Source organism: Mycobacterium sp. SMC-16 (genome assembly GCF_046250085.1).
GTDB classification, from domain to species: domain Bacteria; phylum Actinomycetota; class Actinomycetes; order Mycobacteriales; family Mycobacteriaceae; genus Mycobacterium; species Mycobacterium phocaicum.
Window position 1 is genome coordinate 1,023,114 of sequence record NZ_CP176427.1, and the last position, 110,342, is coordinate 1,133,455.

A 110,342-nucleotide genomic window follows, 5' to 3' on the forward strand; every position below is an offset into this window, starting at 1 on the left:
CGTCAACGGCCGATCTGGCGGACGCGCAGATCATCGACGCGATCTGGCGGCTACGTAAGTCATCGGCATTGTTTAAGGTACTGGGCGCGCGCAAGACATGGATTGTACTGCGCACCAACGGAATTGATGTTTCTCGGTGCGTGGTGGAGCGAGTGATGCGGGAAATGGGGTGGCGCGGGGCGTGCAAGCGGCGCCGGGTGCTAACCACCGTTGCTGACCCGGCTGCGATGCGGGCTCCGGATCGGGTGCAGCGGTGTTTCGTCGCCGCGGCGCCGGACCGGTTGTGGGTGGCCGATTTCACCTATTGCCGTACCCGTGCCGGCTGGGCCTACACGGCGTTCGTCACTGACGTCTACGCCCGCAAGATCGTGGGCTGGAAGGTGGCCACCGAGATGACTCAGAAGCTGGTCACCGACGCGATAAATCACGCTATTGATACCCGGAAGCGTTCTGGTGCAACAACTTTGGCAGATCTCGTCCATCATAGCGATGCGGGCTCACAATATACGGCGGTCGCGTTCACTGAACACCTTGCTGCCGAAGGGATCTTGCCGTCGATCGGGACCGTCGGTGACAGCTTCGATAATGCCCTGGCCGAATCAGTGAACAGCAGTTACAAGACCGAGCTCATCGACAACCAGCCGCTGTATCCGGGAGCTACCGAGCTGTCCCTGGCAACGGCCGAATGGGTCGCGTTCTACAACCGTCAGCGGCCCAACGGCTACTGCCAGGACCTGACACCGGACCGGGCCGAAGCGCTCTACTACCATCGCCTCCAGCACCCTCAAACCGAGGAGGCACTCACATAACAGAGCCTCCGAACACGCCGGGGCGGATCAGCGGCCCCGATGTTGTCCCACTCGACCCGCCATAGTTCGGTGCCGGCATGCGAGGTGGGCTTGACCCTGTTTGGTGGACACAGGGTCAGGCGGCTTGTGCCGTCTGATTGATCCGGTTTTCAAACTCGACGGGGCTGATCATGCCCAGTGCGCTGTGACGCCGGCGGCGGTTGTAGACCCGCTCGATCCAGTCACCGACGGCGAGCCTAGCGGCAGCTTTCGTCGGCCACAACCGCCGGTCGTAAAACTCGACTTTCAGTGTCGCCCATAATGATTCAGTCGCAGCGTTATCCCAGCACACCCCGGTACGGCCCACCGACCGCAGCAGGTTGTTCTCCCGGGCGAACCGAGCCAGCTGCGCCGAGGTGTACTGACAGCCCCGATCGGCATGGAAAATCACCTTCTCCGGCAACGGGCCACGCAACGCGATCGCCATCGTCAACGCCGACTCGACAACATCGGTATGCAGGGTATCGGCGATCGCCCAACCGATCACCCGCCGCGAATGCCCGTCCCGTACCGCCGCCAGATACAACCAGCCTTCCCCAGTCCGCAGATAGGTGATGTCGCTGGTCCACACCGCGTTGAGCACACCGGTATCGAAACGACGTTTGACCAGGTCCGGGATCGCTTCGGCATCCGGGTCCGCCACGGTGGTCGGCGGACCGAAAGTGCGCGGACTGATCCCGAACAAACCTTGGCGGCGCAGTGATGCCGCCACCGTCTTGCACGAGACCACCCAGCCATCCTCCCGTAGATCGGCCAGGATGCGCGGTGCGCCGTTCACCCCGTCGGAGTCGGCATGAAACCCCGCAACTGCGGTGTCGAGGCGCTTACGGCGCTGCTGGGCCGGCGTAGGACCGGCAGCGCCGGCCACACGCCACTTGTAGAACCCCGACCGCGATACCACCAGCAGTCGGCACATCCGCACAATGCTGAAGTTCGCCTTCTCCGCCTCGATGATCCGGTAAGCATCTACCGGTTCTGTTCGGAGGCGAAGAAGGCTGCCGCTTTTTTTAAAAACTCACGGTCCAAACGCAATTCAGCGTTCTCCTTGCGCAGCCGCTCCAACTCGGCGCGCTCATCAACATCAAGCACCCCGCCAGTATCCCCGGCCGACTCGCGGGCCTGGCGCACCCACCGACCCAACAACTGCTCACCCAGATTCATCTCCGCGGCCACATGCGCGATCGGACGTCCCGTCTCGATCACCAGGCGGGCAGCCTGCTCCCGAAACTCCGGGGTGTACTTCTTACGCTTGCCCGCCATACGGACATCCTTCCCGCAGGACCAGCAGTCCCACCAGTTAGGTGTCCACCATCAGGGGTCAAGCCCAGTCGTTCAACAACGACCACGCCCCGGTCAGTACGGATACTCCACCTGCCCCCAAAATGAGTTGCCACAGCTCCCATCGTCCCGCGTACTGAGTGGTTTCCGCTAACGAACGGCTTCGACCCGCGACCCGAGAGGGAGTGGCGGGCCGAAAGGCCAATTGTGTGGACTCGCCCTTAGTTAGATGCTGCTGCCGTTCAATCGGCTCCACCGTTTCTCGCCAGCCCATCATCTCGGCCTCGAACGTGTCTCGAGTGGCAGGGCTCGCTGACGCGACGGTGTCACAACTCGGGCGCGGCATCGGCGAACGCGGAGAAGCATCAGCCCACGAATAATATTGCGAGACAACAGCAAGAGCAATTCAGGAAACACCCGTGAACATGTGTTGGCGGAGTTGAAATTCGCCCAGAGTCGGTTCGAGTCCGACTGGGGGCACTCGACTGTGGCCCGTGTCAGCGGTACCCGCCCGCCGGCTCTAGCAAATCCCCACCACCGCGCGTTTACTGATTCCACGGGCATTTCGGTGGCATCAGCAAGAACCGGAGGGTTGCCATGGGCCTTCTCGACGGCAGGGTTGCGTTCGTGACCGGAACTGCGCGCGGCATGGGACGTAATCACGCGATACGGCTCGCTCGTGAAGGGGCGTCGGTGAGCTGGTCGAGGCCGCGGGTGGCAAGTGCCTGATGGCGGTCGCCGACGTCCGCAACTCCGCGGCCATGGACGAGATACTCAAAGACGGCGTCGACAGGTTCGGTGGACGTCTCGACATCGTCGTCGCCAACGCCGGTATCAGCACCTGGGCGCGGTTCTGGGAGATGCCGGACGACGAGTGGCAGGCAATGATCGACGTCAACCTCACCGGGGTCTGGCGCTCGATGAAAGCGGCCGTCCCACACATGATTTCCGCGGGCAACGGTGGCTCGATCATCAACATCAGTTCGGTCGCCGGCATCAAGTCGCTGCCGGGCCAAGCGCACTACAGCGCCGCCAAGCACGGCGTGGTCGGACTGACGAAGTCGGCAGCCATCGAACTCGCCGAGTACAAGATCCGGGTCAACTCAATCCACCCGTGGGGCGTCGACACTGTGCTCGCCGCAGACCCCACCGTTGGCACGTTGCTGACCGACCACCCGAGCTACCTGATGTCATCCGGCTGCATGCTCAGCGACCCGTTTCCCGCGAGCGTCGACGACATCTCCGACGCCGTGATCTACCTGGCGTCGGATCTATCGCGCGCGGTCACGGCAACACAGTTGACGGTCGATATGGGTGCCACGAAGGTCTGATCACCCTTCGCTGGAGCGTGCCCTCTGATACTCGACTGAATATCGCTATTCGGGCCATCACACTGCCTGGTCAGGCGGACGATCGTAGAAGGCATCAACCCACCCCATTCTCAGTCGGCCAAGGCCGAGGCAGTGCCGCCCTGACGGCGCGGAGAGAAGGCACCATCATGATGTACGCAGAGTACGAAATGGCGGCGGTGTTGGTGCTACTCGTTGGTGCCGGGTGTGAGGTGATGGCGACTCGTCTGCGCCGCGCCCACCCCACTCGGCTGCCGGATCGAAAAGCGGCGCCGCCGTTATCGAAAACTCCTGGAACCCGTTCGGCACCAATGGATTATCGGACCGGCAGCGCGGCCCCGCCCAAGGGACTGCGCCTGGCCCGCGAACGCTCGCATGCCCGACGGATGGACCGTCGCCGCGTAAAGAAGGAATTCCAGGCCTGGCTGGAGATCACCTCGCAACCGCTGTAGTGACGGACCAAACCCGTTGCGAACCTGTGCCACCGACCTACGATCGGTCGGTATGACCCGCAACCTCGCGTTGATCTTCGCCTTCGCTGCCGTGGCCCCCGTCGTCTCGGCCGTCGCACCCGTCGCAACCGCCGCACCGTGCCCCGATGTCCAGGTCGTGTTCGCCCGCGGCACCACCGAGGCGCCAGGCCTGGGCAGTGTCGGTCGCCCCTTCGTCGAGGATCTGCGTGCGCGGGTGGCGCCGCGCACCGTCGAGGCGACGCCGGTCGACTACCCGGCGAGCAACGACTTCGCCGTCAGCACCCCGGCGGGCATCGACGCCGCACGGGCGGTCATCGAGTCCACCGCGGCCAGCTGCCCGAAGACCAAGATGGTGCTCGGTGGCTACTCGCAGGGGGCGGCGGTCATCGAAGGCGCCACCAACGCGGCACCGCAGCTCGCCAGTCGCGTCGCCGCCACCGCACTCTTTGGTGCGCCGCGCACCGGTTTCTCTGCGATGCTCGCCGGCGGACCGCTGCCAGAGCTGGCGCCGCAGTACGTCGCCAATGCCATCGATCAATGCGCCGAGGGCGACCCGATCTGCTGGGTGGGCGGTGGCTTCGACGTCGGTGCCCACGGTTCCTATGTGCAGTCCGGAAAGGTCACGCAGGCTGCCGATTTCGCGGCCAGCAAGATTTAGGGGAGCGCCAAAATGAGTGAATTACCCGAGAAAGCCCTCGAACTGCGCTCCCTGGTCACCCCGGACGGCATGCTCGAACTCTCGCTGCAGGACGTCGACATCCCCGCCCCGGCGGCGGACGAAGTCGTCGTCCGCGTCGAGGCGTCGCCGGTCAACCCGTCGGATCTGGGCCTGCTGATCCCCGGCGCCGACATGTCGGCCGCGACGGTCACGGGCACCCCGGAGCGACCGGTTGTCACCGCGCCGCTGCCGCCCGGGGCGTTGGCTCATCTGTCCGTCCGCGTCGGTCAATCGCTTCCGGTCGGCAACGAAGGTGCCGGCACCGTCGTGGCGGCGGGCGAGTCGGACGCGGCGCAGGCGCTCCTGGGCAAGGTGGTGGGCATCGCGGGCGGCGCCATGTATGCGCAGTACCGCGTCGTCAAGGCCGCGGCCTGTCTGGTGCTGCCCGACGGTGCGACGGCGAAGGACGGGGCGTCGTCGTTCGTCAACCCGCTGACAGCGCTGGGCATGGTGGAAACCATGCGCCGCGAAGGACATTCGGCCCTGGTGCACACAGCGGCGGCGTCGAATCTGGGGCAGATGCTGGTCAAGATCTGCATCGCGGACGGCGTGCCGCTGGTCAACATCGTCCGCAAGGCCGAGCAGGAAGAAATCCTGCGGGACTTGGGTGCCGAGTACGTATGCAACTCAGCCGCAACGACTTTCGAGCAGGATCTGTTCGAAGCGCTCAAAGCCACCTCTGCGACCCTGGCCTTCGACGCCACCGGTGGGGGCACGCTGGCCAGTCAGATCCTCAACGCCATGGAGCAGGCGGCCAATGCGACCGCGACGCAGTACTCCCGCTACGGCTCGGCCGTGCACAAGCAGGTGTACATCTACGGCAGCCTCGACACCGGCCCGACGATCCTCAACCGAAGCTTCGGTATGTCGTGGGGCATCGGCGGCTGGCTGCTCACACCGTTCCTGGCCAGTGCGGGGGCCGAGGTCATCGGTCGGCTGCGGGCGCGCGTCGCCGCAGAACTCACCACGACCTTTGCGAGCACCTACACCCAGGAAGTCTCGCTGGCCGGCCTGCTCAAGCCCGAGGCGTTCAACAGCTACCTCAAGAAGGCCACCGGCGAGAAATTCCTGGTGACTCCGCAGGCGGTGCCGTAGGTCAAAGTACGTGGTCGCCGATCAATTTTCCGATCGTCCGGATATCGACCTGACCCTTGAAATCGAGGTGCACCTTACCGAGGCCGGAGAACCACAACTCGAGCTCGGCATCGAGGTCGAATTTCCCTGCGGTTTCGATGCTCCAGGCCTGAATCTTGTTGTAGGGCAGCGATGAATAGTCGCGCTTCTTTCCCGTCAAGCCCTGTACGTTGATCGCGATCATGCGTTTGTTGGTGAAGACGACGGAATCGCGCATACCTTTGAAGGCGAGGTAGACCTGCTCGCCGTCGACAAGCATGGGGGCCAGTTCGGCTGAGGCCTGCGCGGGATCGCTGGGGCCCAACTTGATGAAGCTGCCATTTTGGAAGTCGATCATGCTCATCCCGCCCGTCGTGTTCGCCAGTGCTGTGATGCCAGGTGCGCTACTCGATGCGTGGCCCCGGCGTTTGAGGATCGTACGGGACGCTGTTCAGCAAGTTCACAGCATTTGTTCCCGTCGCTCGGGCCTGCCAGACCCGCAATTTGCTGACAGTCGTCATCACATTGGTGGCACCTACTTTGTGATGGCGAGACGATGGTCATCGGCTGGCCCTCGCGTCAATTTACGCTTTGCTAGAGGTTTGTCATTTGCGTGCCGCCAGGGTGGCGACGGTCGTACCCTGCATTTCAGTCTCGATCAAGGCCGGACAACGGCGCCCGGCCACACCTCGATTCGACGCTGGAGTGCCATGACGAAACCGCGGCCGCCACTGCAGCCGTTACCGCCCGTCGCCGCGGGCCAGGTCCATGCGCCGCTCAACAGGGATCGCACCCCGCCGTACAAGATCGCCGGCCTGATCGTGGCTCTCGTTGCCGCCGCGGGGATGACGCTCACCTGGCTCCAGTTCCGTGGCGCCTTCGACAGCAAGGCTCAGGTGTATGTGCTGGCCAGTCGGGCCGGGCTGTCGATGGACAACGGCTCGAAGGTCACCTACAACGGTGTGCCGATCGGGCGGCTCAAGGGGAGCGAGGTGGTGGCCGCCCCCGGCGAGAAGGCCCAAGCCAAATTGATTCTCGACGTCGATCCGCGCTACCTCGACGTGCTCCCGCGCAACGTGGACGTCAAGCTGCTCGCCACAACGGTTTTCGGCAACAAGTACATCTCCATGACCTCCCCGCCGAATCAGACGCCGCAGCGGCTCAAAGGCGGCGACACCGTGAACGCCGTCAGCGTCACCACGGAATTCAACACGCTGTTCGAGACCATCACGGCGATCTCCGAACAGGTCGACCCGGTGAAGCTGAACGCCACCCTGGCCGCCGCGGCGCAGGCCCTCGACGGGTTGGGCGAGAAGTTCGGTCAGTCGCTGGTGAACGGCAACGTCATCCTGGCTGACCTCAACCAGCGGATGCCGACCATCCGGCATGACAACCGTGCACTCGCCGATCTCGCCGAGGTCTACGCCAACGCGTCGCCGGATTTGTGGGACGGCCTGAAGAATGCGGTGACCACCGAGCGCACCTTGAATGATCAGCGCGACAACATCGATCAGGCGTTGATGGCGTCGGTCGGGTTCGGCAACACCGGCGGCGACATCTTCGAGCGGGGTGGCCCGTACCTGGTGCGTGGCGCGCAAGATCTGCTACCGACGTCCCAGGTGCTGGACAAGTACAGTCCCGAGATCGATTGCGGCATAAGGGCTCTGCCGCGCGCCGTGGAGGCCACGTCCTTCGCCGTCGGCGGCAACGGCTACTCGCTGATCTCACATACCGCGCTCGTCGGCTCGGCGAACCAGTACGTCTACCCCGACAACCTGCCCCGGATCAATGCCCGGGGCGGACCCATGGGGAGGCCCGGTTGCTGGACCGTCACCCGCGACATCTGGCCCATGCCGTACATGGTGATGGACACCGGTGCGTCGATCGCTCCGTACAACCACTTCGGTCTCGGATCGCCGTTCGCATCCGAGTACGTCTGGGGTCGTCAGGACGGCGAGAACACCATCAATCCGTGAGCACCCGCGGGGCCCGCCGCGGCGTACGCTTGTGCAAGAGGTGTGCGGCGTGACAGGAACGTCTTTCGGTTCCAGCAGTGGGCGCGGCCAGCGGCTTGTTGATGCCGCCGGTGGTTCAGTCGCATGTCTCGGCACCCGTGAAGCGACATTGCAGCGAATGGTCGATCACGCCGTCCGCGAGATACCCGCCGCGAAGTACGCAGGTGTGACGACCGCCGGCTTTCCCGCCCAGCTGGATACGGTTGTCATGACGCATTCGTATGCCGCCGTGATGGATGCCATTCAGCAGTACCAACATCAAGGACCGTTCCTGAGCGCGGCATGGAAGCGCGACGTCCTACGGGTGAACGATCTGGAGGCCGACGATCGCTGGCCGGCCTATCGACGAGATGTGCTCAGGTCGACGCCCATCCGCGCGGTGCTGTCCTTCCGCCTCTTCACCACGGCCCGTTCGGTCGGCGCGCTGATGGTCTACGCGGACGAACCCAACGCATTCGACCGGCACGCCGAGGAGATCGGCTATGTGGTCGCGACGCATACCGCGTTGGCGGTCGGCGGTGCGCAGCCGCGCGATCTGGTTCGGCACGTGCTGGACAACTGGGACGTCGTGGGGCGGGCGAAAGCGCTTCTGATGGAACGGTTTCAGGTCGGTGATCCAGAGGCCTTCCAGATGTTGAAACGCCTGTCGCTGAGCAGCGGCACCGACCTGCTCAGGCTGTCGCGACGGGTGATCGACAAGGCCAGGCAGCTCTGATCGGCCTCGAGCCCTGACGGAGCTATAAGACGTTCTCATGGCCCATGACGGCCCACACGATCTTGCCCCTCGGCGTCGGGAGGTTTCCCCACACGCGAGCCAGCGCAGTCACCATTGCCAGGCCTGATAGGTGGCTGGTGCCGTAGTGAGCCTCTTCCCTGCGCTGCGCCAATGTGGCGCTGCCGTCCTCGACTGCTATCGCGACCACGCGGCCGTCGTACTCCGCCCGAAGCGTGGGCGCCGAATCCGTGTGCCGCAGTACATTTTCGACGAAGGCCGCGGCGACCGTCGCCGCGCCTGGGATGAAGGGGGCGCACGACCACCCGGACAGCCAGCCACCGATCAGCCGTTGTGCGTCGATGATGCTGCTGACGTGCGCAGGAAGTTCGGCTCGTGCCCGGCGCCGCGGTCGGGGCCACTCGTCGTCCATCGACTGCAGCGCATCCCGCATTGTGGCGAATGCCGGCACGTAGCGCGTGATACCGCCTTGGCGGATGAGCTGGCGGGCGGCATCGTTGGCGCACACCAGCAAGATCGGCACGTCGGGCCAGGTCCGCACGAGCCAACGGGCACTTGAAAACACCGACCAGGCTGACGCGTCAGGCACGTGCAACTCGTTGACATCGACGATCACCACGCGCGGTTCGTCCAGTGCGGCCTCGACCACGCTGTCGCGCAACGCCCGATATGACACCCCATCGAGTTCGCCGGTGCATCGCAACGTGTATTCGCCGCTCCGGCCGACGACAGGTGCACTGACTCGCAGCATCTCATTCATCGGATCCCCCAAGGACGCTGGGCATGTACAGGACGTCGAACGGCAGATCCCGCCATCGGACTGAGGGCTTCCGCGGTGTCGTGCGGAGGCGCGTGCAGTTGATCGTTCCATCGGGTTCCAACCGTTCTGAGCCAGGGCTTTTCAACCTCGTCAGTTGGCTACCCGATGGCGGGCAAGTGAAACAGTCGTTGACGGTGCCGTCACCTTGGCTGGATGCGTGGTAGAAACGGCTTTGCTGTGTGTCGCCTGTGGCGGCATGAACACTCGACGAGCGGGAGTTGTGCATGAAGTTCTGGGTTGCGGGATTGGCCGTCGTGCTGATGGGCGCGATGACCGGCTGCGGAAAGGGGACGGAATCACCCGGCGCCAGCTCGTCGACTCCTACCGCCGCCGGCCAGGACGACGTCCGCGCGATCGCGAAAGACGCCTACATCTACGGCTTTCCGATGGTGGACTCCTACCGCATCCAGTACGCCTACTTCGTCGACAAGGCCAACCCGCAGTACAAGGGCGAGTGGAACAGGCCCCACAGCATCGCCCGGGTGTTCACGCCCGAGGACACCGCGATTCAGACGCCCAACTCGGACACCCCGTACACGATGCTCGGGGCCGACCTGCGCGCCGAACCGCTGGTCCTGACGGTGCCGCCGATCGAGGCCAACCGCTACTTCTCGCTGCAGTTCATCGACGGCTACACCTACAACTTCGCCTATGTCGGCAGCCGGGCCACCGGTAACGGTGGCGGGAAATACCTTCTGGCAGGTCCGGATTGGCAGGGCGAGAAGCCCGCCGGCATCAACGAGGTGATCCGCTCGGACACCCAGTTCGCACAGGTCATCTACCGCACCCAGCTGTTCGACCCGGCAGACCTGGACAACGTCAAGAAGATTCAGGCCGGCTACACCGTCGAGCCGCTGTCGGCCTTCGAGCACCAGCCCGCAAAGGCCGCGCCGCCAGTCGATTTTGCCGTGCCACTCTCGGCCGAGGACGAGAAGACCTCGCCCAAGTTCTTCGAGACCCTCAACTTCGTGCTGAAGTACGCGCCGGTGCTGCCGGGCGAGCAGGACGTGCGTGCGCGTTTCGCCAAGATCGGCATCGGCCCCGACGGTGACTTCAATGCCGACAAGTTGAGCAAGGAGAAGCTGGAGGCGGTCAAGGCCGGTATCGCCGACGCATGGGCCGAAACCGATGCCTTCAAGAAGGACAAGCTCGCCACCGGACAGGTGACGTCGGCTCAGCTGTTCGGCACGCGTGAATTCCTCAACGGCAATTACCTGTACCGGATGGCCGCCGCGGTGCTCGGCATCTACGGCAACACGGCCGCCGAGGCCATCTACCCGGTGGTGTCGGTCGATTCGACCGGCGCCCCACTGACCGGTGCCGACAAGTACACGCTGCGCTTCGCGCCAGGGCAGCTGCCGCCGGTGAACTCGTTCTGGTCGCTGACGATGTACAAGATGCCGCAGAGCCTGCTGGTGGCCAACCCGATCAACCGCTACCTGATCAACTCGCCGATGCTGCCCAACCTGATCAAGGATGCCGACGGCGGCATCACGATCTACGTACAGAACCAGTCGCCAGGAGCGGACAAGGAAGCCAACTGGCTGCCGGCCCCCGAGGGTCCGTTCCAGATGATCATGCGGCTGTACTGGCCCAAGGAGGAAGCTCTCACCGGCACCTGGCAGGCGCCGAAGGCCGTCAAGAGCTAGTTCGATCGCGACGAGAGTGGGCGATATGGCCGAAAAATCGGTCAAAGCCTGGTCGTAGGCCCCACTCTCGGCGCGGTCAGCGCTTGCGGCTGCAGTTCGGCTGGGCCGGCTTGGCCGGCCATGCGCACACGTTGAGGTACGTCTCGGTGCCCATCCCGCCGCCGTCGAAGACGCCGTAGCTGTCGCCGTGCGTGCCGGTGTAGGTGGCACCGCCGCCGCCTCCCGGCCCGCCGTCGGACGACACGATGGTGGTGACGGCCCAGCCCTTGCCTTCGAGCGCGGTCTTGTACGCCGTGACGACCTCAGTGGGGGCGCCCGTCACCTTGAAGCTGAGATGAATCCCGTTGTCCGCGATCGAGTCTGGGCCCCAGGTCTGGGCGGTACCGCCGGGTGTCGGGACCAGCGCCTGCAGTTCGGCGGGACTGGCCGGCGCTGCGGCCGAGGTGCTGGTCGCCGTTGAGCTCGATGAGCCGTTGGCGCCGGAGTCGGCCTTGCCGCCACAGCCCGCCACGAGGCCGAGCACTGCTGCCGTGGCCGCCACGGCGCGGATTGTGTTGCCCATGGTCGCTCCCATCCTCGAGCGCACCGTATCAACGTATTCGACGCTATGGTCAAAAATGGCGTGGTTGGGTGGACGCGGGAGACGCACCTACGATGCCAAGGTGGCAGGGGAAGGCTGGGTAGCGCACGTCCCGACGGCCACCTACGGCCCGCCCCGGCTCGGCGGCGGCGTCATCGCGCGGCCGGCGATCACCGGATTGCTGTCCGATTCGGGCGCCGAACTGGTGGTGGTCACCGCGCCCGCGGGATACGGCAAGACGACGGCGGTGGCGCTCTGGGACCAGTCCGACGGCCGGCCCTTCGCCTGGGTGCGGCTCGATCATCTCGACAACGACCCCGCCCATCTGTTGCTGCACCTGATGACGGCGGTGGACCAGGTGGCCGCGGTCGATGCCGCGACGTTTCAGTACCTCCGCGGCGCCGGCCGGGCCGTGGAAACCCAACTGATTCCCGCGGCGATCGCGGCGCTGGAGTCCGCCGGACCGATTGTGTTGGTGCTGGACGATATTCACGAGCTGACGCACGAAGCGGCGGTGTCGGCGCTGCGGGCCCTGGTCCAGCTGGCTCCGGAGTCGACGACGCTGACGCTGATCGGCCGCACCGCGCCGCCGCTCGATCTGGCGCGGCGCAGGCTGCAGGGCAACGTCCTCGAGGTCGGCACGGCGGAGCTGAAACTCTCTGTCGCAGAGGCGGAATCGGCCCTCGGCGCGGTCGGTGGACCGGTCGGCCCGACGGCCGCGCTGGTGGTCGACCGCTGCGAGGGCTGGGCGGCCGGCGTGGTGATGGCGGCCATGGCGTTGCGGGACGGTTCGTCCGCCGACGTGATCACCGGACGTCACCGCCTGGTCGCCGACTATCTGGTCGAAGAAGTGCTGAGCCGGCTGGACCCGGCCGTCGAGGCGTTTCTTGTGGAATCGGCGGTGCTCGACCACTTCGCCGCCGACGATCTGAACAGTGTTCTGCAGCGCGATGATTCAGCCGACATGCTGAGCGCCATCCACGCCTCGGGCAACCTTTTCCTGGTCTCAGTCGATGAGCAGGGTGCCGAGTACCGCTACCACCGGTTGTTCGCCGACCTGCTCCGGGCGCGGCTTCGCAATCGCGATCCGGAGCGGTTCCGGGCCCTGGCGTCCCGGGCGGCAGAGCATCTCGAGCGCGCCGGCGACATCGACGGTGCCCTCCTGCAGGCGCTCGCGGCCGACGACCCGGCACACGCCGCGGCACTGGTGGAACGCGATGCCGTGCGTCTCGGCTTCGATGGCCGCGCAGGCATCTTGGAGCGGCGGCTGAGTTTGCTCGATGAGCACGTCTTCGCCGATCACCCCGATGCCGCGATCGCCCGGGCCTGGTTCGGGCTGACGCTGGGGGACGCCGATCTGATCCAGCGGTCCCTGCTGCTGGCCGCTGCCGCGGACCGTGGTGCGGCCCTGGCAGACGGCGCACCGTCGGTGAAAGTGGCTGCGGCCCTGGTCGGTTCGCTCGTCGGCATCGGCGGGGTACTCGAGGTGGTCCGGCACGCCGACACGGTCTGTGCTGCCGGCGATCACCTCGTCAATCCGTGGTGGGGCGCGGCCGCTTCGGTGAAGGGCGGCGCGCTGTCGATGGCCGGTGACGCCGAAAGTGCCAGGGCGACACTGGAATCTTCGCTCCCGGTCCTCGATGATCTGCCCGGATTCCGGGCCGTGGCGCTGGCGCATCTGGCGCTGCTGGATCTCGACGACGGCGCCCTGCAGTCCGCGGCGCAGCGCAGCGCGCAGGCCCGCGGCATCGTGGACTCCCGCGACCTGTGCGATCTGGTGCCCGTGGTGTTGGTGTACGCGGTGGACGGGTTGGTGCGTAGTCATCGCGGTGACGCGGCCGGGGCGCGAGATGCGGTGCGTGGTGCCGAGCGGCTGCTGGACCGGCTGGGGGACCTGGCGGCGCGCACGGCGGCACTGGGCCATGCGCTGACGGCGGCCACTGCCCTCGAGATCGACGACCCCGAACTGTGCCGTCGGCATCTGGACGCGGGGCTGCTGGCCGCCCGGCGGGAGCCCGACGCCGCCGCGGTGCACCTGCGGCTGGCTCGTGCGGGAATTGCTTGCGGCACATGCGCAGCACGGGCCGCGGCCATCGCTGACCGCGGCCGAGCTGCGTCTGCTCCCGCACCTGGCGACGCACCTGTCGCTGCAGAAGATCGCCGGTGAGCTGCACCTCGGGCGGGAGACCGTCAAGAGCCAGGCCAAGGCGATCTACCGCAAGCTGTCGGTGTCGTCGCGCGCCGAAGCCGTGGCCGAGGCGGCGCGCCTCGGCCTGCTCGACCAGTCCTGACGTCAGGCCTTGCGGGCCACGAACCGGGCGAACGGGATCAGCATCGTGAACTCGGCGATCAGCACGACCGTGATCATCACCGTGACCCGCGGATCATCGAAGTTCTGCCCGGCGACCACGAAAGCGGCCGCGGCATTGCGTTGCGCGGTACCCAACGCGAGCACGGGCCGCGCCGTGGCACTGAAAAACACCAGTGCCCAACCGATTCCGGCGCAGACGGCGGTGTAGACGACGGCAGCCAGGATGCCCCGCGTGCCGTACACCGACAGCACCTCCCGGAAGTTGGCGACGATGGTCAGGACGACCACCAGCACCATGCTGACGGTGCTGAGCAGACCGATGGCGGGCCTGACCTTGGACGCGAGCTCCGGGGCCCGGCTCCGGCAGAACAGGCCGATCGCCAGCGGGATCAGCATGAGGATCACCAGCGACGACGCGATGGCCAGCGGATCGACTGCCGAACCCTTGAGGAACACCGGCAGCACGATCGGCACGTATGCCACCGTGGTGATCATCAGCAGCGTCATCACGCCCACCGTCAGACCCGTGTCGGCCTTGGCGAACTCGGCGAGTTTGATCAGGAACGGTGCACCCGCGGCCAGCCCACACAACAGCAGCCCCACACCGAGAGGCTCATCGAGCCCGAGCAACCGCCAGAGTCCGAACGCAATCAGCGGCGCCGCAACGAAATTGGCCACCAGGGTCAGGCTCACCACCCGAACGTCCTTGAGCGGAGCCAGGATCTGGGCCGGAGTCAGACTCAGTCCGACGCCCAGAGTGCTGGCCACCACGAAGATGACGACCGCGATGTTGGAACCGCGAACCGCCAGCTCGGTTACCGTCACATCGTCACCAGGTTGCGCCAGAACGACTTCAAGCTCTCGCTGGCGCCGAACAGCGTCGTGAAATGTGTCGAGTCGACCAGCACGATGTCGCCGGCACGGTCCCCGGTCGGCGGCATGTGGATCAGCGCGTTGAACTCGGTGTTGCCTGCCAGGGTGAAGGGGTGCGGCCGGGTCTGGTCGATCAGCTGCCGGCCCAGCACCCGCAACTCCGGGCTCTCGGGGGCGGTCAACTGGTAGTGCGGCAGGTGCGGGTGCAGGGCCAGCGTCGTGACGTCACGCAGCAGGCCGGCAGAGTCCAGGTCGCGGAAAGCGGTAAGGGGCACAATCTGTTTGGTGCCCTCAACCGTCGCGGGTCGCAGACCCCACGTGTTGTGCACCGGGATGTTCAGCCCCGTAAGCAGCGACCGCGCGAATCCGCTGAAGTTCTGTACGCGCGGCGTCAGCGGGTCGCCGTGGTGCAGGTACTCCATCTGCTGCTGCTCTTTGTCGTCGGTGAAGCCGACGTCGTGGTGCGGGGCCAGCATCAGGCAGGTGCCCTCGCGCTTCAGCCACTGCTGGATAGCGGCGACCTCCTCCGGCGTGGCTTCCTCGTCGCCGAGCAGGTGGTCCAACCCGAAGATCATCAGGGTGTCGGTGTCGTTCAGGATGCGTTCGTCGATCGGCAGCCGGTAGCCGGCCTGATCGACGCGCTGGAACACCGCCACCGGATGCCCTGTCGCTTCACCGGCGACGTCCTGGAAGGACAACGAGGAGCGGTGGAACAGCTCGAGCGTGCCGTCGACGCCCTGCAGGAACTCCCGCGCGCTGTATTCGACACCTTCGTAGGCCGGCCACGTCGCCGCGCGTACCTCGGTCATGGTGGAGAACCGGTTGTACAGCAGCGCCGGGTCGCGCTGGGCCTCCCACGGGTAGCTCCACGACCAGTAGATGCTGACACGCCGGTTGCCGTTGTGGGGACGGGTGATGTGGGCCTGGTTGTAGGTGCGGGCGTACGAACTCATGATGCTCCTTGGTGTCCGAGTGTGGAGAGGTAGCGCAGTGCGGTCAGGCCGGGTAGGAAGAAGTATGCCCCGCCGCGCAGCGTGGTGAATGCCGGTAACCCCTTGTGCACCTGGCGGATCGGCCGTTTGGGGATCGTGAAGTCCAGCGTGCCGTCCTGGGTGCCGCAGATGGGGTCGTGTTCGTTGCCGAGCTCCTGGAACGCGGTGTCGTTGATCCAGACGTTCTGGGCGAACTCGAACTGCCGCACCAGGCTGGCGCAGATCAGGAACATCCCGACGCCCCGTTCGACACCGTCGTCGCGGGCGCCCTCGGGAAGCGCCGGCCCGTAGGTGCCGCTGCGCCGGATCATCCTGCGCCGATTGGGATTCGGCTCGGTATCGCGCGGGTTGAGCCGACGTGCGTGCGAGCCGACCGGACACTTGTAGCCGTGCGGATCCATCGTGGCGTAGTCGAAGTCGTTGTTGCGCATCGGATCCGCGCCGAGCTCGGGATCGTCGTGTTCGGGCGCCAGCACCAAGGGTGCGCCGCTGCGCCAGCGGCCCATGAACTTGGCGGCCAGCAACTCCTGGCCTTCGGTGTCCTCGGCGTGCTGCGTCAGGTAGTCGCGGAAGGTGCCGACATGCTCCTCCAGCCGGCGGTACGCCATGAAGCTGCCGTTGCGTGAAAGCACCTCGAGGGCAGGCTGATTCGACACCAGGCCTTCCTCGTCCGGATAGCCGAGCAGGAACTCGCCCGCGGCCAGCGCGCCACAGGCGCCGGGGATCAGCGTCTCGCCGGACCCGGCCATCTGGGGCTGCGACACCGGATCGCGGTATCCGAAGTGGTCGTGGTCATACTCGAACGGCGCAGTGGCCGCCAGATCGAGATGCGACAGCGACCGCACGCCGGGACACCGAGCCAACAGTGCGTCGTGCTCGCCGACGCAGCGCACCCGTTCGTCCTCGTCCCTTGCGAACAGGATGAGGATGGCATGCAGGTCGTCACCCGCGAGCCCGCCCACCCAGTGCTCCGGTGCGGCGGCGCCGGTATCGCCCAGGATATCGGCGCGGGCCGCCATGCCCTCGCGGAACTCGGCGGGAAAGGTGGCCAGCGTCTGCTCGTCAAGCCCCAACGCGCGCAAGCCGTTCCACGTGAACGCCAGGTTCACCCACCGCTTGAAGATGTTGACCGTCTTGCGCACGTCGGTCGCCGACTGCACGAGCGGAACCATCTCGGCCAGCCAGGCCTGCCCGGCTTCGGGGGTGTCGAACGACAGGAACTCGTACCGGCCGGTGAGGTGAGGCGTCCCGGTCAGCATGATGTGTTGGATATCGTCGAACTCGAGTGCTGTCACTGCATCTCGTCCAACATGTCGGAGAACGCGGCCTTGAGCCGCAGGGCCTTCTTGATCTCCACCGCCGTCACGTAGGGGTACTCGCCGTACTCCAGGAAGCTCGGCACCTGGTGCTCGCGGACGAACATGATGAACGCCTCGGGGTTGGTCTTCCAGTCGGCGGGGAAGCCCTCCAGATGGGTGAACGCCGTGGTGATCCCCGTCGAGCTGAACAGCTTGACGGCGTCCTCGGTGTACTTGTCGAAGTCGGTGTCGAAGATGCCCTGGTACTGGAAGTGCAGCCCGGAGCCGACGTCGAACAGATTCCACCGCAGATAGTGCAGCTTCAGCGGGGCCAGGACGTCGGGCTGTGCGGCGACGGCAGCCTCGAGTTGCTTGCCGTAGTCCCGGATCGCCTGCTCATGACCGTCGAGCACCTTGGCGATGATGTTGAAGCCGTAGCACGCCGGGGTGCGCGGGAAGACCGGCCCGTAGCGACCGCGGGTGAGTTCGAAGTAGCCCTCTTTCGGGATCGCCAGAGCTGCGGGTTGGGTCCAATCGTCATTTCCGTTGTGCGCCATGGCAACGAGATTATGAACGCCGCGGACTCCCGTCGTCCCCCGATTCGGGGGAAATTGACGCGCCGGCGTATCGGCCGCGTCAGCCGCGACTGACGGTGTTGGACCGGCCCGGATCAGGTATCTCCGGGTCCCCGGAGTGGTAGGTCACGTGGTTGTCCATGCCGGACGTGACGATCTTGTCGGCGGAGTCGACCGTCACGGTGTTCTCGATCCCGGAGACCTCGACGGTCGCGCAGTGCCCGGTGATGGTGACGCTGTTGGACACGCCGCTGATGCTGATCGGCCTGTCGTTGCACGCGACCGTGCGGTGGCCGCGCACGCCCGCGACCTGGATGGGCCGGGTGGGATCGTCGGACTGCGGCGGTAATTCGACGAGGCCGGGGCCGGACTGCACCGTGGTGCCGTTGACGACCACCGACGATTCGTCGCCCGGTTGCGGCGGGGTCGGGACGGCCACCGAGACGCTGGGCGGGTGGCTGGCGGAGGGCGGGAGAAACGTCAGGTGTTTCTTGCCGGTCAAGTTGGTGACGAAGACGATCGCGGCGACCACGGGGCCGACGATGACGGCGAGGACGACGACGCCCAGGATCATTCGGCGGGCCGCGGTGGTGGGCACCCCGGGCGGCCAGGGTTGCGACGGCGAGGTCTGCGGGGGCCGGGTGTACTGGGTGGGGTACGGCGTGCCGGCCGCGGGCGTGCGCGAGGACCACGCTTGGCCTGGCTCCGTCAGCTCCGAGGCCCGTGCCTGATCGGTCATCGCGCGTTCGAGCTCGCGGATGCGGGCTTCCGGATCGTCGTCGCGACTCATGATCCGATGCTGTCACACCCGGCGAAGTCAACGCCACAGGTAGCGGGTCTTGGGCCGGCCGGTCCCGCCGTATTCGCTTCGGCGCGTGACGGTTCCGTCGTCGGCCAGCCGCTCCAGATAGCGCCAGGCGGTCACCCGCGCCACCCCGACCGCCTTGGCGGCCTCGTCGGCCGTGAGCCCCTCGAGACTGTCCCGCACCGCGCGGGCGATGTCGTCGTTCGTCAGCGCCGACGCGCCTTTCGGGGCCGCGGATTTATCTGCGCTGGTGCGCAATTCGGCGAGCGCCCGGTCCACCTCGGCCTGGCTGGCGGCGTCCACCCCGGCGGGGAGGGCCGTCCGGTACCGCTGATAGCGGTCCAGCCGGTCCCGGAAGGCCGCGAAGGTGAACGGCTTCAACAGATACGCCAGTGCGCCGTGCGCGACGGCGGCGCGCACCATCTCCAGATCGCGCTCGGAGGTGATGGCGATGATGTCCGGCGCCGGCCGCAGCCCGGACAGTGCCGACGCCAGGCTGATGCCGCTGGCGTCGGGCAGTCCGAGGTCCAGCAGGACCAGGTCGATGGGCTCGTCGGTGGTGGTCGCCCGGGTCGCGGCCTGGATGGCCTCGCGTGCCGTGTGGGCCACCGCGGCGACGGAAAACCCTTCCAGCCGTTCGACATACGTGCGGTGCGCCTCGGCGATCAGGGGATCGTCGTCGACGATCAGCACGGTGGTCATGAGGCTGCCGCCGGAATCGTCACCGACACCACCGAACCGTAACTGACATCGGACGACAGCGTGCCGCCGTGTCGGTTGACCACCTGTGCCACCAGGGCGAGGCCCAGCCCGTGTCCCGGCGCCGATTTCGTCGAATAACCACGGCGCATGGCGTTTTCGAACGTCGCCGGGTCCATGCCGGTGCCGCTGTCGGCCACCCGCATGTGCAGTTCGGCGCCCGGCTCGCACCGCACCGTCACCTCGATCCACGGGTCGTCGCGATCGCACGCGTCCATGGCGTTGTCGATCAGGTTGCCCAGCACCGTCACCATTTCCGGCCCGCTCAGCGGTAGATGCGATGTGTCCGAAGGCAATTGCGAGTCCACGGTGACGGTGAAGTCGATGCCACGTTCGTGGGCCTGGGCGCTCTTGCCCAGCAGCAATGCCACCAGGGCGGGTTCGCGGACCTCGCTGGACAGCCGGTCGACGAGCCGCTGGGACAGCTCCAGTTCGTCGGTGGCGAACGCGACGGCGTCCGTCGGGCGGCCCATCTCGACCATGGTGATCACCGTGTGCAACTTGTTCGCCACTTCGTGCGCCTGCGCCCGCAACGAGTCGGTGAGGACCTTCAGCGAGCTGAGTTCGCCCAGGGTGCTTTGCAATTCGGTGCGGTCGCGGATCGTCACGACCTCCGAACCCGAGGCGCCGGCCACCGGTGACCGGCTGACCACCAGCACCCGGTCGTCGGTGACGTGCACCTCGTCGCGCACACCGGGACCGGCCGCGCGCAGGAACTCCGGCAGATCGGACAGGGCCACCGCACCGGGCGGCAGCGCCAGCAGGCGCCGCGCCTCGTCGTTGGCCAGCGCCACGCGCCCCTTCTCGAGCACCAGCAGGCCCTCGGACACCGAATGCAGGACGGCATCGTGGTGCTCGTACATCACGCGCAACTGGTCCGGCCGCAGCCCGTGGGTCTGGCGGAGCAGGCGGCGCCGGATCAGCCAGGTGCCGGCCAGTGAAAGGGCAAGGGCGGCAAGGCTGATCGCCGCGATCACCGGGATCTGGTGGCGCCACTGCGCCGTCAGCGTCGTCTCGGTGATGCCCGCGGCGACCAGGCCCACCACCCGTCCGGCACCGTCCCGCACCGGGGCGATGGTGCGCACCGAGCGGCCCAGCGTCCCGGTGTAGAACTCGGTGTGCGTCTGGCCTTTCAGGGCCTGCTCCGTGGTGCCCAGGTAGTGGCCGCCGATCTGGCGCGGGTCGGTATGGGTGAACCGGGTGCCGTCGGGCGCCATGACGGTGATGAAAGCGATGCCGGTCTGGGCCCGAACGGTTTCGGTCACCGGCTGCAGTACTTCCGTGGCGCTGCCCGTCTGGATGGCGGCAGCCGTCGACGGCGCGTCTGCCAGTGCCGTGACGACGCCGGTGAGCAGCTGTTTGGCCGCGACGTCGTTGGTTCGGCGGGACTGCACCACCGCCAGCGCGCTGCCGGCTGCCACCACGATGATGATGATCGCGATCTGCAGGGCGACGATCTGGCCGGCCAGGGACCAGCGCGGCGCGGCCGGCCAACTGCGCATCACTGCGTCCTTCTGTAATCCGCCTGCTCGTGGCGTGCGCGGTGAACTTCCGTGAACGAAATGAACATATGCGTGACGTGCCTCACGTTCTGGACCAACATCCTTGCAGAAGTTTTCGACATCGAGGCCGGAGGACTGCCCGACATGACTGATCAAGCGCCCCGTCGCGACCGCACCCATTGGCTGTACATCGCGGTGCTCGTCGCCGTCGTCGGCGGTGTGGCCGTCGGCCTCATCGCGCCCGGGGTGGGCAAGGACATCGCGGTCCTCGGCACCCTGTTCGTCAACCTGATCAAGATGATGATCACGCCGGTCATCTTCTGCACGATCGTGCTGGGCATCGGCTCGGTGCGCAAAGCCGCGACCGTCGGCAAGATCGGTGGCCTGTCGCTCGCCTACTTCCTGGTGATGTCGACGGTGGCGCTGGCGATCGGATTGGTCGTCGGCAACCTGCTGAGCCCCGGATCGGGCCTGCACCTGTCGGCGCAGGCGACCGGCCAGGGCGCGAAACTGGCCCAGAAGGCGCATGAGGCCGGCGGCCTCATGGACTTCGTCTCGCACATCATCCCCGAGACGCTGTTGTCCGCGCTGACCAGCGGAAACGTGCTGCAGGCGCTGTTCATCGCCCTGCTCGTCGGCTTCGCCGTGCAGGCGATGGGCACTGCCGGTGAACCCGTCCTGCGCGGCGTCGAGCACCTGCAGAAACTGGTGTTCCGGGTGCTGATCATGATCCTGTGGCTGGCGCCGATCGGCGCGTTCGGCGCCATGGCCGGCGTCGTCGGCCAGACCGGCTGGCGCGCGGTCACCCAGCTGCTGACCCTGATGCTCGGGTTCTACGTGACCTGCGTCGTGTTCGTCTTCGGTGTGCTCGGCGTGGTGCTGTGGTCGGTCACGCGGATGTCGATCTTCCGGCTGGTCCGCTACCTGGCGCGCGAGTACCTGCTGATCTTCTCGACGTCGTCGTCGGAGTCGGCGCTACCTCGGCTGATCGCCAAGATGGAGCACCTGGGTGTGGACCGCAGCACCGTCGGCGTCGTGGTGCCGACCGGCTACTCGTTCAACCTGGACGGGACCGCGATCTACCTGACCATGGCGGCGCTCTTCATCGCCGACGCCATGGGGCGGCCCATGGCGATCGGGGAGCAGTTGGCGCTGCTGGCCTTCATGATCGTCGCCTCCAAGGGCGCTGCCGGGGTCACGGGCGCGGGCCTTGCGACGCTGGCCGGCGGCCTGCAGAGTCACCGGCCCGACCTGCTCGACGGCGTCGGCCTGATCGTCGGCATCGACCGGTTCATGTCGGAGGCGCGGGCCGTCACCAACTTCTCGGGCAATGCCGTCGCCACAGTGCTGATCGGCTCGTGGACCGGGACGCTCGACCGGGCAAAGGCCGAAGCCGTGTTGCACGGCGCCGAGCCGTTCGACGAACTGACGATGCTCGATTCGGGTGTCGAGCAGCCGTCGGCAACGCCGGTGTGACGGCCCTCACATCGTGAACAAAATGTGAATTCATCGATAACAGCGAATCTCGAGGCCCGCTCAGGCGGGCCTCGAGGCTGTCACGATCTTGATGAACTGAAGTGCAACCTGGGTTCTATCGTGCAGGTGAGACTGATGGGATTGCATGCGTTCGTGTCGCGGTGTGATGTTTCGCTCACTTTGCCAGGGAATGCCGGGAAACGGTGCTTGGAAACCGTCAGAAATGAGGCCCGCCTATGTTTGCTCAATTTGAATTCATGCGTTGTTTACACAGGTCAAAGCACTGATCGCCATTGATAACAAGTCCATAACAATTCACAACATAAGTAACTCCTAAGAGCTTCTGATCAATTCGTGACGAGGCGTCGCTGAAGCCGTCCGGAATGTCGGTGGGGATCACTACACTTCTTGAAAGCAGCGCTCATCCGGGCGCACCCGGACGGGCAATCGACTACCGGCGCGTTGCGGCGCTGGCGGAGGTACCGAAGATCGTGGCAAATAATAACGCTCGTGCAAAAGCGAAGCGGGCAAGCGCCGAGGCGCTGCGCGGAACCATGGACATCGCGCGGGTTGGCCGCGGCGCCATCGCAGACATCGCCGAGAGCGCGGGTCAGTTGGTCGCGACCAGCTACGCCGACAACATGGTGTCGCTGATCGAGCCGCGCAGCCGCAGCATCCGCGATATCGCCGTCGACGGTGAGCCGTTCGCGGTCGTCGCCACCGCTGACCGCGCGTACGTCGCCGTGTCCGGTGCCGAGTTCGACGGTGTCGCCGTCATCGACGTCGCCACGGGTGCCGAGCTGGCCGCCTACCCGCTGGCCTCCGGCGTGAGCGCACTGGCTGTCAGCCCCGACGGCAAGCGCGTGTTCGCGGGCCGTGCCGGTGACACCTACATCGACGTCGCCGTCATCGACATCACCGCTGAGCGCGTCGGCACCATCGAGATCGCCACCGGTGCTGCCATCAGCATCGACGCCCTCGCGGTCGACCACACCGGTCGCCGGCTCTACGTCGCCACCACCGACGAGATGGGCAGCCAGCTGGTCGTCGTCGACACCGAGACCGCGCGTATCCGCAACACCATCGTCATCGGTGCCCCGATCCGCAGCCTGGCGCTCGGCCCGGACAACACCGCCTATGTACTGACCTCGGACCTGACCGCCCGCGGTGAGGTGCACGTCGTCGACCTGGCCGCCGGCCGCGTCACCGGCCGCTTCGCCGTCGGTGACGCCCCGACCCAGCTGGTGCTCGGCGCCGACGGCACCCGCGCCTACGTCGTCGACTACAACCGCGTCTCGGTGTTCTGCACCCAGACCAACGCGGTCGTCGACACCATCGCGGCCGACGTCCAGCCGTCGTGCGTCACCGTCAGCCGTGACGGTTCGCGGCTGTATGTCGCGGACGTGGTCGGTGACGTCACCGCGGTCGCCGTCGAGGCCCCCAAGCCTCTGCTCTACTCACAGTTCATGGCGACCAAGCCCGTCGCGATGAACGAGGTGCGCGCGCTGGAGCCCGCGACCGTCTGAGCACTCCACCAAGAACGCCCCCGCCGACCGGCGGGGGCGTTCTTGGCGTCTGGGGGGGCTAGCGCGTGCCCGTGCAGTCGAGCGACACCGAAATGGTCCTGCTGGTCTGCGGCAGCAGGATGGAATTGCTGTTGCGGCCCAGGCCGGGGCCGACCCACGGCACCAACTGCGTCGTCTGTTGCGGATTGCGCACACTGGTCACCGTGCACTCGGACACCGGTGCCGTCCCGAGCTTGTCGATCGTGACCACATAGCCCTCGGACTGCAGCCGGTTGATGGTGTCTTGCGCCGATTCGGCCATGGCCGATCCGGCCGGTGCCAGCATCGCGGCCACTCCGCCGGCCAGCGCCGCGGCGAGCGTCCAATTCGAGCGCATGATTTTCTCCTGTCGTGCCAACGTTAATCATCCTCCTACCTGGCAGGGTCGGCTAGCATCTCGACATCCCAGCGGCAGCAACCCAGAGGCGAAATTCACGATGCTCAGTACGATGCAGGACGCCCCGCTCACCATCACCACGATCATGCGGCATGCGACCGGTCAGAATTATCGCCGAACCGTCACCACGGCGCTCGGCGGCGGGCAGTACCGCACCATGACCTATGGCGACATCGGCCGGCAATCCGGGCGGCTGGCCAACGCGCTGCGCGGTCTCGGCATCACCGGGGACCAGCGGGTGGCGACGTTCATGTGGAACAACGCCGAACACACCGTGGCGTACCTGGCCATTCCGTCGATGGGCGCGGTGCTGCACACCCTCAACATCAGGTTGTCGCCGGAGCAGATCGCCTACATCGCCAACGAGGCCGAGGACCAGATCGTCATCGCGGACCTCTCGCTGACTGCCCAGCTTGCCCCGGTACTTCCGCAGATGAAGACGGTGCACACGGTAATCGCCATCGGCGCAGGGGATTTGGGTCCGCTGGAGGCCGCGGGCAAGACCGTGCTGCGGTACGACGAGCTGCTGGCTGCCCAATCCGAGGACTTCGACTGGCCGGAGATCGACGAGCGGTCCGCGGCAGCGATGTGTTACACCAGCGGCACCACCGGCAACCCGAAAGGCGTTGTCTACAGCCATCGTTCGAGCTTTCTGCATGCCATGGCGACGTGCACCAGCAACGCGCTGGATGTCGGCAGCGACGACGTGGCGCTCCCCATCGTGCCGATGTTCCACGCCAACGCCTGGGGGCTGCCGTACGCCGCGCTGATGGCGGGCGCCGACCTGGTCATGCCGGACCGGTTCCTGGACGGCACTTCGCTGATCAACCTCATCGAGACCTGTCACCCGACGATCGCCTGCGCCGTGCCGACGATCTGGAACGACGTGATGAACTGTCTGGAAAAGAACCCGGGGCATGACATCTCGTCGCTACGGATCGTGGGCTGCGGCGGATCGGCGGTGCCGCAGTCGATGATGCGTATCTTCCAGGAACGGTACGGCGTCCACATCCGCCAGGCCTGGGGGATGACCGAGACCTCGCCGCTGGCGACCACTGCCAAGCCGCTTCCGAACGTGTCCGAGGACGAGTACTGGAAGAGCCGGGCGACCGCCGGGCGGCCCATGTGTGGTGTCGAGATCCGGATCGTCGACGACGCCGGCGCCCCGCTGCCGCACGACGGAGAAGCCGTCGGGGAGATCGAGATTCGCGGACCATGGATCACCGGCAGCTACTACCTGGGCTACGACGCGAGCAAGTTCGACAGCGGCTGGCTGCGCACGGGCGACGTCGGACGCATCGACGACTGCGGGTTCGTCACCCTCACCGACCGGGCCAAGGACGTCATCAAGTCCGGCGGTGAGTGGATATCGTCGGTCGAGTTGGAGAACCATCTGGTCGCGCACCCCGCGGTGCTGGAAGCCGCCGTGGTCGCGGTGCCCGACGACCGCTGGCAGGAGCGACCGCTGGTCGCCGTGGTGCTGCACGAGGGTGCTTCGGCGACACCTGATGAACTTCGAGAGTTCCTGTCGGACAAGGTTGTTCGCTGGTGGCTGCCCGAGCGGTGGACGTTCATCGAGCAGGTGCCGCGCACCAGCGTCGGCAAGTACGACAAGAAGACCATTCGCGCCCGGTACGCCGATGGCGCCTACGACGTCGTCACCATCTAGCGGCAGCTCGCGGCTAGGCCCGCACCGCGAGCGTCGACATCAGGTCGGCGAGTCGGTCGGGGCGATCGAGCATCGAGAATGTCTTTGCGCCGTCGAGGATTTCGAGACGGGCGTTGGGGATGATGTCCGCCAGCTTCTCGCCGTCCTCGACTTCGAACAACTCGTCGTCGGCCGACCAGGCGATGAGCGTCGGCTTGTCGAATTCGTGCAGCCGCGCCGCGACTCCGGTGGTGACCTCGGTGCGCAGTGAGCTGGTGAACACGCGGAGATCCTCGGCGACAGCGGGTTTGGACTGCGTGTTGTGTACCCACTCCCGGGTCAGGGCGTCGAAGTCGGTGTACGCGAGCCCGGCGTAGGCGCGCTTGCGGACCATCGGGATGCGGAACACCTGTGCGCCCGCGCGGAACAGCGCTTTCGACTGCGACGCGGCGATCAGCGGCTTGAGGATCGGTGGCGGAAAGTGTTCGAACGCATCGCAACTCGTCAGCACCATGGCGCCGATGCGCTCCGGGTGGTGGACCGCGACCAGTTGCGTGACCACACCGCCGGTGTCGTTGCCGACGATGACGACGTCGTCGAGGTCCAGTGCGGCCATGGTGTCGGCGACGATGCGCGCGACGCCGTGGATGCTCCGGTCGGCGCCCGGGCGCAGCGGTTCGGGATGCGCGCCGAGCGGCCAGGTCGGGGCGATGCACCGCAGGCCGCGCTCGGCCAGTCGCGCGGCGACACCTCGCCACAGCTGGCCACCCATCATGTATCCGTGCACGAAGACGACGGGCCTGCCGTCCTTCGGTCCGAATTCCTCGAAATGGATGGTTCCGGCGTTAATCTCGATGATCGACATGGATCACTCCTAGCTCGATACTGATTTACAAACAGGCTGTCCGCAACTTACCAACAGGGTGTATGGAAAACAAGAGGCGTACTCAGGAGGAGCGCTCCGCGGCTACCCGCGAAGCGTTGATCGTCGCTGCGCGGCGACTGTGGGGCGAGCGTGGTTATGCCGAGGTGGGCACACCAGAGATCGCGACGACGGCCGGGGTGACCCGGGGCGCGATGTATCACCAATTCGCCGACAAGGCAGCGCTTTTCCTGGCGGTGGTGGAAGTGGTGGAAGAGGACGTCATGGCCCGGATGGGGGCGATGGTGGCGGCGTCGGGTGCGACGTCACCGGCCGACGCCATCCGCGCCGCGGTCGATGCCTGGCTGGAAGTCTCTGGCGACCCGGAGGTGCGCCAGCTGGTCCTGCTCGACGCCCCGAGTGTGCTCGGCTGGGCGGGCTTCCGTGACGTCGCCCAGCGCTACAGCCTGGGCATGACGGAACAACTGCTCAGTGAGGCCATGAAGGCCGGCCAGCTGGCGCGTCAGCCGGTCCGGGCGCTGGCGCACGTGTTGATTGGCGCCCTCGATGAGGCGGCCATGCTCATCGCCACCGCCGACGACCCGAAGAAGACGCGCCGCGAGACCCGTCAGGTGCTGCGCCGCCTGGTCGACGCCATGTTCGACGGCTGATTACTTCCGCGAGTTACTTCCGCGAGCAGGCGCAAAACTGTCGTTTTCGAAGCGAAAACGACAGTTTTACGTCTGCTCGCAAGCGGGAAGTACCCCCAGCTCGCGGGGGAGGTGACTAGCGCTCGGCGCGCTGGTAGGCCGTCACGACGGCGGCGCCGCCGAGCCCGATGTTGTGCTGCAGGGCCGCGGTGACGCCGTCGACCTGGCGCTTGTCGGCGGTGCCGCGCAGCTGCCACGTCAGCTCGGAGCACTGGGCCAGGCCCGTCGCGCCGAGCGGGTGGCCCTTGGAGATCAGGCCGCCCGACGGGTTGACGACCCAGCGTCCGCCGTAGGTGGTGTCGTTGTCGTCGATCAGCCGCGGCGCCTCACCCTCGCCGCACAGGCCCAGGGCTTCGTACAGCAGGAGCTCGTTGGCCGAGAAGCAGTCGTGCAGCTCGATGACCTGGAAGTCCTCGGGGCCGAGGCCCGACTGGTCGTAAACCTTCTGGGCGGCTTGGACATTCATGTCATAGCCGATGATGTTGGCGGCGCTGCCGTCGAACGTCGAGGCGAAGTCGGTGGTCATGGCCTGGCCGACGATCTCGACGGCCTGCGAGGCCAGCCCGTGCTTGTCGACGAACGCCTCGCTGGCCACGATCGCCGCGCCCGAACCGTCAGAGGTGGGGGAGCACTGCAGCTTGGTCAGCGGATCGGAGATCATCTTGGCGCCCAGGATGTCGTCGAGCGTGTACTCGTCCTGGAACTGCGCGTACGGGTTATTGACCGAATGCTTGTGGTTCTTGTAGCCGATCTTCGCGAAGTGCTCGGCGGTGGTGCCGTGCTTCTTCATGTGCTCGCGGCCGGCCGCGCCGAACATCCACGGCGCGACAGGGAAGGCGAACTCGTCGATCTCGGCCAGGGCCTTGACGTGCCGGCCCAGCGGCGATTCGCGGTCCTGCGCACCCGCCTGGAGCGAACCCGGCTGCATCTTCTCGAACCCCAGCGCGATGGTGCAGTCCGCGAGACCACCTCGGATCGCTTGTGCGGCAAGGTAAAGCGCCGTCGATCCCGTCGAACAGTTGTTGTTGACGTTGACGATCGGGATGCCCGTCATGCCCAGCTCGTACAGGGCGCGCTGGCCGGAGGTCGAGTCGCCGGAGCAGTAACCGACGTAGCCCTGCTCCACCTGGTCGTACGAGATGCCGGCATCGGCGAGGGCCTTGTTGCCGGACTCATTGGCCATCTGCGGGTAGTCCCAGCCCTCGCGGCTGCCGGGCTTCTCGAATTTGGTCATGCCGACGCCGACGACGAACACGCGATTCTTGGCCATGGTCTTCCTTAAGTTCGTAGTTGCAGTTACTTCGTATTGCTGAGCGTTACGTTGGGCTGTGACCCGGGTGGGTCGGGTATGGCTGCCATGGTGGTGCCGGCCCTGGTGGTGCGGCTTGAAAGGACTGGCCGCCCGGCCTGCCTGGACTTCCTCGGGCCGCTGATTGAGATCTGCGATGTGATCGCTTGTTTAAGGAAATGCCGGCGAGGTCGTCCTTGGGGATTCTGTTGGCAGACAAGCGAAAAGAGGTCCGGTGACCGAAAAGCAAATGTGGGCTGGGATCGACGTCGGCAAAGAACATCACTGGGTGTGCGTCGTGGACAGCAACGGCAACATGGTGTTCTCGCGCAAGGTGGTCAACGACGAGCGCACGATCGGCGACCTGGTCGCCGAAATCGACACGCTTGCCGGTGAGGTGTCCTGGACAGTGGACTTGAGCAACGTGTACGCCGCCCTGGTGCTCACGGTGCTGGCCGATGCAGGCAAGACGGTGCGATACCTTGCGGGCCGGCAGGTGTGGCAAGCATCGGCCACCTACCGCGGTGGTGAGTCCAAGACCGATGCCAAAGACGCCCGGGTGATTGCCGATCAATCCCGGATGCGCGGTGCGGACCTGCCGGTCCTGCGTCCCGGCGATGACCTGATCACCGAACTGCGCATGCTCACCGCCCACCGCGCCGATCTGGTGGCCGACCGCACCCGCACCATCAACCGCCTGCGCCAACAACTGCTGGCCGTATGCCCGGCACTCGAACGCGTCGCCGAACTGACCCAAGACCGGGGTTGGGCGGTACTGCTGGCGCACTACCAGCGGCCGAAAGCGATTCGCCGAACCGGTGTTTCGCGGCTGACCAAGGTGCTGGCGGCGGCCGGGGTGCGCAACGCCGCCACGATCGCGGCTGCCGCGGTAACTGCTGCCAAGGCCCAGACCGTCCGCCTGCCAGGTGAGGATGTGGGTGCCGGATTGGTCGCCGAGTTGGCCCAGGGGGTGATGAACCTCGATGAGCGCATCAAACACACCGACGCGGACATCGAGGAACGATTTCGCCGCCATCCGCTCGCTGAGGTGATCAACAGCCTGCCCGGCATGGGCTTTCGGCTCGGCGCCGAATTCCTTGCCGTGGTCGGCGATCCCGCATTGCTGGAATCGCCTGACCAACTCGCTGCCTGGGCCGGATTGGCGCCGGTATCCAAAGATTCCGGAAAACGCACCGGCCGGCTGCACACGCCCAAGCGCTACAGCCGACGGCTGCGCCGGGTGATGTACATGTCCGCGCTGACCGCGATCCGCTGCGATCCCACGTCGAAGGCGTACTACCAGCGCAAACGAGACCAAGGCAAACGCGCCATCCCTGCCACCATCTGCCTGGCCCGCCGACGCGTCAACGTCCTCTACGCCCTCATCCGTGACAACCGGACCTGGCACCCCGACACGCCCCAAATCGCCACGGCGGCGGCTTGACACGGTCATTGAGAGTCCTTTCGTTACTACCTGTAGTTCAGTCACGCGCGGCGCTTTTAGTCAAGACCCCGAAGGTCTGGTCTCCGGCGCCGGGGCAGTGGTATACAACCTAGAACGTGTTCTAGTTCTGGCGGTGCTCGGGAGGTTTCATGGCGTTGCGGGTCGTGCAGTGGGCAACCGGCGGCGTCGGCGTCGCTGCCATCAAAGGTGTGCTGGAACATCCGGACCTGGAACTCGTCGGGTGCTGGGTGCATTCGGAAGCCAAGAACGGCAAGGATGTTGGCGAGATCATCGGCGTCGAGCCGCTGGGCGTCACCGCGACCAACAGCATCGAAGGCATCCTGGCGCTCGAGGCCGACGCCGTCATCTACGCCCCGCTGATGGCCAACCCCGACGAGGTCGCCGCGCTGCTGCGGTCGGGCAAGAACGTGGTGACGCCGGTCGGCTGGGTATATCCGAGCGAGAAGCAGGGCGCGCCGATGCGGGAAGCCGCGCTGGCCGGTGGCGCCACCCTGCACGGCACCGGCATCGCGCCCGGCGGCATCAGTGAGAAGTTCCCGCTGCTGTTCTCGGTGATGTCCACCGGCGTGACTTTCGTTCGGGCCGAAGAGTTCTCGGACCTGCGGACCTACGACGCGCCCGACGTGCTGCGGCACGTGATGGGGTTCGGTGAAACGCCGGACAAGGCGCTCACCGGGCCGATGCAGAAGCTGCTCGACAGTGGCTTCATCCAAGCCGTCCGGATGTGCGTCGACGAGTTCGGGTTCAAGGCCGACCCGAAGATCGTTGCGCGCCAAGAGGTTGCGGTGGCTACCGCGCCGATCGACTCACCGTTGGGCCCCATCCAGCCCGGCCAGGTGGCCGCCCGCAAGTTCCACTGGGAGGCGGTAGTCGGCGACGAGGTGGTCGTACGCGTCACCGTCAACTGGTTCATGGGTGAGGAAAACCTCGACCCGGCATGGGATTTCGGCCCCGAAGGACAACGCTACGAGATGGAGGTCAAGGGAAATCCGGACTTCACCGTGTCGATCAAGGGCTTTCAGGGACTGGTCGGAGAGGACGGCCCCGAACCCGGCGTCGTCGGCACCGCCGCCCACTGCGTCAACTCCGTGCCGGCGGTGTGTGCCGCGGAACCGGGTATCGCCACCTATCTGGACCTGCCGCTCTTCAGCGCGAAAGCGGCGCCGCGACTGAGGTGAATACGCGCACGCTCGTCCGCCACGAGCGTGCGCGAAGTACACGCCGAATACGGCGTGTCGGCGTACAAACACGCACGCTCGCGGGAAAACCCCAGCTAGGGCTGGATGAGGATCCGGATCGGGTTGCCCTCGGCCCGGTCGAGTTTCGCGATGCCTTCGGCGACATCCTCGAGTGGCACGATCTCGCTGATCGACCGAGTGAGGTCCAGGCGGCCGCGGGACACCAGCGTGGCCAGCGTGCCGATGTCGGCGTTCTGATAGCCCAGGTGCCCGCGCACCTGCTTCTTGGTCAGGTTGAAGAACGACGTCGGGCCGATCGACGGGGCGTCGGCGCTCATCCCGACGCCGACGAACCGGCCGCCCACGGTCAGTGCCGCCAGTGCCTGGTCGAACGTCGACCCCTTGCCGACCGCGTCGAACGCGACGTCGAGCATCCGGCCGCCGGTGGCCTTACCGATCTGTGCCAACAGCTCCGGGTCGCGTGCGTCGAACGCGTAGTCCGCGCCGACCTCCAGCGCGCGCTCCAGCACTGCCGGGTTGACGTCGACGGCCACGATCGGCGCCGCCCCGACCAACCGGGCCAGCTGCACGATGTGCGTGCCGAGCCCACCGACACCCCAGACGCCGACGGACTCGCCGATACCCACTTGGCCGGTCCGCACGACGGCGCCGAACGGCGTCGACACCGCGTCGGCCAGGATCGCGGCCTGCTCCAGCGGCACGTTGTCGGGTACGCGCGTCAGCCCGAAGGCCTGCGCGACGGTGTATTCGGCCCAGCCTCCGTCGTACGCGAACGCCATGAGTCGGATCCGTAGACAGTTCGACATGTCGCCGCGAAGACAGTTCACGCAGTCCGTGCACGGCTTGCCGGCGGCGACAACAACGCGGTCGCCCTCGGCCCAGCCGGTGACGCCCGGTCCGAGCTTGGCGATGGTGCCCGACGTTTCGTGGCCCTGCGTCACCACCGGGAGCTGCGACGGGAACGTGCCGTTGATCAGGCTGAGGTCGGAGTGGCATATGCCGCAGTAGGCGACCTTGACCAGCACCTCGCCTGGGCCCGGTTCCGGAATCGGAACATCTTCCACCACAACCTTTTTGGTGTCGGCGTAGAACCGTTGGGCCCGCATCGTTGAGGTCATGACACTCCAGTGGTCAGCATCGATGGTTACGATCGCCATCATGGCGCAGGCATTGGTGGTCGAGCAATCACGAATAGTCCCCGTCGCGGTGGCCGACGCATTCAGCGGCACCGCACCGATTCCGTTGAACGAGCTGTTCTGTCGTTGGTACGGACCGATCCCGCCGATCAAGGCCGTGCGCAACCAGACCGGTATCTGGGACGCGGTGGGGCAGACCCGGACCATCCTGCTGACCGGTGGCGGCAGCATGGCCGAGACCCTGACCTCATACGACGAGCCGCACTCGTTCGGCTACACGCTGTCCGACATCAACGGACCGCTGGCGCCGCTGGTGGGCGGCGTGCAAGGGATGTGGCTGTTCCAGGACGTCTCCGGTGGGCAGAATCCCCGCACCAAGATCACCTGGCGATGGACCCTGCACCCGCGCAGCTCGCTGACCGCTCCGCTGTTGCCGGTTTTCGGCAAGCTGTGGAAGGGCTACGCCGGCCGATCGTTGGAGCATCTTTCTGACCTCCTGGTGGGATGACGGTCCCACGGCGCACGCCGAATCCTGTTAGATGAACTAATGGCTAAGCGTGCGCTCGTTCTGGCTGGTGGCGGCATCGCCGGCATCGCATGGGAGACCGGCATCCTGCAGGGAATCGCCGACGAGGCCCCCGAGATCGCCGCGGCGATCCGGAATTCGGATGTGGTGCTGGGCACATCGGCGGGCTCGGCGGTCGGTGCTCAGCTGGGCAGCGCGCTGAGCATTGCTGAGCTGTTCGAGCGCCAGGTCGCCGCCGAATCGGCGGAGATCAGCCCGGGCATCAACATCGAGGCCGTCCTGACCACGTTCATCGACGCGATGTCGTCGACCAACGGCGGCCGGGCCGAACAGTTGCAGCGCCTCGGGGCGGCAGCGGCTGCCGCCGAGACCGTCAGCCCGGCAGTCCGTCGCAACGTCATCGAACGCCGGTTGCCGTCGCACGAGTGGCCCGACCATGACCTGCGCATCACTGGCGTCGACATCGACACCGGCGAGCTGGTGGTGTTCACGCGGGAATCGGGGGTGTCCGTCGTCGACGCCGTCGAGGCCAGCTGCGCGGTACCGGCCGCCTGGCCGGTGGTGACCATCGGCGGCCGCCGGTACATGGACGGCGGCATGGGTAGCAGCGTCAACATGATCGCGGTCAAGGACTGTGACACCGCCGTCGTCCTGGTTCCGGCGCCATCGGACTCGCCGTCGCCGTTCGGGGCGGGCCCCGGTGCGGACGTCAAGAGCTTCGCCGGCCGTGCGTGCGGCATCTTCGCCGACGGCGAGTCCCTCGCCGCGTTCGGCGCCGACCCGCTGGATCCGGCCTGTCGCATTCCGGCGGCCCAGGCCGGCCGCGCACAGGGGCGCCGGGTGGCGGCTGAGGTCGCCGCGTTCCTGTCCTAATCCGGAAGATCGAGGGAATCGAGTGCGGCGCAAGCCAATTCGTGGCCGATCTCGATGACCTCGGAGGCCCGGTAGAACTCCAGGCTGCGGCACACCGTGCGCGGCACCTCGATCAACAGGTCGGGCGGGTAGGCGGCCAAGGTGTGCCGCATCAGCGCGGCCTGCGAGATTTCGATGGTGCGGTTCATCACCTCGAAACCGCCGAGCCGCGGCACGTGTGTGTCGTCTTCGGTCTCGACCTCGGATTCGGTGACGGCGTCGATGCCGTCGACGGCGTTGCTGAAGCGGCTCAACACCGAACGTGCGGTGGGGCCGTCGAGCAGGGTGCTTGCCGCGGCCCGGTCGATCAGTGACGTCGTGCTGCGCCGCATGCGGTTCAGCAGCTCCGCGGTGGGGCGCGGGGATTCCGGGGGCGTGGGATTCGGATCACTGGCGTTGAGGCTGACCGCGATGGTCAGATCGGCGTTGACGGCGGCGAGCGGCGCCATGGGCAGCGGGTCGAGGATGCCGCCGTCGGCCAGTAGCCGGCCGTCGAGCAGATAGGGCGCGATGACGCCCGGGATGGCGATGGAGGCCCGGACGGCCGAGTCGATGGGGCCGCGCTGCAACCAGACCGATTTTCCGGCGATCAGGTCGGTCGAGACGGCGGTGTAGGGAATCGGCAGGCTCTCGATGGTCCGCGGGCCGATGATCTCGCGGACGGTCGCCAGAATCTTCTCGGCGCGGAGCACGCCGGCGGCGGTCAAAGAGGGGTCGAGCAGGCGCAGCACCGCGCTCTGGGTGAGGGCGCTGGCCCAGGAGGAGAATTCGTCGAGTTTGTCGGCGGCCTGCAGCGCGCCGACGAGTGCGCCCATGGATGAACCGGAGATGCCGACGACGTCTAATCCGCGCTCGCGGAGCGCGTCGATGACGCCGATGTGTGCGTAACCCCGGGCGCCACCGCTGCCAAGGACCAGTGCGACCCGCATGGGCCTATTTTGGCGTGCGGATCAGACGGCGGCGAGACGAGGCCGCGTCAGCAGCGGATGCGCGAGAAGAACGCCGCCGAGACGAGCCCGATGATGAGGGCCACCTGCGGCTGCCCGCTGCTCATGGCGAAGAGGATGCCGCTGACGGCGGCAACCGCGATGAGCAGCAGGAGGATGCCCATGAAGAGCACCCGGCGCCCGTTGACCGCGCCACCGTGGGCCCGAGCGACCGGTACGTGCTGAGGAGCAACCATCGTGCTCATCCCTTCGGCAATGAGTGAGACACCCCATAGTGTGCACCATTGTGTGAGTCAAAGCACAATTACTGACCAGTAGTTGGGAAATACGTCGTATTCGTTAGCTGATCTCATTGCTTTTGCGACGTTTTGCCTGGTCGATGGGCAAATTTGTTAGACGTGCTTTGTGTTCTGGGAATGGCGTTTGCGTCCAATTTCAACGCCTTGAGGGCGGCGAATTTAGTTCGTTCTACTAAGCTAATTAATTGCGGGTGGCGCCGTGCGAGCGTTTGGTGAGTCGACAAACCGACGGCGGCAATGCCCGCGTGCAGTCGAGGGCGGTCGCTCGCTCGGAACAAGGTCCGGTCCGCCGAATACCTGGCTTCAGTCAACAGGAGCGCGCCGCCGCCGCGATTGCAGCCAGGGACTTTTCCGGGGCGGCTGCGGTCCCTGAGTGCAAAAACGCGCTCGTTCCACGCTCGCGGCGCGAAGCTGATGCGTCAGTTGACGCAGGGGAGCCCGTCGTTGGCGCGCACCGGCGGCCCGGATTCCGGGGTCGGCAACGTCGTGTCGTAGTTGGACGACTTGGCTGCGGCCAGGGAGACGCTGTCCAGGGTGTCGGGTACCTGGTAGCCCGGCCCCAGCGTGACGTGGATGCGGCCGGCCGGTACGGACGGGTCGGCACGGACCGCGTCGATGCCGAGCAGTTCGGCCAGGTGCTTGGCCTCGGCATCGGTGCCGACGCCGAAGTCGACGGCCGTCGAGCTGAGCTCGCCGTCCTGCGAGCTTCTGGTCTGGCCCATGGAGTACTCGAGATCGCCCAGGATCTCCGACATCTGCCGGCCCAGGCCCGTGACGTCGGAACCGTTGATGACGTCGATGACGGCGGTCTTGGCGTTCTTGGACGTCGTACCCGTGCTGTCCGCGGCCTTGTCCAGTGTCGACGGCTCGGTCGACGTGGTGGGTGTGGACGTCGGGGCGCCTGCCGGCGGCTTGAGACCGAAGGCCTTGGCGACCTCGACCTTGATGGCCATGGGGTCGACGATGTTCACGTCCTGGCCGTCGATGTTGTCGTAGCGCACCACGGGCAGCGTCCGGTACTGGACGTTGGCGCCGCCGGCGATCTCGCCCATGCGCTTGAACTGCTCCTGGCCCCAGCCGGCCGACAGCACGACGTCCTTCTGCGCGACCCCGATCAGCTGATTCAGCTTGCCGAGATCGCTGAACGATCCGTCGTTCTGCAGCTGGTGCATGACTGAGATCAGGAACGCCTGCTGGCGGTGGGTCCGGTCCAGGTCGCCGTTGTCCAGGCCATGCCGCTGCCGCACGAACGCGACGACCTGCGAGGCGTCGAGCATCTGCCGGCCGGCCGGGAAATCGGCGCCCGAGTAGTCGTCGTACACGGGGTGGTTCAGGCAGATCTCGACGCCGCCGAGGCTCTCGGCGATGTCGTAGAAGCCGGCGAGATTCACCTCGGCGAAGTAGTCGATGGGCGCACCGGTCAGGTTGCGGACCGCGGCCAGGGTCGCGGCACGGCCGGCCTCGCGGCTCTTGCGCTCCAGCTCGGCCTGGTCGGTGACGCCCTTGTCCATGAGGTGCTGCATGGCGTTGGCCTTGGTCAGGCCGTACGCCTCTTTGATCTTGATGTGGTCGTACCCGGGGATGCCGGTGACCCGCACATAGTCGTCGCGCGGGATCGAGAACGCGACCACATGGTTGTCAGCGGAGATGTGCGCCAGGATCAGCGTGTTGGTGTTGTAGCCGCCGTTGTCCGAATCGCCGGCGTGCAGCTTGTCGAGCAGCGCCTGCGGCAGGTCGTTGCCCTGCTGGTCTTTGCGCGAATCCAAGCCGATCAGCAGGATGTTCATCGCGCCGCCGGTGGACTTCGGCGCGTCTGCGCCGAGTGCGTCGCTGACCGTGATGCCGTGCAGCGCCCCGCGCACCGTCCACCAGCCGAGGCCCGTCGTCGCCACCGCCACCACGGTGACCAGCGCGAGAGCGACGCGGCCGACGGTGTCCCAGCCCACGCGGGCGCTGAGCAGGCTTTGCAGCCGGCTCCGGCGGTGCCGGGCTGGAAGACGATGGCGCGCGGAATCGCTGCGCTGGAGATCGGAGGTGCTCAGCTGCGACCCCACGGCGTGCTGGTCATGTCGTTCATCTCGGCGGGCCTCGCGGGTACGTGAGGACCGCCGGTCGGATCCGGCGGTCGGAAGTTCGCTGTCACCGCGGCCCGCGTATATGCGTCAGAGCGATCGGACGGCAGTGCGACCGATTTTAGGGCAACGCCGCAGACTCAGCGAATCCTCAGTGAACGGCGGTGATCAGCCGCATTCACCTTTGGAGGCGCTGGTCGCGGCCATGATCACACCGGCCTGCTGGCCTGCTGTGAGCTCGGTCCAGGGGGTGTTGAAGTTACCGGGATCACGTGTTTCCGGCCGTTGCATGAGGTTCAGGTACGGCTCGACGAGCGTCGCCGGGTCGGCGTGCTGCGCGTCCATCCACATTTTCGCGGCGTGACACGCCTGGCCGAATTCGGACTCGGTCGCCGCCGGCGGGGCGTCGACGGCGGTCGTCACACCGCCGGGGGAGACGGCCATGCCGCCAGGAGCGGGGTGCTCGTGCGACTGGGTGGGCAGCTCGGCGGGAGTTTGCGCGGGGGCCGCTTGTTTGTCCGGACCGCAGGCGGTGAGCACGGTCAGAGCGGTGGCGGTGAGCAGCGTTGCCCGGATGACGGTCTGCATGACAGCCAATCTATGCGGTACGGCATTCAGGATCACCCTGACGTTAACCATTCCCCGCCGGTCCGGGACTCGGCATCATCGGGGACATGGCAGTGCAGAACGTGCAGAACGCGACATGTTGTCGGGCTTGAGCCCGGCCTTGTGAGGGCGCCAAGCCCACCGTTCGTTTCTGCATTGGAGTTCCGTCATGTCCGTCCTGACAGATTTTTCTGTTTCTGGTCCCACCTCTCTGGCCCCGACCCGATTGCGGCTACCCGACCTGCTGCACGCCACCGATCGGTGCGCCGACGACGTGCTGAGCGGCCGCTACGACCGGCTGTTGCCGGCCGACGGCCTGCCGCTCGACGAACGCTGGTTCCGCCGGTTGTACGGCGACGACGAACTCGATCTCTGGCTGATCAGCTGGGTCCCCGAGCGCAGCACCGAGTTGCACGACCACGGCGGATCGCTCGGTGCGCTGACCGTGGTGTCCGGAGCCCTGGAGGAAACCCGGTGGGACGGTCGCGGGCTGCGGCAACGCACGCTGGAGGCGGGTGACCAGGCCGCGTTCCCGCTGGGCTGGGTGCACGACGTGGTGCGGGCGGGTCCGGACGTGGTCACGCCGGCGCATCCGACGCTGAGCGTGCACGCGTATTCGCCGCCGCTGACCGCCATGTCGTACTACGACGTCACCGAGAGCCAGAAGCTGCGTCGCGTCTACACCGAACTCACCGACAAGCCCGAGGGGGACTGATGACCGCGACGAGCGAAGCGACGGCAAGCAGGACCAGCCGGATCGACGCCATGCTGGACGCGGCTCGCGAGCGCCTGGTCCGGCTGTCCGCCGCCGAAATCCCCGCCGCGCTGGCCAGGGGCGCCGTGTTGGTGGACATCAGGCCGGCCGCGCAGCGCGCCATCGAGGGCGAGTTTCCCGGTGCCCTGGTGGTGGAACGCAACGTCCTGGAATGGCGCTGCGACCCGACCAGTGACGCCCGCCTGCCGCAGGCCACGAGCGTCGACGTCGAATGGGTCGTGCTGTGCTCGCAGGGCTACACCTCGAGCCTGGCCGCCGCGGCGCTGCAGGACCTGGGGCTGTACCGGGCCACCGATGTCATCGGCGGGTACCGGGCGCTGGTCGATGAAGGACTGCTGGGCGGGACGGCCGCCTCGGTGCTGCTACGTGCCGGCGCTTGGGTGTAGCAGCGGCCGCAACCGTTCCGTCTTCTCCTGGGTCCACTCCGGCGGCTGCAGCACGTCGGCCCAGGCGTTCGCGACGTCCTTGACGTAAACGTGGCCGTGCCCGTCGGGCACGTCGACCGCGACGGCCATGTCGGCCGACACCTGCAGGAACGTCACGACGGGAATCCACTCCATCCGCGGTGAGACGTCGCGGCCGCGTGGCTCTTCCAGCCAGTCCGGCCGGGCGAACAGCAGGTCGGGGTTCCACCAGGCGATCGGGTCGGACGCGTGCTGCAGGTACACCACCCGCGGGTGGCCCCAGGTGGCGTTGGCCGGGCGGTTCAAATCCTCAGGGCGCGAACCGAACCGGGCGTTGAGGCCGTCGTCGTAGATCGGGAGTTTCTCCGGGGAGCCGGCGTCGCGGTAGCGGGTCAGCTCGGTCCAGATGGGATTGTTGAACGTCGGCCCGGAGAACAGCGCGCCGTCGGTGCGGGCCACCAGGTTGTTCAACGACTGGAACGGGGCCTCGCCGCCGAACGACCCGAGGCTCTCGCCGAACACCACGAGCTTGGGGCGCTTGCCCTCGGGCATCTGTCGCACGAGCGCGTCGACTTCTTCGAAAAGGTCCTGGCCGGCTTCCTGGGCGTTGGCCTTGTCCACGAGGAACGAAATCCAGCTGGGCAGGAACGAATACTGCATCGACACGATCGCGGTGTTGCCGTTGTACATGTACTCCAGCGACGCGGCTTCGGCCTCGTTGATCCAGCCGGTGCCGGTCGTGGTCGCGACGGCGACGACGGCGCGTTCGAGTCCGCCGGTGCGCTTGAGTTCCTGCGCGGCCAGCTTGGCAGTCGCCCGGATGCCGTCCGCGGAGTGGAGGCCGGCGTAGGCGCGAATCGGTTCGATTGCCTTGCGGCCGTTGAACTTCGCGAGCTCGTCGACGCTCGGTCCGTTGCCTACGAAGATGCGGCCCTGCCGGCCCAGCGACGACCAGCTGGCCAGTGAGCCGGGTCCGCCCGAACGCAACGGTGAGGTGGGAGGCGAGTTGTCCGGATCGTCCTCGTCGTTGGCCGTGGCGAAGGTGTTGTTGATCCACGACATCGCGTAGTTGCCGACCACACCGTTGAACACTTCGACGAACACGGCGATGACCAGGAGCACCGCCACCACACCGGACACCCGCGGCGGTGCCACGCGCTCCAGCTGACGCATCAGGAAACGCACCAATTTGCGGATCAGCTGGCCGATTTCGACGAAGCCGAACAGGAAGACGATCGAATACACCGCCGTCAGCGGGTGGTCCCAGAACTTCATCCGGGGCACGCCCATCATGTCGCGGACCTCGTCCTGCCAGACGTGGAACCAGATGATCGCGAGGACCTGACCGATGATGCCGAGCCCGATCAGGACCAGCCACGCCCAGCGCGGGGCCGGGGGGCTGGTGTCCTTTGAGCGCATGTAGCGGACCAGGAAGACACCAAGAACCCCCAGGCCGTAGCCGCACGCGCCGGCGGCGCCGCTGACGATGCCCTGGAAGAGAGGTCCGCGCGGCAACAGCGACGGCGTCATCGACAGCCAGATGAAGGTGAGGCCGACCGCGGTGCCGAAGAACGTGTAGCGGCGCACCCACCAATCCGAGGGCGGCTCTTCCAGTTTCGCGACGAACGACCCCTCGTCCGACGGCTCGGCTACCGCGACGGCGGCGCCGTCGTCATCGGCAGGATCGGTCAGTTGTGCGGTGTCGGCCACCGATCGACTTTACCGATGCGTGAAGTTCGGCGCGCGCTTCTCGGTGAACGCCGCCATGCCCTCGGTCTGGTCGTCGGTGGCGAACGCCGAGTGGAACAGCCGGCGCTCGTACAGCAGGCCTTCGGCCAGCGTGCTCTCGAAGGCGCGGTTGACCGCTTCCTTCGCCATCCGCGATGCCGAAAGCGACATGCCGGCAATGGTTTTGGCGACGGCGTTGGCCTCTTCGAGCAACTTGTCGGCCGGGACCACGCGCGACACCAGGCCACAGCGCTCGGCTTCCTCGGCGTCCATGTTGCGGCCGGTGAGGATCAGGTCCATCGCCTTGGCCTTGCCCACGGCGCGCGTCAGGCGCTGGCTGCCACCCATGCCGGGGAGCACGCCCAGCTTGATCTCGGGCTGGCCGAATTTCGCGGTGTCGGCGGCGATCAGCAGGTCGCACATCATCGCCAGCTCACAACCGCCACCGAGCGCATAGCCGGCGACGGCGGCGATGGTGGGGGTACGCGTCGCGGCGAACTTGTTCCACAGCGCGAAGAAGTCCTGCGAGAACACGTCGGCGAACGTCAGGCTCGCCATCTCCTTGATGTCGGCCCCCGCGGCGAAGGCCTTCTCGCTGCCGGTGATGATGATGGCGCCGATGCCCGGGTCGGCGTCGAGTTCGGCTGCGGCGGTGGTGACTTCGGCCATCACCTGGCTGTTGAGGGCGTTGAGCGCCTTGGGCCGGTTCAGGGTGATGGTGGCGACGCGGTCATCGCGGGTGACCAGGATGGTTTCGAAAGTCTCAGATGTCACTGTGGAATCCTAGAACTAGAAGGTGAGGTCGGGGTCGGCGGAGACGAAGTAGGCGTCGACGTCGGCGGCGGTGACGTCCGCCAGGTTGGCCGGGGACCACCGCGGGTTGCGGTCCTTGTCGACGAGCTGGGCGCGGATGCCCTCCACGAAATCGTGAGACTTGTGCGACGCCATCGAGACTCGGAATTCCTGAACCAGGACATCCTCGAGGGTCGGCAGCTTCGCGGCGCGGCGCACGGCCTCGAGCGTGACCGTCAGCGCGATGGGGGACCGGGTGGCGATCAGGTCGGCCGCGGCGTTGGCCTCGGCCGCGGCGTGGCCGCGCAGGTTCGCCAGGATCTCGGCGACGGTGTCGGCGGCGTAGCACTCGTCGATCCAATGTTGTTGCGCCAGAAGCGCACTGGCGGGTGGCTCGACGGCGTATTGCTTGAGCGCCGCGTCGGGCCCATCGCTGATCACCAGGTCGCGGAACGCCGGGAGGTCGGCCTGTGGGACGAAGTGGTCGGCGAAGCCCAGGGCGATGGCGTCGGCGCCGGAGAACGGGGCGCCGGTGAGCGCGGCGTGCAGGCCGATCAGGCCCGGGGCGCGGGACAGCAGGTAGGTGCCGCCGACGTCGGGGATGAAGCCGATGCCGACCTCGGGCATGCCCAGCTTGGTCTTCTCGGTGACGACGCGGATGTTGCCATGCGCGCCGACCCCGACGCCGCCGCCCATCACGATGCCGTCCATCAGCGAGACGTAGGGCTTGGGGTAGCGGCCGATGTGGGCGTTGAGCACGTATTCGTCGTGCCAGAAGGTCCTGGCGTTGTCGTCTTGCGCCTTGGCGGAGTGGTACAGCGCGACGACGTCGCCGCCCGCGCACAGGCCACGCTCGCCGGCGCCGGTCAGCAGGACCGCGCGCACGCTGTCGTCGTGCTCCCACGCGGTGAGCGCCTCGGCCAGGCCCGTGACCATTGCTTGGTTGAGCGAGTTGATGGCCTTCGGACGGTTCAGCGTGACGACGCCGACGCCGTTTTCGACATTTACTAGGATATCCTCGTTTTCCGCCACGGTAAGCAATGTAGATCGTCGCGCAGCGCGTGCGCCGACCAGGTACCGTTTCACAGTAAGTTCCCAGTTTCTCCGTCTCGCCGGGAACCAACACCCGAAGTCGTACGTTGTGTGGGTGTTCGTCAGCAGACGGACCACAGCTTCAGGAGAGGAACCCGACGGTGCGCGAGAGCAGCAACCCGATATTTCGTTCCCTGCCCAAGTCGCAGGGCGGATACGCGCAATTCGGTAGTGGCGCCGCCGCATATGGTGCCCAGCAGACCATGGCTCAGCCATACACCCAGTACCCGCAGCAGCAGGCCGGCTTCTCGCGCCCGCTGACCATCGACGACGTCGTCACCAAGACCGGCATCACGCTGGCTGTGCTGACGGTCAGTGCGGTCGTTTCGTACTTCCTGATCATGTCGAACCTGGCGCTGGCCGGGCCCATCGCCATGATCGGTGCCATCGGCGGCCTGGTGATGGTCCTCATCGCCACGTTCGGCCGTAAGCAGGACAACCCGGGCATCGTCCTGACCTACGCGGTGCTCGAGGGCATGTTCCTCGGCGCCTTCTCGTTCGTCATGGCCAACTTCGCGGTGCAGGGCATCAGTGCAGGCGCCCTCATCAGCCAGGCGGTCCTCGGCACGTTCGGTGTGTTCTTCGGCATGCTCGTCGTCTACAAGACTGGCGCCATCCGCGTCACCCCGAAGTTCACCCGCATGATCGTCGCCGGCATGTTCGGCGTCCTCGCGCTGATGCTCGGCAACTTCATCATCGGCCTGTTCAACGGCGGCGCCGGCATGGGCCTGCGTAGCGGCGGCACCATCGCGATCATCTTCTCGCTGGTCTGCATCGCGCTGGCGGCGTTCAGCTTCCTGATCGACTTCGACGCGGCCGACCAGATGATCCGCGCCGGTGCGCCGGCGAAGGCGGCGTGGGGCGTCGCGCTCGGCCTGACCGTCACCCTGGTCTGGCTGTACGTGGAAATCCTGCGACTGCTGAGTTATTTCAACAACGACTAGCTCCGTTGACAGAGAAGGGGCGTCCGCTTCGGCGGGCGCCCCTTCTTCGTGTCGTGCTCAGACTTTGCGCGGCCTGACCCGGCCGGCAGCTTCGGCGGCGTTGCGGCGCGCGGTGTCGATGTCCTCGGCCCGCGCCAGCGCCACGCCCATGCGGCGGGTGCGGAAGCTCTCGGGCTTGCCGAACAGCCGAATATCGGTGCCCGGCACCTGCAGGGCCTCGTCGACGCCGTCGAAGACGATGCCCTCGGCCTCGACGCCGCCGTAGATCACCGCGCTGGCGCCTGGGGTCTTCAGCGACGTGTCCACCGGCAGACCGAGGATGGCGCGGGCGTGCAGCTCGAACTCGTTCTGCCACTGCGTGATCATGGTCGTCATACCGGTGTCGTGCGGCCGCGGGCTCACCTCGCTGAACCACACCTGGTCGCCCTTGACGAACAACTCGACGCCGAAAACGCCCTGCCCGCCAAGGTTTTCGGTGACCGTGTGCGCGATCTGCTGGGCGTTCGCCAGGGCGGCGGCCGACATCGGGTGCGGCTGCCAGCTCTCCACATAGTCGCCGGAGACCTGACGGTGCCCGATCGGCTCGCAGAACTGGGTGACGACGGTGCCGTCAGCGCCGTTGGCCCGGACGGTCAGCAGCGTGATCTCGTAATCGAAGTCGACGAAGCCCTCGACAATGATGCGGGTGTTGGTGACGCGGGCCCCGCCCATGGCGTAGTCCCAGGCCTTCGCGACGTCGTCCGGGCCGTCGAGCTTGCTCTGGCCCTTGCCAGAGCTGCTCATCACGGGTTTCACGACGCACGGGTAGCCGATGCCGCCGTCAATGGCGGCTTGGAGCTCCTCGAGCGAATCGCAGAATTGGTACGGGCTCGTCGGAACCCCGAGCTCCTCGGCGGCCAGCCGCCGGATGCCCTCGCGGTCCATGGTCAGGCGGGCGGCCCGTGCGGTCGGGATCACCCGCACGACACCGGCCTCCTCGAGTTCCTGCAGCGCCGGCGTCGCGATGGCCTCGATCTCCGGCACCACGAGGTCCGGCTTCTCGGCCGCGATCAGCGCCTTCAACTGGTCGGGGTCGGTCATCGAGATGGTGCGCGCGTGGTGGGCCACCTGCTGGCCCGGCGCGTTGTCGTAGCGGTCGACGGCAATGGTCTCGACGCCCAGTCGCTGCAACGCGATCAGCACTTCGCGACCGAGTTCGCCGGAGCCGAGCAGCATGACCCTGGTCGCGTTCGGCGACAGTGGGGTTCCGATGGTGATCATTGGGCGCAAAGTCTATGGGGTCGGGTTCGATTCGGGCTGCGCGAGGTCGGCGCAGTCGTGGTCCGCCGGCCCGTTGACCCTGCGGTGTGGGCGCGGGTTTCTCGCGCTCTTGCGCCGCTGCGGCAGGGTCAGTGGTGTGTGCTGGTTGAGTCTGTGCTGATGGCCTCGGCTACTCGCACTTTTGCGCCGCTGCCGCAGGACGAACGGCAGGAGCGTTGTGCACAGTGCGCGATTCGTCCACAAGCGAGGCTCGGCTGGCTGATTGCGCCGCAAATTGTGTCGGACGACGCCTGCACGGTTGCCGCTATGGACATCGACAACCAGCCGTTCATCGGCAGCGAGGCCCTGCAAGCGGGCGCCCTCAACCGTTACGAACTGCGCCGGTATTACCGCGCGATCATGCCGAACGTGTACTTGGACAAGCGGATTGATCCGTCTTTGCAGCAACGCGCTGCCGCCGCGTGGTTGTGGTCGCGGCGTGAAGCGGTGATCGCGGGCTCGACTGCATCAAGCCTGCTGGGCGCGAAGTGGATTCCGGACGACGCCGCGATCGAGCTGATCTGGCCGAATGCCCGATCGCCGCGCGGAGTCGTCACTCGCGACGACCTGATTTTTGCCGATGAGGTCCACGCCGTCGACGGATTGCCGGTCACCACCCCGGCACGTGCGGCATTCGACCTCGGACGCCGCGGGCGGCTCAATGATGCCGTCGCGCGGCTCGACGCGCTCTGCGTGGCAGCGGGATTCGTCACCGACGAAGTCTTGGCGCTGGCCGGGGAACATCGACACTGCCGGGGGCTTCGTCAACTGGAACGAGCCTTGGACCTCTGCGACCCGGGCGGGCAATCTCCCCAGGAAACAAGGATCCGACTGATGCTGATCGCCGAGGATTTCCCACGGCCACAGACGCAGATTCCTGTCCCCGGGCCCGATGGCAGTCCCAAGTACTTCCTCGATATGGGGTGGGAGGACCTGATGCTCGCGGTGGAATACGACGGGGAACAGCATGCAGATCAGCTCGGCTATGACATCGTGCGCAGTGAGTACATCGCCGGAATCGGGTGGACGGTTGTTCGGGTCGCGGCAGGCCACCGGAAGCCCGACGTGTTGGCACGAGTGAACCGCGCCTGAGACCTTGCGGTGCGCCGGCGAAATCCCGCGGCATTCAGCCTGCGGTGAGGGCCTACGCCACTTGCAACTTTGCGCCGCTGCCGCAGAGTCAACGGTGGTGACGTTGAGTCTGCGGTGAGGGCCCGCGTTTCTCGCAACTTTGCGCCGCTGCCGCAGGGTCAACGGTGGGGCTGGTTGAGTCTGCGGTGAGGGCCCACGCTTCTCGCAACTTTGCGCCGCCAGCGCAGAGCCAACTCCAGAAACACGTTGACCCTGTACCTGGGGCGCATTCCACTCGAACAAATGCGCCCTGAGTACAGGGTCAACTCAAAGCGGCGGGACGCCGCTTCAGAGACTGCTCCAGAGACTTACGAAAGCCGCTCGATGATCATGGCCATACCCTGGCCTCCACCGACACACATGGTCTCGATGCCGAACTGCTTGTCGTGGGTCTGCAGGTTGTTGATCAGCGTCGCGGTGATGCGGGCGCCGGTCATACCGAACGGGTGGCCGAGGGCGATGGCGCCACCGGACACGTTCAGGCGGTCCTCGTCCATGCCCAGGGCACGGGCCGAGCCCAGCACCTGCACGGCGAAGGCCTCGTTGATCTCGTAGAGGTCGACGTCACCGATGGCCATGTTGGCGCGGCCGAGGGCCTGCTTGACGGCCTCGATCGGGCCCAGGCCCATGATCTCCGGCGACAGACCCGACACACCGGTCGAGACGATGCGCGCGAGCGGGGTCAGGCCGAGGGCCTTGGCCTTCTCGTCGCTCATGATCACGAGGGCGGCAGCGCCGTCGTTCAGCGGGCAGGCGTTACCGGCGGTGATGGTGCCGTTCGGGCGGAACACCGGCTGCAGCTGGCTGATCTTCTCGTAGGTGGTGCCGGCGCGCGGGCCGTCATCCTTGGAGACGATGGTGCCGTCGGGCAGGGTGACGGGGACGATCTCGCGCTCGAAGAAGCCGGCGTTGATGGCTTCCTCGGCCTTGTTCTGCGAGCGGACGCCCCAGTGGTCCTGGTCCTCACGGCTGATGCCGGTGTGCAGGACGACGTTCTCGGCGGTCTGGCCCATGGCGATGTAGACGTCGGGCAGGACGCCGTCCTCGCGGGGGTCGTGCCACTCGGTGGCGCCTTCGGCCTGCTTCAGGGTGCGGGCCTGGGCCTCGTCGAACAGCGAGTTCTTGCTGTTCGGGGCGCCGTCGGCAGCGCCGACGCCGAAGCGGGACACGGTCTCGACACCGGCCGAGATGAACACGTCGCCCTCGCCGGCCTTGATGGCGTGGAACGCCATGCGGGTGGTCTGCAGCGACGACGAGCAGTAGCGGTTGACGGTGGTGCCCGGCATGAAGTCGTAGCCGAGCTCGACGGCCACGGCGCGGCCGATGTTGTAGGCGGCCTCACCACCGGGCTGTCCGCAACCGATCATCAGGTCGGCGACATCGCGCGGGTCGAGCGCGGGCACCTTGTCCAGCGCGGCGCGCACCATCTGGGCGGCCAGGTCGTCGGGCCGCATGGTGGCCAACGAGCCCTTGACGGCACGGCCGATGGGGGAGCGGGCGGTGGAGACGATGACGGCTTCGGGCATGACGGGCTCCTAAGGATCCAAAAATAGCTTCCTGGCGAATTTATCCCGTGACAGGAGCGACGATCGGCGCGGGTACGCCTGTCGTGCGCCGCCACAGGCGCGCCATGCCGGCCAGGCGGGCCAGCAGGCTCGTCACGTCCGCGGTCCGCGAGACCAGCGCGGATGCGGGCGGAGACTCAGTTGTCCACTCGCCCAACGCTTCACAGAGGGCCGGCAGCAGCTGCTGGGCGGCCAGGGAGTACCCGGCGGCCGACGGATGGAACATGTCCGGGGAGAAGAGCACCTCGGGCGCCTTGAGGAAATCGGGTGCCAGCAGGTCGGAGAACGGCACCGGTACGCCGCCGTTCGACCGCACCTGCCCGGCCTGGGCTCGGGCCAGCCGCAGGCCCCGGTTGCGGGCGACGAAGCGCAGCGGCTGCGGAATGGCCGCGATGGCGCCGAAGTCCGGACACGTGCCGACGACGACGACGGCGCCGCTGGCGCACAGGCGCTGCACCGCGTTGCCGAGGCGGCGGGCCGACTGCCCGATGCCGTTGACGGCGGTGATGTCGTTGGCGCCGATCATGATGACCGCGGCATCGGGCGGCGGACCGGCGACGAACATGGCATCGATCTGACCGGACAGGCCCTTGGACGTGGCCCCGACGATGGCCTTGGTGGACAACCGGATTCGCTTGCCGGACTGCTGTGCCAGCCCGCGGGCGAGCAGGACGCCGGGCACCTCGTCGGCGAGGCGGCAGCCGTATCCGGTGGCGGTGGAGTCACCGAAGATCATCAGGTGCAGGTCGAACGGTACGCCGCGCTGCCATTTCTCGACGGGTCCGCCCCCGGGGCTGTAGACGCCGTCGGCGCGGGGCGGGACTTCCCATGACTTGGGGATGACCCGGCGTGCCTTGGCGGCCTGGCCGCTCAGGAGGTTTCGGGCCCCGACGTAGAACGACCCTGTCGAGGCGATGGTGGCTGCGGTCGCCAGAGCGATGGTCTTCCGGCGCGGTGCACGTCTGCCCACGGCGTTCAGTCTAGGTCGGTTGCGGAGATTCGCAGGTCGATGAACCGCGGGCGGCCCGATCACGTAGTCATATCGACTGGGGCATCAATTTGGCGACTTTGATTGTTGATCTATGTAGCGGTGGCAAGCTAAGTTACGCGGGTTGCCTATTAAGTGACGTAAATAACGAAGTGCACCGGAACTACAAAGGCGTAGGAGTGGTGGCGATGACCGCACCGAGCAGGGTTGTCAGAACCCATAGTGTTGCTATAAGTGCTGCTAAGGGGCGGAAACCACGCCGCTATCCGGTCAGCGACGGCGCACCGGTAGAGATCGTCGAGGACGGTCCCAGCCTCGCCGGGCGCCTGATGTCGGTAGCCGCGACACTCGCCATCAAGTCAACTCTGACCATCGGCAGCTACGCACCCAAGGCCCCCTGGCCGTGGGGAATGGTGGACTTCGTCGCCCGGATCATGAGGCCTGAGCCGGGCACGGTCCGCGCCACGATCGGTTTGCCGAACTGTACGGCGCACCTGGTCCGCGCCAAGGGCGTGCTGCCCGCCGACGGCCGCCGCAGCGTCATCCTCTACATGCACGGCGGGGCGTTCCTGACGTGTGGCGTGCACACCCACGGCCGCGTGGTCGGCGCGTTGTCCAAGTACGCCGACGCCCCTGTCCTGGTCGTCGACTACCGGATGATTCCGAAGCACTCGATCGGCGAGGCCCTCGAGGACTGCCACGATGCCTACCGGTGGTTGCGCCTGAAGGGCTACGAGCCCGACCAGATCGTGCTGGCCGGGGATTCGGCGGGCGGCTACCTGTCGCTGGCACTGGCCGAGAAGCTGCAGGAGGAAGGCGAGCTGCCGGCGGCGGTGACGACGATGTCGCCGCTGTTCGAGATCGACAACGAGAGCCGGGCCCAGCACCCGAACATGAAGTCCGACGCCATGTTCCCGGCGCACGCCTTCGACGCGCTGATCGAGCTCATCGAGCACGCGGCGTCGCGTCACATCGTCGACGGAAAGCCCGAAGAGGTGTACGAGCCGCTCGATCACATCGAGCCGGGGCTGCCGCGCACCCTGATCCACGTGTCCGGGTCCGAGGTGCTGCTCAACGACGCCCGCAAGGCCGCGCACATGCTGGCCGCCAGCGGCGTGCCGGTCGAGGTACACGTCTGGCCCGGCCAGATGCACGTGTTCCAACTCGCTGCCCCGCTGGTCAAGGAGGCCGACCGCTCGCTGAAGCAGATCGGCGAGTACATCCGCGAGGCAACCTGGTAATCCCGCATGCGCAACCAGGGTGCGGCCTGACAACATGTACCCATGCGCATCGCCCGGCACGTCAGTGAGCTCATCGGCAATACGCCTCTGGTCCAACTGAACTCGGTTGTTCCAGCGGGGTCGGGGTTGGTGGCCGCCAAGATCGAATATCTCAACCCCGGCGGCAGCGCCAAGGACCGCATCGCGGTCAAGATGATCGACGCCGCCGAAGAGGCCGGACTGCTCAAGCCGGGCGGGACCATCGTCGAGCCCACGTCCGGCAACACCGGCGTCGGGCTCGCCATCGTGGCGCAGCAGCGCGGCTACAAGTGCATCTTCGTCTGCCCGGACAAGGTCAGCGAGGACAAGCAGAACGTGTTGCGCGCGTACGGCGCCGACGTCGTCGTCTGCCCGACGGCCGTTGCCCCCGACCATCCCGACAGCTACTACAGCGTCTCCAACCGGCTGGTCACCGAGATCGACGGCGCCTGGAAGCCGGACCAGTACTCCAACCCCAACGGTCCGGCCAGCCACTACGAGACCACCGGTCCGGAGATCTGGGCCGACACCGACGGTAAGGTCACGCATTTCGTGGCGGGAGTCGGTACCGGCGGCACGATCACCGGCACCGGCCGCTATCTCAAAGACGTCTCGGGCGGCCGGGTGAAGATCGTCGGCGTCGACCCCGAGGGCTCGGTGTACTCCGGCGGCACCGGTCGGCCATACCTGGTCGAGGGCGTCGGTGAGGACTTCTGGCCGTCGGCCTACGACCCGAGCATCCCCGACGAGATCATCGCCGTCTCCGACGCCGACTCGTTCGACATGACCCGGCGCCTGGCGCGCGAAGAGGCCCTGCTGGTCGGCGGTTCCTGCGGCATGGCCGCGGTCGCGGCGATCAAGGTGGCCGAGCGCGAGGGCCCGGACGCCGTCGTCGTCGTCCTGCTGCCGGACGGCGGAAGAGGTTATCTGTCAAAGATTTTCAACGACGAGTGGATGTCGTCGTACGGCTTCCTGCGCAGCCGGTTGGACGGCACGCCGGAGGAGCACACCGTCGGTGACGTCTTGCGCGGCAAGTCCGGCGGGCTGCCGGACCTGGTCCACACCCACCCGTCGGAGACGGTGCGTGACGCCATCAGCATCCTGCGCGAGTACGGCGTCTCACAGATGCCGGTCGTCGGGGCCGAGCCGCCGGTGATGGCCGGTGAAGTCGCGGGCAGTGTGTCCGAACGTGAGCTGCTCTCAGCGGTTTTCGAAGGCCGGGCGAAACTGGCCGACGCGGTGGCGCAGCACATGAGCCCGCCGCTGCCGCTGATCGGCGCCGGCGAGCTGGCGTCCGCGGCGGCCAAGGAATTGCGCGAGGTCGACGCCGTGATGGTCGTCGACGACGGCAAGCCCGTCGGCGTGCTGACCCGGCACGATCTGCTCGGGTTCCTGACGCAGGGCGGCTCGCGCAAATAGCCGCGTAATCGAGAGGAGATTGACTTATCTTCTCCGGTAGGGCGAGACCGCTCGCTTCTCGCTGTTCACCTTCGGAAAGGCCGCAATGACCGAGTACCCGCCACCGCCGCCCGGGAATTTCCCGCCGCCGCCTCCGGGCAATTTCCCGCCGCCCCCGCCCGGCGGTTACCCGCCGGCCGGTGGATATCCCGGTGTCGGTGGGCTCCCGGACAACAACCTGGTGTGGGGCATCCTCGTCACGATCTTCTGCTGCCTGCCCTTCGGCATCGTGTCGATCGTCAAGGCGACGCAGGTATCCGGACTGTGGGCGCAGGGCCGGCCCGATCTGGCACAGGCCGCCGCCGATGACGCCAAGAAGTGGGCCATGTGGGGTGCCATCGCCGGTGCTGTCGTGGCCGTGCTCTACATCATCTTCGTGGTTGTGCTCGGCGCGTTCTCCTTCTCGACGTCGTCCTATTCGGGATAGGTCGCACCCAAAATGCAACATCTGCAGCGGCCCAAGGCGGTTAGTCCGCTCCTTGGGCCGCTCGGTGTTGTGGCAGGCGCCGGCGTGGTGTGCTGCGCGATCTGGCTGAGCAATCCGACAGTGCCGGGTGGCCCGATGCCGGTCTGTCCCACCAAGGCGCTGCTGGGTATCGATTGCCCGGGCTGCGGCAGCATGCGAATGCTGTATTCGCTGATGCACGGCGACTTTTCGGCTGCGTTGCATTTCAACGCGGTTGGCCTGGTCGCATTGGTATTACTCGTCTGGTCCTATGGCGCCTGGACGTACGGCCGCGTCGTGGGCCGAAGAATAACCAGTTGGCAGCATCGGGGCTGGGCCGCTCCGGCCGTTTTGACGGTAATGTGCATTTGGTTTGTTATTCGCAATGTGCCGATAGCGCCGTTCATTTCGTTGTACGTGTAGTTCACGTTTGTAATCAGAAACGCCACATCCACATCGCTCGGAGGGACGAAAGATGACGGACCAACCGACGGACGGCACTCCGCCGGACGCCAATAAGCCGACGGAGTACATTCCGCAGCCACCGCCGGGTGGGTTCCCGCCGCCGCCACCTCCGGGAGGCGCTCCGACGGAATACATTCCGCAGGCACCGCAGGGTGGCTACCCGCCCCCGCCGCAGGGCGGCTACCCGCCGCCGCCTCCGCCGCCCGGAGGATTCCCGCCCCCGCCGCAGGGCGGCTACCCGCCGCCGCCGGGGCAAGGCGGATACGCCCCGCCGCCCCCGCCTCCGGGTGGTGCCTACCCGCCGCCCCCGCCGCCGCAGGGTGGCTTCGCGCCGCCGCCGCCAGGGGCATACCCGCCGGCCGGCTACCAGTACGGTGCGCCGGGCGGTGCCGCCCCGTTCAGCGTCGGCGACGCGCTGTCGTGGGCGTGGAACAAGTTCACCAAGAACCCGGCGCCGCTGATCGTGTCGGTGTTGGTCTACGGCCTCATCGTCGGTGTCATCGCCAGCATCGTGCAGTTCAGTGCACTGGGATTGGCTGACACTTCCGTGTCGAGCTACTCGGCGGACGACGCCGGCTTCAGCTACTCGTACAACGTCACCTCACTGGGACCGGCCAGCATCGCCATCCTGGTGCTCGGTTACCTCGTGTTGCTGGTGGTCGCGGCGGCCATCTCGTCGGCGCAGTACGTCGGCCTGCTCGGCATCGCCGACGGACAACCGACCACCATCGGGTCGTTCTTCAAGCCGCGCTACATCGGCCCGATGATCGTCCTGACGCTCATCGTCGGTGTGCTCGTCGGTATCGGGTACGTGTTGTGCGTGATCCCCGGTTTGATCGTCGCGCTGTTCGCGATGTTCGCGCATCCGATCCTGGTTGATCGCAACCTGTCGCCGATCGATTCGCTGAAGGCCAGCATCGAGATCGTGAAAGCCAATGTCGGACAGGTGATCCTGGTCTGGCTGGTGGCCGGCTTGATCGCCGCGGCCGGCATCCTCGCCTGTGGCGTCGGTGTCCTGGTCTCCGGTCCGGTCGCCTCACTGATGCTGGTGTACACCTACCGTCGCCTCAGCGGTGGTCAGGTCGCCCCGCTGACGCCGTAACGCCGTGGCCTGTTCGGGGGACGCCGGTCGCGGCCCCCGAACAGGCATGACGGCAGCACCCCATGAGACAGGACGACTTGAACTACACACCCTGGTGGGCCCGCGTGGTGGCCAGCCTGATCGACCGGGTCCCTCCGCTGTTCGTCATCATCGTCGGCGGCCTGGTCGAGCGCTCCCAGCGCGTGACGAAATGCCTTGCCGACCAAGCGGACTACAGCATCGGCCCGTACTGCGCCACCGGGAACTCTGTCGCCGGTGTGCTGATCTGGCTGGCCGGACTCGTCGTCGCCGTGTTGTTCATGGTGTGGAATCACGGGTATCTGCAGGGCACCACGGGCTCCAGCCTGGGTAAGCGGGTGTTGCATTTCCAGGTGATCGACGAAAAGACGGGGGAGCCCGTCGGTTTCGGTCGCTCGGTGGTGCGGCAGCTGGCGCACGTCGTCGACGCCGTCCCGGTGTTCGCCGGTTACCTGTTCCCGCTGTGGGACGCCAAGCGGCAGACCCTGGCCGACAAGATCATGTCGACCGTCTGCGTGTCGACGCGATGATGGCGTACGCCCCGTGGTGGCGGCGGGCCGCTGCCGCGGTCATCGACCTGCTGCCTCTGCTGGTACTCACCGCGGCCGGTGCGGCACTGGTGTGGTTCACGCGAGACCGGCTGTGCGACACCGATACTTCCGCGTTCGACGGCGGCGCCCAATGCGGTGACGGCTACTCGACGCTGGGCTACGTCAGCCTGGTTGTCACCTGGGCGCTCATGGTCGGTTATCTGGTCTGGAACTTCGGCTACCGCCAGGGACGCACCGGCGCCAGCCTCGGCAAGACGGCCCTGCGCGTCCGGGTCGTCGGTCAAACCTCGGGCACGCCAATAGGTTTCGGGCGTTCACTGCTCCGGCAGGCGGTACACCTGGCCGACCTGTCGATCGTCGGCTATCTGTGGCCGCTGTGGGACGCCAAGCGACAGACGTTCGCCGACATGGTGATGGAGACCGTCTGCGTGACGCCGCCGCGCACGCGCACCCCCGTCAGCGGAACGCACTGACCCCGGTCAGCGCCTGCCCGATCACCAGCTGGTGTACCTCGGACGTGCCCTCGTAGGTCAGCACCGACTCCAGGTTGTTGGCGTGCCGGATCACCGGGTACTCCAGGGTGATGCCGTTGGCGCCCAACAGGGTTCGGCACTGCCGGGCGATCTTGATGGCCTCGCGGACGTTGTTCAGCTTGCCGACGCTGACCTGCTCGGGCTGGATCTTCCCGGCGTCCTTGAGCCGGCCGAGCTGCAGGGCGAGCAGCTGCGCCTTGCCGAGTTCGACGGCCATGTCGGCGATCTTGGCCTGCGTCAGTTGGTATTCCGCGAGCGTCTTGTCGAAAACCGTGCGCGTGCCGACGTAGTCCAGCGTCGCCTGCAGACAGTCGCGCGCCGCGCCCACCGCGCCGAACACGATGCCGAACCGCGCCTCCGACAAACAGCTCAGCGGGCCGGACAGGCCGCGCGCGCCGGGCAGCCGCGCGGACTCGGGGAGCCGGACGTCGTCGAGGCTGAATTCGGAGGTGACCGAGGCCCGCAGCGACATCTTGCGCGTCATCTCCCGGGCGCTGAAACCCGGTGTGTCCGTGGGCACCGCGAATCCCAGCACACCTTCCTCGGCGCGCGCCCACACCACCGCGACATCGGCGACCGAGGCGTTGGTGATCCACATCTTCGAGCCGTTGAGGACCCAGTCGTCGCCGTCCCGTCGGGCGGTGGTGCGCATGCCGCCGGGGTTGGAGCCGAAGTCCGGTTCGGTGAGACCGAAGCAGCCGATCAGATCGCCCGCGGCCATGCCCGGCAGCCACTGCTCGCGCTGTTCCTCGCTGCCCCAGTGATGGATCGCGAACATCGCCAGCGAGCCCTGCACCGACACCAGTGACCGGATGCCGCTGTCCACGGCCTCCAGCTCCTGGCACACCAGCCCGTAGGCCGTCGCCGTCGACCCGCTGCAGCCGTACCCGGTGAGGTGCATGCCGAGCAGGCCAAGCTTGCCCACCTCGGTGGCGATCTCGCGTACCGGAACCGAACCGTTCTCGAACCACTCGGCGATGTAGGGACGCAGCCGTTGCTCGCCGAACTGGCGCACCATGGTGCGCAATTCGATGTCCTCGGCGCTCAACAGGTCGTCGGTGCCGAGCAGATTGTCGATCGAGGCTGTCATGGTGCAGTTCTACACCGGGAGTTCGGCGTAAAGCGAGAGCAGACCCCGGCTACGCTGGTCGCTCAGGGACAGACGGGGTGGACGATGACTGAGCAGGAACAGAACCAGGGTGCGGGCGAGCCGGAGGCTTCGACCCCGGCCTACGGTATGCCGCCGCTCCCGGCCTACGGCACGGAGCCGTACCCGTCGATGCCGGCGCCCGAGCCGTTTCCGCCGCCGGTCACCGGTTTCCCGGGTCCGGGCTACCCGCCGCCGGTCGCGCCGTATCCGCCTGTGGCCCAGGGATATCCGGGTATGCCGCCGATGCCCGGCATGATGCCGATGGGTTATGCGCCGGTGCCGAAGACGAACGGCCTGGCCATCGCGTCGTTGGTCTGTTCACTGCTGGGCTTGGCGACGTGTGCGGCCACCTCGATCCTCGGGGTGATCTTCGGGCACCTCGCCAAGTCGCAGATCAAGCAGAGCGGCGAGGAGGGCGAGGGCATGGCTCTCGCGGGTTTGATCGTCGGCTACATCGGGCTGGCGCTCTTCGCGCTGATCGCAATCTTCTATTTCGGCCTGATCGCGCTCATCGTGGGCAGCAGCGGCACCACCACCTACTAGACGGGACCTGACCAATGACGAATCCATACCAGCCCGCAGACGGGTCCGGTCCGCAACAGCCGGGCGAGCCGCCGTTCAGCGGCCACGAATACCCGGGGTACCCACAGCAGCCCGGTTTCCAACAGCCTGGTTACCCGCCGCCCGGGTACCCGCAGCAGCCGGGTTACCCGCCGCCGCCGGGCTACGGCTACGCGCCGCAGTTCGCGGCCGACCCGTCCGCGCCCTGGGGCCGTGATCCCCTGACGGGGCTGCCGTTGTCGGACAAGTCCAAGGTGACGGCCGGCCTGCTGCAGATCCTGTTGGGCACCTTCGGCGTCGGGCGATTTTATCTGGGCTACACGACCATCGGCGTGCTCCAGCTCGTCGTCTCGCTGGTGACCTGCGGCATCGGCGCCATCTGGCCGCTGATCGACGGCATCATGATTCTGATGGGGAACGTTCCCGACCCCCAAGGGCGCAAGCTCCGCGACTAGGCTGGCGCCTGTGAGTGAGCAGCGCAGCCAGGCAGACCACTACCGCGCCTACGGACCGTCGACCCGGGCCATTCATGCCGGGTTCCGGCCGGACCCGCAGACCGGTGCCGTCAACACCCCCATCTACGCCAGCTCGACGTTCGCGCAGGACGGCGTGGGCGGGCTGCGCGGCGGATTCGAGTACGCCCGCACGGGCAACCCGACCCGGGCGGCGCTGGAGACACTGCTGGCCGCGGTCGAGGGCGGGCACTACGGCCGGGCGTTCAGCTCCGGCATGGCGGCCACCGACTGCGCGCTGCGCGCCGTGCTGCGTCCGGGCGACCACATCGTCATCCCCGACGACGCCTACGGCGGCACCTTCCGGCTGATCGACAAGGTCTTCACGCAGTGGGGCATCACGCACACGCCGGCGCAGCTGTCGAACCTCGACGAGGTGCGCGCGGCGATCACCGCCAAGACCCGGCTGATCTGGGTGGAGACCCCGACCAACCCGCTGTTGTCCATCGCCGACATCGCGGCCATCGTGCAGATCGGCGCCACATCGGGCGTGAAGGTGTTGGTGGACAACACCTTTGCCTCGCCGGCGCTGCAGCAGCCGCTGGCCCTCGGGGCGGACATCGTGTTGCACTCGACCACCAAGTACATCGGCGGGCACTCGGACGTCGTCGGCGGCGCGCTGGTGACCAACGACGAAGAGCTCGACGCGAAATTCGCGTTCCTGCAGAACGGCGCCGGTGCGGTGCCGGGCCCGTTCGACGCCTACCTGACCTACCGTGGTCTCAAGACGCTGCCGCTGCGCATGCAGCGGCATTGCGAAAACGCCTTGCGGGTGGCCGAATTCCTCAACGACCACAAGGCCGTCGCGACGGTGCTGTACCCGGGTCTGTCGAGTCATCCGGGCTACGAGGTGGCGGCCAAGCAGATGAGCGGTTTCGGCGGCATGGTGTCGGTGCGGTTGCGCGGCGGTGAGCAGGCCGCCCGCGAGTTGTGCTCGCGCACAGAGATTTTCATTCTCGCGGAGTCGCTCGGTGGCGTGGAGTCGCTGATCGAGCATCCCGGCGCCATGACGCACGCATCCACCGCCGGCTCGCAGTTGGAGGTGCCGAACGACTTGGTCCGGCTGTCGGTCGGCATCGAGGACGTGGCTGACCTGATCGGGGACCTGGAGCAGGCGCTGGGTTAAACCAGCGCGCCCCGCACCGCGGCGGCCGTGACGGCGAGGTTCACCTCGGCGACGCCGGTCTCGTATTCGTTGACCCAGTGGCCGCTGGCGATGTCGCCGGCGCGGGCATGCACCCACCGCCAGCCGCGGTCGTTGAGGCTCATCAGGGAACCCAGGCCGTCGACGGTGTGCAGCAGCGTGACGATGGCTGCCGTCGCCGGCGCGGGCGGTCGGCGGTCGAACAATGCCGACAGCAGCGCCGCGCGCGCCTGCCCGACGCGCGCCCGGTCCGTCAACGGCAAGGCGTAGTGCGGCCGGAACCTGTTGCCGCCCAACGGCTGCCGACGCAGCTGCCCGGCACGCTCCAGCTGGTCGATGAGACGGTCCTCGGTGCCTTTGCGCAGTTTGGACAACACGGCGGCAGGCCGCCGCGGTCGCTGGCGAAGCAGGTCCAGTGCCGGCGCGGACACCGCGTCGACGGTGCCGTCGCCGGAGAGGGCCACCAGGTGGCCGTCGGGTGCGCCGTCACCTGGCGCGGCGGGCCGAATACGGCACGCCAGCGCCAGGTCCAGCAGGACGGCACCGGACAACACCCGGTGCCGACGTGGTTGATCCAGACCCGGCTGTGCGGACGAATTGTCCAGGAGCAGCAGATACAGGTCTTCGGCGATCTGAGCCATGAATGTCAGCTGGTGGCCGGACAAGTAGGGCCGGCCGTCGCAGGTCTAGGCGTGATAGGGCTCGGCCTTGACCAGCGTGACCTTGACGGTGGCGCCGCTGGGCACCGTGTAGCTGCGCTCCTCGCCGACCTTCGCGTCGATCAGCGCGTGGCCGAGCGGCGAGTTGGGGGAGTACACCTCGAGCTTGCCGTCGGTGACGCCTTCCTGACGGGTGGCGATGAGGAACGTCTCGGTGTCGTTCTGGTCGTCGTCGTAGTAGACGGTCACGACCGAGCCGGGCAGCGCCACACCGGACTTCTTCGGTGCCTCGCCGACCTTGGCGTTGTTGAGCAGTTCCTGCAGCTGACGGATGCGGGCTTCCTGCTGGCCCTGCTCTTCGCGGGCCGCGTGGTAGCCGCCGTTCTCGCGGAGGTCGCCCTCTTCGCGGCGGTCGTTGATCTCGGCAGCGATGACCGGGCGGTTGGCGATCAGCTGATCGAGCTCAGCCTTCAGGCGCTCGAATGCTTCTTCGGTGAGCCAGGTGACCTGGGTATCGGTCATGTCTGCTGCTCTCCTGTCGTTGTAAGCGTGCGTGTATGCCCGGGCGGTGTGTCCGGGGTTGCCCCGTTGCTTGGGGCCGGCGGTGCTGCGATCGCGACGGCAGGTCCAGGTCCCCCCAGAAGGTGCCAGCAGGTGCCCGCTAATGCAGCAATACACGGCCCCAGTCGGAACCGTGTACTGAGCAAGCGTACCACTTGGGCGTCTCCAAACGGTCATGATTTCGCAGTTCGGAGTTCGCCGGACGGTTGGTCACCCGGCCGGTGTTCAGGGCGCGACGAGGTACGACGGCACGTCGGTGCCACAGCCGTAGACGTCGCCGACGACCGGCGGTTTTGTGGACTTCACGACGGCCGTCACCTGGACCGTCTTGGCCTCTGCCGGCACGACGAGAATCTCGCGCCGCCCGGTTTCGCTGCCGTCGAGCGCCCTCGCCCGCACGATGCACACCGCCGGTTGGGCCGGGTCCTCGCGCGTGACCGAGATGGTCACCGCAACGGTTTCGTTGTCGATGAGTTTGTACGTGCTCAACTCACCCTTGACGGGGGACGTCCCCAGACGCTGGAAACCGACGAACGCGAGCGCCACACCAGCGACGACGATGAGGAGCGTGAGGCCGATCGCGATGCGGCGACGGGTCAGCCTGGACATGCGCTGGCGCCCGTAGCGGGCGGTCGGACGCTCGATCATGGCTACTTTGGGTGCCCCATCGGTCGGTTCGGAATGCTTGGACTGGAACTATAGGACCCAGCGACATGGTTGGACTGCAGCGAGTTGTCCCACCGAGTAGAGACAGTAGGTAAGGCACACGTGAGCGAACTGCGGTTGATGGCGGTGCACGCGCACCCCGACGACGAGTCGAGCAAGGGTGCGGCCACCATGGCCAAGTACGCGGCCAACGGCGCCCGGGTCATGGTCGTGACCCTGACCGGCGGCGAGCGCGGCGACATCCTGAATCCGGCGATGGACCTGCCCGAGGTGCACGGCCGCATCCATGAGGTCCGCCGTGACGAGATGGCCAGGGCCGCCGAGATCCTCGGCGTCGAGCACCACTGGCTGGGGTTCGTCGACTCCGGGCTGCCCGAGGGTGACCCGCTGCCGCCGCTGCCCGACGGCTGCTTCGCGGTGGTGCCGATCGAAGAGCCCGTCCGCCGGCTGGTGCGGGTGATCCGCGAGTTCCGGCCGCACGTGATCACCACGTACGACGAGAACGGCGGCTACCCGCACCCCGACCACATCCGCACTCACCAGGTGTCGATGGCGGCCTACGAAGCGGCCGCCGACCATGTGCAGTTCCCCGAAGAGGGCGAGCCCTGGAGCATCGCGAAGCTGTACTACGGCCACGGTTTCCTGCGCCGGCGCATGCAGCTGCTGCAGGACGAGTTCGCCAAGCACGGCGAGGTCGGGCCGTTCGAGAAGTGGCTGCAGCACTGGGACCCCGAGCACGATCCCTTCGCCAACCGGGTGACGACCCGCATCGAGTGTGCCGACTTCTTCGAGCAGCGGGACCGCGCGCTGCTGGCGCATGCCACGCAGATCGACCCGAACGGTGACTTCTTCCGCGCGCCCATCGAATGGCAGCAGCGGCTGTGGCCGACCGAGGAGTACGAATTGGCCCGATCCAGGGTTCCGGTGACGTTGCCCGAGACCGATCTGTTCACGGGAGTATCGCTGTGATTTCTGTTCCGCTCACCATCCTGCTGGCCGAAGGTCCGCGCCAGACGGGGCCCGACTTCGGCAAGGCCAGCCCGGCCGGGCTGGTGATCACGCTGATCCTGTTGATCGCCGTGGTGGCCCTGGTCTGGTCGATGAACCGGCACCTGCGCAAGCTGCCCGAATCCTTCGACCCCGCGCATCCCGAACCGGATCAGGCGGTCGACGACGGCACCGTCGGCGGCGTGCCGCACGAGGCGCCGACGGGTGACGCCGGCCCCGACGGCACTACAAAGCCAGAAACCGGGTAAGACTCCAGGTATGGCCAACACGCTCGGCTCCGCCACCAGCCCCTACCTCCGCCAGCACGCCGACAACCCGGTGCACTGGCAGCAGTGGACGCCGGAGGCCCTGGCCGAGGCCGCGGCCCGCGACGTGCCGATCCTGCTGTCCATCGGCTATGCCGCCTGCCACTGGTGCCATGTGATGGCGCACCAGTCCTTCGAGGACCACGACGTGGCTGCGGTGACGAACGAGAACTTCGTGTGCATCAAGGTCGACCGGGAGGAACGTCCCGACCTCGACGCCATCTACATGAACGCCACGGTCGCGATGACGGGCCAGGGCGGCTGGCCCATGACGTGCTTCCTGACGCCCGACGGCCGGCCCTTCTTCTGCGGCACGTACTACCCGAAAGACAGCTTCCTGCAGCTGCTTTCGGCGGTGACCGACACCTGGCAGAACCGGCGGGACGAGGTCGAGCAGGCATCCGACCAGATCGCCACGGAGCTGCGCAAGATGTCGTCCGCGCTGCCCTCAGGTGGCCCGGTCCCGTCACCCGAGCTGTGTGACCACGCCGTCGCCGCGGTGCTGCGCGACGAGGACCATGCCCGCGGTGGCTTCGGCCGGGCGCCGAAGTTCCCGCCGTCGGCATTGCTGGAAGCCCTGCTGCGGCACCATGAACGCACCGGTTCGGGCCTCGACGCCGTGGAACGCACAGGTGCCGCGATGGCGCGCGGCGGCATCTACGACCAACTGGCGGGCGGCTTCGCCCGGTACAGCGTCGACGCGTCGTGGGTGGTGCCGCACTTCGAAAAGATGTTGTACGACAACGGATTGCTGTTGCGGGTGTACGCCCACTGGGCACGGTTGACCGGAAACCCGTTGGCCCGCAAGGTGGCCGACGAGACGGCGCGGTTCATCATCGACGACCTCGGCGACGGCGGCATGTTCGTCTCGTCGCTGGACGCCGACACCGCCGGGCACGAGGGCCTGACATACGTGTGGACGCCGGCGGAGCTGGTGTCGGTGCTGGGCAACGACGACGGGCTTTGGGCCGCTGCGCTTTTCGAAGTCACCGAGGCCGGCACGTTCGAGCACGGCAGCTCGGTGCTGCAGCTGCTGACCGACCCCGACGACGCCGCCCGCTTCGAGCAGGTTCGCGCGAAGTTGATGGCAGCCAGGGCGCTGCGGCCGCAGCCGGGACGCGACGACAAGATCGTCACCGCCTGGAACGGCTTCGCCATCACGGCGCTCGCGGAGGCGTCCGTCGCACTCGGCAAGCCCGAATTCCTCGCTGCCGCAACGGGTTGCGCCCGCCGGCTGCTGGATCTGCATCTGGTCGACGGCCGGCTGCGCCGGGCCAGCCTCGGCGGCGTCGTCGGCGACAGCGTCGGGATCCTGGAGGACTACGCGGCGCTCGCGACGGGCCTGCTGACGCTGCATCAGGTGACCGGCGATGACAGCTGGCTGACGGCCGCGCACGGTCTGCTCGACACCGCGCTGACGCACTTCGCCGACCCGGACCGCGGTGGCCGCTGGTTCGACACCGCGGATGACGCCGAGGCCCTGCTGGTGCGCCCCGCCGACCCGGTCGACGGGGCGACGCCGTCGGGTGCGTCGTTGGTCGCCGAGGCGCTGCTGACGTTCGCGCACCTGGCCGCCGAACCCGAGCGGTACCTCGATGCGGCCGCCGCCACACTGGCGTCGGCAACCCCCATCCTGGCCCGCTCGCCACGCGGCGGTGGCCACTGGCTGGCGGTCACGGAAGCGGCCGTCCGCGGCCCCATTCAGATCGCGGTGGCCTGCACCGGTCCGGACTCGGAATTGCTCGGTGCGGCACGCAGATTCGCGCCCGGTGGCGCCATCGTCGTCGGTGGTGCCGAGGGGTCGTCGACGCTGCTCGACGGACGTGGCCGCGTGCACGGCCAGGACGCCGCGTACGTCTGCCGTGGCCAGGCGTGTGACCTTCCGGTGACGACGGCGGGGGATCTCGGCGCTGCCCTCGGCGCGGCCGTGTAGCGTGCGGCGCATGCCCAGCGCTGAGCAGATCACCGAAAACGTCAACCGCTATCTGGACCTCGTCGACGTCGCCGACGCCGACGGGATCGCGGAGCTGTACGCCGTCGATGCCGCCATCGAGGACCCGGTCGGCGGTGAGGTGCACGTCGGCCGCCAGACGATCCACGGCTTCTACTCGAACATCGCGGGCACCAAGAACTCCCACGAACTGCACACGCTGCGGGTCTGCGGCCACGAGGCCGCGTTCTACTGGACCCTGACCGTCAACAGCGCCATGCGCATCGACATCATCAGCACCATGAACTTCGACGCCGACGCCAAGATCACCTCGATGAAGGCGTACTGGGGCCCGGCGAACGTCACCCAGCTCTGAGCGATTTGTGCACGATTTTCCGCGGTGAGCGCGGAAAATCGTGCACAAATCACCCGGAAAAGACGGCGAACCACATCGCGATGTAGTGGCAGATGGCCGCCACCGCGGTGCAGGCGTGGAAGAACTCGTGGTGCCCGAACGTCCGCGGCCACGGGTTGGGCCACTTGAGCGCGTAGAGCACGCCGCCGATCGAGTACAGCGCGCCGCCGACGATCAACAGCACGACCGCCGTGACGCCCGCGCCCTCCAGGATGGGCCCGATGAACCAGGCCGCGACCCAGCCCAACAGGATGTACAGCGGCACGCCGAGCCAGCGCGGCGCCGTCGGCCACAGCATCTTGAGGGCCACGCCGGCCAGCGCCCCGCTCCAGACGATCCAGAACAACAGCCAGCCGTCGGTGCGCACCGCGAGCAGCGCGAAAGGCGTATAACTGCCGGCGATGAAGATGAAGATCATCGAGTGATCCATGCGCTTCATCCAGGTGCGCGATTTCTCCGACTTCCAGTTCACCCGGTGATAGGTGCCACTGACGGTGAACATCGCGACGATGGTGAAGGTGTAGAGCAACGTCGCCAAACCGGCGCGCGTGCCCTGCATGGCCCACGACACCGAAACCAGTGCGGCACCGGCAAAGAACGCGACCACCGCCGAATAGACGTGAATCCAGCCGCGGGCGCGCGGCTTGCCGAGGAATTCGACGACGCTTTCCACCACCACGTCGGGCAGTGAATCCGCCTGCCGGAGCACCGCGGCGGCGCGGTACGGCTTGGTCATGTTCGACGGTGCGTTAGCCGGGTCGGTGGCGGCCGGACCTGTATCGCTCGGAGCGGACAACGTTCCTCCACTAACAGCCATGGGATACCCAGGCGTCCACAGTAGTCTGGTTTCTCGTGGACATCATTCCCCCGCGTCTCAAGGAACCGGCGTACCGGCTCTATGAGCTGCGGCTGCGTCAGGAGCTTGCGCACTCGAAAGCGCAACTGCCACGCCACATTGCGGTGTTGTGCGACGGGAACCGGCGCTGGGCACGTGAGGCTGGTCACGACGACGTCAGCTACGGCTATCTCATGGGGGCGGCCAAGATCGCCGAGGTGCTGCGCTGGTGCCAGCAGGCCGGTATCGAGATGGCGACGATCTACCTGCTCTCCACCGAGAACCTGCAGCGCGACCCGCAGGAGCTGGCGCCGCTGATCGAGATCATCACCGACGTCGTCGAAGAGATCTGCGCGCCCGACAAGCACTGGACCGTGCGGACCGTCGGCGACCTGGAGCTGCTCGGCGAGGAGCCGGCCAAGCGGCTGCGCGACGCCGTGGAGTCGACGGCCGCGCGCACCGGTGCCGGGTCGTTCCACGTCAACGTCGCCGTCGGCTACGGCGGCCGGCAGGAGATCGCCGACGCCGTGCGCACCCTGCTGAGCAAGGAGCTCGCCAACGGCGCGACGGCCGAGGAACTCATCGAGGCCGTGACCGTCGACGGCATCTCCGAGAATCTCTACACCTCGGGCCAGCCCGACCCCGACCTCGTCATCCGCACGTCGGGGGAGCAGCGGCTCAGCGGATTCCTGTTGTGGCAGAGCGCCTATTCGGAGATGTGGTTCACCGACGCACACTGGCCCGCCTTCCGGCGGGTGGACTTCCTGCGCGCGCTGCGTGACTACACGCTGCGCAACCGCCGCTACGGCAAATAGCGTTCGTGCCAAACTGAAGACATGGCTGCGCTGTCGGCAGTGGTCTTCGCCCTGAGCTGGTGGCTGGGGCTGTACCTGCTCGCGCGGGATCCCCGCAAGCCCATGCTGGCGTGGACTGCGTTCGGGTTGTGCAGCTTCGCCGTGGTGGTCGCAGTCGACGCGATCCGGCTGGCCGGCGACGCTCCGACCGGCCCGCTCAGTCACATCGAGGCGTACCTGGCGGTGCTGCCCGGCATCGCCTGGCTCACCGTGCTGCTCGAGCTGTCCCGGCCCGTGGACTCGGCGCGGAGCCGGTGGGGTTTCGTGGCGGTGGCGACGGTGGCGGCCATCGCGCTGGTCGGGGCCGGGATTTCCGGGGGTGTGCACCCGCCGCTGCGGCCCGGGCACTGGGTCATGGTCGGGGCCATCGCGCTGTCGGCGTTCGGTGCGCTCGTGCTGGCGGTACGACGGCTGCGCCGTGGTGCGTCGTCGCGCAAGATCGTCCCGCCGGTGGTGGCGGCGACGTTGTTCTTCGGGCTCGGCAATGCGATCCTGCTCATTCCGCTGGGCTTGTTGCCCAGTTGGCTGGTACTGGCGTCCGCGGCCTTCGACGTGCTGCTGCTGGGCATCGCGGTGGCGTGGTGGGACGCCTTCGACGAAGGGCAGGCCCTGCGCGCGGGGATGCGCCGCTCGCTGGTCGGCAGCATGGCGGTGTCGGTGCTGTTCGGTGGCCAGGTGCTGATCGGCCTGGCGGTCACGGGCGAGCATCTGGCGCTGATGGTGTTGTTGTTCACCAGCCTCGCGGTGGCCATCGCCATCAACGTCCTGGCCGACCCGCTGTCCGGGCTGCTGGACCGGCTGGCCTTCGCGCGCGAGCCGGACCTGCGGGCCGACCGCGCCGCACTGCGTCGCACCGAAGCTGCACTGCCGCTGCGGGCTACGAACCCGCTGGACCACATCGATGACGAGACGTTCGTCCGCCTCACCCGGCGCGCACTCGGCCACTACGCCGACCTCTCCAAGCTCGTCGCCTCGCCGTTGACGACGCTGCCCGTCATCGATGACAGACTCGCCCGCCGCGGCGCACCCGACCAGCCGCTGGAGCGCGCCAACGAACTCAAGGATTTGCTGGCCGATCGCATCGCGGCGCTCAAACCCCGCGACGGCGGCGACTTCGGCACCACCGAGCAGTGGCGGCACTACAACTCGCTGTACTTCCCGTACGTCGTCGGGGTGCGGGCCTACGCGCAGAACGCCACGGCGGCCGGGCTCGACCCGGTGGCCCGGCAGGCGTGGCAATGGTTCGTCACCGAGGTGCCGCAGCGGTCGCTGCACAACTGGCAGAACGCGGCGGCCCGGGTGATCGCCGCCGACCTGCGCGGTACCCCGGTCTCTACGCTGACGTAGGCCGCAAGGGTCGCTGACCTGCGGTTGGCAGTGCCTGGCAGTAATCGGCAGCGTTTGGTGCAGACCGGGCAGCCCGGTTCGAGCAGTGTCATGGGTGTCCCCCAACCGGCACCGCAAGGAGCGACCGCCATGACCGCAATCAACCCAGGGCTCCACACCCGACCACTGTCCGACAGCTCCGATTCCCTGCTCCGTTTCGGCCTCCGCGTCGACGGCACGCTGTGCTCGCTCACCGGCCTGCTGATGGCGTTCACCGCCGATCCGCTGTCCCGGTTGTCGGGGCTGTCGGCGACGTCCGAATGGGTCATCGGCGCGGTGCTGGTCGTTTGGGGATTTGCTCTTTACGTCCTGGCCGCCGTGCCCAGGATTCGGCGCGTCGGGACCGGCGTGCTGATCGGCAATCTGATCGGCACCGTCGCGGTGCTGGGTGTGCTGGCCTCCGGAGTGCTGCCGCTGACCGCGGCGGGCAACGTCCTGGTGCTCGCGGTCATGGCCGTGGGCCTGGGCTGCGCCTGGCTGCAATACCTCGGAGTACGCCGTCTGGCGTGACTCCTTTCCCGCCGGGCGGGGGCGTCGCTGAAAGAGGTTGCAGTTGACGTCCCCGCGCCGGCCTTCACCACCCCCACCAACGAAAGGAAACTCCATGACCACCATCACCGCACCCGCCCGCGTCCGCTCTGACCGCCTGCTGCGGCTGGCACTGCGGGCCGACGCGCTCATCAGCGGCACCGGCGGCGTTATCCTGGCGGCCGCGGCCGGCGCCATCGCATCGGAGTCGGGCATCCCGCAGCCGGCCGTCTATGTGCTCGCCGCCGTGCTCGTCGTCTACGGCGTCGGCGTCTACGGACTCTCGACCATGGCGGCGGTGCGTCGTCCCGGTATCGCGGTGGCGATCGCCAACGTCGTCTTCACCATCGCCGCGGTGCTGGCCGTGGTCGACGATGTCTGGCCGCTGACGACGACGGGCGTGGCCATGATGATCGTCAGCGCCGTCTACACGCTCGCGATGGCGGAGTTGCAGTACCAGGGCGTCCGCCGCGCCTGATCACCCCGGGATTTGTGCACGATTTTCCGCGCCTACCGCGGAAAATCGTGCACAAATCCCTGTCTAGAGCTTGCGGAGGCGCAGCCGGTTGATGGCGTGGTCGGCGTCTTTGCGCAGCACGAGCGTGGCGCGGGGCCGGGTCGGCAGGATGTTGTGGATCAGGTTGGGCAGGTTGATGGACTGCCAGATGTCGCGGGCGGCGAAGATGGCCTGCTCGTCGGTCAGCGTCGAGTAGTGGTGGAAGTGCGACTGCGGGTTGGCGAAGGCGCCCGCCCGCATCGCGAGGAACCGCGACACGTACCACTGCTCGATGTCCTCGATGCGGGCGTCGACGTACACCGAGAAGTCGAACAGGTCCGAGATCATCAGCGCCGGCCCGGTCTGTAGGACGTTGAGGCCCTCGATGATCAGGATGTCGGGGTGCCGGACGACGACCTTCTCGCCGGGCACGATGTCGTAGATCAGGTGCGAGTACACCGGGGCCGACGCCTGGTCGGCGCCCGACTTGACCGCGGTGACGAACCGCATCAGCGCGCGGCGGTCGTAGCTCTCGGGAAAGCCCTTGCGGTGCATGATCTTTCGCCGCATCAGCTCGGCGTTCGGGTACAGGAAGCCGTCGGTGGTGACGAGGTCGACGCGCGGGTGGTGGCCGAACCGGGCGAGCAGCGCCTGCAGCACGCGCGCGGTGGTCGACTTGCCGACGGCGACGCTGCCGGCCACGCCGATGATGAACGGCACCGGACGGTCGGGGTTCTGCTGCGGTTCGCCGAGGAACTCGGCGGTCGCGGCGAAGAGGCGCTGCCGGGCGGCGACCTGCAGGTGGATCAGACGGGCCAGGGGCAGGTAGACCTCTTCGACTTCAAGCAGGTCGAGTTGCTCGCCCATACCGCGCAGGCCCAGCAGCTCATGAGCTGTGAGTTTGAGGGGAGTCGCCATACGCAGCGCGCGCCATTGGCGCCTGTCGAACTCGACGTAGGGACTCGGCTCGCTCGGCCGCGGCATGTGCCCAGTCTTGCAGTCATTGCCGGGCGATGAACGCGGGGGTACCGGCTAACGTGGGCGGGTATGAGCACTGGGCATACCTCGATGCCGGTTCCCGACACCGCCGCCGATGCCTTGATCCGTGAATACCTGCTGCTGGGTCTGCGGTTCGACCGCATCGAGGAGGGCTACGTCGACTCGTTCACGGGCGAGCCGGCACTGCGCAAGCAGGTCGCCGACGAACCCGCGCCGGACCCCGCGACGCTGGCCCGGCAGGCCCGCCGGTTGCACGGCGAGGTCGACGGCTCCGGGTTGGACGCGCAGCGTGCGGATTACCTGAAGGCACATCTGCGGGCCCTGGACTGCGCGGGGCGCAAGTTCGCGGGGGAGGACGTCGGCTTCGTCGACGAGGTCCGCGACTACTTCGATGTCGACATCACCAAGGGTGACGAGGACAAGTACCGCGAGGCGCATCGCCTGCTCGACGAGGCGCTCGGCGGCAGCGGCCCGCTGGTCGAGCGCATGCAGGCCCACCGCTCCGGTGAGGAGATTCCGCCCGAGCGCCTCGAGGAGTGCATCCACGCGTTCTCGTCCGCGCTGCGCGACCGGGTCCGCGCCGACTTCCCGCTGCCGGACGCCGAGACCATCAACTACGAGATCGTCACCGACAAGCCGTGGTCGGGCTTCAACTACTACGAGGGCAACTACCGGTCCACGGTCGCGGTCAACGCCGACCTCAAGCAGCAGATGTCGAACCTGCCGCGGCTGGTGGCGCACGAGTCGTACCCGGGCCACCACACCGAGCACTGCCGCAAAGAAGCCGGCCTCGTCGAGTTGGGCGGCCAGGCCGAGCAGACGATCTTCCTGGTCAACACGCCGCAGTGCCTGATGGCCGAGGGGCTGGCGGACCTGGCGCTGTACGCCGCCATCGGTCCGGATTGGGGGGCGTGGGCCTCGGAAATTTACGCCGACTTGGGCCTGCGCTTCGACGGCGAACGCGCCGAAGCGATCTCGACGGCGAGCGCCGCGCTGGCCGACGTCCGCCAGGACGCCGCACTGATGCTGCACGACGAACACCGCGACACCGACGACGTCGTCGCCTTCCTGCAGCGCTGGCTGCTGACCAGCCCGGAGCGGGCCCGGCAGTCCATGCGGTTCCTGTCGTCGCCGCTGTGGCGCGCGTACACGTCGACCTACGTCGAGGGGTACCGGTTGCTGCGGGGCTGGCTCGACGCCCGGCCCGCCGACGTCAGCCTCACCACGCGGTTCGGCCGCCTGCTCGACGAGCCGCTGATCCCGTCGTCACTGCGGAGTTAGCCGCCGGTGGCGACCCTGCGGCGCGACAGCGCCGGAAAGGCCATGCCGCTCAACGTCTTGTTGGTGGTGTGGATGGCGATCGGGCGGGGCGTGTTGGCGCCGCTGGGCTGGATGACGGTGTTCGTCGTCCTCGTCTCGCCGGCGCTGCTGATCTGTCTGACGATGACGACCAGGATGATCCGGCAGCTGCCCGGGCGGGAGCTGACCCCTGCCCAGACCCGCGCGCAGGTGACCGTGTGGTCGGCGATGTTCGGCTTCGGCGTGTTCTGCGCCGACGGCGGCGACAGCGGCACCACGTCGTCGATCCTGATGAAACTGCTCGGCGAGCCGTCTTGGTCGGAAACCGTGAGCCTGGCGCTGTGGTCGGCCTGCGTCATCGCCGGGCCCGTCGCGTGGTGTGTGCTGTTCGCCAAGCTCAGCGGTAGCCGTGCGCCCGCCCAGCCGCCGTTTCCGCACCCCGGCTAGGCATCACCCTGGGGCGGGAGCGATGCGACCAGCGGATTAGTCTGGGGGCATGACCTCTGACGCTTCCGTGTCCAACGCCGGCCTGGGTGCCGAGTACGCCGCCACCGCCAGCGAGGCCTACCAGGCGGCGCTGCGGGTCATCGAGCAGGTCGAGCCCCGGGTCGCCGCGGCCACCCGCAAAGAGCTTGAGGATCAACGCAGTTCGCTGAAGCTGATCGCCAGCGAGAACTACGCATCGCCGGCCGTGCTGCTGACCATGGGCACCTGGTTCTCCGACAAGTACGCCGAGGGCACCGTCGGGCACCGGTTCTACGCCGCCTGCCAGAACGTCGACACCGTCGAGGCCCTGGCCGCCGAGCATGCCCGCGAGCTGTTCGGCGCCCCGTACGCCTACGCGCAGCCGCACTCGGGCATCGATGCCAACCTGGTCGCCTTCTGGGCAATCCTGGCCACCCGCATCGAGGCTCCCGGCCTGGCCGAGCTCGGCGCCAAGCACGTCAACGACCTGTCCGAAGCGGACTGGGAGAAGCTGCGCAACAAGCTGGGCAACCAGCGTCTGCTGGGTATGTCGCTGGACACCGGCGGCCACCTCACGCACGGCTTCCGCCCCAACATCTCGGGCAAGATGTTCCACCAGCGCAGCTACGGCACCGACGCGCAGACCGGCCTCATCGACTACGACGCCGTCGCCGCCGCCGCCCGGGAGTTCAAGCCGCTGGTGCTCGTCGCCGGCTACTCGGCCTACCCACGCCGGGTGAACTTCGCCAAGATGCGCGAGATCGCCGACGAGGTCGGCGCCACCCTGATGGTCGACATGGCCCACTTCGCGGGCCTGGTGGCCGGCAAGGTGTTCACCGGCGACGAGGACCCGGTGCCGCACGCCCACGTCACCACCACGACGACCCACAAGTCGCTGCGCGGCCCGCGCGGTGGCCTGGTCCTGGCGACCGAGGAATACGCCCCGGCCGTCGACAAGGGTTGTCCGATGGTGCTCGGCGGCCCGCTGTCGCACGTGATGGCCGCCAAGGCCGTCGCGCTCGCCGAGGCCCGGCAGCCCGAGTTCCGGACCTACGCCCAGAACGTCGCCGACAACGCCAAGGCGCTGGCCGAGGGCTTCCTCAAGCGCGGCGCGACGCTGGTCACCGGCGGCACCGACAACCACCTGGTGCTGCTGGACGTGCAGTCGTTCGGTCTGACCGGCCGGCAGGCCGAGTCGGCACTGCTGGACGCCGGCGTCGTCACCAACCGCAACGCCATCCCGAACGACCCGAACGGCGCCTGGTACACCAGCGGTATCCGCTTCGGCACCCCGGCGCTCACCACGCGCGGCTTCGGCGCCGACGAGTTCGACAAGGTCGCCGAGCTGGTGGTCGATGTGCTCGAGAACGCTTCCGCCGACGCCGGCCCCAACGGCCCGTCGAAGGCGAAGTACACGCTGGCCGACGGCACCGCCGACCGCGTCCGCGCGGCCTCGGCCGAGATGCTGGACGCCAACCCGCTGTACCCGGGTCTGACGCTCTGAGCATCTGACGCCTGCACCTGGGACCTATGACCTCGAAGCAAGAGACTTTGGTCGTGGGTCCCTTGTGTATCCGGCGGGGCAGATTTCAAAAACATGTGAACTCGGGTTACAGTTACTTTCATGGCTGAGAAACCGGTTGCCAACGCACTGACCCTCGAGCTCGAGCCCGTGGTGGACACCGAGCTGTCCCGGCACCTCGCGACTGAGGAAGCCTGGTACGCCCACGACTACGTGCCGTTCGAGCAGGGTGAAAACTTCGCCTTCCTCGGCGGCACCGACTGGGATGCCTCCAGCGTCACGCTGCCCAAGCCGGTCACCGATGCGCTGGAAATCCTGCTCATCACCAAGGACAACCTCGCGGGCTACCACCGCGAACTGGTCGAGCACTTCATCCTCGAGGACAAGTGGGGCCGCTGGCTGGGTCGCTGGACCGCCGAAGAGCACCTGCACGCCATCGCGCTGCGCAACTACCTGGTCGTCACCCGTCAGATCGACCCGACCGCCAACGAGGACGTGCGCGTCGAGCACGTCATGAAGGGCTACCGCGCCGACAAGTACAGCCAGATCGAGACGCTGGTCTTCATGGCGTTCTTCGAGCGTGCGCACGCCGTCTTCACCCGCAACCTGCAGGCCCAGATCGAGGAACCCGTGCTTGCCGCCATGGCCGGCCGCATAGCCCGCGACGAAGAACGTCACGAGGAGTTCTTTGCCAACCTCGTCACGCACCTGCTGGAGACGCACCGCGACGAGACCATCGCCGCCATCGCGGCCCGGGCCGCCGGCCTCGAGGTCATCGGTGCGGACATCGACGCCTACCAGGACAAGGTCCAGGTCGTTGCTGACGCCGGCATCTTCGACGCCACGGCGCTGCGCACCGTCATCTCCGACCGCATCAAGGCGTGGGGGCTGAGCGACGAACCGTCGCTCGCTCAGTTCATCTAGACGTCACAAAAGAGTCACGGCGCGCCAGTGAGCGCGCGGCCGTTGCCGGGGGTAGCGTCGCCGGTGATGGCTAGCGAATTGCTCTGCTATCCGGGCGGTACCCGATTAGAGATTGGGACCGGCCCCGGTCCAGGTACCGCTGCGTCCACCGAAGTACTCGTGTGGGGCCGCACGGGCCGAGGAGCGCCACGTGTCTGATTCGCAGGTCCGTACCTACGTGCTCGATACCTCCGTGTTGCTGTCCGATCCCTGGGCATGCACGCGCTTCGCTGAGCACGAAGTGGTTGTCCCCCTGGTGGTCATCAGCGAGCTGGAGGGTAAACGCCACCATCACGAACTGGGCTGGTTCGCCCGGCAGGCCCTGCGCATGTTCGATGACTTGCGATTGGAACACGGTCGACTGGATCAGCCGATTCCTGTTGGGACGCAAGGTGGTTCGCTGCAGGTTGAGCTGAACCACGTCGACCAGTCGGTGCTGCCCTCGGGCTTCCGCACCGACACCAACGACCACCGGATCCTCGCGTGCGCCGCCAACCTCGCCGCCGAGGGCAAGCGAGTCACCTTGGTCAGCAAGGACATTCCGCTGCGTGTCAAGGCCGGCGCGGTGGGCCTGACTGCCGACGAGTACCACGCGCAGGACGTCGTCACGTCGGGCTGGACCGGCATGACCGAGATGGACGCCGCCCCGGAAGACATCGACACACTGTTCGCCGACGGCGAGGTCGACCTGCTGGAAGCGCGGGATCTGCCGTGCCACACCGGCATCCGGCTGCTCGGTGGCACATCGCACGCGCTCGGGCGGGTCAACGCCGAGAAGCGCGTGCAGGTAGTTCGTGGTGATCGCGAAGTGTTCGGCCTCCGGGGAAGGTCAGCCGAACAACGCGTCGCCCTCGATCTGCTGCTCGACGAGTCCGTCGGCATCGTCTCTCTCGGTGGCAAAGCCGGTACCGGCAAGTCGGCGCTGGCGCTGTGCGCCGGCCTGGAAGCGGTGCTCGAGCGCCGCACCCAGCGCAAGGTCGTCGTGTTCCGGCCGCTGTATGCCGTTGGCGGACAAGACCTCGGCTACCTGCCGGGCAGCGAGAGCGAGAAGATGGGCCCGTGGGCGCAGGCCGTCTTCGACACCCTCGAAGGCCTGGCCAGCCCGGCCGTGCTGGAAGAGGTGCTGTCCCGCGGAATGCTGGAAGTGTTGCCGCTCACGCATATTCGCGGCCGCTCGCTGCACGACTCGTTCGTCATCGTCGACGAGGCCCAGTCGCTGGAACGCAACGTGCTGCTGACGGTGCTCTCGCGCCTCGGCTCCGGTTCCCGCGTGGTGCTCACGCACGATGTCGCCCAGCGCGACAACCTGCGTGTCGGCCGGCACGACGGTGTCGCGGCGGTGATCGAGAAGCTCAAGGGCCACCCGCTGTTCGCGCACATCACCCTGATGCGCAGCGAACGCTCGCCGATTGCCGCGCTGGTCACCGAGATGCTCGAGGAGATCAGCCCCGGCACCCTGCCGTGACCTGAGCCGGACCGCGATTTGTGCACGATTTTCCGCGCTGAACACGGGTTTTCGTGCACAAATCGCGGCGTCGGTAAGGTGATTGGGTGCGACGCGAGAGCAAGGCCTGGCCCTACTGGCGAACCGTCCTCGGCGTGTGTGCCGGTGTGACGATCGTCGTGGTCGGGTGTCAGACCGGCAATGTCGCCAAGGCCGACGAAGTCGACTGCAGCAAGTACAAGTGCGTCGCGCTCACGTTCGACGACGGTCCCAGCCCGTACACCGACCGGCTGCTGAAAATCCTGCAGGACAACGACGCCAAGGCGACGTTCTTCGAGATCGGCAACAAGGTCGCCGCCAACCCCGACGGCGCCAAGCGCGTCGTCGAGGCCGGCATGGAGCTCGGTCAGCACACCTGGGAACACCCCAACATGACGACCATCCCGCCGGAGTTCATCGCGGGCCAGTTCAGCAAGGCCGGCGACGCCATCGAGAAGGCCACCGGGCAGCGGCCGAAGCTGGTGCGCACCGCCGGCGGCCTGATCAATGACCAGGTGCTCGCCGAGGCCAAGAAGCAGGGCCTGGCCGACATCAACTGGGACGTCATCCCGTTCGACTGGGCCAACGACTCCAACACCGCGGCCACCCGCTACATGCTGATGACGCAGATCAAGCCGAATTCGGTGGTCCTGTTCCACGACACCTACTCGTCGACGGTCGACCTGGTGCAGCAGTTCATCCCGGTGCTCAAGGCCAACGGCTATCACCTGGTGACGGTCAGCCACATGATCGGCCATCGCGAGCCGGGCACCAGCTACGGCAGCCGGGAGAACGGCCCGCCGGTCAACGATCTGACCGACATCCCGCCGGCCGAGATTCCGACGCTGCCCAACACCCCGTCGCCGCCGCCGATGCCGAACATCCCGATCACCGACATCCCGGGTGCCAATTCCGGCGGCTCGAACAACGGTCAGTAGTCACGCCGGGGCGGTTTCAGGTACGCGCTCGCATCGACAACCCGAAACGTTTTGAGTGGCCGCGACATATTCGTGGGTGCCTCGAGCATCAGATGTACGTGGCTTCAATCGTGGTGGGGCGTGGCTGCCCTGACTGAAGTCAGGTACCTTTTCCGGCCGCTGGACGTCCCTGGGTTCAATCACCACCGGTGGTTGGTCATCGCGATTGAACTCACGGACTTTTTCCGCCCGACTCGGGCGCCAACGCATCTGCTGAGCCACGATCTGACGAGCTGACTCGCGGCGGAGCTACGCGGTGGGGAAGCGGTCGACGATCGCGTCGACCATCGCCAGGAGATCGGCGATGCGCCCGCGTAGTACCTCGAGATGCTTGTCGGCGCCCTGCTTGGCCGCCCGGCGCTCCGTCACCGCCAGTTGCAGGTGCAACTCGGCCAGTTCGTCCTCGAGCAGTTCGATGAACAACTTGGCCTGCAGGACATCGGCATTCCGTTGACCCGGTGCTGTCGTCACGAGTTTGAGGACCTCGGCCTGGGGTTTGGGCAGCCGCTCGCCGGTGTGCGTGTGCGGCATGTGGAAGCGGCCGTGCGTCATGCACGGGACGGCATCCAGCCGGGCACCTCGGTGCGAATCGGTGAGCTCGGCCGTCATTGCAACACAATTGCAAACGCACGGGTCGAATCCCGTTTCCCGGCAGTATCTGTCCAGTAAGGAGCTGTTCACATTCGCTTCACCTGCGATGTGAGCTGGCGGCTGCCGAGCGGGCTGTTCTGTCCCATTGATCCTGCGCTCACGGTCATGTCCACTCGGGATTTTGCGCCGTAGCCGCGGAATCAATGTCGGCCTCGCGTTGATCGTGCGCTCAGGATCCGCGCTACTCGAACTTTGTCTGCATAACCGCAAAGTCAACGGGCACAGGGCATTTGCTTGTCGAGTGCCCAGCGGGCGGAGCCTCGCGACTGTGCCGCCAGCGCCTCCCGCCCGCGGATCTGACGATCTGTACGCACCCTGGACGTGAATTCCGGCGAAACACGAAGCCCCCAGAATCCAGGGATTCTGGGGGCTTCGCGGCTCAGCGCAGAAAACTACTCGCCGTCCTTGACCTTCGCCATGGCCAGCACGTCGAGACGCTTGTCCAGCTCGGCCAGGGAGAGGTTCTCGCCGATCAGGCCGCGGTCGATGACCGTCTGCCGGATGGTCTTCTTCTCCTTGAGGGCTTCCTTGGCGACCTTGGCGGCCTCCTCGTAGCCGATGGCCGAGTTCAGCGGCGTCACGATCGACGGCGACGACTCCGCCAGCGTGCGCAGGTGATCCTCGTTGGCGACGAGGCCGTCGATGCACTTGGACGCGAACAGTCGCGAGACGTTGGACAGCAGCGTGAAGGACTCCAGCACGTTGCGGGCCATCATCGGGATGTAGACGTTCAGCTCGAAGGCGCCCGACAGACCGCCGACGGTGACGGCCGCGTCGTTGCCGATGACCTGCGCGGCCACCTGGGTAACCGCTTCGGGCAGAACAGGATTCACCTTGCCCGGCATGATCGAGCTACCCGGCTGCAGGTCCGGCAGCTGGATTTCGCCGAGGCCGGTCAGCGGGCCCGAGCCCATCCAGCGCACGTCGTTGGCGATCTTGGTCAGCGACACCGCGATGGTCTTGAGCGCGCCGGACGCCTCGACGAGTCCGTCGCGGGCGGCCTGGGCTTCGAAAGAGTCTGCGGCGGTACGCAGTTCGGCGATGCCGGTCTGGTTCACCAGCACGTCGACGACCTTGGAGCCGAAGCCGTCAGGGGCGTTCAGGCCGGTGCCGACGGCGGTGCCGCCGATGGCCAGCTCACCCAGGCGGGGCAATGTCGCCTTGACGCGTTCGATGCCGGCCTCGATCTGGCGGGCGTAGCCGCCGAACTCCTGGCCCAGGGTGACGGGCACCGCGTCCATGAGGTGAGTACGGCCGGACTTGACGACGGTGCGCCACGCGCGGGCCTTGTTGGCCAGCGACTCGTGCAGCACCTCGAGGGCCGGAATCAGGTGGCGCACAGCGGCTTCCGTTGCCGCGATGTGTGTGGCGGTGGGGAAGGTGTCGTTGGAGCTCTGCGACATGTTGACGTGGTCGTTGGGGTGGACCTCGACGCCGTTGCGCGCCGCGATGGAGGCGATGACCTCGTTGGCGTTCATGTTCGAGCTGGTGCCCGAGCCGGTCTGGAACACGTCGATGGGGAACTGGTCATCGTGCAGACCGTCGGCGATCTCACCGGCGGCGGCGATTATGGCGTCGGCCTTGTCGGGGTCCAGCAGGCCCAGGTCCTTGTTGACCTGTGCGCAGGCGCCCTTCAGCAGACCCAGCGCGCGGATCTGGGTGCGCTCCAGGCCGCGGAACGAGATGGGGAAGTTCTCCACGGCGCGTTGTGTCTGCGCGCGCCACAGGGCGTTGACCGGAACCCGGACCTCGCCCATGGTGTCGTGCTCGATCCGGTACTCGACATCGTTGTCGGACATGTGCTCCCTTTGGTTGAGGTGAAACGAATTACGGCAGGGGGTGTGCGGCGGAAATATCCCCGGTGAAGTCCACCGCGGAGTATTCGTTGAGCTTGGACAGCCGGTGGTAGGCCTCGATCATCCGGACGGTGCCGGACTTCGAGCGCATCACGATCGACTGCGTGGTGCAACCGCCGGCGAAGTACCGCACACCGTTGAGCAGGTCACCATCGGTGACGCCCGTGGCGCAGAAGAAGACGTTGTCGCCGGCGACCAGGTCTTCGGTGGTCAGCACGCGCTCCAGGTCGTAGCCACGGTCCAGGGCCCGCTGCCGCTCGGCGTCGTCGGTCGGCGCGAGGACGGCCTGGATGGCGCCGCCCATGCAGCGGATGGCGGCCGCGGCGATGATGCCTTCGGGCGTGCCACCGATACCGGCCAGGATGTCGGTGCCGGACTCGGGGCGGCAGGCCGAGATGGCGCCGGCGACGTCGCCGTCGGAGATCAGGCGGATGCGGGCACCGGCCTCGCGAACCTCGCTGATCAGCTGGGCGTGCCGGGGCCGGTCCAGGATGCACACCGTGACATCGGCCACCGACTCGTTGAGGCGCTTGGCGACGCGGCGGATGTTCTCGCCGATGGGTGCGGTGATGTCGATGACGTCGGCGGCGTCCGGTCCGACGGCGATCTTGTTCATGTAGAACACGGCCGACGGGTCGAACATGGTGCCGCGCTCGGAGACCGCGAGCACCGAGATGGCGTTGGGCATGCCCTTGCTCATCAGGGTGGTGCCGTCGACCGGGTCGACGGCGAAGTCGCAGTCCGGACCGTCGCCGTTGCCGACCTCTTCGCCGTTGTAGAGCATCGGGGCGTGGTCCTTCTCGCCCTCGCCGATGACCACTACGCCGCGCATCGAGACCGAATTGACCAGCTCACGCATGGCATCGACGGCCGCACCGTCGCCGCCTTCCTTGTCACCGCGGCCGACCCAGCGGCCGGCGGCCATGGCCCCGGCTTCGGTCACGCGGACCAGTTCGAGGGCGAGGTTGCGGTCTGGGGCTTCTCGGCGCGAAGGCGTCATGCGCCGATTGTCCCATTAGCCATTTGTTGGTGTGCGGTCGGGAGTTGGGATACTGAGCCCTGTGACGTCTCAATCGCCGGAACCCGACGACCAGTCTGTCGCCGCATCTGATGGGCGGCCCGCCGCCGTGCCCAACGCGGTCGCCGAGGGGCAGTCGGTGCCGGTGCCGCGCCCGGCGAAGGACCGGCTGCTGCAGGACGGCCGCGACATGTTCTGGTCCATCGCCCCGCTGGTGGTGGCCTGTGTTGCGCTGGCCGGAATGCTCGGCATGTGTTCGTTCGCGCCGCAGGGGCCGGGTAAGGGCCCGGCGCCGCAGTACGACGCCCCGGCCGCGCTCAAGGCCGACGCCGCCGCGCTGCACATCCCGATCCGGATCCCGCAACTGCCGTCCGGCTGGCACGCCAATTCGGGGTCGCGCGGCGCCATCGAGGCGGGCCGCACCGATCCCGTCACCAAGCAACCCACGCGGGCGCTGATGTCCAGGGTCGGCTATCTGACCGCCTCCGGCATGTTCGTCGCGCTGACTCAGAGCAACGCTGACGAGGAGAAGCTGGTGTCCTCGATCCACAGCGGCATGTATCCGACGGGGGCGCAGGACCTGGGTGGCGTGCACTGGGTGGTGTACGAGGGGGCCGGCGAGGACCAGCAAGGTACCGAGCCGATCTGGACCGCCAAGCTCGACGGGCCGACGGGGCCGGCGCAGGTCGCGGTCAGCGGGTCGGCGAGTCCGGGGGACTATCGGACTCTGGCAGAGGCGACGCAGAAGGCGCAGCCACTGCCGTAGCGGGCTGCTTCCTGCGCATCACGGCGATCAGGCGGGCGAGGCGCCCCGGTGCGTGGGGTTCATCGGGCTCGGGTTCGCTCAACGGAACGCCTTTGTACACAGCGAGGTACACGCTGATGGTGGTGACGACGACGATCATCAGCACCGGGCCGATCACCAGGCCCAGGAAACCGAACATCGCGATGCCGGAGAACACCGACAGCAGCATCAGCGCGGAGTCCAACCGCGCCGCCTTGGGGACCAGGATCGGCCGGAGCACGTTGTCGATGTTGGTGACCACCAGGATGTGGAACAGGATCACGAACAGGCCGCCGCCGATGTTGCCGAACAGTGCCATGCCGATGCCGAACGGGATGCTGACGATGCCTCCACCGAGCGGAATCACCGACAGGGCGCTCAGCAGGATCGCAAAGATGAAGAAGCCGTCGTGGAAGCCGGCGATGTAGATCGAGATCGCGCCGGACACACCCTGCGCCAGTGCGATGACGAACTGGCCGAGTACCGTGCCGCGCACCATGGCGCCCATCTTGGCCAGGTACAGGTCGGTGACGTCCTCGCCGAGTGGGTTGAGCCGCCGGATCAGTAGGACCACGTCATCGCCGTTGACCAGCAGCGAGATGAACACATAGATGAAGATGACGGCACCGGCGAGCGCGCCGAAAAGTCCGCCCGCGGCGGTCTGCAGCACGTTCAGGCCCCACTCGCCCGCGCGCTGCGCAAACGTGATGATCCACTTCTGGACCGACTCGGGCGTCAGGGTCACGTGGTGCAGGTAGGGGATTTGTGCCAGCAGGTCGTTGGCGGCTTGCAGCGCCCGGGTGCCCAGCGCGCCCATGTCGTTACGACTCACCCACTGCGACACGTTGCGGATCATGGCGGTGATCTGGACGACGCCGATGGCGACGGCCCCGCTGATCGGCACAACCACGACCAGCAGCGCGGCCAGCAGGGTCAGGGTGGCCGACAGGCCGGTGCTCAGCCGCTTCGACAGCCGACGGAACAACGGGGTGAAAAGGTAGGCCACCACCCCGGCAACGACGACCAGCATGAACTGCCCGCGCAGGAAGTACGCGCCGAATCCGACCGCCAGGACCGTCGCGACGGCGAGGGCCCGTTTCTGGGTGACCGTGAATTCGGTGTCCATGACGGTGATTCTGACGGATTTGCCGCCGGTTGCTACCCCGACGCGAGCTTGAGGAGGTGGCTCATGATGTCGGGGTAGCGTTTGAGATGCGCGCCGCCGTTGAGGTCGAGAACCTCGCCCGTCATCCATGACGACTGCTCCGAGCACAGGAACAGCACGGCGTTCGCGATGTCCTCGGGGGTGCCGGCGCGGCCCAGCGCGGTGTTCTCGACGTACTCGTCGACGACGCCGGGGATCATCGCGGCGCCTTCGGTCAGAGGAGTGGTCACGAAACCGGGGGCGACGGCGTTGACGCGAATGCCCTTGGGGCCCAACTCCAATGCGGCCACCTCGGTCAGCATCGACAGGCCGGCCTTGGCGGCGCTGTAGGCGCTCATGCCGATGGCGGGCTGGCGGCCGTTGAGCGACGAGATGCACACCAGCGACCCACCCTCACGCAACTTCTGGCCGGCGTATTTGGTGACGATGAACGACCCCGTCAGGCAGCAGTCGACGACGGCGCGGAAGTCCTCGACCGGCATGTCGACGATGAGCCCGAAGGTCGAGAACCCGGCGCAGCTGACGACGGCGTCCAACTCCCCGGTCTGCTCGAAGACGGCAGCGACGGACGCTTCGTCGGTGACCTCGACGGCGACGGCGGTGTGCGGTGCGCCGAGTTCGGCGGCGCGGGCCTCGGCCAGCTCGGCGTTCCGGTCGGCGATGGTGACGCGGTAGCCCTGCGCGGCCAGGCCCTGAGCGGTGGCCCAGCCGATACCGGATGCCCCACCGACGATGACGGCGTTGCGCTGTGTGCTCACTGGTTTCTCCTGGCGTGATCGAAACCTGTCCCCGGGCCCGGACCACAGGTGTGAACAGATTACACAATCTGTTCACACCTGTGGGTGAAGTGTCTATGTGCTGTCGGCGAGCGGAAGCCGAACCTCGAAGCGTGCGCCCGTTTCGAGGTTGTGAGCCGACAACGTGCCGCGGTGGGCCTGCACCAGACCCGCTGCGATCGCCAGTCCCAAACCGGACCCACTCGGCAGCGACGAATCGGCGCGCGGCACGCGGCCGTTGGACCCCCGGTAGGCGACGTCGAACACCCTGGCCAGATCAGCCTCGTCGATGCCTACTCCCGTGTCGTCGACGCGGGCCCAGGCGCCGTCGGCATCGCGGCCCAGCGTCAGCTCGACGCGGCCCCCTTCCGGGGTATGGGCGATGGCGTTGGCGACCAAATTGGACAGCACCCGTACGAGGGCTCGGTCACTCCCCGTCACGCGGACGGGATACTCCGGCAGCTGAGCGGCCAGCTGCACTCCGGCTCGCTCTGCGGCGATTCGGTGCGCAGCCAGCACGTCATCGACCACCTCATCGAGCGCGACGGTATCGTGGGCCGGCTGCACTGCACCGGCATTGATCTTCGACATCTCGAACAGGTCGTCGACCATCTCGGACAATCGAATCGATTCCTGCTCAATGTGTTTGGCGTGGGCGCGTACCTCGGCACTGTCCACGAGGCCGTCGGAGATCGCTTCCGACACCGCGCGAATGCCGGCCAGCGGGGTGCGCAAGTCGTGGCTGACAAACGCAACCAGCCGACGCCGGGATTGCTCTGCAGCGCGTTCGGACGCCCGAATCTCCTGTTCCCACACCGTCCTTCGCGCTTGGTAGCGGGCCAGCATCACTGCCGCGGGAATGGTCACCACGGCGACGATCACCAGCACCACTGCGATCCGCTCGAAAGTCTCGGTGATCATGAAGCCACTGGCGCCGAGCACGCCGGTGAAGGTCGCAAGGGTCGGAATCAGTACCAGGGCAACCATGCTGACCGCCAGCGACCAGGAGCGAGCCAGGTGGATCAACACGCCGCCGGCTACCACGACGGGAACCGAACAGGCCAGTGCCCAACCGATGATCTCCCACAGGTCAGTTGCCGGCATGGTCGTCGTCTCCCCACAGATAGCCGCGCCCCCATACCGTCTGAATCCGGTGGGCATCACCAAGTTTCGCGCGCAGCCGCTTGATATGCACCGTCACCGTCGACTGATCGCCAAAATCCCACTGCCACACCAGTTTCAAAAGCTGGTCGCGGGAGTACACAGTGCCGGGATGGGTGAGTAGGAACACCAACAGGTCAAATTCACGGTTGGTCAGGCTCACCGCGACGCCGTCGATGGTCACCGAATGCGCGGAAGTCGACACCTGCAGCGCACCGTTCGTGATCTCCAAGGGCCCAGCCAGATCTCGAGCGGGCACCCGCCGTAGCACCGAACGCACACGCAAGGCGAGCTCGCGGGGACTGAATGGTTTGGTGAGGTAGTCGTCGGCGCCGGCCTCCAAGCCGGCGATCCGGTCGTCCTCCTCGCCGAGCGCGGTCAACAGCATCACCGGCAGTCCGTAGCCGTCGCCGCGGCGCATGCTGCGGCACAACGTCAGCCCGTCGGGTCCGGGCATCATGACGTCCAGCACCGCCATGTCGATGCGCTCGGTCTTCAACAGCGCCAGCGCTTCATTGCCGTCACGCGCGATCGACACATCGTGTCCATCGCGCTCCAGATACCGGCGCACCACGTCACGCACGACGGGGTCGTCATCTGCGATCAGTACCGTCGTCACACCCGACAGCCTAGCCCGCCGACAGCTCCGGTCATGGTCTCTACCAGCACCTATGTCACAGTTTCGTCATCATTTGGCACTTGGCGACGGCGCACCGCCGCCTTACGGTCGGGTCATGTCCAGCAGTGCGATCACGGTGATCCTGCCGTGTCTGAACGAGGCCGAGTCGCTGCCCGCGATTCTGGCCGTCCTCCCAGACGGATACCGGGCTCTGGTGGTCGACAACAACAGCACCGACGGGACGGCGACCGTGGCGCGGGCCCACGGCGCCGACGTGATCACCGAACTGGAGCCCGGATACGGTGCGGCGGTTCATGCCGGCGTGCTGGCGGCGCAGACGTCGACGGTTGCGGTGCTCGACGCCGACGGGTCGCTGGACCCGCGGGCGTTGCCGTATCTGGTTGCGATGCTCGACCGTGGAGCCGACCTGGCCATCGGGCGGCGCCGCGCGGTTCCCGGGCTGCGTTGGCACTGGCATGCCCGCCTGGGCACCGCCGTGGTGTGTTGGCGGTTACGGACCCGATACGGACTGCCGGTGCACGACATCGCGCCCATACGGGTGGCCCGGCGCGAGGCGCTGCTGGGTCTCGGTATCGCGGATCGTCGATTCGGCTATCCGCTGGAACTGTTGGTGCGCGCGGGGCAGGCGGGCTGGCGGGTGGTGGAAACCGATGTCAGCTACGGTCCGCGCACGGGCGGCGAATCGAAGGTGAGCGGTTCGCTGCGGGGCAGTTTCTTTGCCGCACTCGACTTCTGGCGGGTGATTTCATGACTGTTCCCGTGACTGTGCTGGTGGTGGCCAAGGCTCCGGTACCCGGTCTGGCCAAGACCCGGTTGGCCCGCACGTTGGGTGCGGAGGCAGCCGCTGATCTCGCTGCTGCCGCGCTGCTGGACACCCTGGACGCGGTGGCCGAGGCGCCGGTCGCCGCGCGCGTGGTGGCGTTGACCGGAGATCTTGCCGCGGCGCGATGCGCCGCCGTGATCCGGGACCGGCTGGCAGATTTCACCGTTGTTCCGCAGCGTGGCAACGATTTTGGCGAGCGCCTGGCCAACGCGCACCACGATGCGGCGTGTCTCGGATACCCGGTGCTTCAGATCGGCATGGACACTCCGCAGGTTACTGCTGCGCTGCTGACGGCGTGCGCACTTCGATTGCTTCGCGCCGATTCGGTGCTGGGGCCGGCCAGCGACGGTGGCTGGTGGCTGCTGGGCCTGCACAACGGAGTAGGTGCCGACAGTCTGCGTACGGTTCCGATGTCGCAATCCGATACCGCGGCCCGGACACAGCACGCTTTGGCGAACGCCGGCCTGGCCGTGGATTTCGTGGCCGAACTGCGCGATGTCGACGTCATGGGCGACATCGCCGCCGTGCGCGCGTGCTGTCCACAGGGCAGTCGGTTCCGCAACCTGGCTGCTGCGATCGGGGTGTGACGTGTTCGGAAACCTGTATGAGCGCGCTCTGGCAGGGGAGCGGTGCTGGGTCCGCCAGGACGACGGCAGTCGGCAACGTCTGCCCGTGCACAACTGGCTGGGTGGTCGGCGGGCGGATCGGAGGTTCGATCGGGCAGTTCTGGCATTGTGCGACGGGCCGACCATCGACCTCGGGTGCGGACCAGGTCGGCTGGTGGCCGATCTGATCCGGCGCGGCGTGCCGGCGCTGGGCGTCGACCAGTCCGCGACCGCCGTCGAACTTGCCCGGCGCAGCGGCGCTCCGGCGTTGCGCCGCGATGTCTTCGATCCGCTCCCCGGCATGGGCCGCTGGCAGACCGTGCTGCTGGCGGACGGAAACGTCGGGCTGGGCGGTGACCCGACGCGCGTGCTGCGCCGAGCTGCTGATCTGCTGCGGCGCGGAGGCCTGTGCATCGCCGAATTCGACTCGGCCCCAACTGGAGTGATCACTCGATGGGTGCGACTGGAATCGGCGCGGACGGTTGGGCCGTGGTTTCGGTGGGCGACGGTCGGGGTCGACAGTGCGCCCAGGATCGCCGGCGACGCCGGCCTGAAGGTCGTCGATATGCATCCGGTCGGAAACCGGATGCTCGCGAGTCTGGCGTTGCAATGAGCGGCACGACATTGCGCAGCACCGCCGTCACCGCGCGGGTCGGGATGATGCTCGGCATCGCGGTCACGCTGTGTTTCGTCACCGGGTTGATCAGCCACCTCATTCAGCATCCGCAACCGTGGTTCTACTGGCCCGCGCATCCGGTCTGGCTGTACCGGCTGACGCAGGGCACGCACGTCGCCTCCGGTATCGCGGCGATACCGCTGACCGTGGTCAAGCTGTGGTCGGTGTGGCCCAAACTGTTTGAACGTCCCATCATTGGCGGTGTTGCCAAACAACTCGAGCGCGCCTCCATCCTGGTGCTGGTCGGGGCGATGTTGTTCGAGCTGTCCACCGGGCTGCTGAACATCGCGCAGTGGTACGTGTTCCGATTCTTTTTCACCACGTCGCATTACGCGGTGGCCTACCTCGCGGCGGGCGCGGTCCTGGTACACATCGCGGTGAAGCTGCCGGTCATCCGGCGGGTTCTTGGCGAACCGCTCGGCGATGTCGCGACCGGCGGTGCGGTTGGGCCGACGCGGCGCAGCGTGTTGTGGGGTACCGGGGTGGCCGTCGCAGTCGCGACATTGGCCACTGCCGGGCAGAGTGTCGGATGGTTGCGCGAGCTGTCGTTGCTGTCGCCACGCTCCGGTAAAGGGCCGCAAGGTATTCCGGTGAACCGCACCGCGATCGCGGCCGGCGTGCTGCAGGCTGCGGCGTCGCCGGCCTATCGGCTCACCATCGTCAACGGCGCCCGCAGTCGAGCGTTCTCGGTGGCGGAATTGAATGCCATGCCGCAGCGGACATTCCACCTGCCGATCGCCTGCGTCGAAGGCTGGAGCGCCGACGCCGAGTGGACCGGCGTCGTGCTCGCGGATCTGATCGCCATGGTGGGTGGGTCGCCGCAGGCCGACGTGCGGATGGTTTCGCTGGAGCCCCCCGGCCCCTATTCGCGCACCGTGCTGCCTGCGCGGCATGCCCGGGATGGTCAGACGTTGGTGGCGCTCAAGCTCAATGGGGAAACGCTGCATCCGGACCACGGATACCCATGCCGACTCATCGCGCCGTCGAGACCCGGTGTGTTGCAAACGAAATGGCTGTCCCGAATCGAGGTGATGCAATGAGGGCCACTCGGGTGCTGCTGATGCTCTCAGGGCTGGCGCTGGCCGGGTACGGCGCGACCCTGGTGTTCGAGAATCCGCCGGTGATCATGATGCGCATGGCGGTGTGGGCGTTGGTCGCGGTCGCCGTGCACGACGTGGTGTTCGCCCCGCTGTGTGTGGCACTGGGCTTCGCGGCAAGCCGGATACTTCCGGTGAGTTGGCAGGCGCCGGTCGCGGTGGCCGCTTTGTGTTCCGTGGTGCTTGGCCTGCTTGCGATCCCGGTCTTCGACAAGCCGGGCATGCATCTGGACAACATGACCGCACTGGATCGTGATTACCATGCCGGACTGTGGATTTCGCTGGCCGTGGTGTGGGTGTGTGTGCCCGGCTATCTGGTGGCCAGACGGCTGTTACCAGTTCGTCAGAATCAGGTGGTTGAGGGCCAGCGCGCCGATGACGTTGGCGGCCAGCCACCAGCGCCGTGACGGCGCCGGCAGTAGCGCGCCGGCGGCGGTCAGCCAGACCGTGAACGGCAGCCAGATCCGTTCGGTCTCAGCCTTGCTCAGCATGCTCAGGTCGGCACATATGATCGCCAACAGCGCGGCGAGCGTCAGTAGGTGGATGCCGCTTCGGCGGCGGAGCGCGGCGCGGTCGAATGCCAGGCTCAATCCGGCGACGCTGCCCAGGCCGATCGCGCATACCGCAGAAGCCAGGTTCCCCCACGACCAGTACTGGAATGGGCGGTTCATGGCGATGCCCTGCCAATACCGTTGCTGTACCAAGGTATAACCGTCGAACCACCAGAAACCCGTCGCGGCGAAGGCGCCGACCACGGCCAGCGCCGCCACCACCGCAGGCGCGAGTACCCGGACCGCTGTGCGGAGGTCCGGCGCCGTGATCAGCACCGCGACGGCCGGTATCGCCATGAGGCCGAGGCCGTAGTTTAGGAAGATGCCCCAGCCCAGCAGCAGGCCCGCGCCGGCGCCGGTGAGGGTCGGGTGTCGGTTACGCGTCGCGAGCCCCAGTAGAGCGATTCCCCAGGCGGCGACACCGGCGTAGTAACCGTCGGCGGACACGGCAATCCAGATGGCGGTCGGGGCGACTGCAACGAAGGGTGCGGCGGCTCGGGCCGTCGCCTCGCCGGACAGGACGCGCAGCGTCACGACGATGGCTGCCGCGGCACTGGACCCGATCAGCAGGCACCAGAGGCCGGCCCAGGCGCCGCCGCCCAGTCCGATGCGATCCAGCCACACAAAGGTCAGCAATGCACCGGGTGGGTGGCCCGAGATGTGGGTGATCCACGAATGTGGTTGGTAATCGAGAATTCTGGACGAGAAGGAGCGCAATGCTTCAGGGATGTCGGTGATGCTCGGCACCTGCCGGAGATATTCGTGCTGCGCCGTCAGGCGCCCTGCGAAACCCCGCTGCCAGCCGTCGACCATGGCCAACGAGAAGGCCCAGCCACACGACACCGCCCATGCGGTCAGTGGTACTGCGCGCCACGGTAATCGCGCGGCGACGGTCTGTCCCCACAGCACCGCGGCTGTTGCGATCAGCACTGCCGGTGCCGTACCCCAGCCGATGTGCGCGTGCCACCAGCCGAAGATGGGTGCAGTCTGTGCGAAACTGCGGATCTGGGCCGGGGTGCTGTTGATCAGTGGGGTGACGATCCCCAGGTGCAGTTGCGGTACCGCGAACGCGACGACCACGAGCGTCAGCCCCACGACGGCGGCCGTTGCTGTCCTTCGGCGAATGTTCACGGCTGCCAGCCTAAGAGTGGGCTGTCGGTGAAACGGTGACGATTCGATGACCCTTGAGGGGCGTAGCGCGGGTGATCTGCTTCTGCGCGGTGGCATGTTGTGGTCGTGGCTTCGATCAATGTCACGGTTGCCGATCAGTACTGTACTGTACGGTACGGTAAATGTACTAGAAAGTACAGTACTGGTTTGTCGCCTGAACTGGGCCTTCATCAGATCGTGAGAGGACGAGCCGTTGTCTGTTCAACCCGCGGAGGAATTGTCAATACCTGTGGATCGGCTTGTTTCAGGCGACCTCCGTTCCAGTTGATTCGGTCGGTGCCGAGTCCGCCGACGGGGTGATGTCGGTGGGTCGCTCGAGCAGTTTGCCTTTGTGGAAGATCGCGCCGGCCCGGACCAGAGCGACCAGGTGCGGTGCGTTGACGGCTCGCCAGCGGGCTTGCGCGGCGTCGATCAGCTTGTAAGCCATGGCCATTCCGGCGACGCGTGAACCCGGCCCCTTGGTCACCTTGGTCCTCAAACGTACCGTGGCAAACGTTGATTCGATCGGGTTGGTAGTGCGCAGATGGACCCAGTGCTCGGCCGGGTACTTATAGAACTCCAGCAGCACATCGGCGTCATCGACGATCTTGGCGACCGCCTTGGGGTACTTGGCGCCGTAGTCCACCTCGAACGCCTTGATCGCCACCTGCGCGTGGTCGATATCCTCGGCGTTGTAGATCTCCCGCATCGCCGCGATCGCCCCCGGATGAGCCGACTTTGGCAGGCAGGCAAGAACATTGGCCTGCTTGTGAAACCAGCACCGCTGCTCGCCGGTGGCCGGGAACACCTCACGCACGGCCTTCCAGAACCCCAGGGCCCCATCGCCGACGGCCAGCACCGGTGCGGTCATCCCGCGACGTCGGCACGACCGCAACAGATCAGCCCACGACTCGGCCGACTCCCGGTACCCGTCGGTGAGCGCGACCAGCTCCTTGCGGCCGTCAGCGCGCACACCGATCATCACCAGCAAACAGAGCTTCTCCTGCTCCAGGCGCACCTTGAGATGGATGCCGTCGACCCACAGGTAGACGTAGTCGGTGCCCGACAGATCACGGGCCTCGAAGGCCTTGGCCTCGTCCTGCCACTGCGTGGTGAGTCGGGTGATCGTCGTGGCCGACAAGCCGGCACCCGAGCCCAGGAACTGCTCCAACGCCGGACCGAAATCACTGGTCGACAAGCCATGCAGATACAGCAACGGCAACACCTCGGTCATCTGCGGCGACTTGCGCACCCACGCCGGCAGGATCGCCGAGGAAAACCGTTGCCGCTCACCAGTGTCCGGGTCAACACGTTTGTCATTGACCCGCGGCGCGGTCACACTCACCGCGCCCGCCGCGGTGAGCACCTCGCGCTCGCGGTGATAGCCATTGCGCACCACCAGCCGGTGCCCGTTCTCATCAAGCTCACCGGCATGAGCCTCGATGTAGGCGGCGACCTCAGCCCGCAACGCTGCGGCCAGCATCTGGCGGGCACCGTCGCGGACAATCTCATCGAGCAACGACCGCGACGAGCCAGCATCCTCGTTGGATGAATCCGCATCGTGAACTACCGTGAGCATGGGCGTACCTTCCCGAACCAGCGCGCCAACGCCGGCTCTTGATCAGACCTTCGACATTCAGATCATCCTCGGGAAGGTGCGCCCTTTCCTACGCCGCCTCGCCGAGGCTCATCCACAGGTTCTGATCATTGCTCCAACCCGCGGCCATATCGAGCCGTGTCAGCAGGTTGGGTCAGGCGGTGGCCCGGTACGGATTGGTCCTCGTCCTGGCGTGGATCGGTGTGGGCAAGTTCGTCAAGATGGAAGCCCACGTACTGATTGAGCACAACCCGCTGATGTCCTGGATCTACCTGGTGCTCAGTCACAGCGCTGTGGCCATGGCCCTAGGCACTGCCGAGATCCTCGCCGCGGTCCTGATCGCACTGCATCGGGTGTGGCCACTGCTGTCGGCCGTCGGCAGCGCGATGGCGGTGGTGCTGTTCGTCGGAACGCTGAGCTTCCTGTTCACCACGCCGGGTCTGGTGGTTGGGCATGCGGGCCCGATCCCGATTTTGGGCGCTCTACCAGGCCAGTTTCTGCTGAAGGATCTGGTGCTCATCGGAGTGGCAATCTGGACCTTGGGTGATGCGCTCGACGGTCGTCGGGTGCCACCCGCCGCGAAGCAGAGCTCGGGTGGCTGATCATGGACGGCAACACAGCATTGTTCTGCAGTACGTCTCTGGCCGGCCGAATCGAACACGCTGAAGCGCAGCTCATTGCACTCGCGAGTGCACCCGCCCGGCAGCGCGACAGATCGGGATTCGCCACTCCGCTGGGTGGCGGAATGGCATGTTTCGCTGAACCTGGCTCACCGATGAACAAAGTGGTCGGACTGGGTTTCGATGGTGCACTGGACCCGGCAGCTCTCGCCGCTATCGAGCTGGAATATGCGATACGCGAAACGCCCACGCAGATAGAACTTTCCAGTCTCGCCGACCGTGAGGTCGCGGTACTGTTGTCGCGCCGCGGCTATCAACTTGTGGCGCAAGAGAACGTGCTCGGCCGGCGCGTTGACCGTGCACTACCCGTGGCGACCTCACCGCGGATCGACGTACGGGTATGCAGCCCAGAAGAATTCGATGACTGGGTAGATGTCGTGGTAGCTGGCACGGCTCATCCTGACGACGAGGGTGTGGGTTTCCATGAGCAATTCTCCGACGGTGTCATCGAGCGGGACGAACGCGACTTCTACGATGCCGGCGCCACGATGTACATCGGTTTGTGTGACGGCGTGATTGCCGGTGGCGCGAGCATGGTGGTGACCGACGGCATTGCTCAATTCACCGGTGCAGCAACCGCTCCCGCGTATCGTCGCCGCGGAATACAGAACGCCCTATTGGCACGGCGCCTGGCCGATGCCGCGGAAGCCGGTTGCGATATCGCGGTTATCACCACGGCGCCCGGCTCCAAATCGCAAGAGAACGCCCAACGCCGCGGCTTCCAGCTGTTGTACACCCGCGCCATGTTGATAAAGCCGGTCGACAGCCCGATCCACGCGTCAGGCTCGGGTGAAAATGGGAGCGATGCTTGGAAGTTGGTGTCTGCGCAGGGAAGGTGCATCAGCAGCGAAACCGCGGGCACGAATTTTGCAGAGACGGTGAGGATCGTGCCGTTCGACGGAGACCGGCGGGATCTCGTCGATCTGTTCCGGTTGGCCGAAGATTCCGATTTCAAACTTGACGGATATCTTGATGCGGGATCCGTATGGGTCGCCATGCGCGGATCGGCCGAGATCGTGGGACACATCCAGGTCATTGTGCGTGGCCACGGCGAAACGTGGGAGGTGGCCAACATGGCCGTCGCTGTGTTGCATCGCGGTTCCGGTGTCGGGCGCCGTCTGCTCGAGCATGTGATCGATGAAGCCCGCGCCGGCGGCGTCCGTCGAGTCCAATTGGCCACTGCGACAGCAGATATTGGTAACCTGCGGTTCTACCAGCGGTGCGGATTCCGGCTCGGTCACATAGTGCATGACGCCTTTGGCCCGCACACAGGCTACCCGGCCGGTACGGCATCACACGGGATTGCGGTGCGCGACCAGGTGTGGTTCGAGCGCGTCATATAGCGGCGTATGAAGGTCGGCCGGATGCCGCAGTAGCGAGAGGGAGATGGCTAGACCAGCAACACACCCCAATCATGTCCAGCATCAACAGCGCACCGGGTGAGTCCAGAAAGCAGGTACGGTGAAAGCGTCCCAATCAAGCACGACCGCCGAGCAGATGGCGTTTTCCCGCGCCATCGAGAGCCGTAAATCGGCTCTTCATGATTGAGGGTGTAGAACGGTCAGCTGCTGTCGGCCTGTGATTGGGGTGTCTGGTTGGCTGGGTGTGTGCCGGAGGAGAAGCGGAAGAGTAAGAGGAAGAGCGCGGTGTCCGGGGGTGGTGTGGACCTGTCGATGCTGCAACAGCTGATGGCCGATGCTGGCCGGGATTTGTTCGCGGGAGTGTTCGATGAACCGACACCCGAGGTGGGAGCTGTGCCGGAGCGTGTGCGGGGTTTCCGGGTGCGGGTCGACCTGATGTACGCCAAGCCGCCGATCTGGCGTCGTCTGGTCCTGCCGGGTGACCTCGTGCTCGATGAGCTGCATGACGTGCTGCAGGTTGCGATGGGCTGGCAGGACGGTCATCTGCATAAGTTCGGTGTCGGGGCGGACCGGCGTACCCGTGTCTACTTCGTCACCAGATTTGATCTCAGCGAAGGCGACGACGGTCTCGTCGAGGACGGTGTGCGCCTGGATCAGGTGGTCTCCGGTAAGGGCGACCGGTTGTTCTATGACTACGACTTCGGCGACGGATGGGAGCACGTGCTGGTGGTCGAAGACGTTCTCGATGATCCACCTTCGGCTCCGGTGTGCCTGGCGGGCAAGATGGCCTGCCCGCCGGAGGATTGTGGTGGCTTGGGCGGCTATGAGGAATTGGCTGCGTGGGTTCGTGGCGGGTACGACCCGCGGGCAACACCGATGGGGCTGGGTGCGCAGGAGATGCGCGACTGGCTGCCCCGAGGCTGGCACCCCGATCGTTTCTCGGTGACCGAGACCAATGACGCTCTGGCCGCGTCGAATATGCGTTGAGGACTCTTCACTGCCGAGGTGCAAGGAGCTGAGTTCGGAAGCCTCCGGTCTCGAGCAGTGACCGGGCGATGTAGTTGGTGAGGTTGCGGAAGCCCAGCGCGGATCCGCGCAGGTGTTCGAGGCGGCCGTTGATCGCTTCGGTGGGCCCGTTGGAGGTGCCGGGGCGGTCGAAGTAGGCCAGCACGTCGGCGGCACGCTTCTTCAGGGTCCGTCCCAGGGTGATCAGTTCGGTCAGCGGCTTGGGAACGCCGGTGCTCAGCGTGGTGATCAGCGCCGCCATCATCGTGCGGCCTTTCGTGCGGTCGGGTTCACGATACGCGGCCACGGTGCGCTGATACATCTGCCAGGTGGCCTCGACTTCTGCGTGGGCGTCGGCGGCGAACAAGGCGGCCAGCCGGGTGCGCTGGCGGTCGGTGAGCAGATCGGCACCGGTGTGCAGGGTGCGTCGGCAGGTGTAGAGCGGGTCGGACTTGCGGCCGCGGTGCCCACATGTCGCCAGCTGCACCCGGCGGCGGCACTCATCGAGGGCGTTGCCAGCCAGGCGCACCACGTGGAAAGGGTCCATCACCGTCGCCGCCTCGGGCAGTTCCTCGGCGGTAGCGGTCTTGAACCCGGAGAAGCCATCCATAGCAACAACGTCCACGCCGTCACGCCAGTCCTGCGGCCGCTCGGCCAACCAGTCCTGAAACGCCTTTTTTGAGCGACCCTCGACCATGTCGAGCAGCCGAGCCGGACCGGTCCCGTCACGCACAGGGGTGAGATCGATGATGACGGTGACGTACCTGTCACCGCGACGGGTGTGCCGCCAGACGTGCTCATCGACGCCGATCACCGCCACGCCGTCGAAACGGGCCGGATCGGCGATCAGCACCCGTCGGCCTTCTGCCAGCACCGCGTTGTTGGCGGTGTTCCACGACACCGCGAGCGCTTCGGCGATGCGAGCCACGGATAGATGCTGGCAGACAATGGCTTCCAGCGCCCACCGCAGAGCACGCCGCGACAGCTTGGCACGTGGTTCGGCCATCCTGGTGGTGTCTTGTCGCCACACGTGGGCGCAGCCGGCGCACCGGTAGCGACGGATGGTCACCAGCAGTGTGGTGGGGCGCCACCCGAACGGCTCATGGGCCAGAGTACGGGTGAGGCTGTCGCGTGGGATGCCTTCTTCGCCGCAGCGACGACACCACCGGTCCTCGTCGGTCACCCGGCACGCCAGCACAGCACGGCCGGGCTCAAGGCGTTGTCCGGTCACCTGCAGCCCAAGTTCGTCGAGGCGGCAGAAAGTCGTCAGGTCAGCGCAGGCGAAGCCCGCCCGACCGGTAGCGTCAGGCACGTCGAGGTCTTTCGGATGAGGAGTGTAGGAACCCTCATTTTCGAGAGACCTCGACCTCTATCCCGGCAACGACGCGCCAACCACCTCTACACCCTCATCTGTGAAGAGCCCGTAAATCATCAGCAGAGCGAATCTGCTATGACCCGTTCGCCGAGCAATTACTGGGTGCCAGGTACAAAGCCGGCCTGTTCACACGATTCCTGCGCGACGGCATCGAGAAGCTGATTGAAGCGCGCTTTGCCGGACATCACTACTACGTCATCGCGCGCACCCGCTACATTGACGATTTCCTGCAAGACCAACTACTGGAGGCCGTCCAACAAGTCGTAATCCTCGGGGCGGGTTTTGACTCACGCGCCTACCGGTTTTCCGATCAGTTGGGCAATGTCGTGGTGTTTGAGGTCGACCATCCGGCGACATCTGCCGAGAAGCAGGTCAAGGTTCACAGGGCGTTGGCGAGCGCGAAAAATAGTGTCGTCTACGTCCCAGTCGATTTCAACACGGAAGTCCTGGCGGAGGAGCTGCGGAACCATGGCTACCAGGACGACAGCAGGACCGTCTTCCTTTGGGAAGGCGTTACGCCGTATCTGTCTGCGGACGCGGTCGATGATGTCCTGCAGTTCGTCCTGTCCAGTTCTGGGTCCGGCAGTCTTTTGATCTTTGACTACGTGGTGAAGTCGATCCTTGAGGGATCCTGCGATATGCGCGGCGCTCGGAATGAATTCGAGAAAATGAACCGCGGTAATGAACCTCTCGTGTTCGGAATCGAAGAGGGCGAAGCCGGTGCGTTCTTGTCCGCACGGGGATTTCGCGACGTCGTGGACGTAGGCTCAGCTGAATTGACGGAGAGATACTTCGCAAATAACCCAGGCAGATATATCAAGCCGTGGTGGCGCCTGGTGCACGCCACTGTGCCGTGATTACCGCAGCTGCCGCGTGGTGCCGGACAGGTGTGGCGGTGAACCGGTGACGACCACGGTTCACCGCCACACAACGCATGCTGGCATGTCCGGGAGACTGGCGCTATTTTGCGTTCGGGCAGGTGATATCGACGTAGGCGGTATCGAACCGCGCCGGTTCCATGAGTGTCATGCCGTCTGCCTGCATCGTCACGCGCAGGCCGGAGATGCTGGTGACCTTGCATTCGGACAACGGGACGTTGGGGTGCCCTTCGAGCCAGTTGATCGACACGTTGTAGCCGGCGGATTGCAACTCCTGGACAGCGGTGCTGGCAGGTCCGTCGCCGGGTGTGGGCAGGATCGGCGGGTTGGCCGAGGCATTCGGCGCGGCCGCGAAGGCCAGGGCGGCGCCGGCGATGACGGTCCAGCGGGCGGCTTTGCCCCAGCTCGGTGTGACGGTGTTGCTCATGATGTGCGCTCCTCGTTCGGTCGTTGGGGCCGTGGCCCATTCGCCGACTGAGTGTTGGCGAAGACCGAATCCGTTACGGATCGCCGCGCGACGGGACTTTCTGACGATTCTGTGACGCGCGGTTGCCGGCCGACTTTCCCCGTAACGACCGCGCTGTCGGGCGATACCCACGAACAGCTGATTCACGTCGCCGCTCTTGGCGGCCAGCCGAACGAAAGGTTCAACAAACATGGCAAAGCGCATCAGTGCATTACGAGCAGGATCGTCCGCGATCGTCGCGCTGGGATTGCTCACCGCGTGTTCGACCGGTGCCACGGAACAGCCCGCGTCCACTGGCACAGCCACCGCGATGCCGGCCTCGGTGACGTTCATGGCCGATGTCCACGAGGAGGGGGGCGACACGATGACGATGGCGGTGACCGTTGAAGGCGCAAAAGTGGTGGCGTACACAACCAACGGCAACAACGACGAGGCCTACTTTTTCGGTACGCAGAAGGACGACCACATGGATCTGATGTCCATGTATGGCGACAATCTGAAGGCATCGTTCGACGGCGGCAGGCTCACCGGCGAGGTGACGATGAACGAGCCCCGGGTGGCGTCGGTGAAGTTCGCCGCGTCGTCGGTGGCGGCTCCCGCGGGGTTGTACACCGCGACCCACGACGGTGCACGTGCCAGCTGGGTGGTACGTCCGGACCACACCATGACCGGCGTCATGGACAACAGTGCTCCCGGTAATCACAAGGTGACCGATGCGGTCATGGCGCGTAGTCAGGCATTCAAGGACAGCGTCCGTCAGATGCGGCTCGACCGGCAACTCCATCAGGCGCCGCCGATGGCATACGGGACGTGGTCGATGCCGATGGGTGGCTCGATGATGAAAGCGGTTCGCGTTACCGGAGATATGGCGTTCTAGGACGCCAGCGTTACGTGTGGGCCGCCGGATGTGGCTATCCGGCGGCCCACACGCCCGTAGTACGCGCGGCCAGAAGTCGCGCAGCCGTAACGTTCGGGCGCCGGCGACCCACTCAGTTCTGTGATCGTCGGCGGGCAGGCCGCCGCGAGACAGCCGAAAGAGGTAAACCAATGACCGCGACGAACATTCGGGCCCGGGTTGAATCATCGACAACAGAGGCCATGGTGAGTCGAATCGCCGGCCATCTCGCTCGCTACGGGCTTGTCATCGTGATCGGGTGGATCGGCTTACTGAAATTCACTTCGTATGAGGCGCAAGGTATTCAGCCGCTCGTCGCGCACAGCCCGTTCATGAGCTGGCTGTACGACATCTTCTCCGTGACGACGTTCTCGTCGCTGCTCGGCGTGCTCGAGGTCGGCACTGCGGTGTTGCTTGCCGTCAAGCCGTGGTGGCCGAAAGTGTCGGCTGTCGGCAGCGTGATCGCGGTCGGGCTGTTCGTTGCGACCATCAGTTTCCTGTTCACCACGCCCGGGATCGGCGAGTCGGCCGCCGGCGGCTTCCCGGCGCTGTCGATGACGGGCCAGTTCCTGATCAAAGACGTTGCACTGCTTGGCCTTGCGGCCTGGACATTGGCTGATGCGCTGGGTGCCGGGCGGGAGGGTGATCGTGTCTGATCGGCCTGCTGACTTCGACGGCCTGCGTGCGCTGTTCATCAACTGCACGCTCAAGAGATCGCCCGAGGTGAGCAATACCGAAGGTCTGATCGACATCAGCAGTCGCATCATGGCCGCCAATGGTGTTGCCGTCGAGGTGGTGCGCGCCGTCGACCACGACATCGCCACCGGCGTGTGGCCCGACATGCGCGAGCACGGGTGGGCGACCGACGACTGGCCGGCGATCTTCGACAAGGTGCTGGCCGCTGACATTCTGGTGCTCGCCGGCCCGATCTGGTTGGGCGACAACAGTTCTGTGATGAAGCAAGTACACGAACGGCTCTATGGCGGCTCGCATCTGCTCAACGACGCCGGGCAGTACCTCTACTACGGACGGGTCGGCGGTTGCCTGATCACCGGCAACGAGGACGGTGTCAAGCACTGCGCGCAGAACGTGCTCTACACCTTGCAACACATCGGGTACACCATTCCGCCGCAGGCCGACGCCGGCTGGATCGGTGAAGCAGGTCCGGGCCCGTCCTATCTGGACCCCGGCTCGGGCGGGCCGGAGAACGACTTCACCAACCGCAACACCACGTTCATGACGTGGAACCTGATGCACCTGGCACGGATGCTGCGCGCCGGCGGCGGCATCCCCGCCTACGGCAATGTGCGATCAGGATGGGACGCCGGTTGCCGGTACGACTTCACCAATCCGGAGTACCGCTGAGCGACTATGCTCCCGGTCATCATGACCAGGATCGCAGGTGACGAAGGTGCGCTCGTCGCCGCGTTGCAACGCGGCGACGAGTCGGCTTTCGCCGAACTGGTGGACCGGCATACGCCGGCGCTGCTACGGGTCGCACAGGGTTACGTACCGACCCGTGAGATCGCCGAAGACGTCGTGCAGGACACCTGGATCGCGTTGCTCAAGGGGATCGGTTCGTTCGAGGGCAGGTCGTCGTTGCGTACTTGGCTTTTCGCGATTCTGATCAATATCGCCAAGAACCGGGGTATCCGTGAGCGGCGGGATGCCGATCTTGCGGTGGCGGCGTTCACTGGTGGCACCGTCGACCCGGCGCGCTTTCGCGGCACCGACGACCCGCATCCCGGCCATTGGCTGCCGACCGCAGTGCCGGCGCCGTTTCCGGACACCCCTGAGAGTTCGGTCCTCGGCGAGGAATTGATCATGGTGGCGCGACGGGGACTCGACAATCTTCCCGAACGCCAGCGCGTCGTGGTGACGATGCGTGACATGCTGGGATTGGACTCCGACGAAGTCTGCGAACTGCTCGAGATCAGCGCTGCCAATCAGCGCGTCTTGCTCCACCGAGGCCGAGCCGCCGTCCGGCAGGTGCTCGAGGACTATCTGAGGGATACCGCATGACCACCAACCCGATGGACTGCAACGAACTCGTCGAGTTGGTGACGGCCTACCTCGACGGCAGCCTCGACCTGGAGGACCGGGCGCGCTTCGACATGCATCTGCTCGAATGCGACGGCCGCGAAAACTACCTCCAACAGTTCCGCAGCACCGTCGCCACCGTCGGCAAGATCGGCACCGACGAACTCGACCCGGAGTTCCGGCATCGGCTCATCAACGCATTTCGCAACTGGCGCTGAAGTGGCAGGCGCGCGGCTACCGGGATCGCTTGCGTTTGGGGGTGGCCCCAGAGCGGCTGCCAATGCCGTATCCAGCGCGTGTTGCAGCGGTGCGACATCGCCACTGACGTCCGCGAGCAACATGCCGCCCTGGTAGGCGGCGAGTAGACCGGCAGCCAGGACAGCGGGATCGGTGCCGGGCAGCAACCCGCCGTCGGCGGCCACCCGCTGGAAGGCGTCGCCGATCACCTGTTCCCAGCGGCCGAACCCGGCCCTGAGCGCTGCACGGGCCGGGCCATCGGCGGAGCGGTCGAGTTCGTAGACCAGCGATCCGATGGGGCAGCGGATGGGATCGTCAGAAGATGCGTGCGCGCGGAGTGCGTCGGCGCACCAGGCGCGGAGATCGGCGGCCGTGTTGACGTTGTCGAATGACGGCTCGACCGCCGACAGCACCCGGTCGACCTGGAACCGGACCACGTCGGAAACCAAGTCCGCCTTGTCGGCGAAAAAGTGGTACAGCTGGCTGCGCCCCGCACCGGCGGCGCCGCCGATCTCATCGAGAGTCGTCGCCCGCACTCCCTGACGGGCGAACAAGACACATGCCGCCTCCAAGATTCGGGCCACCGTCGCGCGGCCACGGTCGGTCGTCGGCTCGGTGATCACTCGATGACGCTATCAAGCGATCAACTTTGTACTGTAGAGTACAGAAATCTTGAGTGTGGCTGTCGCCGGTCATTCACTTGACATTCGTTTGGAGGGCGCGGTGAGTCTTTTTGTTGGAGAACGCTTTCCGGTCGATGTCGCCGTGACATCGGCGGACGGGGACGTCACGGTCGCGCAGTTGATTGCGACAGGACCTGCTGTGGTGGCGTTTCACCGGTTGTGGTGCCCGTTCTGTCAGCAGGCTGCCCGCGACCTCGAGCAGGCCGGCGATCAACTCGCGGCGGCAGGCGCCCGCGTGGCCATCGTCTATCGCGATGACATCGACACGGTATGTGCGTCCTGTGCGCAGCGCGGCATCACCGCCGACTGCCTCAGTGACCCGCAACAGGAGCTTGAGCGTGCCACGGAAGTCGAGCGCTTTTCGCTCGGGCGGTATGCCATGTTCTCTCCGATGCGCCTGATCCGCGTGCTGCGCTCGGGTAGCCGCGCAGGCAAGGTGACGTCGGATGTCCTGCAGGGCCGCGGCACCTTCGTCGTGGACCGTGACGGACGCATTGTTTACGCCCATCACGCCGTCACTGCGGCCGACATCCCGCTGATCGATGACATTGTCGCTGCGGTGAGGGCGGTTGCCGGCGGCGCGGGCGCTTGATCGACAGAGTGATCGCGGCCAGGCCGGGAACTCGTCGGGATGGTCACCAATCGGTAAGAATCTCACGAAAGTTACTGCATTACAGTGGTATTGCCGCCTTCGGCGGGCGGTTCTCGCCGGTGAGAACCGCGTTGATGCACACGAATTCTATTGGAAGACAACGAAAGAGTGCTGTGATGAAGTCAGTGATCATGGGCATGGGTGCAGCCGCTCTTGCGATGGTGGCGTTCGCTCCGGTCGCGTCGGCAGCGCCGGCGGACGCGGTGATCAACGATCTGCGAGCGGAAGGCTATCTCGTGCAGATCAACCAGACGCCGACGGCTCCGCTCACCGCGTGCTCGGTGAGCAATGTTCGAAAGCTGGACGGCGGAGCCGCGTCTGCCCTCGTTGATGTCGTCTGCCCGGACGGCTGCTGACAGCACCGTGCGGATACTCCTGACCGGCGCCGCCGGTTTCATCGGTTCGCGCATCTGGGCGGCGTTGACCGCCGCCGGGCACGAGGTTGTCGCCATTGACGCCATGCTCAGCGCTGCGCATGGCGACGGTGCCCTGCCGCCCGATGGCTGCCGGATACAGGACGTACGTGATGCCGAGGCGTTGGCCGGGCTGCTCAAGGGCATCGACATGGTCTGCCACCAGGCTGCCGTGGTCGGCGCGGGCGTCAATGCCGCCGACGCACCGTCCTACGGCAGTCACAACGACTTCGGCACGACGGTGCTCCTGGCCCAGATGTACGCCGCGGGGTGCCGGCGTCTGGTGCTGGCGTCGTCGATGGTGGTCTACGGCCAGGGGAGCTACGAATGTGCGCGACACGGGCTGGTTGAGCCGTTGCCGCGCCGCCAGTCGGACCTGGACGCGGGCGTATTCGAGCACCGCTGTCCGTTAGGTGGCGAAGAGTTGCATTGGCGCACGGTGGGGGAGGATGCCCCGCTGCGGCCGCGCAGCCTCTACGCGGCAAGTAAGGCGGCGCAGGAGCACTACGCGTTGGCCTGGGCCGACGCGGTGGGTGGGTCGGTCGTCGCACTGCGCTACCACAATGTTTACGGCCCGGGTATGCCCCGGGATACGCCGTACTCCGGGGTGGCGGCCATCTTCCGCTCAGCCTTGGAAAATGGTTCCGTCCCAGACGTTTACGAAGACGGCGGGCAGATGCGCGACTTCGTCCATGTTGACGACGTGGCCGCGGCCAACGTCGCCGCGACGACATACGACCACGGCGGCTTCACGGCCTTCAACGTGTGTTCCGGACACCCGATCACGATTCGTGAAGTGGCTGAGCAGTTATGCGCTGCCCGCAATGCCCCGCAGCCCAAGGTCACTGGTCAGTACCGCAGCGGCGACGTCCGCCATATCGTTGCCGATCCCGTATGCGCCACCCAGGAACTCGGTTTCACCGCCGCGATTCACCCACGAGACGGGCTGCGCGACTTCGCCTTTGCGCCACTGCGGGACTGACCTTCTCTCTCGCGGTCGGCATCGTCGTGCAACATCAGCAGCCGAAAACCCTTGGTGCTTGCAGCATTCAAATGTGGCCGCAGTCTCCGCAGGGTGGCATGGTAGCCGTCAGTGGTGGCGCTGGTAGTGCCGCGCCGCACGCATCCGATTGGCGCAGATGTTTTGCGTGCAGAATTTTCGGCGCGCGTCCTGCGCCACGAAAAGCATACTGCAAGCAGGGTTTTGGCAACGGCGAAGTCGCTGTGACGTCGGTCCGACCAGAAAGTCGATGAGGCTGTCTGCTACGAGCGCCACAGCAAGCTGGTGCGACTGGTCGGTGGTCGGGTGGTATTCGGTTTCCGATGCCCATCCAGCGGGGACGCGCACCAGCCTCCTCGTGCGGAGGACGCCGGCGGCGGATTGGTTCACGTGACTTACTGCGGCACGGCTCGGCGGTGTGCCGGCAATCTGGGCGTCGAGGATCTCGCGAATGGCCTCGCGTAGCTCGATGGTCTGTCGCAGCGGCGGAGCCGACGCGGTGTCTGGCAGGCGGTCGCGCTGGAGGTCCCACCAGAGTCGGCAGGCCGCTTCGTCGGCGAGCAGGTCGGTGGCCGGAGTGGTCACCGTGATGATCGTGTCGGCCAAATCCACGGCCAATGGCTCTCCTGCCACGGGAAAACCGGCGCGCTGCGCGCGCTCCAGTCTCGATGTGGCTGCCACCGAATTAACGGTAGCACTCCGTTGACAACGTTAGCCGCTGTCGCGTAGAACCATAACGGTAAATAGCAACTACTAACGTTAGGTGGCGTTGTGATGGGACCTGTTGAATTGCTCTCGGGGGCCGATGCCCGACTGGTCGGTCTCGTGTCGACGTTGACGGCGTCGGACCTCGACCTGTCGAGTCCGTGCGCGGGATGGGCGGTGCGGTCGCTGCTGAGCCACACCATCTCTTCGATCGATGCTTTTGCGGCCGCCGTCGATGGCGGCAGCGGGCCGACGGAAGCGGAATTGTTCAGTGGCGCTGATATTTTGGGGTCGGACCCGTTGGCGGTTGCTGAGCAGTCGATCGGCCGTTCCCAACGTGCGTGGGCCACCATCGGTGACTGGCAGCATCCGGTCACCACGGTGCTCGGATCGATGCCGGCGGCCGAGGCGATCAGCATCATCACCTACTCGACGCTCATCCACAGCTGGGATCTTGCGGTCGCCGTGGGACGAACGGTCGAATTCGATGACGCTGAGGCTGCGCTGGCAGAGGGCGTAGGTGCAGCACTTGTGCCCGCTCTACAACCCCAGGGCTTGTTCGGTCCGGGGGTTGAATTGGGTGGCGACGCCAGTCCGACGCAGCGGGTCATCGCCTTCGCCGGCCGCAATCCACTTTGATTCGGCTACCTCACCCGTTCCGCACACATCGGAAGCCGACATGACTCATCCCCGTATCGACGGCTTGTGGACGACGGGCTGCCGGCCGGTAGCGCAGGCAGTAACTGTCGGCGCACAGGAATGAGCCGCCCTTGATCACCCGGCGGGCTACCGGCGTCCCCGGTTGGTCAGGGTCGTAACTGTCTGCGGCGCAACAGGGCCGGGTGTCTCGGGTGTCCCCGTAGAAGTCGGTGGTCCATTCCCAGACGTTGCCGGCCATGTCGAACAGGCCGTAGTCGTTCGGCGGAAAGCTGCCCACCGGCGTGGTCTGTCCGTAGCCGGTGTCGGGCAGGTACGGGAATTCGCCGTGCCAGAAGTTGGCCAGCTGTTGCCCGGGCTGCTCGGCTTCGTCGCCCCAGGTGTAGATGGCGCGGTCCAGGCCTCCGCGGGCCGCGACCTCCCACTGCGCCTCGGTGGGCAGGGCCAGCCCGGCCCAGTCGGTGTACGCGGCGGCGTCCTCGAATGCCACGTGCACGACGGGGTGCTGCTCGCGGTTCCGCAGTGACGACTTCGGGCCGCGCGGATGGTTCCAGCAGGCGCCCGGCGTCCATGTCCACCACTGGCTGAGGTGACGCAGGTCGACGGGACCCGCGGTGCGGCGGAACACCATCGAGCCCGGCTGCAGATTCTCCGCCGGGGCGCCCGGATAGTCCGCCGGGTTCAGCGGGCGTTCGGCTACGGTGACGTAGCCCGTCGCCTCCACGAAGGCGGCGAAGTCCGCGTTGGTCACCTGATGGGGCTGCATCCAGAAGCCGTCGACCGTCACCTCGCGGGCCGGGGCTTCTTCGGCGTAGTGCGCGTCGGAGCCCAGCACCGTCGTCTGCCCCGGTACCCAGACCAGGGTCAACGGGGGAACACCTCGGCCCAGTCGGACTGCATGCTCGCGACGGTCCAGCCTTCGGTCTCTGCCAGAGTCAGTGCCTTCTCGGCGCCGGCTTCATAGGCGAACTCGCGGTCGGCGTCGTCATGCAACACCAATAGCTGAAAACCCTTGGTGTACTGCAGCATTTCGATGTCACCGTTGGAGTTGCCCGCCGCGAAGATCGGCCGCCGCCCAGTCCGTCCCCAGATCCGCACGGGCTTGACCGGCCCGTCGTTGAGGAACTCCGGCTGCGCCGTCGTCACCAGATCGCCATCGGCGAACGTGACACCCACTGAGCTGCCCACCACGCGTTCGGGCGGGATGCCGTACATGGCTTCGGTGACGGGCCGCATGAAGTCCCGCCCGCCGCCGGAGACGATGTAGCAGGTGAAACCGTGCGACTCCAGGTAACGCAGCAACTCGGTCATCGGCACATACCCGCACGCGGTATACGGACGGTCCAGCGTGGGGTGCCGGGCCGCGGCGAAGAATGCCGCCACCCGCGCGGCATGCTCCTCGACGGTGATCCCGGAGTGCGCCGAAAGAACGCCCCCGGCAAGCACTTTCAGATCACTGTCATCGCCCTGATAGTGCTTGGTGACGGCGTCGCCGAACCAGGTGAGGTCACCGGCGGCGGCCGCCGCATACGGCTGCCGGTCCGCCAGCGCCGGGTCGGCGGCAGCCTGCTCGGCCAGTCGACGCACCAGGAAATCCAGCTGGATATAGGCCGGCTTCTCGCACCACAGCGTGCCGTCGTTGTCGAAGACCGCGATCCGGTCTTGCGGCGCAACGAAATCCGGCCCGTCGGTGGTGACGCGCCCGACGAAGTCGACGATCGCCGACTTCGTCGGGCCGTTGTTCCAGGACTCCAACACCTAATCCGCCGCCAGGAACTCGTGGAGCTTCTCGACGATCTGATCGATGCTGAAGCTGGCCGGTGGGTGCCGGGGCGGGAACTCCTTGAAGGTGTCGAGGAACGCCGCGGCCATCGCCGTCGCGTAGAAGGCGAAGAAGTCGCGCCGCAGGAACCACTCGTAGTACGTGTTGGATGTGATGTCGGCGTACTCGTACGGGTCGGTGCGCAGGTTGAAGAGCTTGGGCACCCGCAACGGTGTGAACGGCTCGGCCCAAATCCGCAGGGTGCCCTGGCAGCGCTGTTCGGCGAAGACGATCTTCCAGTTTTCGAAACGCATCGCGACCAGCTCGGCGTCGTCGTTGAAGTAGAAGAAGCCGCGCCGCGGGCTGTGCTCGACCTCGCCCGTCAGGTACGGCAGGAGGTTGAACCCGTCGATATGAACTTTGTAGTCCGTGTTTCCATCAGCCCCCGCCTTGTGGCCCTTCTTGAGCTTCTCGGCGATATCGGGGTCGCCGGCGGCGGCCAGCAGCGTCGGCAGCCAGTCGTGGTGCTGGATGATGTCGTTGGAGACGCTGCCCGCCTTGATCTTTCCGGGCCAGCGGATCATTTCGGGCACCCGGAAGGCGCCCTCCCAGTTGGTGTTCTTCTCGCTGCGGAACGGGGTGGTGCCACCGTCGGGCCAGGTGTTGCGGTGCGGGCCGTTGTCGGTGGAGTAGATGACGATGGTGTCGTCGGCGATGCCCAATTCGTCCAGGACGTCCAGCACTGTGCCGACGTTCTTGTCGTGGTCGATCATCACGTCGTGGTACTCGGACTGCCACAACCCGGCTTGTCCGCGGCTCTCCGGCTTCACGTGCGTGTACAGGTGCATGTGGGTGAAGTTGCACCACACGAAGAACGGGTTGCCCGCCTCGTGCTGACGCTTGATGTAGTCGACGGTGCGGTCGGCGATGTCGTCGTCGATGGTCTCCATCCGCTTGGCGGTCAGCGGGCCGGTGTCCTCGATGGTCTGCTTGCCGACCGGACCGAACTTCGGGTCGTCAGGTTCGGTCGAGACCTCGGTGGTGGCCTTGCAGTTCATCACCCCGCGCGGCAATGCCTTCTCGTACAGCAGGGGGAACTGGTCCTTGTGCGGGTAGTCGAAGTTCTCGGGCTCTTCTTCGGCGTTCAGGTGGTAGAGGTTGCCGTAGAACTCGTCGAACCCGTGCACGGTCGGTAGGTACTTGTTCAGGTCGCCGAAGTGGTTTTTGCCGAACTGGCCGGTGGCGTAGCCCATGGGCTTGAGCAGTTCGGCGATGGTCGGATCCTCTGCGGCCCAACCGATGTCGACGCCCGGCACGCCGACTTTGCTCATGCCGGTGCGGTACACGCTCTGACCGCTGATGAAGGCCGCCCGTCCCGCGGTGCAGCTTTGCTCGCCGTAGGAGTCGGTGAAGCGCATGCCTTCGGCGGCGATGCGGTCGATGTTCGGGGTGCGGTAGCCCATCAGCCCGTCGCTGTAACAACTCAGGTTGCTGATGCCGATGTCGTCGCCCCAGATCACCAGGATGTTGGGTTTGCCGTCGGGCATGACAGAGCTCCTCGATCGAAACGGAAATTGCTGTGCCCGTTCGACTTTACGGGTGCGTCACCGATTCCGGCGGGGCTTCGGCAGGTGCGTGAAATCGGTACTGGTCAACGGGCGGCGGGAGGAGCACGCTTACTTAGGGAAGGTGATCGACATGTACGACAAGGATCTGACCAACAAGTGGCACGTCGAGATCGAGTTCTTCGAGGACGATGTCCACACCCACGCCAGCGCGCACGCCCGGCTCCGTGACGACACGCTCACGACGACGGGGGATGCCTACCGCAATCCCAAAGACCCGAGTGCGCCGTTGGTCGGTGAGGAGATCGCGGCGGCCCGCGCGCTCATCGCGCTCGGTACCGATCTGCTCATGGCGGCGTCGGCGAACATCGAGAAATCAACACAGCACCCGGTGCACCTGTACCGCTGACTACCGGGGCCGAGAAACCCGCGCAAGCGGGAGGTACCCCCAGCTCGCGAGTGGGTGGTGACCCCCTGCCCGCGGGAGAAAGCTACTTCGCGGCGTCGGCCGCTTCCATCTGGTGGAAGAGGTCGACGTAGTACGGCATGCATTCCTTCATGGCCTGTTCGGTGTTGAACAGCGGCTCGTAGCCGAGGTCGCGCTTGGCCTTGGCGATCGAGAAGTAGTTGTTCAGGTAGAGGCGCTCCACCGCCAGCGGCTCGATCAGCGGCTCGGACAGGGCGAACCGGAAATGCAGCCACTGCCACGCCATCATCACGCGGTGCACGAGCTTGCCGGTGACGTAGAAGGTGGGCAGCTTGCGGCCGCACGCGACGATGACCGGGCGGGCGAACTCGAACATGTTGAGCGGTTCGCCGTCGTTGATGAAGTACGCCTGCCCGGGTGAGGTACCGCCGGGCACCAGGTGCTCGCCCGCCAGGATGAAACCGTGGATCAGGTTGTGCACGTAGGAGTTGTCCAGCTTGATGTTCTTGTTGCCCACCAGCACCTTGACGTGGCCGGCGAGGATGTTCTCGAACACCTTGCGGAACATGGTCTGGTCGCCGCGGCCCCAGATGCCGCTGGGCCGGATGGAACAGGTGAGCATGCCGTCGACGCCGTTCTGTGACAGCACGAACTTCTCGGCGGCGACCTTGGTCTCGGTGTACAGGTCGTTGAAGCGGGCGGTGTACGGCATGGTCTCGTCGCCGTTCTGGATGTCCTGCCCGCCCATGACCACGCTGTTCGACGCGGTGTAGACGAAGCGCTTGACACCCGCGGCCCGGCCCAGCTTCACCAGGTTCTCGGTGCCGCCGACATTCACGCCGAAGCTGCGGTTGCGGTACTCGTCGGTGACGGACGCGCCGCCCATCAGGTCGATGATCGCCGCGGTGTGGATGATCGTGTCGATGCCCTGGACTGCGGCGTCGACGTCGTCAACGTTCGTGATGTCGCCGACCAGCGTCTCCAGGTTCGGGTTGGCCGGCAGCGGCGACGGCGCCCGGTCGAACGACCGGACGTGGTGGCCACGGCCGAGCAGTTCGGTCACCAGGTTGGCGCCGACGAAGCCAGACCCGCCGGTTACCAACACACGGCCGAGGTCTGTGGTCAGGGAAGCATCACGCATGGTGCAGGAGCATAACTGAAACGTGTTCCAGTTAACAGAGTGCGGGAGAAATTACCGCACTGATCAATTGTCGTCTTCGGCGCCCGAGGTGAGCGCGTCCTCGACTTTCTTGCGGGCGCCGGCCAGGTGCTCTTCGCAACGTTTTGCCAGTTGTTCGCCCCTTTCCCAGAGCTGGAGCGAGGTGTCGAGGTCGAGCCCGCCCGCTTCCAGTTTGCGGACGACCTCGATCAGTTCGTCGCGGGCAGCTTCGTAGCCGAGCTGACTAATGTTCGTCATATATTCCTTCGCTCACGGTCGTGACGGCACCGTCGGCCACCCGGATTCGGAGTCTGGTTCCCGCCGGGGCATCCTGCGCCGACCGCAGGACCGCACCGCCGGCTGACAGGTTCTGCACCACGGCATACCCGCGGGCCAGGGTCGCAGCCGGCCCGAGCGTGGCCAGCCGGGCCGAAAGGTGCCCGACATGGTCGGTCTCGGTGGCGATGAGCCGCCGGATGTCGCGGCGCGCGGCCGTCACCGCCCGGGTGATCTCCGCGGCGTGGGCGTCCAGCGCCTGCAGCGGCTGCGCCAGCACCGGGCGGCCGCGCAGCTGACCGATGAAGCGCTCCTCGCGGTGCACCCAGTTGCGCAGGGCCTGCGCACTGCGCCGCCGCAGGTCGGTCACCAGCGCCTGCTCGGCAGCGGCGTCGGGGACGACGCGTTTGGCCGCGTCGGTCGGCGTCGCCGCCCGCAGGTCGGCGACCAGGTCGCACAGCGGGTTGTCCGGTTCGTGCCCGACGGCGCTCACCACCGGCGTGGTGCAGGCCGCGATCTCGCGGCACAGCGTCTCGTCGGAGAACGGCAGCAGGTCCTCGACACTGCCGCCACCGCGCGCGATCACGATGACGTCGACGTGCGGCGCGGCGTCCAGCGCGCGCAGGGCCTCGACGATCTGCGGTACCGCATTGGCGCCCTGCACCGCAGCGTTGCGGATATCGAAGTGGACTGCGGGCCAACGACTTTGGGCGACGGTGACGACGTCATGCTCAGCGGCCGACGCGCGGCCGGTGATGAGCCCAATCGTGTTGGGCAGGAACGGGATCGGGCGCTTGAGTCGTGGGTCGAACAGGCCCTCGGCATCGAGCAGCCGGCGCAGGCGGTCGATGCGGGCCAGCAGCTCACCGATGCCGACGGCGCGAATCTGGCTGATCCGCAACGAGAATGAGCCGTTGCGGGTGTAGAACTGCGGCTTGCCCAGCATGATCACCTGGGTGCCCTCGGACAACGGCACGGGGGCGTCGTCGACCAGGGCGCGCGGGCAGCTGACAGACAATGACATGTCGGCAGCCGGGTCGCGCAGCACCATCCAGGCCGTCGACTGACGCAGCTTCAGCTCGGTGAGCTGGCCCTCGATCCAGATGGTGCCGAGCCGGTCGATGTACTTGGCCACGCGGGTGGACACCGCCCGGACCGGCCAGGGATTTTCGGCCGAGTTCTCGTTTCCGGCCGCTGCGGCAGCCGACGTCACCGCATCACTTCGCGGTCGCGCGGGTGATCCTGTTGGCCAGCAGCGTCTGGAACGGCGCGCGGGACTTGGTGTTGTTCTCGTAGGTCAGCAGCGCCTCGAGGTCGTCCACCTTGAGCTGGGGGAGCCGGGCCCGCAGCTGGGCCAGGGTCAGCTCGGCGTAGTCCAGGTCCTCGACGATCGCGGGGGTCACGACGCTCGCGCCGTTGGCGGCCGCACCGTTGGTCGTCGGCTTCGGGGCCTCGGCGGCACCGGTGCTGTACAGCGCGAACCGGCCCTCGGTCAGGCGGGCGCCGTCGAGCTTCTCTGTGGGGGCTGTCGCTGCGTCGGGTGTCGCGGGCTCCAGCAGATCCTCGTCGAAAGTGGCCCACTCCGGCTGCTCGTCCTTCGGCGGGAACCATTGCTCAAGGGTCTCGTCACCCTTGTTGACCAGTTCGGCCAGGTCCTGCTGCATCTTCATGATCAGCTGGGCGAGCTGACTGGCCAGCGTCATCGGGTAGGTCAGGATGGTGTGGGGGAGCCGAATCGTCTCCTCGAGCGCGGTCGCCGCCGCGCCGACCAGCAGCCGGACTCCGTAGGGCGCAGTAGACATGCCTGCCAGAGTACGGCTGGCTGTGGCCCAGCGGGGATCAGTACCCTTGTGCTATGCCACCGACGATCAATATGGGCATTCCCGGCGCCACCGTTTCGGTCGCCGGAGAAGCTATGAGCAAAACCGGCAAGCGCGTGCTGCTCGCCGAGCCGCGTGGCTACTGCGCCGGCGTGGACCGCGCCGTCGAGACCGTGGAGCGCGCGCTGGAGAAGCACGGCGCTCCCGTATACGTGCGCCACGAGATCGTGCACAACCGCTACGTGGTGGACACGCTGGCCAAGGCCGGTGCGGTGTTCGTCGAGCAGACCGAAGAGGTGCCCGAGGGCGCCATCGTGGTGTTCTCCGCCCACGGCGTCGCGCCGACGGTGCACGAGGAGGCCGCCGCCCGCAATCTGCGGACCATCGACGCCACCTGCCCGCTGGTCACCAAGGTGCACAACGAGGCCAAGCGCTTCGCCCGCGACGACTACGACATCCTGCTGGTCGGCCATGAGGGCCACGAAGAAGTCGTCGGCACCGCCGGTGAGGCCCCGGACCACGTGCAGGTCGTCGACAACCCCGACGCCGTCGACAAGGTGACCGTCCGCGACCCGAACAAGGTCATCTGGCTGTCCCAGACCACGCTGTCGGTCGACGAGACCATGGAGACCGTCCGACGGCTGCGGGAGAAGTTCCCGACGCTGCAGGAC

The 110,342-nt window shown here is 66.6% G+C and carries 115 protein-coding genes and 3 pseudogenes (2 of these 118 cut by a window edge); 67 read left to right on the forward strand and 51 right to left on the reverse strand.

Going from position 1 to position 110,342, the window contains the following annotated elements:
- Positions 1-809 (forward strand): annotated as a pseudogene (locus tag ACJEIK_RS04935) (IS3 family transposase) (its annotated part extends 163 nt beyond the left edge of the window); the annotation flags it as partial.
- 115 nt (positions 810-924) lie between these two features.
- Here the strand turns inward: ACJEIK_RS04935 and ACJEIK_RS04940 are convergent.
- Positions 925-2,108, reverse strand: a protein-coding gene (locus ACJEIK_RS04940; RefSeq protein WP_109498924.1) for an IS3 family transposase whose coding sequence is annotated in 2 segments (ribosomal slippage) — positions 925-1,856 and positions 1,856-2,108 — 1,185 coding nt in all. Because the reading frame shifts where the segments join, the coding sequence is not laid out codon by codon here.
- 615 nt (positions 2,109-2,723) lie between these two features.
- Here ACJEIK_RS04940 and ACJEIK_RS04945 point away from each other — a divergent pair.
- The 4 genes and pseudogenes from ACJEIK_RS04945 (at position 2,724) to ACJEIK_RS04960 (ending at position 5,761) form a co-directional block, all read left to right on the forward strand.
- Positions 2,724-3,457, forward strand: a pseudogene (locus ACJEIK_RS04945) (mycofactocin-coupled SDR family oxidoreductase).
- 329 nt (positions 3,458-3,786) lie between these two features.
- Positions 3,787-3,927 carry a hypothetical protein gene (locus tag ACJEIK_RS04950; protein ID WP_162563358.1) on the forward strand — a complete coding sequence of 47 codons (141 nt, stop codon included), beginning with the start codon at positions 3,787-3,789 and terminating at the stop codon, positions 3,925-3,927.
- Between the two features lie 52 nt (positions 3,928-3,979).
- Entirely contained in the window at positions 3,980-4,606 is a 627-nt protein-coding gene (locus ACJEIK_RS04955; RefSeq protein ID WP_406804826.1) for a cutinase family protein, read from the forward strand.
- A gap of 12 nt (positions 4,607-4,618) precedes the next feature.
- Positions 4,619-5,761 (forward strand): zinc-binding dehydrogenase, encoded by a 1,143-nt coding sequence (locus ACJEIK_RS04960; protein WP_406804825.1) that lies wholly within the window; start codon positions 4,619-4,621, stop codon positions 5,759-5,761.
- A 1-nt stretch (position 5,762) separates the two neighbouring features.
- On the opposite strand, the gene ACJEIK_RS04965 is transcribed toward ACJEIK_RS04960, so the two are convergent.
- Entirely contained in the window at positions 5,763-6,143 is a 381-nt protein-coding gene (locus tag ACJEIK_RS04965) for a PH domain-containing protein (protein ID WP_234785455.1), read from the reverse strand.
- Between the two features lie 346 nt (positions 6,144-6,489).
- On the opposite strand from ACJEIK_RS04965, the gene ACJEIK_RS04970 reads away from it, so the two are divergent.
- Positions 6,490-7,755: an MCE family protein gene (locus tag ACJEIK_RS04970; protein WP_135356302.1), complete on the forward strand. Its 1,266-nt coding sequence runs from the start codon at positions 6,490-6,492 to the stop codon at positions 7,753-7,755.
- Positions 7,756-7,804: 49 nt separating this feature from the next.
- On the forward strand, positions 7,805-8,509 hold the full coding sequence (locus ACJEIK_RS04975) for a GAF and ANTAR domain-containing protein (protein WP_267324943.1): 705 nt from the start codon (positions 7,805-7,807) through the stop codon (positions 8,507-8,509).
- Between the two features lie 22 nt (positions 8,510-8,531).
- On the opposite strand, the gene ACJEIK_RS04980 is transcribed toward ACJEIK_RS04975, so the two are convergent.
- Positions 8,532-9,278 (reverse strand): STAS domain-containing protein, encoded by a 747-nt coding sequence (locus ACJEIK_RS04980; RefSeq protein ID WP_061001211.1) that lies wholly within the window; start codon positions 9,276-9,278, stop codon positions 8,532-8,534.
- 293 nt (positions 9,279-9,571) lie between these two features.
- Here ACJEIK_RS04980 and ACJEIK_RS04985 point away from each other — a divergent pair, with 293 nt between their 5' ends.
- Positions 9,572-10,996, forward strand: a complete 1,425-nt coding sequence (locus tag ACJEIK_RS04985; protein ID WP_061001206.1) for a DUF1254 domain-containing protein — start codon at positions 9,572-9,574, stop codon at positions 10,994-10,996.
- A gap of 76 nt (positions 10,997-11,072) precedes the next feature.
- Here the strand turns inward: ACJEIK_RS04985 and ACJEIK_RS04990 are convergent, their stop codons facing one another.
- Positions 11,073-11,558 carry a hypothetical protein gene (locus tag ACJEIK_RS04990; protein WP_061001205.1) on the reverse strand — a complete coding sequence of 162 codons (486 nt, stop codon included), beginning with the start codon at positions 11,556-11,558 and terminating at the stop codon, positions 11,073-11,075.
- Between the two features lie 100 nt (positions 11,559-11,658).
- On the opposite strand from ACJEIK_RS04990, the gene ACJEIK_RS04995 reads away from it, so the two are divergent.
- The gene (locus tag ACJEIK_RS04995; RefSeq protein ID WP_409431129.1) at positions 11,659-13,743 is read left to right on the forward strand and encodes an AAA family ATPase; all 2,085 of its coding nucleotides are present in this window, start codon (positions 11,659-11,661) and stop codon (positions 13,741-13,743) included.
- Positions 13,625-13,867, forward strand: coding sequence for a LuxR C-terminal-related transcriptional regulator (locus ACJEIK_RS05000; RefSeq protein WP_409431130.1), 243 nt, complete (start codon positions 13,625-13,627; stop codon positions 13,865-13,867). Before ACJEIK_RS04995 ends, ACJEIK_RS05000 begins: the two co-directional genes overlap by 119 nt.
- A 2-nt stretch (positions 13,868-13,869) precedes the next feature.
- Here ACJEIK_RS05000 and ACJEIK_RS05005 read toward each other — a convergent pair whose 3' ends face one another.
- The 7 genes from ACJEIK_RS05005 to ACJEIK_RS05035 form a co-directional block, all read right to left on the reverse strand.
- On the reverse strand, positions 13,870-14,712 hold the full coding sequence (locus ACJEIK_RS05005) for a bile acid:sodium symporter family protein (protein WP_409431131.1): 843 nt from the start codon (positions 14,710-14,712) through the stop codon (positions 13,870-13,872).
- Positions 14,709-15,713, reverse strand: a complete 1,005-nt coding sequence (locus tag ACJEIK_RS05010) for a hypothetical protein (RefSeq protein WP_064861017.1) — start codon at positions 15,711-15,713, stop codon at positions 14,709-14,711. Before ACJEIK_RS05010 ends, ACJEIK_RS05005 begins: the two co-directional genes overlap by 4 nt.
- The gene (locus tag ACJEIK_RS05015) at positions 15,710-17,011 is read right to left on the reverse strand and encodes a Dyp-type peroxidase (protein WP_409431646.1); all 1,302 of its coding nucleotides are present in this window, start codon (positions 17,009-17,011) and stop codon (positions 15,710-15,712) included. The genes ACJEIK_RS05010 and ACJEIK_RS05015 overlap by 4 nt, the downstream gene beginning before the upstream one ends.
- 32 nt (positions 17,012-17,043) lie before the next feature.
- Complete coding sequence (locus tag ACJEIK_RS05020) at positions 17,044-17,607, reverse strand: hypothetical protein (RefSeq protein ID WP_409431132.1); 564 nt, start codon at positions 17,605-17,607, stop codon at positions 17,044-17,046.
- Positions 17,608-17,686: 79 nt separating this feature from the next.
- Positions 17,687-18,415 carry a DUF3060 domain-containing protein gene (locus ACJEIK_RS05025; RefSeq protein ID WP_409431133.1) on the reverse strand — a complete coding sequence of 243 codons (729 nt, stop codon included), beginning with the start codon at positions 18,413-18,415 and terminating at the stop codon, positions 17,687-17,689.
- Positions 18,416-18,442: 27 nt separating this feature from the next.
- Positions 18,443-19,132 carry a response regulator gene (locus ACJEIK_RS05030; protein WP_409431134.1) on the reverse strand — a complete coding sequence of 230 codons (690 nt, stop codon included), beginning with the start codon at positions 19,130-19,132 and terminating at the stop codon, positions 18,443-18,445.
- Positions 19,129-20,691, reverse strand: coding sequence for an ATP-binding protein (locus ACJEIK_RS05035; RefSeq protein ID WP_409431135.1), 1,563 nt, complete (start codon positions 20,689-20,691; stop codon positions 19,129-19,131). The genes ACJEIK_RS05030 and ACJEIK_RS05035 overlap by 4 nt, the downstream gene beginning before the upstream one ends.
- Before the next feature lie 144 nt (positions 20,692-20,835).
- Here ACJEIK_RS05035 and ACJEIK_RS05040 point away from each other — a divergent pair, with 144 nt between their 5' ends.
- Both ACJEIK_RS05040 and ACJEIK_RS05045 read left to right on the forward strand, forming a co-directional pair.
- Positions 20,836-22,167 carry a cation:dicarboxylate symporter family transporter gene (locus ACJEIK_RS05040; protein WP_409431136.1) on the forward strand — a complete coding sequence of 444 codons (1,332 nt, stop codon included), beginning with the start codon at positions 20,836-20,838 and terminating at the stop codon, positions 22,165-22,167.
- Positions 22,168-22,658: 491 nt separating this feature from the next.
- Positions 22,659-23,693: a hypothetical protein gene (locus ACJEIK_RS05045; protein ID WP_409431137.1), complete on the forward strand. Its 1,035-nt coding sequence runs from the start codon at positions 22,659-22,661 to the stop codon at positions 23,691-23,693.
- A 58-nt stretch (positions 23,694-23,751) separates the two neighbouring features.
- Here the strand turns inward: ACJEIK_RS05045 and ACJEIK_RS05050 are convergent, their stop codons facing one another.
- A complete protein-coding gene (locus ACJEIK_RS05050) occupies positions 23,752-24,069 on the reverse strand; it encodes a hypothetical protein (RefSeq protein WP_167838106.1) in 318 nt (105 codons plus the stop codon).
- A 100-nt stretch (positions 24,070-24,169) separates the two neighbouring features.
- Between ACJEIK_RS05050 and ACJEIK_RS05055 the strand changes: the two genes are divergently transcribed.
- Positions 24,170-25,798: a fatty acid--CoA ligase gene (locus ACJEIK_RS05055; RefSeq protein ID WP_135357748.1), complete on the forward strand. Its 1,629-nt coding sequence runs from the start codon at positions 24,170-24,172 to the stop codon at positions 25,796-25,798.
- A 13-nt stretch (positions 25,799-25,811) separates the two neighbouring features.
- Here ACJEIK_RS05055 and ACJEIK_RS05060 read toward each other — a convergent pair whose 3' ends face one another.
- A complete protein-coding gene (locus ACJEIK_RS05060; protein WP_409431138.1) occupies positions 25,812-26,642 on the reverse strand; it encodes an alpha/beta fold hydrolase in 831 nt (276 codons plus the stop codon).
- 62 nt (positions 26,643-26,704) lie between these two features.
- On the opposite strand from ACJEIK_RS05060, the gene ACJEIK_RS05065 reads away from it, so the two are divergent.
- Entirely contained in the window at positions 26,705-27,310 is a 606-nt protein-coding gene (locus ACJEIK_RS05065) for a TetR/AcrR family transcriptional regulator (protein ID WP_061004392.1), read from the forward strand.
- Positions 27,311-27,425: 115 nt separating this feature from the next.
- On the opposite strand, the gene ACJEIK_RS05070 is transcribed toward ACJEIK_RS05065, so the two are convergent.
- A complete protein-coding gene (locus ACJEIK_RS05070) occupies positions 27,426-28,619 on the reverse strand; it encodes a lipid-transfer protein (protein ID WP_409431139.1) in 1,194 nt (397 codons plus the stop codon).
- Between the two features lie 268 nt (positions 28,620-28,887).
- On the opposite strand from ACJEIK_RS05070, the gene ACJEIK_RS05075 reads away from it, so the two are divergent.
- Both ACJEIK_RS05075 and ACJEIK_RS05080 read left to right on the forward strand, forming a co-directional pair.
- Complete coding sequence (locus tag ACJEIK_RS05075; protein ID WP_409431647.1) at positions 28,888-30,081, forward strand: IS110 family transposase; 1,194 nt, start codon at positions 28,888-28,890, stop codon at positions 30,079-30,081.
- A gap of 149 nt (positions 30,082-30,230) precedes the next feature.
- Positions 30,231-31,280: a dihydrodipicolinate reductase gene (locus ACJEIK_RS05080; protein WP_409431140.1), complete on the forward strand. Its 1,050-nt coding sequence runs from the start codon at positions 30,231-30,233 to the stop codon at positions 31,278-31,280.
- A 95-nt stretch (positions 31,281-31,375) separates the two neighbouring features.
- On the opposite strand, the gene ACJEIK_RS05085 is transcribed toward ACJEIK_RS05080, so the two are convergent.
- Positions 31,376-32,419, reverse strand: a complete 1,044-nt coding sequence (locus ACJEIK_RS05085; protein WP_409431141.1) for a zinc-binding dehydrogenase — start codon at positions 32,417-32,419, stop codon at positions 31,376-31,378.
- Between the two features lie 40 nt (positions 32,420-32,459).
- Between ACJEIK_RS05085 and ACJEIK_RS05090 the strand changes: the two genes are divergently transcribed.
- Both ACJEIK_RS05090 and ACJEIK_RS05095 read left to right on the forward strand, forming a co-directional pair.
- Positions 32,460-32,945: an SRPBCC family protein gene (locus ACJEIK_RS05090; RefSeq protein ID WP_029121540.1), complete on the forward strand. Its 486-nt coding sequence runs from the start codon at positions 32,460-32,462 to the stop codon at positions 32,943-32,945.
- 39 nt (positions 32,946-32,984) lie between these two features.
- Positions 32,985-33,836 (forward strand): patatin-like phospholipase family protein, encoded by an 852-nt coding sequence (locus tag ACJEIK_RS05095; RefSeq protein WP_409431142.1) that lies wholly within the window; start codon positions 32,985-32,987, stop codon positions 33,834-33,836.
- Here ACJEIK_RS05095 and ACJEIK_RS05100 read toward each other — a convergent pair.
- The 4 genes from ACJEIK_RS05100 to lpqV all read right to left on the reverse strand — a co-directional run bounded on the left by ACJEIK_RS05100 (position 33,833) and on the right by lpqV (position 37,781).
- A complete protein-coding gene (locus ACJEIK_RS05100) occupies positions 33,833-34,804 on the reverse strand; it encodes a patatin-like phospholipase family protein (protein ID WP_409431143.1) in 972 nt (323 codons plus the stop codon). The two genes, ACJEIK_RS05095 and ACJEIK_RS05100, sit on opposite strands and share 4 nt — an antisense overlap.
- A 47-nt stretch (positions 34,805-34,851) precedes the next feature.
- Entirely contained in the window at positions 34,852-35,058 is a 207-nt protein-coding gene (locus tag ACJEIK_RS05105; protein WP_293014706.1) for a hypothetical protein, read from the reverse strand.
- A gap of 482 nt (positions 35,059-35,540) precedes the next feature.
- A complete protein-coding gene (locus tag ACJEIK_RS05110; RefSeq protein WP_409431144.1) occupies positions 35,541-37,175 on the reverse strand; it encodes an LCP family protein in 1,635 nt (544 codons plus the stop codon).
- A 186-nt stretch (positions 37,176-37,361) separates the two neighbouring features.
- Positions 37,362-37,781, reverse strand: coding sequence for a lipoprotein LpqV (gene lpqV / locus ACJEIK_RS05115; RefSeq protein ID WP_138248148.1), 420 nt, complete (start codon positions 37,779-37,781; stop codon positions 37,362-37,364).
- A gap of 187 nt (positions 37,782-37,968) precedes the next feature.
- Between lpqV and ACJEIK_RS05120 the strand changes: the two genes are divergently transcribed.
- Positions 37,969-38,514 carry a cysteine dioxygenase gene (locus tag ACJEIK_RS05120; protein ID WP_409431145.1) on the forward strand — a complete coding sequence of 182 codons (546 nt, stop codon included), beginning with the start codon at positions 37,969-37,971 and terminating at the stop codon, positions 38,512-38,514.
- Positions 38,514-38,960: a rhodanese-like domain-containing protein gene (locus ACJEIK_RS05125; protein WP_409431146.1), complete on the forward strand. Its 447-nt coding sequence runs from the start codon at positions 38,514-38,516 to the stop codon at positions 38,958-38,960. Before ACJEIK_RS05120 ends, ACJEIK_RS05125 begins: the two co-directional genes overlap by 1 nt.
- On the opposite strand, the gene ACJEIK_RS05130 is transcribed toward ACJEIK_RS05125, so the two are convergent.
- Genes ACJEIK_RS05130 through ACJEIK_RS05140 form a run of 3 tightly spaced genes read right to left on the reverse strand, consistent with a single transcriptional unit; the run spans position 38,937 to position 42,530 of the window.
- Positions 38,937-40,688 (reverse strand): alpha/beta hydrolase, encoded by a 1,752-nt coding sequence (locus ACJEIK_RS05130; protein ID WP_409431147.1) that lies wholly within the window; start codon positions 40,686-40,688, stop codon positions 38,937-38,939. The genes ACJEIK_RS05125 and ACJEIK_RS05130 overlap by 24 nt on opposite strands.
- 9 nt (positions 40,689-40,697) lie before the next feature.
- The gene (locus ACJEIK_RS05135) at positions 40,698-41,480 is read right to left on the reverse strand and encodes an enoyl-CoA hydratase (RefSeq protein ID WP_053854339.1); all 783 of its coding nucleotides are present in this window, start codon (positions 41,478-41,480) and stop codon (positions 40,698-40,700) included.
- Positions 41,481-41,495: 15 nt separating this feature from the next.
- Complete coding sequence (locus ACJEIK_RS05140; RefSeq protein WP_409431148.1) at positions 41,496-42,530, reverse strand: enoyl-CoA hydratase/isomerase family protein; 1,035 nt, start codon at positions 42,528-42,530, stop codon at positions 41,496-41,498.
- Between the two features lie 161 nt (positions 42,531-42,691).
- Between ACJEIK_RS05140 and ACJEIK_RS05145 the strand changes: the two genes are divergently transcribed.
- Positions 42,692-43,534, forward strand: coding sequence for a Bax inhibitor-1/YccA family protein (locus ACJEIK_RS05145; protein WP_064860641.1), 843 nt, complete (start codon positions 42,692-42,694; stop codon positions 43,532-43,534).
- A gap of 57 nt (positions 43,535-43,591) precedes the next feature.
- On the opposite strand, the gene purT is transcribed toward ACJEIK_RS05145, so the two are convergent.
- Positions 43,592-44,794 (reverse strand): formate-dependent phosphoribosylglycinamide formyltransferase, encoded by a 1,203-nt coding sequence (gene purT / locus ACJEIK_RS05150; protein WP_409431149.1) that lies wholly within the window; start codon positions 44,792-44,794, stop codon positions 43,592-43,594.
- A 306-nt stretch (positions 44,795-45,100) separates the two neighbouring features.
- Between purT and ACJEIK_RS05155 the strand changes: the two genes are divergently transcribed.
- Complete coding sequence (locus ACJEIK_RS05155) at positions 45,101-45,925, forward strand: endonuclease domain-containing protein (protein WP_409431648.1); 825 nt, start codon at positions 45,101-45,103, stop codon at positions 45,923-45,925.
- A 347-nt stretch (positions 45,926-46,272) separates the two neighbouring features.
- On the opposite strand, the gene ACJEIK_RS05160 is transcribed toward ACJEIK_RS05155, so the two are convergent.
- Complete coding sequence (locus ACJEIK_RS05160; RefSeq protein WP_061004949.1) at positions 46,273-47,490, reverse strand: acetyl-CoA C-acetyltransferase; 1,218 nt, start codon at positions 47,488-47,490, stop codon at positions 46,273-46,275.
- A 40-nt stretch (positions 47,491-47,530) separates the two neighbouring features.
- Positions 47,531-48,499, reverse strand: coding sequence for an SGNH/GDSL hydrolase family protein (locus ACJEIK_RS05165; protein ID WP_061004951.1), 969 nt, complete (start codon positions 48,497-48,499; stop codon positions 47,531-47,533).
- Between the two features lie 206 nt (positions 48,500-48,705).
- On the opposite strand from ACJEIK_RS05165, the gene ACJEIK_RS05170 reads away from it, so the two are divergent.
- From ACJEIK_RS05170 to ACJEIK_RS05200, 7 genes are all read left to right on the forward strand, one after another.
- Entirely contained in the window at positions 48,706-49,758 is a 1,053-nt protein-coding gene (locus ACJEIK_RS05170) for an alpha/beta hydrolase (protein ID WP_061004956.1), read from the forward strand.
- 42 nt (positions 49,759-49,800) lie between these two features.
- Positions 49,801-51,195 carry a cystathionine beta-synthase gene (locus ACJEIK_RS05175; RefSeq protein ID WP_409431150.1) on the forward strand — a complete coding sequence of 465 codons (1,395 nt, stop codon included), beginning with the start codon at positions 49,801-49,803 and terminating at the stop codon, positions 51,193-51,195.
- A gap of 85 nt (positions 51,196-51,280) precedes the next feature.
- Entirely contained in the window at positions 51,281-51,661 is a 381-nt protein-coding gene (locus ACJEIK_RS05180) for a CD225/dispanin family protein (protein WP_409431151.1), read from the forward strand.
- 12 nt (positions 51,662-51,673) lie between these two features.
- On the forward strand, positions 51,674-52,102 hold the full coding sequence (locus tag ACJEIK_RS05185; RefSeq protein ID WP_409431152.1) for a DUF2752 domain-containing protein: 429 nt from the start codon (positions 51,674-51,676) through the stop codon (positions 52,100-52,102).
- 52 nt (positions 52,103-52,154) lie between these two features.
- Positions 52,155-53,246 (forward strand): hypothetical protein, encoded by a 1,092-nt coding sequence (locus ACJEIK_RS05190; RefSeq protein WP_409431153.1) that lies wholly within the window; start codon positions 52,155-52,157, stop codon positions 53,244-53,246.
- Between the two features lie 62 nt (positions 53,247-53,308).
- Positions 53,309-53,794: an RDD family protein gene (locus tag ACJEIK_RS05195; protein WP_409431154.1), complete on the forward strand. Its 486-nt coding sequence runs from the start codon at positions 53,309-53,311 to the stop codon at positions 53,792-53,794.
- A complete protein-coding gene (locus ACJEIK_RS05200) occupies positions 53,791-54,288 on the forward strand; it encodes an RDD family protein (RefSeq protein ID WP_234789747.1) in 498 nt (165 codons plus the stop codon). The genes ACJEIK_RS05195 and ACJEIK_RS05200 overlap by 4 nt, the downstream gene beginning before the upstream one ends.
- On the opposite strand, the gene ACJEIK_RS05205 is transcribed toward ACJEIK_RS05200, so the two are convergent.
- Positions 54,272-55,438 carry an acyl-CoA dehydrogenase family protein gene (locus tag ACJEIK_RS05205; protein WP_110767579.1) on the reverse strand — a complete coding sequence of 389 codons (1,167 nt, stop codon included), beginning with the start codon at positions 55,436-55,438 and terminating at the stop codon, positions 54,272-54,274. The genes ACJEIK_RS05200 and ACJEIK_RS05205 overlap by 17 nt on opposite strands.
- Before the next feature lie 84 nt (positions 55,439-55,522).
- Between ACJEIK_RS05205 and ACJEIK_RS05210 the strand changes: the two genes are divergently transcribed.
- Genes ACJEIK_RS05210 through ACJEIK_RS05220 form a run of 3 tightly spaced genes read left to right on the forward strand, consistent with a single transcriptional unit; the run spans position 55,523 to position 57,697 of the window.
- Complete coding sequence (locus tag ACJEIK_RS05210; RefSeq protein ID WP_064860356.1) at positions 55,523-56,041, forward strand: DUF4190 domain-containing protein; 519 nt, start codon at positions 55,523-55,525, stop codon at positions 56,039-56,041.
- A gap of 14 nt (positions 56,042-56,055) precedes the next feature.
- The gene (locus tag ACJEIK_RS05215; RefSeq protein ID WP_064860357.1) at positions 56,056-56,514 is read left to right on the forward strand and encodes a TM2 domain-containing protein; all 459 of its coding nucleotides are present in this window, start codon (positions 56,056-56,058) and stop codon (positions 56,512-56,514) included.
- A gap of 10 nt (positions 56,515-56,524) precedes the next feature.
- The gene (locus ACJEIK_RS05220) at positions 56,525-57,697 is read left to right on the forward strand and encodes a cystathionine gamma-synthase (protein WP_064860358.1); all 1,173 of its coding nucleotides are present in this window, start codon (positions 56,525-56,527) and stop codon (positions 57,695-57,697) included.
- Here ACJEIK_RS05220 and ACJEIK_RS05225 read toward each other — a convergent pair.
- The 3 genes from ACJEIK_RS05225 to ACJEIK_RS05235 all read right to left on the reverse strand — a co-directional run bounded on the left by ACJEIK_RS05225 (position 57,694) and on the right by ACJEIK_RS05235 (position 59,583).
- Positions 57,694-58,356: a GOLPH3/VPS74 family protein gene (locus ACJEIK_RS05225; protein ID WP_135355690.1), complete on the reverse strand. Its 663-nt coding sequence runs from the start codon at positions 58,354-58,356 to the stop codon at positions 57,694-57,696. The genes ACJEIK_RS05220 and ACJEIK_RS05225 overlap by 4 nt on opposite strands.
- A 45-nt stretch (positions 58,357-58,401) precedes the next feature.
- Positions 58,402-58,896, reverse strand: coding sequence for a transcription elongation factor GreA (gene greA, locus ACJEIK_RS05230; protein ID WP_061001764.1), 495 nt, complete (start codon positions 58,894-58,896; stop codon positions 58,402-58,404).
- A 264-nt stretch (positions 58,897-59,160) separates the two neighbouring features.
- The gene (locus tag ACJEIK_RS05235; protein ID WP_020099199.1) at positions 59,161-59,583 is read right to left on the reverse strand and encodes a DUF4307 domain-containing protein; all 423 of its coding nucleotides are present in this window, start codon (positions 59,581-59,583) and stop codon (positions 59,161-59,163) included.
- 120 nt (positions 59,584-59,703) lie between these two features.
- On the opposite strand from ACJEIK_RS05235, the gene mca reads away from it, so the two are divergent.
- The 4 genes from mca to ACJEIK_RS05255 are packed head-to-tail and all read left to right on the forward strand — an operon-like array spanning position 59,704 to position 63,220.
- Entirely contained in the window at positions 59,704-60,570 is an 867-nt protein-coding gene (gene mca, locus ACJEIK_RS05240; protein ID WP_061001763.1) for a mycothiol conjugate amidase Mca, read from the forward strand.
- Positions 60,567-60,857 (forward strand): hypothetical protein, encoded by a 291-nt coding sequence (locus ACJEIK_RS05245; protein ID WP_082762313.1) that lies wholly within the window; start codon positions 60,567-60,569, stop codon positions 60,855-60,857. The genes mca and ACJEIK_RS05245 overlap by 4 nt, the downstream gene beginning before the upstream one ends.
- A 10-nt stretch (positions 60,858-60,867) precedes the next feature.
- Positions 60,868-62,847, forward strand: a complete 1,980-nt coding sequence (locus ACJEIK_RS05250; protein WP_061001762.1) for a thioredoxin domain-containing protein — start codon at positions 60,868-60,870, stop codon at positions 62,845-62,847.
- Between the two features lie 10 nt (positions 62,848-62,857).
- Complete coding sequence (locus ACJEIK_RS05255; protein ID WP_061001775.1) at positions 62,858-63,220, forward strand: nuclear transport factor 2 family protein; 363 nt, start codon at positions 62,858-62,860, stop codon at positions 63,218-63,220.
- Between the two features lie 49 nt (positions 63,221-63,269).
- On the opposite strand, the gene trhA is transcribed toward ACJEIK_RS05255, so the two are convergent.
- Complete coding sequence (trhA, locus tag ACJEIK_RS05260) at positions 63,270-63,995, reverse strand: PAQR family membrane homeostasis protein TrhA (protein ID WP_061001761.1); 726 nt, start codon at positions 63,993-63,995, stop codon at positions 63,270-63,272.
- 116 nt (positions 63,996-64,111) lie between these two features.
- Between trhA and ACJEIK_RS05265 the strand changes: the two genes are divergently transcribed.
- The 4 genes from ACJEIK_RS05265 to ACJEIK_RS05280 all read left to right on the forward strand — a co-directional run bounded on the left by ACJEIK_RS05265 (position 64,112) and on the right by ACJEIK_RS05280 (position 67,340).
- Positions 64,112-64,909: a (2Z,6E)-farnesyl diphosphate synthase gene (locus ACJEIK_RS05265; protein ID WP_061001760.1), complete on the forward strand. Its 798-nt coding sequence runs from the start codon at positions 64,112-64,114 to the stop codon at positions 64,907-64,909.
- 21 nt (positions 64,910-64,930) lie between these two features.
- Positions 64,931-66,295, forward strand: coding sequence for a hypothetical protein (locus tag ACJEIK_RS05270; protein ID WP_406784775.1), 1,365 nt, complete (start codon positions 64,931-64,933; stop codon positions 66,293-66,295).
- 129 nt (positions 66,296-66,424) lie between these two features.
- Entirely contained in the window at positions 66,425-66,844 is a 420-nt protein-coding gene (locus ACJEIK_RS05275; protein ID WP_061001759.1) for a hypothetical protein, read from the forward strand.
- 94 nt (positions 66,845-66,938) lie between these two features.
- Entirely contained in the window at positions 66,939-67,340 is a 402-nt protein-coding gene (locus ACJEIK_RS05280) for a hypothetical protein (protein WP_061001758.1), read from the forward strand.
- Between the two features lie 63 nt (positions 67,341-67,403).
- On the opposite strand, the gene coaA is transcribed toward ACJEIK_RS05280, so the two are convergent.
- A complete protein-coding gene (gene coaA, locus ACJEIK_RS05285) occupies positions 67,404-68,342 on the reverse strand; it encodes a type I pantothenate kinase (protein WP_061001757.1) in 939 nt (312 codons plus the stop codon).
- Positions 68,343-68,405: 63 nt separating this feature from the next.
- Between coaA and ACJEIK_RS05290 the strand changes: the two genes are divergently transcribed.
- From ACJEIK_RS05290 to ACJEIK_RS05315, 6 genes are all read left to right on the forward strand, one after another.
- A complete protein-coding gene (locus tag ACJEIK_RS05290; protein ID WP_110783765.1) occupies positions 68,406-69,638 on the forward strand; it encodes a DUF885 domain-containing protein in 1,233 nt (410 codons plus the stop codon).
- Positions 69,639-69,644: 6 nt separating this feature from the next.
- Complete coding sequence (locus tag ACJEIK_RS05295) at positions 69,645-70,103, forward strand: hypothetical protein (protein WP_133425518.1); 459 nt, start codon at positions 69,645-69,647, stop codon at positions 70,101-70,103.
- 49 nt (positions 70,104-70,152) lie between these two features.
- On the forward strand, positions 70,153-71,625 hold the full coding sequence (locus ACJEIK_RS05300) for a glycine hydroxymethyltransferase (protein WP_409431155.1): 1,473 nt from the start codon (positions 70,153-70,155) through the stop codon (positions 71,623-71,625).
- A gap of 120 nt (positions 71,626-71,745) precedes the next feature.
- Complete coding sequence (locus ACJEIK_RS05305) at positions 71,746-72,567, forward strand: acyl-ACP desaturase (RefSeq protein ID WP_061001751.1); 822 nt, start codon at positions 71,746-71,748, stop codon at positions 72,565-72,567.
- A 190-nt stretch (positions 72,568-72,757) separates the two neighbouring features.
- Entirely contained in the window at positions 72,758-74,071 is a 1,314-nt protein-coding gene (locus tag ACJEIK_RS05310) for a PhoH family protein (RefSeq protein ID WP_061001774.1), read from the forward strand.
- 86 nt (positions 74,072-74,157) lie between these two features.
- A complete protein-coding gene (locus ACJEIK_RS05315) occupies positions 74,158-75,027 on the forward strand; it encodes a polysaccharide deacetylase family protein (protein ID WP_061001750.1) in 870 nt (289 codons plus the stop codon).
- A 288-nt stretch (positions 75,028-75,315) separates the two neighbouring features.
- On the opposite strand, the gene ACJEIK_RS05320 is transcribed toward ACJEIK_RS05315, so the two are convergent.
- The 3 genes from ACJEIK_RS05320 to glpX all read right to left on the reverse strand — a co-directional run bounded on the left by ACJEIK_RS05320 (position 75,316) and on the right by glpX (position 78,573).
- Positions 75,316-75,675, reverse strand: coding sequence for a hypothetical protein (locus ACJEIK_RS05320; protein ID WP_064860364.1), 360 nt, complete (start codon positions 75,673-75,675; stop codon positions 75,316-75,318).
- Positions 75,676-76,109: 434 nt separating this feature from the next.
- Positions 76,110-77,516 (reverse strand): class II fumarate hydratase, encoded by a 1,407-nt coding sequence (locus ACJEIK_RS05325; RefSeq protein ID WP_061001747.1) that lies wholly within the window; start codon positions 77,514-77,516, stop codon positions 76,110-76,112.
- A gap of 28 nt (positions 77,517-77,544) precedes the next feature.
- Positions 77,545-78,573, reverse strand: a complete 1,029-nt coding sequence (gene glpX / locus ACJEIK_RS05330) for a class II fructose-bisphosphatase (protein ID WP_061001746.1) — start codon at positions 78,571-78,573, stop codon at positions 77,545-77,547.
- 127 nt (positions 78,574-78,700) lie between these two features.
- On the opposite strand from glpX, the gene ACJEIK_RS05335 reads away from it, so the two are divergent.
- Complete coding sequence (locus ACJEIK_RS05335) at positions 78,701-79,357, forward strand: DUF4245 domain-containing protein (RefSeq protein WP_061001745.1); 657 nt, start codon at positions 78,701-78,703, stop codon at positions 79,355-79,357.
- On the opposite strand, the gene ACJEIK_RS05340 is transcribed toward ACJEIK_RS05335, so the two are convergent.
- From ACJEIK_RS05340 to ACJEIK_RS05355, 4 genes are all read right to left on the reverse strand, one after another.
- Positions 79,284-80,501 carry an AI-2E family transporter gene (locus ACJEIK_RS05340; RefSeq protein WP_061001744.1) on the reverse strand — a complete coding sequence of 406 codons (1,218 nt, stop codon included), beginning with the start codon at positions 80,499-80,501 and terminating at the stop codon, positions 79,284-79,286. The genes ACJEIK_RS05335 and ACJEIK_RS05340 overlap by 74 nt on opposite strands.
- A gap of 32 nt (positions 80,502-80,533) precedes the next feature.
- Positions 80,534-81,298 carry an SDR family NAD(P)-dependent oxidoreductase gene (locus ACJEIK_RS05345; protein ID WP_133425522.1) on the reverse strand — a complete coding sequence of 255 codons (765 nt, stop codon included), beginning with the start codon at positions 81,296-81,298 and terminating at the stop codon, positions 80,534-80,536.
- A gap of 93 nt (positions 81,299-81,391) precedes the next feature.
- Complete coding sequence (locus ACJEIK_RS05350) at positions 81,392-82,420, reverse strand: sensor histidine kinase (RefSeq protein ID WP_133425523.1); 1,029 nt, start codon at positions 82,418-82,420, stop codon at positions 81,392-81,394.
- Positions 82,407-83,096 (reverse strand): response regulator transcription factor, encoded by a 690-nt coding sequence (locus tag ACJEIK_RS05355; RefSeq protein WP_061001741.1) that lies wholly within the window; start codon positions 83,094-83,096, stop codon positions 82,407-82,409. Before ACJEIK_RS05355 ends, ACJEIK_RS05350 begins: the two co-directional genes overlap by 14 nt.
- Before the next feature lie 115 nt (positions 83,097-83,211).
- Here ACJEIK_RS05355 and ACJEIK_RS05360 point away from each other — a divergent pair, with 115 nt between their 5' ends.
- Genes ACJEIK_RS05360 through ACJEIK_RS05380 form a run of 5 tightly spaced genes read left to right on the forward strand, consistent with a single transcriptional unit; the run spans position 83,212 to position 86,725 of the window.
- Positions 83,212-83,868, forward strand: coding sequence for a glycosyltransferase family 2 protein (locus tag ACJEIK_RS05360; protein ID WP_061001740.1), 657 nt, complete (start codon positions 83,212-83,214; stop codon positions 83,866-83,868).
- Positions 83,865-84,527 carry a DUF2064 domain-containing protein gene (locus tag ACJEIK_RS05365; protein ID WP_061001739.1) on the forward strand — a complete coding sequence of 221 codons (663 nt, stop codon included), beginning with the start codon at positions 83,865-83,867 and terminating at the stop codon, positions 84,525-84,527. The genes ACJEIK_RS05360 and ACJEIK_RS05365 overlap by 4 nt, the downstream gene beginning before the upstream one ends.
- A 1-nt stretch (position 84,528) precedes the next feature.
- Positions 84,529-85,158: a methyltransferase domain-containing protein gene (locus tag ACJEIK_RS05370; RefSeq protein ID WP_061001738.1), complete on the forward strand. Its 630-nt coding sequence runs from the start codon at positions 84,529-84,531 to the stop codon at positions 85,156-85,158.
- On the forward strand, positions 85,155-86,261 hold the full coding sequence (locus ACJEIK_RS05375) for a molybdopterin-dependent oxidoreductase (protein ID WP_061001737.1): 1,107 nt from the start codon (positions 85,155-85,157) through the stop codon (positions 86,259-86,261). The genes ACJEIK_RS05370 and ACJEIK_RS05375 overlap by 4 nt, the downstream gene beginning before the upstream one ends.
- Positions 86,258-86,725 carry a hypothetical protein gene (locus ACJEIK_RS05380; RefSeq protein ID WP_061001736.1) on the forward strand — a complete coding sequence of 156 codons (468 nt, stop codon included), beginning with the start codon at positions 86,258-86,260 and terminating at the stop codon, positions 86,723-86,725. Before ACJEIK_RS05375 ends, ACJEIK_RS05380 begins: the two co-directional genes overlap by 4 nt.
- Here the strand turns inward: ACJEIK_RS05380 and ACJEIK_RS05385 are convergent.
- Positions 86,651-88,000: a hypothetical protein gene (locus tag ACJEIK_RS05385; protein WP_061001735.1), complete on the reverse strand. Its 1,350-nt coding sequence runs from the start codon at positions 87,998-88,000 to the stop codon at positions 86,651-86,653. The genes ACJEIK_RS05380 and ACJEIK_RS05385 overlap by 75 nt on opposite strands.
- A 283-nt stretch (positions 88,001-88,283) precedes the next feature.
- Positions 88,284-89,597, reverse strand: a complete 1,314-nt coding sequence (locus tag ACJEIK_RS05390; RefSeq protein ID WP_052536990.1) for an IS256 family transposase — start codon at positions 89,595-89,597, stop codon at positions 88,284-88,286.
- Between the two features lie 146 nt (positions 89,598-89,743).
- Here ACJEIK_RS05390 and ACJEIK_RS05395 point away from each other — a divergent pair, with 146 nt between their 5' ends.
- From ACJEIK_RS05395 to ACJEIK_RS05405, 3 genes are all read left to right on the forward strand, one after another.
- Positions 89,744-90,217, forward strand: a complete 474-nt coding sequence (locus ACJEIK_RS05395) for a DUF417 family protein (RefSeq protein WP_409431649.1) — start codon at positions 89,744-89,746, stop codon at positions 90,215-90,217.
- 2 nt (positions 90,218-90,219) lie between these two features.
- Positions 90,220-91,638 (forward strand): GNAT family N-acetyltransferase, encoded by a 1,419-nt coding sequence (locus ACJEIK_RS05400; RefSeq protein ID WP_082762314.1) that lies wholly within the window; start codon positions 90,220-90,222, stop codon positions 91,636-91,638.
- 303 nt (positions 91,639-91,941) lie between these two features.
- The gene (locus tag ACJEIK_RS05405; RefSeq protein WP_052583420.1) at positions 91,942-92,643 is read left to right on the forward strand and encodes a plasmid pRiA4b ORF-3 family protein; all 702 of its coding nucleotides are present in this window, start codon (positions 91,942-91,944) and stop codon (positions 92,641-92,643) included.
- A 7-nt stretch (positions 92,644-92,650) separates the two neighbouring features.
- Here ACJEIK_RS05405 and ACJEIK_RS05410 read toward each other — a convergent pair whose 3' ends face one another.
- The gene (locus ACJEIK_RS05410) at positions 92,651-93,973 is read right to left on the reverse strand and encodes an ISL3 family transposase (protein WP_052545499.1); all 1,323 of its coding nucleotides are present in this window, start codon (positions 93,971-93,973) and stop codon (positions 92,651-92,653) included.
- A 161-nt stretch (positions 93,974-94,134) separates the two neighbouring features.
- Here ACJEIK_RS05410 and ACJEIK_RS05415 point away from each other — a divergent pair, with 161 nt between their 5' ends.
- Positions 94,135-94,893, forward strand: coding sequence for a class I SAM-dependent methyltransferase (locus ACJEIK_RS05415; RefSeq protein ID WP_409431650.1), 759 nt, complete (start codon positions 94,135-94,137; stop codon positions 94,891-94,893).
- 103 nt (positions 94,894-94,996) lie between these two features.
- Here ACJEIK_RS05415 and ACJEIK_RS05420 read toward each other — a convergent pair whose 3' ends face one another.
- Positions 94,997-95,713, reverse strand: a complete 717-nt coding sequence (locus ACJEIK_RS05420) for a hypothetical protein (RefSeq protein ID WP_061001733.1) — start codon at positions 95,711-95,713, stop codon at positions 94,997-94,999.
- Between ACJEIK_RS05420 and ACJEIK_RS05425 the strand changes: the two genes are divergently transcribed.
- The 5 genes from ACJEIK_RS05425 (at position 95,712) to ACJEIK_RS05445 (ending at position 98,533) form a co-directional block, all read left to right on the forward strand.
- Complete coding sequence (locus tag ACJEIK_RS05425; RefSeq protein ID WP_061001732.1) at positions 95,712-96,257, forward strand: hypothetical protein; 546 nt, start codon at positions 95,712-95,714, stop codon at positions 96,255-96,257. The two genes, ACJEIK_RS05420 and ACJEIK_RS05425, sit on opposite strands and share 2 nt — an antisense overlap.
- Before the next feature lie 221 nt (positions 96,258-96,478).
- Entirely contained in the window at positions 96,479-96,931 is a 453-nt protein-coding gene (locus ACJEIK_RS05430) for a YkgB family protein (RefSeq protein WP_234785597.1), read from the forward strand.
- Complete coding sequence (locus ACJEIK_RS05435; protein ID WP_061001730.1) at positions 96,894-97,640, forward strand: flavodoxin family protein; 747 nt, start codon at positions 96,894-96,896, stop codon at positions 97,638-97,640. The genes ACJEIK_RS05430 and ACJEIK_RS05435 overlap by 38 nt, the downstream gene beginning before the upstream one ends.
- A gap of 21 nt (positions 97,641-97,661) precedes the next feature.
- Positions 97,662-98,297, forward strand: a complete 636-nt coding sequence (locus ACJEIK_RS05440) for an RNA polymerase sigma factor (protein ID WP_073696298.1) — start codon at positions 97,662-97,664, stop codon at positions 98,295-98,297.
- Positions 98,294-98,533 carry an anti-sigma factor family protein gene (locus tag ACJEIK_RS05445; RefSeq protein WP_406802820.1) on the forward strand — a complete coding sequence of 80 codons (240 nt, stop codon included), beginning with the start codon at positions 98,294-98,296 and terminating at the stop codon, positions 98,531-98,533. Before ACJEIK_RS05440 ends, ACJEIK_RS05445 begins: the two co-directional genes overlap by 4 nt.
- A 129-nt stretch (positions 98,534-98,662) precedes the next feature.
- On the opposite strand, the pseudogene ACJEIK_RS05450 reads toward ACJEIK_RS05445, so the two are convergent.
- A pseudogene (locus tag ACJEIK_RS05450) lies at positions 98,663-99,175 on the reverse strand (TetR/AcrR family transcriptional regulator); the annotation flags it as partial.
- Between the two features lie 55 nt (positions 99,176-99,230).
- Here ACJEIK_RS05450 and ACJEIK_RS05455 point away from each other — a divergent pair.
- The 3 genes from ACJEIK_RS05455 (at position 99,231) to ACJEIK_RS05465 (ending at position 101,282) form a co-directional block, all read left to right on the forward strand.
- Positions 99,231-99,827 carry a redoxin domain-containing protein gene (locus tag ACJEIK_RS05455; protein ID WP_234785598.1) on the forward strand — a complete coding sequence of 199 codons (597 nt, stop codon included), beginning with the start codon at positions 99,231-99,233 and terminating at the stop codon, positions 99,825-99,827.
- 176 nt (positions 99,828-100,003) lie between these two features.
- Positions 100,004-100,243 carry a hypothetical protein gene (locus ACJEIK_RS05460; RefSeq protein ID WP_061001726.1) on the forward strand — a complete coding sequence of 80 codons (240 nt, stop codon included), beginning with the start codon at positions 100,004-100,006 and terminating at the stop codon, positions 100,241-100,243.
- A gap of 7 nt (positions 100,244-100,250) precedes the next feature.
- A complete protein-coding gene (locus ACJEIK_RS05465) occupies positions 100,251-101,282 on the forward strand; it encodes an NAD-dependent epimerase/dehydratase family protein (RefSeq protein ID WP_061010704.1) in 1,032 nt (343 codons plus the stop codon).
- A gap of 108 nt (positions 101,283-101,390) precedes the next feature.
- On the opposite strand, the gene ACJEIK_RS05470 is transcribed toward ACJEIK_RS05465, so the two are convergent.
- Positions 101,391-101,981, reverse strand: a complete 591-nt coding sequence (locus tag ACJEIK_RS05470; protein WP_082762317.1) for a CGNR zinc finger domain-containing protein — start codon at positions 101,979-101,981, stop codon at positions 101,391-101,393.
- 93 nt (positions 101,982-102,074) lie between these two features.
- Here ACJEIK_RS05470 and ACJEIK_RS05475 point away from each other — a divergent pair, with 93 nt between their 5' ends.
- Positions 102,075-102,644 (forward strand): TIGR03086 family metal-binding protein, encoded by a 570-nt coding sequence (locus ACJEIK_RS05475; protein WP_061003291.1) that lies wholly within the window; start codon positions 102,075-102,077, stop codon positions 102,642-102,644.
- Positions 102,645-102,654: 10 nt separating this feature from the next.
- On the opposite strand, the gene ACJEIK_RS05480 is transcribed toward ACJEIK_RS05475, so the two are convergent.
- The 3 genes from ACJEIK_RS05480 to ACJEIK_RS05490 are packed head-to-tail and all read right to left on the reverse strand — an operon-like array spanning position 102,655 to position 105,971.
- Positions 102,655-103,530 (reverse strand): formylglycine-generating enzyme family protein, encoded by an 876-nt coding sequence (locus ACJEIK_RS05480; protein ID WP_409431156.1) that lies wholly within the window; start codon positions 103,528-103,530, stop codon positions 102,655-102,657.
- Entirely contained in the window at positions 103,527-104,420 is an 894-nt protein-coding gene (locus ACJEIK_RS05485; RefSeq protein ID WP_061003286.1) for an HAD family hydrolase, read from the reverse strand. The genes ACJEIK_RS05480 and ACJEIK_RS05485 overlap by 4 nt, the downstream gene beginning before the upstream one ends.
- Positions 104,421-105,971 (reverse strand): arylsulfatase, encoded by a 1,551-nt coding sequence (locus tag ACJEIK_RS05490; protein WP_061003284.1) that lies wholly within the window; start codon positions 105,969-105,971, stop codon positions 104,421-104,423.
- Positions 105,972-106,122: 151 nt separating this feature from the next.
- Between ACJEIK_RS05490 and ACJEIK_RS05495 the strand changes: the two genes are divergently transcribed.
- Positions 106,123-106,398 (forward strand): dsRBD fold-containing protein, encoded by a 276-nt coding sequence (locus tag ACJEIK_RS05495; RefSeq protein ID WP_029104721.1) that lies wholly within the window; start codon positions 106,123-106,125, stop codon positions 106,396-106,398.
- A gap of 82 nt (positions 106,399-106,480) precedes the next feature.
- Here ACJEIK_RS05495 and ACJEIK_RS05500 read toward each other — a convergent pair whose 3' ends face one another.
- The 4 genes from ACJEIK_RS05500 to ACJEIK_RS05515 all read right to left on the reverse strand — a co-directional run bounded on the left by ACJEIK_RS05500 (position 106,481) and on the right by ACJEIK_RS05515 (position 109,653).
- Positions 106,481-107,557 carry an NAD-dependent epimerase/dehydratase family protein gene (locus ACJEIK_RS05500; RefSeq protein ID WP_409431157.1) on the reverse strand — a complete coding sequence of 359 codons (1,077 nt, stop codon included), beginning with the start codon at positions 107,555-107,557 and terminating at the stop codon, positions 106,481-106,483.
- A gap of 63 nt (positions 107,558-107,620) precedes the next feature.
- Positions 107,621-107,833, reverse strand: a complete 213-nt coding sequence (locus tag ACJEIK_RS05505; RefSeq protein ID WP_064860378.1) for an exodeoxyribonuclease VII small subunit — start codon at positions 107,831-107,833, stop codon at positions 107,621-107,623.
- Entirely contained in the window at positions 107,820-109,064 is a 1,245-nt protein-coding gene (gene xseA / locus ACJEIK_RS05510) for an exodeoxyribonuclease VII large subunit (RefSeq protein WP_409431158.1), read from the reverse strand. Before xseA ends, ACJEIK_RS05505 begins: the two co-directional genes overlap by 14 nt.
- Before the next feature lie 4 nt (positions 109,065-109,068).
- Positions 109,069-109,653 (reverse strand): lipid droplet-associated protein, encoded by a 585-nt coding sequence (locus tag ACJEIK_RS05515; RefSeq protein ID WP_133425538.1) that lies wholly within the window; start codon positions 109,651-109,653, stop codon positions 109,069-109,071.
- Between the two features lie 53 nt (positions 109,654-109,706).
- Between ACJEIK_RS05515 and ACJEIK_RS05520 the strand changes: the two genes are divergently transcribed.
- On the forward strand, positions 109,707-110,342 hold the 5' portion of the coding sequence (locus tag ACJEIK_RS05520; RefSeq protein ID WP_318986864.1) for a 4-hydroxy-3-methylbut-2-enyl diphosphate reductase. Its footprint extends 375 nt past the window's final position; only the first 636 of its 1,011 coding nucleotides appear in the window; it begins with the start codon at positions 109,707-109,709; its stop codon lies beyond the right edge, outside the window.

Bases quoted from the DNA above. Each gene is read 5' to 3' on its own strand.
- ACJEIK_RS04950 (WP_162563358.1), top strand. From the start codon at position 3,787: ATGGATTATCGGACCGGCAGCGCGGCCCCGCCCAAGGGACTGCGCCTG.
- ACJEIK_RS04955 (WP_406804826.1), top strand. From the start codon at position 3,980: ATGACCCGCAACCTCGCGTTGATCTTCGCCTTCGCTGCCGTGGCCCCC.
- ACJEIK_RS04960 (WP_406804825.1), top strand. From the start codon at position 4,619: ATGAGTGAATTACCCGAGAAAGCCCTCGAACTGCGCTCCCTGGTCACC.
- ACJEIK_RS04965 (WP_234785455.1), bottom strand. From the start codon at position 6,143: ATGAGCATGATCGACTTCCAAAATGGCAGCTTCATCAAGTTGGGCCCC.
- ACJEIK_RS04970 (WP_135356302.1), top strand. From the start codon at position 6,490: ATGACGAAACCGCGGCCGCCACTGCAGCCGTTACCGCCCGTCGCCGCG.
- ACJEIK_RS04980 (WP_061001211.1), bottom strand. From the start codon at position 9,278: ATGCTGCGAGTCAGTGCACCTGTCGTCGGCCGGAGCGGCGAATACACG.
- ACJEIK_RS04985 (WP_061001206.1), top strand. From the start codon at position 9,572: ATGAAGTTCTGGGTTGCGGGATTGGCCGTCGTGCTGATGGGCGCGATG.
- ACJEIK_RS04990 (WP_061001205.1), bottom strand. From the start codon at position 11,558: ATGGGCAACACAATCCGCGCCGTGGCGGCCACGGCAGCAGTGCTCGGC.
- ACJEIK_RS05010 (WP_064861017.1), bottom strand. From the start codon at position 15,713: ATGAGTTCGTACGCCCGCACCTACAACCAGGCCCACATCACCCGTCCC.
- ACJEIK_RS05015 (WP_409431646.1), bottom strand. From the start codon at position 17,011: ATGCTGACCGGGACGCCTCACCTCACCGGCCGGTACGAGTTCCTGTCG.
- ACJEIK_RS05020 (WP_409431132.1), bottom strand. From the start codon at position 17,607: ATGGCGCACAACGGAAATGACGATTGGACCCAACCCGCAGCTCTGGCG.
- ACJEIK_RS05025 (WP_409431133.1), bottom strand. From the start codon at position 18,415: ATGAGTCGCGACGACGATCCGGAAGCCCGCATCCGCGAGCTCGAACGC.
- ACJEIK_RS05030 (WP_409431134.1), bottom strand. From the start codon at position 19,132: ATGACCACCGTGCTGATCGTCGACGACGATCCCCTGATCGCCGAGGCG.
- ACJEIK_RS05035 (WP_409431135.1), bottom strand. From the start codon at position 20,691: ATGCGCAGTTGGCCGGCCGCGCCGCGCTGGTCCCTGGCCGGCCAGATC.
- ACJEIK_RS05040 (WP_409431136.1), top strand. From the start codon at position 20,836: ATGACTGATCAAGCGCCCCGTCGCGACCGCACCCATTGGCTGTACATC.
- ACJEIK_RS05050 (WP_167838106.1), bottom strand. From the start codon at position 24,069: ATGCGCTCGAATTGGACGCTCGCCGCGGCGCTGGCCGGCGGAGTGGCC.
- ACJEIK_RS05055 (WP_135357748.1), top strand. From the start codon at position 24,170: ATGCTCAGTACGATGCAGGACGCCCCGCTCACCATCACCACGATCATG.
- ACJEIK_RS05060 (WP_409431138.1), bottom strand. From the start codon at position 26,642: ATGTCGATCATCGAGATTAACGCCGGAACCATCCATTTCGAGGAATTC.
- ACJEIK_RS05065 (WP_061004392.1), top strand. From the start codon at position 26,705: ATGGAAAACAAGAGGCGTACTCAGGAGGAGCGCTCCGCGGCTACCCGC.
- ACJEIK_RS05070 (WP_409431139.1), bottom strand. From the start codon at position 28,619: ATGGCCAAGAATCGCGTGTTCGTCGTCGGCGTCGGCATGACCAAATTC.
- ACJEIK_RS05075 (WP_409431647.1), top strand. From the start codon at position 28,888: ATGTGGGCTGGGATCGACGTCGGCAAAGAACATCACTGGGTGTGCGTC.
- ACJEIK_RS05080 (WP_409431140.1), top strand. From the start codon at position 30,231: ATGGCGTTGCGGGTCGTGCAGTGGGCAACCGGCGGCGTCGGCGTCGCT.
- ACJEIK_RS05085 (WP_409431141.1), bottom strand. From the start codon at position 32,419: ATGACCTCAACGATGCGGGCCCAACGGTTCTACGCCGACACCAAAAAG.
- ACJEIK_RS05090 (WP_029121540.1), top strand. From the start codon at position 32,460: ATGGCGCAGGCATTGGTGGTCGAGCAATCACGAATAGTCCCCGTCGCG.
- ACJEIK_RS05095 (WP_409431142.1), top strand. From the start codon at position 32,985: ATGGCTAAGCGTGCGCTCGTTCTGGCTGGTGGCGGCATCGCCGGCATC.
- ACJEIK_RS05100 (WP_409431143.1), bottom strand. From the start codon at position 34,804: ATGCGGGTCGCACTGGTCCTTGGCAGCGGTGGCGCCCGGGGTTACGCA.
- ACJEIK_RS05105 (WP_293014706.1), bottom strand. From the start codon at position 35,058: ATGGTTGCTCCTCAGCACGTACCGGTCGCTCGGGCCCACGGTGGCGCG.
- lpqV (WP_138248148.1), bottom strand. From the start codon at position 37,781: ATGCAGACCGTCATCCGGGCAACGCTGCTCACCGCCACCGCTCTGACC.
- ACJEIK_RS05120 (WP_409431145.1), top strand. From the start codon at position 37,969: ATGTCCGTCCTGACAGATTTTTCTGTTTCTGGTCCCACCTCTCTGGCC.
- ACJEIK_RS05125 (WP_409431146.1), top strand. From the start codon at position 38,514: ATGACCGCGACGAGCGAAGCGACGGCAAGCAGGACCAGCCGGATCGAC.
- purT (WP_409431149.1), bottom strand. From the start codon at position 44,794: ATGATCACCATCGGAACCCCACTGTCGCCGAACGCGACCAGGGTCATG.
- ACJEIK_RS05155 (WP_409431648.1), top strand. From the start codon at position 45,101: ATGGACATCGACAACCAGCCGTTCATCGGCAGCGAGGCCCTGCAAGCG.
- ACJEIK_RS05160 (WP_061004949.1), bottom strand. From the start codon at position 47,490: ATGCCCGAAGCCGTCATCGTCTCCACCGCCCGCTCCCCCATCGGCCGT.
- ACJEIK_RS05170 (WP_061004956.1), top strand. From the start codon at position 48,706: ATGACCGCACCGAGCAGGGTTGTCAGAACCCATAGTGTTGCTATAAGT.
- ACJEIK_RS05175 (WP_409431150.1), top strand. From the start codon at position 49,801: ATGCGCATCGCCCGGCACGTCAGTGAGCTCATCGGCAATACGCCTCTG.
- ACJEIK_RS05180 (WP_409431151.1), top strand. From the start codon at position 51,281: ATGACCGAGTACCCGCCACCGCCGCCCGGGAATTTCCCGCCGCCGCCT.
- ACJEIK_RS05185 (WP_409431152.1), top strand. From the start codon at position 51,674: ATGCAACATCTGCAGCGGCCCAAGGCGGTTAGTCCGCTCCTTGGGCCG.
- ACJEIK_RS05190 (WP_409431153.1), top strand. From the start codon at position 52,155: ATGACGGACCAACCGACGGACGGCACTCCGCCGGACGCCAATAAGCCG.
- ACJEIK_RS05195 (WP_409431154.1), top strand. From the start codon at position 53,309: ATGAGACAGGACGACTTGAACTACACACCCTGGTGGGCCCGCGTGGTG.
- ACJEIK_RS05200 (WP_234789747.1), top strand. From the start codon at position 53,791: ATGATGGCGTACGCCCCGTGGTGGCGGCGGGCCGCTGCCGCGGTCATC.
- ACJEIK_RS05205 (WP_110767579.1), bottom strand. From the start codon at position 55,438: ATGACAGCCTCGATCGACAATCTGCTCGGCACCGACGACCTGTTGAGC.
- ACJEIK_RS05210 (WP_064860356.1), top strand. From the start codon at position 55,523: ATGACTGAGCAGGAACAGAACCAGGGTGCGGGCGAGCCGGAGGCTTCG.
- ACJEIK_RS05215 (WP_064860357.1), top strand. From the start codon at position 56,056: ATGACGAATCCATACCAGCCCGCAGACGGGTCCGGTCCGCAACAGCCG.
- ACJEIK_RS05225 (WP_135355690.1), bottom strand. From the start codon at position 58,356: ATGGCTCAGATCGCCGAAGACCTGTATCTGCTGCTCCTGGACAATTCG.
- greA (WP_061001764.1), bottom strand. From the start codon at position 58,896: ATGACCGATACCCAGGTCACCTGGCTCACCGAAGAAGCATTCGAGCGC.
- ACJEIK_RS05235 (WP_020099199.1), bottom strand. From the start codon at position 59,583: ATGATCGAGCGTCCGACCGCCCGCTACGGGCGCCAGCGCATGTCCAGG.
- ACJEIK_RS05250 (WP_061001762.1), top strand. From the start codon at position 60,868: ATGGCCAACACGCTCGGCTCCGCCACCAGCCCCTACCTCCGCCAGCAC.
- ACJEIK_RS05255 (WP_061001775.1), top strand. From the start codon at position 62,858: ATGCCCAGCGCTGAGCAGATCACCGAAAACGTCAACCGCTATCTGGAC.
- trhA (WP_061001761.1), bottom strand. From the start codon at position 63,995: ATGACCAAGCCGTACCGCGCCGCCGCGGTGCTCCGGCAGGCGGATTCA.
- ACJEIK_RS05270 (WP_406784775.1), top strand. From the start codon at position 64,931: ATGGCTGCGCTGTCGGCAGTGGTCTTCGCCCTGAGCTGGTGGCTGGGG.
- ACJEIK_RS05275 (WP_061001759.1), top strand. From the start codon at position 66,425: ATGACCGCAATCAACCCAGGGCTCCACACCCGACCACTGTCCGACAGC.
- ACJEIK_RS05280 (WP_061001758.1), top strand. From the start codon at position 66,939: ATGACCACCATCACCGCACCCGCCCGCGTCCGCTCTGACCGCCTGCTG.
- coaA (WP_061001757.1), bottom strand. From the start codon at position 68,342: ATGCCGCGGCCGAGCGAGCCGAGTCCCTACGTCGAGTTCGACAGGCGC.
- ACJEIK_RS05290 (WP_110783765.1), top strand. From the start codon at position 68,406: ATGAGCACTGGGCATACCTCGATGCCGGTTCCCGACACCGCCGCCGAT.
- ACJEIK_RS05300 (WP_409431155.1), top strand. From the start codon at position 70,153: ATGACCTCTGACGCTTCCGTGTCCAACGCCGGCCTGGGTGCCGAGTAC.
- ACJEIK_RS05305 (WP_061001751.1), top strand. From the start codon at position 71,746: ATGGCTGAGAAACCGGTTGCCAACGCACTGACCCTCGAGCTCGAGCCC.
- ACJEIK_RS05320 (WP_064860364.1), bottom strand. From the start codon at position 75,675: ATGACGGCCGAGCTCACCGATTCGCACCGAGGTGCCCGGCTGGATGCC.
- ACJEIK_RS05325 (WP_061001747.1), bottom strand. From the start codon at position 77,516: ATGTCCGACAACGATGTCGAGTACCGGATCGAGCACGACACCATGGGC.
- glpX (WP_061001746.1), bottom strand. From the start codon at position 78,573: ATGACGCCTTCGCGCCGAGAAGCCCCAGACCGCAACCTCGCCCTCGAA.
- ACJEIK_RS05340 (WP_061001744.1), bottom strand. From the start codon at position 80,501: ATGGACACCGAATTCACGGTCACCCAGAAACGGGCCCTCGCCGTCGCG.
- ACJEIK_RS05350 (WP_133425523.1), bottom strand. From the start codon at position 82,420: ATGCCGGCAACTGACCTGTGGGAGATCATCGGTTGGGCACTGGCCTGT.
- ACJEIK_RS05360 (WP_061001740.1), top strand. From the start codon at position 83,212: ATGTCCAGCAGTGCGATCACGGTGATCCTGCCGTGTCTGAACGAGGCC.
- ACJEIK_RS05365 (WP_061001739.1), top strand. From the start codon at position 83,865: ATGACTGTTCCCGTGACTGTGCTGGTGGTGGCCAAGGCTCCGGTACCC.
- ACJEIK_RS05375 (WP_061001737.1), top strand. From the start codon at position 85,155: ATGAGCGGCACGACATTGCGCAGCACCGCCGTCACCGCGCGGGTCGGG.
- ACJEIK_RS05380 (WP_061001736.1), top strand. From the start codon at position 86,258: ATGAGGGCCACTCGGGTGCTGCTGATGCTCTCAGGGCTGGCGCTGGCC.
- ACJEIK_RS05390 (WP_052536990.1), bottom strand. From the start codon at position 89,597: ATGCTCACGGTAGTTCACGATGCGGATTCATCCAACGAGGATGCTGGC.
- ACJEIK_RS05400 (WP_082762314.1), top strand. From the start codon at position 90,220: ATGGACGGCAACACAGCATTGTTCTGCAGTACGTCTCTGGCCGGCCGA.
- ACJEIK_RS05425 (WP_061001732.1), top strand. From the start codon at position 95,712: ATGGCCGATGTCCACGAGGAGGGGGGCGACACGATGACGATGGCGGTG.
- ACJEIK_RS05420 (WP_061001733.1), bottom strand. From the start codon at position 95,713: ATGAACGTCACCGAGGCCGGCATCGCGGTGGCTGTGCCAGTGGACGCG.
- ACJEIK_RS05430 (WP_234785597.1), top strand. From the start codon at position 96,479: ATGGTGAGTCGAATCGCCGGCCATCTCGCTCGCTACGGGCTTGTCATC.
- ACJEIK_RS05435 (WP_061001730.1), top strand. From the start codon at position 96,894: ATGCGCTGGGTGCCGGGCGGGAGGGTGATCGTGTCTGATCGGCCTGCT.
- ACJEIK_RS05440 (WP_073696298.1), top strand. From the start codon at position 97,662: ATGACCAGGATCGCAGGTGACGAAGGTGCGCTCGTCGCCGCGTTGCAA.
- ACJEIK_RS05445 (WP_406802820.1), top strand. From the start codon at position 98,294: ATGACCACCAACCCGATGGACTGCAACGAACTCGTCGAGTTGGTGACG.
- ACJEIK_RS05460 (WP_061001726.1), top strand. From the start codon at position 100,004: ATGAAGTCAGTGATCATGGGCATGGGTGCAGCCGCTCTTGCGATGGTG.
- ACJEIK_RS05475 (WP_061003291.1), top strand. From the start codon at position 102,075: ATGGGACCTGTTGAATTGCTCTCGGGGGCCGATGCCCGACTGGTCGGT.
- ACJEIK_RS05490 (WP_061003284.1), bottom strand. From the start codon at position 105,971: ATGCCCGACGGCAAACCCAACATCCTGGTGATCTGGGGCGACGACATC.
- ACJEIK_RS05495 (WP_029104721.1), top strand. From the start codon at position 106,123: ATGTACGACAAGGATCTGACCAACAAGTGGCACGTCGAGATCGAGTTC.
- ACJEIK_RS05500 (WP_409431157.1), bottom strand. From the start codon at position 107,557: ATGCGTGATGCTTCCCTGACCACAGACCTCGGCCGTGTGTTGGTAACC.
- ACJEIK_RS05505 (WP_064860378.1), bottom strand. From the start codon at position 107,833: ATGACGAACATTAGTCAGCTCGGCTACGAAGCTGCCCGCGACGAACTG.
- ACJEIK_RS05515 (WP_133425538.1), bottom strand. From the start codon at position 109,653: ATGTCTACTGCGCCCTACGGAGTCCGGCTGCTGGTCGGCGCGGCGGCG.